Genomic DNA, 114,701 nt, shown 5'->3' with positions numbered 1-114,701 from the left:
AAGCGGGTAGCCCTGCACTTGGCCATGGGCACGGTGGCCGTGCTGGACACGAGCGACGACGCCGCGTGGAAACTGCAGATCGTCCGCGAACTCCCGCAGGCTGCCTGAGCCGCACGTCTAAGGCCGCAGGGCTCACCGATTACAGCGCGACCCGATTACAGCACGACGCCGGAGCGACCCCTCGAGGGAGCGCTCCGGCGTCGTTGTTTAACGGTGTAGCCCTATCCGGGAAGCTGCAGCACCTGGCCCGGGAACACCAGGTTGGGGTTGCTGATGGTCGCCGTGTTCGCGTCGGCCAGCGAGTGCCAGCCTCCGGCGATGTTGAGCTTCTCGGCGATTGTGCTCAGGGTTTCGCCGCTCCGGATGGTGTATGTCTGGCCACTGACGGATACCGGTGCAACATGGCGGGGTGCCGGGACGGTTGCCCTGGGGGCCGCCTGCCGGGCAGGCACCTTGGCCGTGGCGGGAACCGCGGCGGGCTGTCGTGATGTGGTTGCGCTCTGTGGAGCCGCGGCGCCGCCGCGCAGGCCCAGTTTCGCGGCGCAGGCTGGCCACGCGCCCCACCCCTGGCTGGCCTGCACTCTCTGGGCGACGGCGATCTGCTGTTCACGGCTGGCGTTCGCCGCGGACCCCGTGCCGCCATGGGCCGCCCACGTGCTGGCGCTGAATTGCAGCCCGCCCGAGTAGCCGTTTCCTGTGTTGGTGGCCCAGTTCCCGCCACTTTCGCATTGAGCCAGCGAGTCCCAGGTGGAGGCGGGGGCTGTGGCCGGGACGGCCGCGTTAGCGGCGGAAGCGGACAGCGCGACGCCTGCGATGGAAACAGCCGCCAGGGTGATGCCGCGGCGCGCGGCAGTGCCATAGGTTGATTTCTTCATGATTTCAGATGCTCCTGAGGGCCACCAGCGCTCGGTCCGTCCCCGGACGTTGTCGCACCACTGCCCGCCCCTGACAATAGAGGTCATTTGCGGTGTCTACCGGTCGGGCAGTATCTGGTGGTGGTAGCACCGGGCATGCAATACCCGGTTGCCGGGCATGCACACTAGGCTAAGCCAGCCCCCTTCCGTTATCAAGACGTTATTTTTGCTGTTTTTGCCGTTACTATCGCGTGGTAACCCATCGCGTCGGGGCCGATATCGCCGCTCGCTGCCTCGTAACGGATGCTTGCGGACACAATGGCGTAGATCAGTCGCCGAGCATCGTGGCCAGGTACGGAGCGGTCCGGCTGTCTGTGGACCTCGCGACGGCGGCGGGGGTCCCGATGGCGATGATCTGGCCGCCGGCGTCGCCTCCTGCCGGGCCGAGGTCGATCACCCAGTCCGCTGCGGCCACCACATCCATGTCGTGTTCCACCACAATGACGGTGTTGCCTGCGTCCACGAGCCGGTGCAGCTGGGCCATGAGGAGCTGGACGTCGGCCGGGTGCAGCCCGGTGGTGGGCTCGTCCAGCAGATAGAGGGAGTGGCCCCGCTGGGCACGCTGCAGTTCGGTGGCGAGTTTGATGCGCTGGGCCTCGCCGCCGGAGAGCTCGGTGGCCGGCTGGCCGAGGCGAAGATAGCCCAGGCCCACTTCGCGCAGCGTTTGCAGGCTGCGCGCCGCTGCCGGCACTCCTCCGAGGAACTCTGCGGCGGCATTGACCGTCAGGCCGAGAACTTCTGCCACGTTCTTGCCCTTGTACGTCACCTCCAGGGTTTCCGGGTTGTAGCGCGAGCCCTGGCACTCCGGGCAGGGGCCGTAGCTGCCGGGCAGGAACAGCAGTTCGACGGCGACGAAGCCCTCACCCTGGCAGGTCTCGCAGCGGCCGCCGGCAACGTTGAAGGAAAAGCGCCCTGCGCCGAAGCCCCGCGCCTTGGCCTGGTCCGTGGCCGCGAATTCCTTGCGGACCGCATCGAAGAGTCCGGTGTACGTGGCGAGGTTGGAGCGAGGGGTTCGGCCGATCGGCTTCTGGTCCACCTTGACGAGCCGGTCCAGCTGGTCCAGCCCGGACACGGGTCCCACACTGAGCGGGCCCGTGGACTCGCCGGCCTGGGACTCCAGGTCCTCAACAGGCGGGCTCGCCTCGGCGCCGGATTCCGGGTGCAGCCGGGCACCGACCACCTCGGCCAGGACCTGGCTGACCAGCGTGGACTTGCCGGAGCCGGAGACGCCGGTGACTGCGGTCAGCACGCCCAGCGGGAAGTCGGCGTCGAGTTCGCGCAGGTTGTGCCGGCTGATGTCGCGCAGCTCCAACCAGCCGGCGGCATCCCGGCGGGGGCCGCTGGCGGCAGAACCGCCGCCGTCGTCCGTCATGACGGCAGACTTTCCGGCAGGGCCGGCTGAACCGTTCGGGAACAGGAACGGCCGGGTGACGGACGCGTCCACCTCGGCGAGGCCGGCCACGGGCCCGCTGTAGAGCACTTCGCCGCCGCCTTCACCGGCGCGGGGACCCACATCCACCAGCCAGTCCGCGCGGCGGACGATGTCCATGTTGTGCTCCACCACGAACACCGAATTGCCGGAGGACTTGAGCTGGTCCAGGACCGCAAGGAGCGGCTCGGCGTCGGCGGGGTGCAGGCCGGCGGAGGGCTCGTCCAGCACGTAGATCACACCAAACAGGCCGGAGCGGAGCTGGGTGGCGATCCGGAGCCGCTGCATTTCGCCGGGGGAGAGTGTAGGAGTGGACCGGCCCAGCGCGAGGTAGCCCAGGCCTAGATCCAGCAGCACGGTGACGCGCTGCAGCAGGTCCCGGGTGATGGCGACGGCCACCTCGTTGCCCTCGCCGGAGGACTGCTTGCGGGAGGCGGTCCCGGCCTCCGTGAGCTCGGTGGTGGGGCGGATAATCTCGGCCAGTTCCGTCAGGGGGACGGCATTGAGGTCCGCGATGGTGCGCCCGGCGAAGGTGACGGCGAGGGCGGCCGGGGTCAGGCCGCTGCCGCCGCACACCGGGCAGGGTCCGGTCTCCATAAAGCGCAGCACGCGGTCGCGCATGGTGGTGCTCTTGGAATCGGCGAGCGTATGCAGCACGTAACTCTTGGCGCTCCAGAACCGGCCCTTGTACGGCTTGGCGACGCGGTCGCGCTGGGGCGTCACTTCCACCACAGGCTGTTCCTCAGTGAACAGGATCCAGTCGCGATCTTTTCTCGGCAGCTTCCGCCAGGGGGTATCGACGTCGTGGCCCAGGTGGGTCAAAATGTCGCGCAGGTTTTTGCCCTGCCACGCCCCGGGCCAGGCGGCGATGGCGCCGTCGCGGATGCTTAGCGAGGTGTCCGGCACCAGGGAGGACTCGGTGACGGTGTGCGCGATCCCCAGGCCGTGGCACGCCGGGCAGGCGCCGGCGGCCGTGTTCGGGGAAAACGCGTCCGAGTCCAGCGGGCCGGCGCCGTCGGGATAGCTGCCGGCGCGGGAGAAAAGCATGCGCAGCGAGTTGGACAGCGTGGTGAGCGTGCCCACCGTGGAACGCGAACTCGGCGTCCCGCGGCGCTGCTGGAGCGCGACGGCGGGCGGCAGCCCGGTGATCATTTCCACCTTGGGGTTGTGCCCCTGCTGGATGAGCCGGCGGGCGTAGGGGGCCACGGATTCGAAGTAGCGGCGCTGCGCCTCGGCATAGATGGTGCCGAAGGCAAGGGAGGACTTGCCGGAGCCGGAAACGCCGGTGAAGGCGACGATCGCATCGCGGGGCACGTCCACATCCACGTTGCGCAGGTTGTTCTCACGGGCACCGCGAACCCGGACAAAACCGTCCGTCGGATTGCCGGGAGCCAGATCGTGAACTACATCCCGATCGGTCGGGCGCGGCAAATCGGAAGCATGCTGTTTACTTTGCATTGGTTCGACTCTATCGGTGATGCCAGCGGGCGGGCATATCCTTACCGGATGGAAACGTACGACGGCGAGGCCCAGTTGACAGCGGAAGAGCCGGAAGAATCGGAAGAACCGGAAGCCGGCGAACCCCTCCCGCTCCCGGTCGCCGAACTGCACCTGCATATTGAAGGAACCCTGGAACCGGAGCTGATCTTCGCGCTGGCGGAACGCAACGGGATCGAACTGCCCTATAAGGACCTGGAGGAGCTGCGCTCGCGCTACGAGTTCACGGACCTGCAGTCCTTCCTGGACCTGTACTACGCCAATATGGCCGTGCTGCAGACGGAGCAGGACTTCGCCGACATGACCCGGGCCTACCTGGCCCGGGCGGCGCTCGCCGGGGTCAGGCATGCCGAGATCATGCTGGACCCGCAGGCCCATCTGTCCCGCGGGGTATCCCTGGAGACGTGCGTCAACGGCGTGGCCTCGGTACTGGCCGGCTCACGGGAAGAGTTCGGCATCTCCACCCTCCTGATCGCGGCCTTCCTGCGCGACCTCACCGAGGAATCCGCCCTTGAGGTGCTGGAGCAGCTGCTTGCCATGGACGCTCCGATCGCCGGAATCGGGCTCGATTCCGCCGAGGTGGGCAACCCGCCGGCCAAGTTTGAGCGGCTCTTCGCCAGGGCCAAGGACGCCGGGCTGCACCGGATCGCGCACGCCGGCGAGGAGGGCCCGCCGTCGTACATCATTGACGCGCTGGACATCCTCGAAGTGGAGCGGATTGACCACGGCATCCGGTGCATGGAAGACCCGGAACTCGTGGAACGGCTGGTGGACGAGCTCATGCCGCTGACCGTGTGCCCGCTGTCCAACGTCCGGCTCCGGGCGGTGGACACCCTGGCTGAGCACCCGCTGCCGGCGATGCTCGCGGCGGGGCTGAACGTGTGCGTGAACTCGGATGATCCCGCGTATTTCGGCGGGTATGTGGACGACAACTTCGCGCAGCTGCAATCGGTGATTGGCCTGTCCGAGTTCGACTGTGTCCGGATGGCCGCGAACTCGATCCGTTCGTCCTTCGCGAGCGAGGAACGCAAGGCCGAGCTCCTGGCCGAACTCGCCGCGTCGGGGCACTAAAATCACAGTTGCCCTATCACTTATGGTCGCTAAAACGGGGGCAAAGTCAATCAGTGGGAGCAACGCGTGGGGTTCAGGCTGCGTGTAGCAGCTGGTTCAGCCGGTTGGCTGGGGTCTGCAGGTTGAGGGTGGGCCGGGGTCGGCGGTTGAGTTTTGCGGCGACCTGGCGGAGATCCTCCGGGGTGTGGACCGAGAGGTCCGAGCCTTTCTCGAACCAGAATCTCAGGAGCCGGTTGGTGTTCTCGTTGGACCCGCGCTGCCAGGGTGAGTGCGGGTCGCAGAAGTAGAGCGTGGTGTCGAGTGCGGTCTGGATCCGGGCGTAGTCGGCGAGTTCGGTGCCGCGGTCCCAGGTGATCGAGCGCCGCAGGTGGTCCGGGAGGTTGCCCAGCTCCCGGATCATCGCGGCAGCGACGGTGTCCGCGGTGTGGTCCCCGGGCAGGTGGAGAAGGATCGTGAACCGGGTCGAGCGTTCCACCAGGGTGCCGATCGCGGTCCCGTCGCAGCCGATGATGAGGTCCCCTTCCCAGTGTCCCGGGACGGCCCGGTCCCGGGCCTCGGCCGGGCGCTCACTGATCTTGAACGCCTCCTTGTAGGGGCTGTTCTTGTGCCGGTCCGCGGTGTGGGGAACGCGTTGCTTCCGCTTCAGGCTGAGCTTTTCGGCCAGATCCGCGCGCAGAGCTCCGCGGGTCTGAACGTATAACGCCCGGTAGATCGTCTCGTGGCTCACCTGCATAGTCTGATCACCGGCGAAGTAAAACGCCAACATCGATGAGATCAGTTTCGGGCTCCACCCCTCATCCATCCACACCCCGATCAGCCGGCAAAGCGCCTCGTCCTCGACCAGTCTCAGCGGCTTGGGCCGGCGCCGGGCCTGATGGCCCTTCGTATGGGCCACCGAGGCGTAATACACCCCGTCCGCCCCGGTGTTCCGGTTCACCTCGCGCCAGACCACCGACTTGTCCCGGCCGATCGCCTCGCCAATCCTGGCGTAACYGAGCCCGCTGCGCCGGCCCATCTGGATCATCCCCCGCTCAGCCAGGTTCAACGCCCGCCCGCCCGGCCCCTCCGGGAAAGGGGCCGGATCCGAAAGACCCCCGACGGGTCCCATGTCCACAGTCATCATCTGGCCAGACTGGGCCCACCAGTTCCTCCCGGTCCCATGCGTGGCCCCGACACACCGGGCGGCAGCAAGAATCGACATCCCCGAGCACACCAGATCAAAGAACTCAGTGCGCGCATCCAGGGAAAACACATTGACCATCAAACGCTCCATCAATCAGAGCGTTGCTACGACCATATGAATTTGCCGGGCGGTTGGGAACCATAACTGATAGGGCAACAGCGCAGCGTTGGGGGTCTGGGTGACCCCCGGTGGGCGGCTTAGACGTCGATCGAGTCCATGTGCGGGTACCGCGCTCCGGCTGCCGCCCCGGCCGGAGCGAGTTCGTCCAGACGGTTGAGGTCCTCGGCGGAGAGTTCGACTTCGGCAGCGCCCAGGTTCTCCCGCAGGCGGTCGCGCTTCTTGGTGCCAGGGATGGGAACGATGTGCTCGCCCTGGGCCAGCAGCCACGCCAGTGCCAGTTGCGCCGGGGTGCAGCCCTTCGCGTCCGCCAACTCCGTGACCCGACCCACGAGCTGCAGGTTGCGGGCAAAGTTCTCGCCCTGGAAGCGCGGGGAGTGCCGGCGGAAATCGTCCGCCGGGAAATCTTCCAGGCTGCGGAACTGGCCGGTCAGGAAGCCACGGCCCAGCGGACTGTAGGGGACAAAGCCGATGCCCAGTTCCGCGAGGACCGGGAAGACTTTGGTCTCCGGCTCGCGCTCCCACAGCGAGTATTCGGTCTGCAGGGCCGTGATGGGGTGCACCGCGTGGGCCCGGCGCACGGTGTCGGCGCTGGCCTCGGACAGGCCAAGGTGCCGGACTTTCCCGGCCTGTACCAGCTCAGCCATGGCCCCGACGGTTTCCTCGATGGGGACGGTCTTGTCCACCCGGTGCTGGTAGTACAGGTCGATGTGGTCCACGCCCAGCCGCTGCAGGCTTGCATCGCAGGCGGCGTGCACGTAGTCGGGGGAGCCGTTGATTCCCACCCAGGATCCGTCGGGCCGGCGTTCGTTGCCGAATTTGGTGGCCAGGACGACGTCGTCGCGCCGGCCCGCGATGGCCCGGCCGACAAGCGTCTCGTTGGTGAACGGGCCGTACATGTCAGCCGTGTCGAGCAGGCTTCCGCCGGCGTCGAGAAAGGCCTGTATGGTGGCGATGGATTCGGTTTCCTCGCCGTGGCCGTAAAACTCGCTCATGCCCATGCAGCCCAAACCCAGGGCGGAGACGGTGAGCGAACCGAGCGTGCGGGTTTTCATAGGTATCTCCTCGATCAGAAAGGTGGGAGCGGCCTCCGCCGCCTCGTGCACCGGGGCGGGACGCAGTTGGCCGATGGCCACTCTAGGCCTATCCGTCCGGGGACACAACGGAAGCCCGGCTCACCCTTGCAGGAGGATGCGCCGGGCGGCGACCGCGCGGCAAAGTGCAGATATGACGAAGACTCGGGAGCCGCGCAAGGGCTGGCTGCGCCGCTCTATGCCCGGACTCGATGTCGCCGCGACGTATCAGAAGGACTGGTTTGGCAAGGACATCATTTCCGGTGTCGTCCTGACGACGTTGTTGGTTCCCCAGGGCATGGCCTACGCCGAGCTGGCAGGGCTGCCCCCGATCACCGGGCTGTACACCAGCATCCTCTGCCTGCTCGCCTATGCGGTGTTCGGTCCGTCCCGCATTCTCGTGTTGGGACCGGATTCTGCGCTCGGGCCCATGATCGCCGCGACGGTCCTGCCGCTCGTCGCGTCCGACGGCGACCCGCAGAAGGCGATCGCGCTCGCGTCAATGCTGGCCCTCATGGTCGGCGCCATCATGGTCCTCGCGTCCGTGGCCAAGCTCGGCTTCATTGCCGACCTCATCTCCAAACCGACCATGATCGGCTACATGAACGGCCTCGCCATCACCATCCTGGTGGGCCAGTTGCCCAAGCTCTTCGGCTTCAAGGTGGACAGTGAAAGTTTCCTCGGTGACCTCGTCGGCTTCGTCCAGGGCGTGGCCAACGGCGAGACGGTGATCGCCGCCGCGGCCGTCGGTATTAGCGGAATCGTGCTGATACTGGCTCTGCAACGGTGGCTGCCCAAGGTCCCTGCGGTGCTGGTCATGGTGGTCCTCGCCATCGCGGCGGCGGCGGTGTTCGACCTCGCAGCCAAGGGCGTCTCGCTGGTCGGGGAACTCCCGCAGGGCTTCCCGCCGTTCACCATCCCGCAGGTGGACTTCGCGGACCTCGGACTGATGTTCGCCGGGGCCCTGGGTATTGCGTTGGTGTCCTTGACGGACACCATCTCGACGGCGACATCGTTCGCCGCGCGCTCCGGCCAGGAAATCCGTGGCAACCACGAGATGATCGGGATCGGTGCCGCCAACCTGGCCGCTGGTCTCTTCCAAGGCTTCCCGGTCAGCACCAGCGGCTCCCGGACCGCCGTCGCCGAACGTTCCGGCTCGAAGACCCAGCTCACGGGGGTGACGGGTGCCGTGCTGATCCTGCTCATGCTCGTGCTGCTGCCGGGGCTGTTCCGGAACCTGCCACAGCCGGCTCTGGCGGCCGTGGTGATGACGGCGGCTGTTTCCCTCGCCGATATTCCTGGAACGTTGCGTCTCTTGCACCAGAGACGAACCGAGTTCTACCTGTCCCTGGCCGCCTTCCTCGGAGTGGCGTTGCTGGGCGTTCTGCCCGGCATCGGCATTGCGGTGGGGCTGTCCATCCTGAACATCTTCCGCCGGGCGTGGTGGCCATACGAGACCGTGATCGGGCGGGTGCCCGGCTATGAGGGGTTTCATGACGTCAACGTCCACCCGGACGCGAAGCACCTGCCCGGCCTGGTGATCTACCGGTGGGACGCTCCGTTGTTCTTCGCCAACGTCAGGCCGTTCCGCGACAACATCCGGCACTTGGCACGGACAGAACCCAAACTGCAGTGGATCATCATCGCGGCCGAACCGATCACGGACGTGGATACCACCGCCGCAGACGTCTTGCTCGATCTGGATGTCGAGCTGAACGCCCAGGGTATCTCCCTGGTGTTCGCCGAGCTCAAGCACCGGACCCGGGACAAGATCGAACGCTACGGACTGACCCGCGAAATCGAGCCGGAGCATTTCTATCCCACCACCGAAGCAGCGGTAGCTGCCTACATGGCCAAGACCGGGGCTCAGTGGAGCGCCGAGGAGTGAGAATTACGTGGGCACCACGGTCCTGGACGTCGACGTAGTAGCGGGTGCCTAGGAGCGGGCGTCCTGGCGCTGCTCGGCCGGCACGCGGGCGCTGCGGGTGATCCACCAGCCCAGCGCGGCCATCGCCAGTCCGATGGGAATCCCGTACGGTGGCAGGCCCACGTTGAATCCCAGGGCCCCGGCGACGACGAACGCCGCGCCGGCCCACGCCGGGAACATGTGCGTCCGCCAGCCCACTAGGCCGAAGATAATCCAGCCGAGCGCAAACAGCACGTAACTGGAGAGTGCGCCGATGACCAGCATGCCGGACCCGCCGGCGAGGATGGCGCCGGGCGCAGTTTCGGCAATCCACGGACCGGCAAACCCGTCGAACCACATGTTGCCCGCCATATCCATGGTGCCGATGAGGGCTCCGCAGAATCCGACGGCGCCGAGGGCACCGGCGCTGTCCGCGTACCTCATGTAGACGGACACCAAGGCGAGCATCAGCCCGATGAAGACCACAAAGTAGAACGCGTTGGACAGCTGGAACGGAGTCTGGCGCATCATTTCTATTCGCTCGAGGCTGTGGTCGGCCGCGAGCAGGCGCCAGACGTCCTCGGCGGCGAAGGCCAGGCCGGCTGCCAGGGCAATGGGCCCGGCATGGGACGGCAGGGGTGAGGACATGGTCCCTCCTTAGCGGTGGATTGGATCTGATCCGGAACGGAGCAGCACTGAGTCGATGGCGGAGGCAGGCGCCGCGCGCCAGGCACCCCGGTCCAGGAGAACGGTGGTGAGGACTGCAAGGACCACCACGGCGAAGTAGATCAGTTCCGCCCGGTCAGCCTCGGCACCGGAGAAACCGAAGGAACCCACGGTGAAGGTGCCCTGGCTGTTGTGGAAGAGGAATGTGAGCAGCACGCTGCCGCCGGTGCGGTTGAACAGCCACACGTAGAGGAAAGTGATGGCGAAGGTGGTGGGCAGCCCGATCAGGCTGAGCTGCCCGAACAGGACCAGCGGAAGGTGCCAGAGAGACACCACAACGCCGAGGAGTGCCGCGGACCGCAGCGGAGTCCACCTGGCCTGGAGCAGGGGCACGGCATAGCCGCGGAACCCCGGTTCCTCTCCTAGGGGGCCGTCCATCGGATTGACCAGGCGTACGGCAAAAACAGCCAGGAGCCCCGACCACGTCACCTCTGCCAGCCCGGGAGCCGCGGCGCCGAGGGCCATGTTCGCGAATCCGGTGAGCAGCGCCAGCATTGCCGGGAGGAGGAGCGCCACGGCGTACCAGGCCCAGCCCACCCGCCACCTGATCAGCCGCCGGGCCCACACCCGGAAGCCAGCTCTGCCCTCGGCGAGCCCAATGATGATCAGTGCCGCCACGAGTGGACCGACCGGCAGGAACTCGAACTGCGGCATTAGGCCTGCCGCATAGAGCGGCCAGGAGCACCACGAAATCGCGAAGGCCAGGACAAAGAACGCCGGGAGGCGGTGGCGCTGCAGCCAGACCTTGAAACGAGGCATGACGGCTCCTGAGGAACAGGGACGAATACGGCTCATTGTCCGCTCGCGGGCGCCCCGAATCCAGATCTGCCGAATCCAGCACTGCCGAAACGGGCATGGCGGCCAAGAGTACTCCGGCGCCAGGCTACTCGCGGGTAGCGGTGAGTTGGTAACTCGCGCGCTCCGCTCGGCCCTGTCATAGTGGGTCACGACACACAGAGTTAACCGGATCCGCTCGCAAAAACCATCATTTCCTTGGCAAAATGCAGGTGGATCAATTGCTTCTAAAGGAGACCCATGGGCGCGAACACCGCGGAAAACACCAACCTTCGGCTCAAGGCCGTGCTGGATGTCCTGTCAGAGGAGGCGTGGACTGGCGCGAAGCCGAACGCCGGAGCCGTACTGGGCGAGGCAATCGCACGGGTACCCCTCAACGACCAGGAGTCCGAACTTCTCAGCGGCGGCATTCCCCGCGGCCACAAGACGCTGACCACCGCCACGGCCAAGCTGGTCAAGGCCGGCTGGCTGGTCAAGGGCCGCTCCGGCTGGTCCATCACCGACGACGGCCAGCGCGCCACGGTCGCTTTCGCCGAGCCTGCCGCCTTCGCTTCAGCGCTCGACGCCGGCACTCCGGTTCCGGCGGGCACCCCGCTGCCGTCTGCTCCCGTGGCAAAGCCGGCGAAGCCGGCGAAGGCAGCAAAGACAGCGGCAACGCCGGCCGCCAAGGCCGAGGAAGCGCCGTCGAAAGCCGGCAAGGTTGCCGGCAAGGCCGCCAAGATCGTCGAGGAAGTTGTGGCGCCGGTGGCCAAGGCGGTGCGGAAGCGCAAGCCCGCTGCGAAGGCACAGTCAGCAGAAGCTACGGCAGAAACCGCGGCAGCGGCAGCCCCGGCCGTCAGCGTCGAAACCATCGAGCAGCCGGAAGCCGTCGCGGTTGCCGGTGACTTCAACGTCCTGATCGGCGCGCCCGCCAACTGGGCACCGCAGTATGACGAAGCCCAGATGGAACTGGACCAGGCGGACCAGCTCTGGAAGATCGCCGCGGACATTCCGGCCGGCTTCTACACCTTCAAGATCGCCCTGAACCGCTCCTGGGACGAAAACTATGGTGCGTTCGGCGTCTTCGACGGGCCCAACCACGAGGTCCACCACGGCGGCGGCCTCCTGGTCATTCAGTACGATCACCGCACCCGGGACATCGTCCTGCGATAGGCACCGACCGCCAATCATCCTGCCGACGCGCAAATGACCCTGCGACACCCGAATTCGGGTGACGCAGGGTCATTTGCGCGTCGCGGGCGGATTTGCGCATCCTGAGCCCGCCGGACCTAGCATTGCCTCATGGCCACCGTCGAGCTTGCGGGCCTGCGAATCCGCTACCAGCGTGCCGGCCACGGGCCACCGCTGGTCCTGCTTGACGGCTGCTAGAACCGGGTCGGGTCCGGCCGCGGCGGCACCGGGCCGGGATCCGGAATCGGGAGGGGATTGGGCGTCGGGAACGGACCCGGTGCCGGTGACGGTGTGGGCGCGGGCCCGGGGACCGGCTCAGGCCCCGGAACCGGTGGTGGCGTGACCGGGCCAGGTTCCGGCGGGAACGGGTCCCCGGGTTCCGGCGGCGGCGTCGTGGGGCCCGGTTCCGGCGGAAACGGATCGGGTTCGGGCGTCGGGGGAATAGTCATGTCTGGCTTCCTTTCTTAGCTGGCGTTCCGGATACGGCAATCACGCGCCGCTGCGCCGGCGCAAGACCAGCAGTTCCCAGGGCCTCAGGCGCATCGCGCCCGCGGCAGAGCTGCGCACGGCACTCGCGGCTGAACCGCCGTCCCGCGCGGCAGCGCCGGCGTCGGAGGGGTAGTTGCCCAAGACCAGCTCCGCGTCATGCCAGGTCTGGTCCCCGAGCTGGGCGTCGCGCTCTTCGCCGGAGAAGTTGCCCAGAACCAGAATCTGCGTGCCGTCTGCGGGGCTGCCGGGGGAACCAGCTGAACCGGAACCAGCCAGGGCCCGGGTGAAGGCGTAGACGTGCGGGTCATCGGGCAGGAGCATGGTGAAGTCCCCGTGCGAGACCACCGGCTCCGCATGCCGCAGCGCTATCACCTTGCGGTAGAAGCTGTAGACCGAGTCCGGATCATCCATCTGGGCGGCGGCGTTGATGTGGTTGGCATTCGGGTTCACCGCGATCCAGGGAGCGCCGGTGGTAAACCCGGCGTGCCGGGAGGCGTCCCACTGGACCGGGGTCCGCGCGTTGTCCCGGTTCAGCGGCGCGAGCGCGGCGAGGACCTCGGCGTCGGTGTGGCCCAGATGGGTGGTGGCTTCGCGGTGGTGGTTGAGGACCTCGATGTCGCGGTAATCGCTGATCGCGCCGAACGTCATGTTGGTCATGCCCAGTTCCTCGCCCTGGTAGACGTAGGGCGTGCCCCGGTGCAGGTGCAGGATGCCGGCCAGCATCTTGGCTGAGTGCTCGCGGTACTTCCCGTCGTCGCCGAAGCGGGACACGGCGCGGGCCTGGTCGTGGTTGCCCCAGTACAGGCTGTTCCAGCCGGTCTCGGCCAGGCCTTCCTGCCAGCGTCCCAGGGTCTGCTTCAGCTCGGTGAGCAGGAGCTTCTTGGGCCGCCATTTGTCGCCCTCCTCCTGGTCCAGCGCCACGTGCTCGAACTGGAACACCATGTCCACCTCGGCCCGGGCGGGGTCGGTGTACAGGACGGCGTCCTCCACGGTCACGCCGGGCATTTCGCCGACGGTGAGCAACCCGCCAGTTCGGCTGGCGAAGACTTCCCGGTGCATCTCCTGCAGGAATTCGTGCATGCGCGGGCCGTCGATGTAGAACGGGCTGCCGTCGCCAAAGAGCTTGCCGTCCGCGACGGGCCCGTCCGGGAGCGAAATGTCCTTGGAGATGAAGTTGATGACATCCATCCGGAAGCCGTCCACGCCCCGGTCCAGCCACCAGTTCATCATCTCGTAAACCGCCGCGCGGACCTCGGGATTCTCCCAATTCAGGTCCGGCTGCTTCTTCGAGAAAATGTGCAGGTAGTACTCCCCGGTGGCCTGATCGAACTCCCACGCGGGCCCGGAGAACGCCGAGCCCCAGTTGTTCGGCTCCGCGGCGGCGGCCGCGCGTCGTTGGGAGGCCCGGGCGTCCACCTCCCGGGGTGGCCGCCACCAGTACCAGTCGCGCTTCGGGTTCTCCTTCGAGGACCGGGACTCCACGAACCAGGGGTGTTCATCCGAGGTGTGGTTGACCACCAGGTCCATCACCAGCTTCATGCCGCGCGCGTGCAGCCCGTCGGTCAGTTCCCGGAGCTCCTCGAGAGTGCCGAAGAGCGGATCGACATTGCGGTAGTCGCTGATGTCATAGCCGTTGTCGTCCTGCGGCGAGGTGTAGATCGGGGAGAGCCACACGACGTCGACCCCCAGCCGCTGCAGGTAGTCCAGCTTGCTGATGATGCCGCGGAGGTCGCCGATGCCATCGCCATTCGAATCGGCAAAGCTGCGCGGATAGATCTGATAGACGACGGCGCGTTGGAACCAGTCGCGGGCAGTCGCCTTTGGTGTTTCCGCGGGGGCTTGTTCGACCGTCATGGGGGACTCCTCAGCTGGTCCTGCAGGCTATCGGGACAGCGCGTTGCTGACCCGCCAACGTCTGATTATTGACCAGTTGGAGAGGGGTGGGAAGACCTGCCCGGTCCTGCTGTCCGGCCGAAGTCGTCCGGCCGGACAGTCCGGACTTGGCTAGTTCTGCGAGGCGATGGCGTTATCGCGGTCCTCGAAGACGTCTTCGCCGGGACCGGAGAAGGCTTTGGAGCGCTGGATCGCCTCGATGGACCCGGTGAACAGCTGGGAGTCTTGGGGGTCTGCGTGCCGGGGGTGCTCGCCAGTGGCAGCATCCTTGCCCGGTCGCTTGGATTCCGTCCCGGCGTCGAACGCGGCGGATCCCACCGCCGACGGCAGCGATTCCAGGCGCACGTGGGGGAGCGCCGTCGGGTGGTCCTGCTGCAGGAACAGCACCAGTTCCTCACGGATCAGGCAGCGGAGGTCGAACAGGGAGGCGCTGTCCGCGGCGCTGACCAGGATGCGCACCCGGACAAAGCCGGCGGTGGCGTCCGTGATCTGCAGGATCCCCACCCGCTTGTCCCACAACGGGGTCTCGGCCAGGACCTTCTTCAGCTCGCCGCGCATCGCCTCGACAGGAGCGCGCCAGTCGAGGTCGAACTCCACGGTGCCCATGACCTCGGACTGCCGCCGGGTCCAGTTCTCGAACGGGGTGGTGGTGAAATACGTCGATGGCAGGATCAGCCGGCGGTCGTCCCAGATGTGGACCACCACGTAGGTCAGGGTTATCTCCTCGATCCGGCCCCATTCCTTCTGGACGACCACCACATCGTCCACCCGGATCGCGTCCGTGAAGGCGAGCTGGATGCCGGCGAAGACGTTCACCAGGGAGGTCTGCGCGGCGAGGCCGGCCACAATCGAGATCACGCCCGCGGAGGCAAGGAGCCCTGCGCCGAGGGCCTGGATCGCGGGGAACGTCAGCATCATGCTGCCCAGGGCCACCACCACGATCAGTGCGACGCCGATCCGCCGGGCCAGGATCACCTGGGTGCGCAGCCGCCGGGCGCGGCGGTTGTCCGCGACATCCACCCGGTACCGGGTCAGGACCATCGCCTCGATGATGAGCAGCATGGCGACGGCCAGCCAGGCCAGGGACGCGATGAGCGCAATCAGCAGCAGATGGTCCAGGCCGTGGCGCCATTCAAAGTCCCCGGTGCTTGTGGCCAGCGCGATCCTGACGGCGATCAGGCACAGCGACAAGCGCAACGGCAGCCGGGCCACGCGGGACGTCTCGCGCAGTTCGGGCTTGCTGCGGTTGAGCCGGAGCACAATCTTGCGAACCAGCCAGGACAGGACGAGCCCGGCAACCACGGCGAGGGCCATGGCCAGGAACGGCATTGCTTGTGTCAGGAGCTCTTGCATTAGTTAAGCTCTAGCAAGCTTCCGTGGGCAATTGAAATCGGAAGGATGTCAACGTGTGTCCGATCACGCCGCTACAGAACGCCGCTACAGAAGGTGGCGGGCATGGCACGCAGCGGCGGGTTATGGCACCCTCCGGCCGCCAACTCGGGACTTTTGGCCCTTGCTTTGGCGTCCAGACGCTCCACAATGGTCGAACCACTTGAATCCCAGGGGGAGGGTGACATGCGTCGACTCTCGGCGTTCGGCACGGCAGCATCGGCCGGTTTCTTGGTTGCGGCACTGCTCGGCGCCTGCGGCGGCCCCGCGGGCCCGGGCCCGACGTCGCCGTCGATGCCCTCTGTGCCCCCGCTGACGTCCGCGCCCGGCGCAACTGATGTTCCGCCGACGGAGGCGCCGTCGACGCCGGCCACGCCCGCGCCGACGGCAGAGGACTGGAAAACCGTCAAGACATCCGACGGGCAGCTGGAGTTCGACCGCCCGGCCGAGTGGACCGTCAAGGACCGCGGCGCCGAGGCCGCGCCCGGCGGGGTGTTCCTGGAGGTCCTCACCGCGGACGGCAAGTCGCTGGCCACGCTGCGGACCAATGTGGTCACGGGCTCGGAATGCACGCAGCGGATCCCCTACTCGGTGCTCGATCTGGTGCCCGTTCCGGCTTTGGTCCAGCAAGGGGTTGAGCCGCACTTCATCTTTGAGTTGCGCCTGTATCCGGCAGAGAAGGACCCCATGAAGGCCAATGTCATGGCCTACGGCATCAGCTCGGCACCGAAGCCGTCCGGGCCAGATGCCTGTCCGATCTTCCATTTCTTCACCTGGCCGCCCAGCGGAGCGTCGTTCGGAGGCGTCTACAACCCCTTCGACACCAGTCCGGGCAACGAGCCTTTTGTCGACACCCCGGAGGCGTACCTGGAGACCTCCGAATACAAGGACATCAGGAAGATGATCACCTCGCTGCGCCCGGCGGGGCAGTAGGGCCGGCCCGGACTGATGGTGAGGCAGCGGCGACGCACAGTGTTTCCGGCTCCGTTTCGCCCGGCGCTGGTCCTCGCAGCGCTGCTGCTGGCCGGCTGCGGCTCGCCGGTAGTGCCGCCCGCGACATCCGGCGTTGCGCCGGCGCCGGATGCAACGTCCGGCGGCCCGCATGCGGGAGACACTCAGCCGGGAAACGCGGAGTCGGGAAACGCGGGGTCGGGAAATTCCCCGCAGGGAACGCAGGGAACCACGCCGCCGGAAACAACACCGGGAACGGCTCCGGGGACCACGACGCCGGCAACCTCACCGGCGGCGGTGGGCCCGCCGTCGTCGTCCGGGTGGAAGACGTTCACGACGTCGGACGGGACGCTGAGTTTCGACTACCCGGCCACATGGGTGATCCGGGACCCGGCGGGGGAGGCGCCGCTGGGCGGAGAGTTCGTAGACGTGGTGAACGCCGCCGGGAAGCAGATGGCCGCGCTGCGCACGAATGTGGTCACGGGCGCCGAATGCAGCGAGCAGCAGCCGTACCTGCTCATCGATTCGGAGCCGATGCAGGCCCTCGCCGAACCCGGTGCGGCGGACCAGAATGGGCCGCGTTACGTCTTCGAGGGCCGCGGTGATGCCGCGGCACCGGAAGCTTCGCCGCCCACCTACGCGTCGTACGGCATCACCATGATGCCGGAGGAGACCGGACCCCTGGCGTGTCCGATGTTCCAGCTTTTCCTCTGGCCGCCCAGCGGTGCGCTGTTCGGCCAGGCCTACGACCCGGCGAAGAACACGACGCCGGGGGACCCCGGGCTGCCGTATCTGGAGAAGGCGAAGCTCTATGCCGCCACGGCGGAGTACCAGGACGTCCGGAAGATGATCACATCGCTCCGTCCCGCCGCCGAGGGGACGGGCACGGAACCGGCGAAGTAGGTGCGGCCGGACACTTCTTGGCGGCCGGCTGCGGTGCGGGCACGGCGCGCTGCCAACGTCGCTAGACAGCGGGCAGGTGCCGGTGTCGGCGGGCTGTCGGTGCCGGCGACGTGTTCCTGGTGCCGCGCTGCCCGGCCGACGGGGTGCTGCGGACCTCCCGGATCAGCCCGGTGCCGGCGCACTCGCGCACGGCCATGATCGCGTTCGCCGCCTGGCGTTTGTCGTCGAATGCTGTGGAAATGGCCAACACGGTCCCGTCGGCGGCTATGAGACGGAACCGGACGTTGGATTCCCCGTCCGTGAAGATTTCGAATTGTCCAGCCATTGTCTTGTCCTTTCGGGCAGCGGTGGCTGCCGGGAGGGTAAGGCACTTCGGTGTGCTGTTGCCGGGTCTTCGACAAGCTGTTGCAGTGCTGGAACAGCCTTTCGCGAACGTCGGCCGCCCGGAAAGGGGCAAAGGTCCCTTGGTGTCTGGGCGAAGAGACTTAGCCTGCGGGACCAAACCCCGCATGACCCAAACCAGGGGCGGTGGCGGGCGCTACATTGGGAGCATGACTGACAAACACCCTGTGCAGTTTCCGGCCGATTCCGGCGAGCCCGTGCGGCTGAACGCGCGGGTGTCCGGTGTGGTGCAGGCCGTCGGGTTCCGGTACTGGACGGTCCGGAAGGCCGAGGAGCTTGGGCTCAGCGGCACGGTCCGGAACAACTACGACGGCTCCGTGGGCATTGTGGCCGAGGGGCCGCAGTCCGTGGTGCTGGAGCTGCGTCGCTGGCTGCGCTCGCCCGAGGCGCCCGGCCGGGTGGAGGACGTCGAAGAATCGCTCTCGGCGGCGACGGGAGAGTTCGGCGGATTCGACGTGGCGTACTAGGGCTCCAGATGTGCTGGGCTGCAGCTGCACTCCGCCGGCCCGAGCTCCCCTGACCCGGGAACGGTAACCCGAGCCCGGGGCGAAGGACCCTCGGCAGCGCGGCCTGAGGCGAGTACGGTGTGCCCATGCAGAAAATATCGATCGATGCCCTGGCCAGGCAGCAGGTCGCGGCTGCCCTCGCTGCAGGGAGCGGACGGGCCGCCGACACGGTGTTCGGCGGGCACGAGAAAGTTCTGCGCCAGACCGTCATGGCGTTCAGGGCCGGGACACAGCTGAGCGAGCACCAGAACCCCGGGGAGGCGACGGTGTTTGTGCTCCGCGGCTGTGTGCGCCTGCGGGCCGGCAACGAATCCTGGCAGGGCAAAACCGGCGATCTGCTGATTGTGCCGGAGGGGCTGCACAGCCTGGAAGCCGAGGAAGACTCTGCGATCTTGATGACGGTGGCCAAGATCAGGACCTGAACCGCCCGCCCAATCCGGGTGGCCCGCAGCCATTCGAGACGAAGGAGAGGCCGAAAGTGAATTCCAGGGATGCCAGAGAGATCAGACATCTGCGCCCTTGCATGAAAGGGAGCGCACGGCAGGGGCCGGGACGATGACCGCCGTCGTGGTAACGCAGATCGGGGGCGCGACATGACCGTCATACCGTCCATCGAGGAGGTCCCGGAAACCCGGCGCTGGTGGGCGAGGGCGGCTTACGTCGCGGTCCTCCTCGCGGTGGCTGTCCCGTTGGCGGCTGCGGGTTTGGCAGGCACCATTGCGCTGGTCATGATCGATGCCGGCGCCGTGTTGGTGACTGTGGCTGCGATCTACTGGTTCCTCATCAGCCGCGGTTTCCTGCGCTGGTGTGCGTTGGCGCTCGCGGTACTGGCCCCGCTGGTGCTCGTGGTCCTACACATCCGGGCGGGCCTGCTGTGGGAGATGATGCTCTCGGTTGGACTGGCGTCTGTTGCGGTGGTCTGTGCCCGCGCCGCCCTCCGGGAAAGGGGCGAGGGCAAGGCCATGGCTGAGTACCCCGCTCCCACCTGGCGGCATGCCTTCCTGGTGATGAATCCGCGTTCCGGCGGGGGCAAGGTGGTGAAGTTCGATCTCCAGCGCAAGGCCGAGGAACTCGGTGCGGAGGTGGCACTTCTTGAAGGTCCGGGACAGGTGGATGTCGATGCGCTGGCCCGGCAGGCGGTGGAGCGCGGGGCCGACCTGCTCGGCGTCGCCGGTGGGGACGGGACCCAGGCGCTGGTGGCCGGCATCGCGGCCGAGCACAACCTTCCGTTCCTGGTGATTAGCGCCGGCACCCGCAACCATTTCGCCCTGGATCTCGGGCTGGACCGGGAGGACCCGACGGGCTGCCTGGACGCCCTCCGGGACGGCGTGGAGCTTCACGTTGACCTCGGCAAGATCAACGGCCGCACCTTCGTCAACAACTCATCTTTCGGCGTGTACGCCGAGGTGGTGCAGAGCCCGGAGTACCGCGACGACAAGGCCGGTACCGTGCTGGAGATGCTTCCGGACCTGATCAGGGGCGCTAAGGGTGCGCGACTTCGAGCCCAGATGGACGGCGCAACCGTGGACGGCCCGCAGGCGGTGCTGGTGAGTAACGGTCCGTACGGCAGCAACGACCTGGCCGGCCTGGGCCGCCGAACCCGGCTCGACCGCGGCGTTCTCGGCGCGGTGGCGCTCTCCGCCGCCAGCACCCGCGAAGCGGTGGGCCTGCTGCGCCGTGCCACGAAGCGCGGCCTGATCCAAGTCGCGGCGGCGGAGGTGGTGGTCGACGCCGACGTGCCCGAGATCCCCGTCGGTGTGGACGGGGAGGCCCTGCTGATGAGCACGCCGGTGCGATGCAGCATCGAACCCCGCGCGCTGCGGGTACTGGTTCCGCGGAACCGTCCAGGCGTCCCGCCGGCCCAGCCCTCCCTGGACCTGGTCCGGCTCCGTGAGTTGGCATGGGGGCGGCACCCGACTGCGCCGTCTGCACCGGCGTCCGCCGGCGAGTGACCGAGCCTCCCCAGGCGAGTGACCGTGTTGGACAGCCCCGCGGACAGCAAGGTGTGGACGGACTACAACGCCGCCCAGTCGACGCGTTCCGTGCGCCAGTTGTGCCTTGACGCGATGGCCTTCGCCGGTCCGGGCAACGGGCGCCGGGCCATTGATCTGGGCTGCGGCGCGGGCAAGGAAACCTTGGCGCTGCTCGACGGCGGCTGGCGGGTCCTCGCCGTCGATTCGCTGCCGGACACCCGGGACCGGCTGCTCGCGACCGTTCCCGCCGCGCTCGCCGAACAGTTGGAGATTGAGCTCAGCCCGTTCGAGGACCTTCCGCGGCTCCCGGAGGCGGGGCTCGTCCTGGCCAGCTATTCGCTGCCGTTCGTCCATCCGGCGAACTTCGGCCATGTCTGGCGGATGCTGCTGGGGGCGCTTCTGCCAGACGGCGTCATTGCCGTGAACCTGTTTGGGGACCGGGACTCCTGGGCCGTCATTCCCGAGTGGAACTTCCACACCGAAGCCGACGCCCGGGGGCTCTTTGCCGGACTGAAGATCCTGAAGTTTGAGGTGTTCGACGACGACGGTCAATCGTTCCGCGGGCCCAAGCACTGGCATATATTCGATGTGATCGCCCGGAAGGCGTGAGCGGCCGGGCGTGAGCTGCCGGCGGGCGGACGTCACGGAAGGCAGACTTTGATGCCCGGGCAAGGAGGGGATCCGCGGTTTTCCGGGGCAGATCTAGCCTGAACCGTGTGAGCCAGCCACTAGTTGTGTCTTGCCCATAACTGCAGCCACACGAGCAGGCGCGTTTCGGCGTCGTCGAGGTCTATGCCGAAGAGCGGCTCCACCCGGGACAAGCGGTAGCGGACCGTGTTGACGTGCACGTCCAGCGACTTGGCGGCGTCGATCGCGTTTCCGCCGCAGCTCAGGTAGGCGTAGATGGTTTCCTCGAAGGATTTCTTATGCTGTTCGTCGTACGCCGCGATACTGAGGGCATGCGCCCCGGGCAGCTGGCCGGCGGCCGTCAGCGACGAGACGACGTGGCGCAGCTGCAGACGCGAGCCGAGGGAGTCGTCGTCGGCCACGATGTCATCGGAATCGGCGGCTATGCGCCCTTCCGCGACGTTGCGTACAAGCTCGGACAGGACCAGTTCCGCGTTGACCCTGGACTCCTCCAAACGGTCGATCGTCGCTGAGCCGCCCAGCGCCGCCAGGACCGGGCGCGAGAGAAGCCGGCGCGCATTCTGCACAATTTTCAGAATCGCGGCGCGTTGGAATTGGCGTGACGATTCGGTGGTTTGCGGCAGGACGATGTAGACGATGTTGTCCGAGAGCCCGCAAACGGCCGAGGGCAGCCGGATGGCGCAGGCGGTCCGGATGGTATCGAAGAGCCGGAGGCGGGACTGCAGCGTTTCGGCTGCGATGGCATCGGACGGCCAGACGCCCAGGGCCGCAACACGGATCGACGGCGCCGAGATCCCAAGCCTGATGGCCGCCAGTTCGGCGCGTTTCGGATCGAACAGCAGCGGCTGGACCAGGTCTATCTGGCGCGTGAGGTTCGAGACGTAGGTGGTCCGTTTGTGCAGGATGTGGAGCGCGGCCACGTTGGCGGCTTCCCGCAGGATCCGGTTGGCGTCCTCGTTGTGGTGGTCCGCCCGTTCGAGGAGCCAGAGCGAGCCCAGAACTGAGTCGCCGGCCCGGATCGCGATGGCCGTGCGCCGGAGCAGGGGATCCTGCGTCACCACGTCCAGGGCGTCTGTGGCGGCATGGACGCGACGGTAGTCGTTATCCGTTTCCATGGAATGCGGTACCTGCAGACTCAGGATGGAACTCCTGCGCGTCTCGTCAATGGGTTGGTCCGGGAGGGTCGAATACGCCAGGATCGTCTGCTCGGGATCGGCGATCGCGATGGCACCGCCGGCTTGGGCCGCCACCGTGTTGGCGAGGTCGAACAGGTCGCCGGGCCGGATGTCCACCAGGGTCCGTCCCGATTGCCGGTGCGGGACGACTGCGGCATCCATGATCTCCGCGAGCTGGTTCCACGGCACCGAGTCGGAGGCCCGGAAAAGCGCCATCCCGTTGTCCCGGGCGGATGCCCGCAACACTTCGTCCGAGGTGCCGTTGGATTTGTAAACGATCGCCACGTAGCCGGCGTCGCTGAGCTCCCGCACTTTCGCGCCCAGACGTTTCCCGGAAAGGGACAAACCGATGGCCAGGGCCACGGCGCCCGGGAACTTGGTGGGCCGGGCCGTCGAGTCGTAGAGAACAGAGCCGGCGACGATCTGCCGGTCATCGGGCGGCATTTCCACCAGGCTGAGAATTTCAGAACCCGCCGAGCGGGCGACGTCGGCCAACGTGGGCAGGGCGTGCGTTTCCACAGCCGGCGTCGTCACGGGGACACCGCATCTGTTTGGCATTCGCTACTAATGACGGCCCCCTCAATTTGTCGATAACTCCATAGTGGTGCGGAGTTTCATTTCCTACGCTGAACCATAACGTAGGACAGCAAAACGGAAGGCCGTCATTGAAAATCAGCGAAGCCAAGCAGCTCATCCAGGTCAAAGCCCCGGTGATATCCCGCCGACGCCGGGTGCTGGCCAACGCTTTCAATGTCGAGGAATACCGGCAATCGGCGCGCAAGGTCCTGCCGGCAGGGATTTTCGACTACCTCGACGGCGGATCTGAAGACGAAGTGACGCTCCGCCGCAATCGAGCCGTCTTCGACGCGTGGGCCCTCATGCCCAGCTGGGGCCCGGTGTCCGGACCCGACACGACGACCACCCTGCTCGGAAAAGAAAGCGCGCTGCCGCTCACGTTGACCCCCACCGGGGCCACCCGGCTGTTCCACCCTGAGGGCGAGCTCGCCGTCGCGGCTGCCGCCGACCGGGCCCGCATCCCCTACGGGCTGGCCGGACTGAGCACCGTGGCCATGGAAACGATCGCAGAGCACCACCCGACCCTTGACCGCTGGTTCAATTTTGGGCTCACCTCCGACGCCCAGGCGCTGAAGGACAAACTTGCCCGTTGCGAGGCCGCCGGATTCACCACCCTGATTATCGGAGTCGATACACGAGCTCTGGGTTCGAGGGAGAGGGACCTCCACAACGGCTTCACCGCGCCCCCCGCTCTAACGCTTTCAACCATCGCGGACATCGCCCGCCGTCCCTCGTGGTGGATCAATTTCCTGAAGTCGGACGGAATCAGTTTTCCCAATCTGGATCCGCGCAGTGCCGCAGCCACCTCCGTGGTCACCCCGTCCATGTGGCAGCACATTCTTGGCCACTCGGATGCGACGAGCGGATGGAAGGAACTGGAAGCCTTGCGTCAGGCTTGGCACGGCAAGATCGTGCTCAAGGGCTGCGTCAACCCTGCCGACGTGGCAAAGGCCTCCCGTATTGGCCTGGACGCCGTCCAGCTGAGCAACCATGGCGGACGCCAACTCGACCACATGCTGAGCCCCATGGATGTCCTCCAGGAATCGCGGCAGCGGGTGGGCGACTCGATCGAGATCTACGTGGACTCCGGCATCCGCCGGGGCAGCGACATCCTCAAAGCGTTGGCGTTGGGTGCCGACGCCTGCTCGATCGGCCGGGCCTACCTGTACGGGTTGGTGGCGGCCGGATCGCCGGGCGTCGGGCGCATCATTGAGATCTTCGGGGACGAACTGCGGCGTACGATGACGTTGGTAGGCGTTTCCAGCATTTCCGAGTTGAAAGCACGAGGCGGGGAAATTCTGCGGGACATCCGTCGCTCTGGAGAAATCCTTGAAAATACAGCGTCGGGCAACACGATTTGATGAGTTCTGAACAAGCAGCCATGCAGTGCCCTCCCGCAGCGTTGCGGGAGCCTAGAGGATCCCTGAACAGCTAAGGAAACCATGCGCACCCGATACCTACTCCCCGTCCTCACCATAGCCACGGCGCTCTCGCTTTCCGGCTGCGTCAACAACAGCGAACCGGCCGCCACTGGCGGGGAGTCCGGAACCGCCGACGCCATCGACGTGAAAAAGAATGACTCGATTGCCGCGTCGCTTCCGGAGAAAATCAAGAGTGCCGGCGTGCTCAATGTCGGCATGGCTAACAACTACCCGCCCAACGAGTTCAAGGACGATAACGGTGCGCCGGCAGGCTGGTCAGTGGACCTTACCAACGCCTTGGGCCAGGTTATGGGATTGAAGGTCAATTTCGATATCGGCACCTTCGACAACATTCTTCCGGCGGTGAAGGCCGGAAAGGATGACATGGGCATGTCCTCCTTCACGGACACCCTGGAACGCGAAAAGCAGGTGGATTTCGTGAACTACTACTCCGCCGGCATCCAGTGGGCCTCGCCGAAGGGCAAGACCGTCGACCCCAATAACGCGTGCGGGCTCAAAGTCGCTGTCCAGGCAACCACCTATGAGGACACTCACGAAGTGCCCGCAAAATCGAAGGCCTGCACCGACGCCGGCAAACCGGCCATCACCATCTTCAAGTACGACGCGCAGGACCAGGCGACCAACGCCCTTGTGGTCGGACAGGTCGACGCCATGAGCGCCGATTCGCCCGTGACTCTCTATGCCATCTCCAAGACTAACGACAAGCTGCAGACCGCCGGCGACGCCTTCGAAGTGGCGCCGTACGGGATCCCCGTGGCCAAGGGCAGTGAATTTACGCCGGTCCTCCAGAAGGCCCTCCAGGCGCTGATCGACGATGGTACCTACAACAAGATCCTGTCCAAGTGGGGCGTGGAAGCCGGCGGAGTCAAGACGGCGGACCTCAACGTGGCAGCCAAAGGGTGATAGCACATGAGCGAGCCGGAATCCGACCGGATGATTGAGGCGGAACCGGGCAGGACGCCGCGGGCCGGCAGGGGACGGGACGCGGACAACGCGCCGCCGGAGGCGATCGTGGCGATCCCGCTGCGGCACCCGTGGCGGATTCTGATTGCCGTGGTGCTGCTGCTTGGGCTGGCGGTCTTTGTGTTGGACGCCGCGCAACGTGCAGACTACGGCTGGCCCGACGTCGGCAAGTACATCTTCGACCGCCGGATCAGCCAGGCTGCGTGGGTGACGTTGTGGCTGACCATCTACTCGATGATCGGCGCTATCGTCATCGGCCTGCTGCTGGCCATCATGCGCCTCTCGCCGAACCCGGTGCTGAAGAGCATCGCCTGGCTGTACATCTGGATTTTCCGGGGAACTCCAGTTTATGTGCAGCTCGTGTTCTGGGGCATCGTGTCCCTGATCTATCCGGTGTTTACGCTGGGTATTCCATTCACGACGCCGTGGGTCACCGTCCCGAACGAGATCTTCACAAACCTGTTTATCACCGCCGTGATCGGGCTGGCCCTGAATGAAGCCGCCTACATGTCTGAAATCGTGCGTGCAGGCCTGCTGTCAGTGGACGAGGGCCAGGAGGAAGCGTCGACGGCGCTGGCCATGTCCTGGGGGCAGACCATGCGGTACGTCGTGGTGCCGCAGGCCATGAAGATCATCATTCCGCCTACCGGCAACGAAGTGATTTCGATGCTCAAGACCACCTCCCTGGTGGCCGCGATTCCGTTGAGCGTTGACCTTTACGGCGTGTCCCGCGGTATTTCCGCGGTGACGTTCACTCCTGTGCCGCTGCTGATTGTGGCTTCCCTTTGGTACCTGCTCTTCACCTCCGTCCTGATGGTGGGACAGCACTTCATTGAAAAGCGGTTCTCCCGGGGAACCGGGCGGGTCAAGACGGGCAAGGAACCGGCGGCACCGGAGGCACCACCCACTGCGGGGCCCGGCGCCCCGGGTGCACCGCTCGGCACAGACTTTGGAGGAAAAGGATGACGGACGTGCCAATGGTGCTTGCGGAGAAGGTTTCCAAGAATTTCGGCACCAACAGGGTCTTGCGCGGGATCAGCCTGGAGGTCGACCCCGGGGAGGTTCTTTGCATTGTGGGGCCCAGCGGTTCGGGTAAGTCGACGTTCCTGCGGTGTATCAACCACCTGGAACGCGTTGATGGCGGCCGGCTTTCGGTCGACGGACAGCTCGTCGGCTACCGTCAAAAAGGCGAAAAGCTCTACGAACTCAAGCTCAAGGAAGCGGCTTTCCAACGCCAGGAAATCGGGATGGTCTTCCAACGATTCAACCTGTTTCCGCACCTGACCGCGGTGGAGAACATCACCCTTGCTCCCATGCGGGTGAAAGGTCTTTCTAAGACCAAAGCCACTGCCCGGGCCAAGGAACTCCTAGAGCGTGTGGGGCTGGGAGATAAGGGTGATGCCTATCCGGCCCACCTTTCGGGCGGCCAGCAGCAGCGGGTGGCCATTGCCCGTGCCTTGGCCATGGACCCGAAGCTGATGCTCTTCGACGAGCCGACAAGTGCATTGGATCCGGAGCTGGTGGGGGAAGTGCTGGACGTCATGAAGGAACTGGCCAAGAGCGGCATGACCATGATCGTGGTGACGCACGAGATGGGGTTCGCCCGCGAAGTGGCGGACACCTTGGTGTTCATGGATGAAGGAGTGGTGGTGGAGGCCGGAGCTCCCCGCCAGATCCTGAGCGATCCGCAGCACGACCGGACCAAGGCATTCCTGTCCAAGGTGCTCTGACGCCGGCGACCGCCGGCGAGTGACAGCGTGAACCCGGCGTGAGCCGAAAGCTATACTTCGAAGAATCCGAAGTTGGCGCTGCCGTGGCCGGTGCATTCCTGGGAAATGGGGCGATCATGACGTGGTACCGATCATCCAAGGGCCCTGTCCTATCCGCCCGGCAGGCTGCATGGTGACGCGACGGACGTTCTTTTCCGTAGCGGGTGGGGCCGTCGCGGCTTCCGTCGGAGGCATCGTGGTGAAGAACCAGTTGGATGGGCTGTCGCGGCAATCGCGTCTGCACTCGTTGGCCGGACGAGTCGGTGCCGCGCACGGACCTGGGATGGCCACGGCGGAGAAATTCCTCGAGCTCGTCCGCTGCGGCACACGTACTCTCCATGTGTCGGGGCAGGGGTCTGACGGCAACCCCGGAACGGAGCGGGCCCCGTTCCGGGAGATCAACACCGCCGTGCACCATGCCAGCCCCGGTGACCTGATCCTGGTTGGCTCCGGCGTATATGGTTACACGGAAGTATCTGGGTTCCATGGCTCGCCAGACGCCTGGCTAGGCATCATGGCCCGCGATGATCAGGCGCACGCTGTCATCTCCGTCCCTCCGCCTACGGACAACTTCCTCAACATCACCGGCTCTTCCTATGTTGGGCTTTATGGCTTCGAGGTCGCTGGTGACCAAAACAATGCGAATACCAACTGTTCTGGGATCTCCGTTCACGGGGGAAGCCACCATGTTGTCCTGTGGAACAACCACGTTCACGACTTTCCCGGGGGCGGAATCAATTGCTTCGACGCCGGCGGCTCCCACGATCTGGTGGATATCAGCTACAACAAGATTCACGGAACGTCACGGCACAGTCCGGAGAACACGTCCGGGATCAGCATCTACGCCGCCCAGGACCTCACCCAAGGGGAGCTGCTGCCTGGCGGATACGGCTATCGCATGGTCGGAAACTACATTTTTGACGTTGAATGCCTGGTCGAATTCCGGCGTGGTGGCTTTGACTATGTCACCGACGGCAACGGTATTTCCCTGGACCTGATCGAAAAAACGTATGGATACCGGAAACCGATCCTCGTCGAAAACAACATCATCAGTGGCTGTGGCGGGAGGGCTGTGCACGCGTTCGGAACCGTCAACACGGAGGTCGTGAGGAACACGGCCGTCGGAAACATGCGCACCAGGAGCCCTGCCATTTCAGGAGGTGCCGAGATGAATGGAACGGTGGACGGCTCCGTCCGGTTCGTGGGCAACGTTATCTGCCCGTTGAACACTCCCTCCAGCACTGACGCGGTGTCCACCTATGAGGACAATGTGGTCCTGGGCGGCACCCAATCGGTGCCGCCCGGGAATACCGACTTGCGGAGCTGGGGGCTGAGCTACTTCGCCGGCCCCCTCACCCCGGCGGAGCTCATCGACGGCACCGACCCGACAGCGTTCAGGGCCGCGGACTCCTGAGGGCTGCTGCCGCCACCTCGGAGTAGTCCGTGGTTGGCGTCAGTCTTCTCGGTGCGCTCCCAAACCAATCCGGTGTCGCGGAGGAACATGGAGAACCCGATTGCGAGGGGAATGGACCACCACAGCCAGAACACCATCAGGAACAGGGGGTTCACCCGCAGCAGGTATCGCAGGCGGTCCCGCTTCTCCGGCAGGACGGGCCCGGTCATCTTCCAGGCCCGGAATTGTCCGTAGCTGATTACCAAGACCGCCAAAACAATGTTCGTCAGGGACAGAACCATCAATGGCCCGTCGATGAAGGGATTTGCCGACGTGAACGCGCCGACGATTGCCCAAACTCCGATCACCAAGCCAATGGGGTTCAGCGCCAGCGAAAGGCAGGGGACGAAGTTCAGCCGGGCCCGGATCCGCTTGCTGAGGGGCATGCCCATCTGGACCAGCGGTCCTCCGAGGGACTGGAAGAACCCGGCCATCCACCGTTTCCTCTGAGTGATGCCTTGCCGGAACGTGGCCGGGACTTCCTCGACCAGCGGGGATTCGACAACGCCCAGGCGGTAGCCGTTCGTCCACATCCGCATCCCAATCTCGGGGTCCTCGATGGTCAGCCACGGATGGAAGCCACCCACTTCCAGCAGATCTGCAACCCGGAAGAACAGCCCCTTGCCGAGCACGTAGTAGGGATGGTGTCCATCGGCCGTCATGTGCTTGTACAGCGTTGAATCCCAGGCGATGTGATCCATGGCGAAGAACGCTGAAGCCCAGGAACTCGTCAGGTTGCCGGTGATATTCGTGAACTGGATGACGTCGTAGTCTTTGATTCCTTGCGCCGCGGTCTCGAAGTAGTCAACGGGAACGATGCTGTCGGCGTCGATGTAGGACAGCAGTGCGTCCGGGTGGTTCCCGGCAACGTTGTACATGGCCCAAATCAGCTGCCTGGTTTTCTTGGGTGGTAGGGCGGTTTCCCCGGTCCGCTTGCCGGCATGCCACCAGTAGGCCTTGGGGTTGTTGTCCCAGGAGGAGAAGACCGCCCGCCAACTGTGGTCGCTGGTCGGCGGGACGGCCTGGATCTCCAGGAAAGGGAATTCCTTTTGAAGCCGCCGCAGCGACGCAATGGTGGCGACGTCGTCGTGATTGGGAATGGCAACCACCCTCAACAGATTCCGCGGATACGGCGCGCGGGACATTCCGGTGAAGGTGGTCCGCATCGTCTCTTCGAGCTCGTTCAGCACGGGGTAGAACATGATGATGGGCGGTTTTGACCCCGTTCCGCCGGCCTTGTGGCGCGGCGGAATCAGGTTGACCTTCTGGGCAAGGAACCAGAGCGTGACCAGCAGGCTGAACAGGAAGAGAACCTGCACGACGGCGAAAATCGTGAGCATCGCCCCGTGCATCAGACGCTCAATCCGCGACGTCGCAGTTCAGCGACTGCTTCATCCTGCTTGTCGACCGCCGTCTGGTCCCGCACCCAGTCGACGAGTTCCTTCACGCCCTGGGTCCGGAAACGGTACAGGGGCTCAAAATCCAGCAGTTCCCTGGCTTCCGAGGGATCGGCCCAGCAGTGCCGGATGTCGCCGGAACGGAACTGTCCGGTCAGCTCGGGTTTTATGTCGACTCCGAGAGCCTCGGCCAGAAGCTCAGCCACTTCCAGGATGCTGATCGGATCACCGATACCGATGTTGATGGCCTTGCCGCTGGCACGTGGGGCGGTCAACGCCGCGACGGTTGCCCGGGCGACGTCGGCCACATGGATGAAATCCCTCATTTGCAGGCCGTCTTCATTTACCAGCGGCCGTTGCCCGTTGAGGAGGCGGCCACTGAAGATGGCGGCTACGCCGGTGTAGGGGTTCGAGAGCGCCTGCCTGGGGCCGTAGGCGTTGAAATACCGTACGGCCGTGACATCGATGCCGTACGCCGGGCCGACCGCCAGGCACAGCAACTCCTGGTCCATCTTGGAAATTGCGTAGACCGACGTCGGAAACAGGGGCTTGGTTTCGGCGGTCGGGACGGGCGTCAGTTCACGGTTGCAGCCGGTGCACCTGAGCTCCCAGTCGTGGGCGCGCAACTGCTCTTCGGTCCGCAACCGCGGGGCCTGCAGACCATGTTCGCTGCACATGTACGATCCCTCGCCGTAGATAGACATCGAGGAAGCGACAACAATTTTCGAAACCTGATGGGGTTCGTTGGCCAGGACGTCCAGCAGGACAGCTGTACCGCCGGTATTTGCCTGCACATAGCGCGAAATTTCGTACATGGACTGCCCGACGCCGACTTCCGCCGCCAGATGCACGATCTGATCCACGCCTTGAAGTGCCTCGATGAGGCGCGGGCGGTCAAACATATCCGCCTGAATGAACCGGACGTTCGCCGGAACGAACTGCGGCCCCTTGTCTCCGTGCACTTGCTTGACGAGTTTGTCGAACACGACCACGTCGTGTCCCTGCGAGACGAGCAGTTCCACAACGTGCGAGCCGATGAAACCGGCTCCGCCTGTTACGAGTATTCGCATGATGATTCTCCTTGTTCGGTGAAGTGGGGATTGTCGTGGGGGCGTCCGGTGCGCGTCAGCGGGACGGCCGGCCCATGGCCCGGACTGTCCATCCGGCCGAACGCCAATGGTCGATGTCCAGGGTGTTTCTGGCGTCGAGGATGCGGGGTGAGGTGACCAGGCCCAAGAGGTGGGTTGGGTCCAGCTGCCGGTACTGGGACCACTCAGTGAGGTGGACCGTGAGTTCGGCTCCTTCGAAGGCTTTGTCAGCTTCGTGGGTGTAGTTCAGCGTCGGATAGACGGCACGGGCGTTGTCCACCGCTTCCGGGTCGTGAACGCGGACGTGGGCCCCTTGGGCTTGCAGGGCTTTGGCGACCTTCAGCGCCTGGGAATCACGGACGTCGTCGCTGTTGGGTTTGAAGGCGGCACCCAGTACCGCGACGCGCCTGTTCATCAGCGATCCGCCGAGCATGTCCCGGGCCAGATCGACGGCGCTCGCCGGACGGCTGACGTTGATCCGGTCTACGCTCTTGAGGAAATCGAGGCTCTCGCCCACGCCCAACTCCTCTGCGCGGGCCATGAAGGCGCGGATGTCCTTGGGCAGGCAACCGCCGCCGAAGCCGACTCCCGGGGCGAGGAACCGGCTGCCGATCCGGGAATCGTGACCCAAGGCCGCCGCCAGGGGCATGATGTCAGCGCCGGCGGCCTCACAGATGTCTGCAATGGCGTTGATGAAGGAGATCTTGGTTGCGAGGAAGGCGTTGGCCGAGACCTTGACCAGTTCAGCAGTGGCCAGATCCGTGCTGATGAAGGGCGTCCCCGCCGCCAGCACGGGTGCGTACACGTCGCGAAGGATTGATTCGTCGTCGGCGGAGGTCACGCCGATGACCAGCCGATCCGGGTGCAAGGTGTCTTCGACGGCGAAGCCCTCCCGGAGGAACTCCGGGTTCCAGGCAACGTTTACCTGAGTCCCTGAGGGCGCCAACCGAGCGGCCATCTCGGACAATCTGGCTGCCGTTCCCACCGGCACCGTGGACTTTCCGACGAGCAGACACGGCTTTTTCAGATGGGGAGCAAGCCCTTGCACGACGGCGTCGACGAACCTCATGTCTGCGGCTGTGGAGTTGGGGGACTGTGGGGTTCCGACGCAGATGAAGTGAACGTCGCCAAAGCCGGCGGCCTCCTCCAGGGACGTCGAAAACTTCAGTCTTCCCGCGGCGATGTTCTCCCGCAGCAAGTCCTGCAGACCCGGTTCAAAGAAGGGCGTGAGGCCGCGGGAGAGTTGGTCGATCTTGGCGGCGTCAACGTCCACGCCCATCACATCGTGACCGAACGAAGCCATTCCGGCGGCGTGTACCGCACCCAGGTATCCCGTTCCAATGACGGTAATGCGCATAGTGAAGCTCCTTGTGGCAGGGGGTACTCAGCTTGTGAATAGAAAGGGGAGGCCCGCGAACGGCTAGCTCAGGCTGTTTTGGCCAGCGCCTCGGAATGGATGACGGATGTGGATCGGGCGCCTTCAAACTGGGCGCCGGCCACTGTCTCGGCGGCGGCACGCACCTCGAGCGGCTGCGATTGGAAGAAAGAGACCGTGCGGCGCAAGCCCACGCTGGTGGGGACCTGCGGCGTCCAGCCAAGCCGGGTTCCCGCGCGGCTGATGTCCGGCTGACGGCGGGTGGGATCGTCAATGGGCAGCCTGTGGAATTCGATGAAGGACTTGGATCCGGTAATCTCCAGGATTATTTCCGCCAGTTCCAGAACAGTGTGCTCCGCGGGATTTCCAAGATTAATGGGTCCGGGTTCGTCGCTCTGGAGCATGGCCACGATTCCGCGGACCAGATCATCCACATAGCAGAAACTGCGCGTTTGGGTGCCGTCTCCGTAGATAGTCAATGGTGCACCGTTGAGCGCCTGTGTGATGAAGCTGGACACCACCCGGCCGTCGCCGGGGCGCATGCGCGGTCCGAAGGTGTTGAAGATCCGAACAATGCCAACGTTTACGCCGCAGCTGCGCGCATATGCCATGGAGATGGCCTCAGCGAAGCGTTTTGCTTCGTCGTATACGCTGCGCGGGCCGATGGAATTGACGTTCCCCCAGTAATCTTCCGTTTGCGGGTGCACGGCCGGATCGCCGTACACTTCGGAAGTTGACGCCAGCACAAAGCGCGCGTCCTTTTTCAGGGCCAGCCGCAAGGCATGTTCCGTTCCACGGCTTCCCACTGCGAGTGTCTCCAGCGGTAGCCGGTGGTAATCGGGCGGTGAGGCCGGGCTGGCCAGGTGGGCGATGGCGTCCACGGGACCGTCAATCTCTATTCCCGTGCTGACGTCCGCATTGATAAAGGTGAACAGGGGATTGTCCTGGAACTGGTCAACGTTACTGAGTCTTCCGGTTGAAAGATCATCGACGCAAACAACCGTGGTTCCAGATTTCAGCAGCGCTTCACACAAATGGGACCCTAGGAAACCGGCACCCCCAGTGACGATAACTCGCATGTTAGTTCCTTACCGCTAACGGTTCGAATTGGTGAGCTTCATTGATATCGGCAGGAGTTTCCCTGGACGCGGTTGAACTATTTCTTGTGCCGCGTGAAGTGAAACCCTTATGACAACGAAGCTGAACGTCATCGAGAAATGAGACCGATCATCCCCAATGCACCGCGGGACCCGTTATTCCCCGCGATAACTCCAATAACCTGACAACTGCGAGCCTATGAACGGGATCACTCCCCAACACGAGTAGGCAGTACCCAAATTCAGGTAAGGCAATCCGAGGAACTACGTGGGCACACCTGCGCCGAGTACTCATATGGCCGTGGAGGCAGTACTTGGAGCAGGTAATTGGCTTCTCTATTTCGCGTAGCTTCGATGGCCCGCAACCGCCGGYCTGACGATCTTAGAGAGACGTCACGGCGCCCATCGCCGTCCCGCCACCAGCGTCGTGCAGTTGGCGGCTGTGGTACGCCGTAGGACAGACTGTTGCCGTGAGCAACTCTCCCCGGACGGGCCTCGCCGTCGCCGGACTCAGTCTCGGCACGTCGCTGAACCCGCTGAATTCCTCGATGATCGCCGTCGCCCTCGTGGTGCTGCGCGAGGACTTCGGGCTCGACGTCGCCACGGTCACCTGGGTGATCACCGCGTTCTACCTCACCTCCGCGGCTGGCCAGCCGCTCATGGGCCGGCTGGCGGACCGCTTCGGCCCGCGGCGGCTGTTCCTGCTGGGCATGGCACTGGTGGCCGTGACCTGCGCGCTCGCTCCCTTTGCCCCGAACTTCGCGCTGCTGTGCGTGGCGCGGGCTTTTATGGCCCTCGGCACCGCGACCGCCTACCCTAGCGCCGTCGTCATGGTCGCGGCGCTGGCCCGGGAGGCGAACGTGAAGTCCACGCGGCCGCTGGGCCGGATCCAGATGGCGAATACCTCGGCGGCTGCCGTCGGGCCCGTGGTGGGCGGCTTGCTGGTCTCCCTGGTGGGATGGCAGGCGCTGTTCCTGGTCAACGTCCCGCTCTCGCTGCTGGCAATCCTCGTTGTCCGGCGCTTTGCCCCGGCGGACAGTGCCCGGGAGCGCGGCCGGGTGTCGGAACTGGTGCGGGACTCGGACCTGCCCGGCATCGGGGCCTTCATCGGGGCCCTGGTGCTGGTGATGATGGCGCTGCTGAATGTCCTGCCCGCCTACCGGTGGTGGCTGCTTGGCGGAGGGCTGGTCCTCGCGGCGCTGTTCGCGTGGCGGGAGCTGCGGTTCAGCCCGCCCTTCCTGGACCTGCGGCTGCTGGGCCGCAACCGGCCGCTGCTGCTGGTCTACCTGGGCTTCGCGCTGTTCAACGGCGTCTACTACTTCGCCTTCTTCGGCCTGCCCCAGCTGCTGCAGACCGCCGGCGGATACGATCCCGGCGTCGTGGGCATCCTCATGCTGCCGCTCGCCGCGATTTCCGTGGTCGGGACGCCGTTCGCGGTCCGCGCGATCGACAGGTTCGGCGTGCGGCGGGTGCTGATCGCCGGCGTCGTGCTCCTCCTCGTCGCGTCGGCGGCGATGTGGCTGCTGACGGTGTCCCTCGCCGTTCCGCTGGTGCTGGCGCTGACCGCATTGCTGGGTGTGCCGTATTGCGTGGTCGCCATTTCCTCAAGCCAGGGCATGTACGTGTCCACCCGGCCGGAGGAGCGCGGGGTGGCCGCCGGGATCTTCCAGACCTGCCGCTACTTGGGCGCCATCACGGCCACCGTGCTGATCGGCATCTTCTACGGCAGCGGGGTGACCCAGGCGAACTGGGGTCTGATGGTATTCGTGATGCTGGGGCTGGGAGCGGTGGTGTTCATGGTGTCGCTGGCGTGGCGGGAGCGGCGGGCCTGAGGTCCTGCGGGCAGCCGGCGGCGGAGCTGGCCGCGGATGCGCGAGCCGTTGATGTGCCCTGGCCGGAGTGGGAAACTTGGGCTGCGGTCTCATCCACTTTTAAGGAGTCGGAAATGGCTGACGGGACTGGATTGATCAAACGGTTTTATACAGAGGTGATTGGGGACGGAAACCTGTCCCTCATCGATGAACTGGTGAGTGATGACTTTGTCGATCACGATCCCATGCCAGGACAATCGCCCGCCAAGGACGGGGTCGCGTTCTTCGTCAATACGATGCGGGCGGCCTTCCCGGATCTCAGGGCCAAGACCACCGAGCCTGTGCTGGTCGATGGCAATCTGGAGGCGCAATACGTGGTCCTGACCGGAACACATCAGGGAGACCTGATGGGCGTCGCGCCCAGCGGTCGCAGCGTCGAATTCAGCGGCGTTGACATCATCCGCATTGAAGGCGGCAAAGTCGTCGAGCACTGGGGAGCCACGGACACCATGACCCTCATGCAGCAGATCGGCGCCGTACCGGAGTAGGCAGCACCGAACTAAGCGGCAGCTAGGGGCCCTTCCGCGCGGAAGGGCCCCTAGCCGTCATGGTGTTTGTCGTGTCGCGGCTGGGCCGGGACCGGCGGTACTCAGGGCATCTTGACACCCTCGAAACCCCGGAATATCTTCTGCCTTAACGAGGCGTTTCGCCCAATCTCTACTGGAATCTCCACAGCAATTCTCGACGCTCCGCGCGGGCAGTTTCTGCCTGCCGAGGCGCCAGAAAAGGAGAGCCTCCTGGGGAATGGTCTGGGGGGATCTGGATTCGGTCTCTCGCCTACAAGGAGTCGGAAATGTCTGAAGGTGTTGGATTGATTGAGCGGTTTTACAAGGACGTCATTGAGAGCGGAAACCTCGCCCTCATTGATGAGCTGGCTGCGGACAGCTATGTGGATCACGAAGAGGGCCTCCCCGGGCAGCCGCCCGGCAAGGACGGCGTCAAGTACTTCGTGAACACAATGCGGACGGCTTTCCCGGACATCAAGGTTAAGGAGATCGAGCCCAAGGTGGCTGCCGGAAACCTGGAGGCGTGCCATGTGATTCTCACAGGAACGCATCGTGGCGAACTGGCCGGCATCCCGGCAACGGGCAAGAGCGTCGAATTCGATTGCACGGACATCATCCGTGTCGAGGAAGGCAAGGTGGCCGAGCACTGGGGCACCACGGACAACCTGAGCCTCATGCGGCAGATTGGCGCCGTGGCCGTTGCCTGAACAGGGCCTACGCACGCAGGGCCGACGCGCGCTCGCGGCCGGAAAGACCGCCGGCGGGCACAGAAAACAGGGCTGCCCACGTTTCATGGAAACGAGGACAGCCCTCCGTCCGCGGAGTTGGTCTGCGGAGAATTAATCGCGCAGCGCCCCCGGCGTTGTTCGGCGGCAGCCAGCCGTCGTCGTTTAGCTCGCGGTCGAGTATGCCTTCGGGAGCTTCAGGCCGCGCTCTTCCACGACGGTGCGCAGGCGGGTGGGGTAGTCGGTGATGATGCCGTCCACGCCGAGGTCCATCAGCCGTGTCATGTCCGCCGTGGTGTTGACGGTCCAGGGGATGACGGGCAGGCCCAGCTCGTGGGCTTCGGCGATCATCTCGGGGGTGACGGAGCGGAAGGTGGGGGAGACGACGTCGTACCCCTGGGCTGCCGTTGCCTTGGCGAGCGAACCGCCGTAGGTGTCGATGTCGATGCCGCCGAGGTTGGGGCTGGCGCCGGGCTGGCCGACCTCGAGCCAGGCGTCGCCGCTGGACAACGCGACGAGCGGCAGCTGCGGGGCGATCTTCTTGGTCAGGTTCAGCGAGGACCAGTCGAACGACTGCACGGTGCTGCGCTCGGCCATGCCGGCGGTGTAGATCTCCGTGACCAAGGCCTTGGTCAGGGCCACCATGCCCTCGCCGCCGGACCGGCCGTCCTCCACCTTGGTCTCGATGTTGAAGCGGACCTTCTTGGCGTCGACGTCGTGGACCAGCTGGAAGACGTCTTTGAGCTCTGCGATCCGGTTGCCCTCGATGACGTCCTGCTCCGGGTACCCCTTTAGCTGGGTGAACCCGCAGTCCAGGGTCTTGATCTGGGCGAGCGACAGTTCGGCTACCCGGTCGCCGACATACGGGAAAGCCGCGTCGCCGGGAGCCGCCGGCGCGGTGTCGCGGCACTTGTCCGCCTGGATGGTGTCGTCATGCCAGACGATGACCTTGCCGTCGGAAGTCAGGTGGGTGTCCAGTTCCAGCGTGGTCACGCCGAGCTTCAGCGAGTTGGCGAATGCGGCCAGGGATTCCTCGGTCCACTCGCCGCGGCCCCCGCGGTGGGACTGCAGGTCAAAGGAGCCGTCGCTCTCGTTGGTCTTGATACCGGCTGTTGCCTCTGCGGCAACGGTTTCGGCAGAGTTCGACGACGGCGGGCCGGCTTCGGGGTTGGAAGCGGCGACGGCGGGGCTCGCCAACGAGGCGATGAGCGCGGCGGCGGCCGCTGCAATCAGGGGTGTGCGCATGGTGATGGTTTCCTCCTGGGTGACGGTTACCGGCGTTGTGCCGGCGACCCGACCACCGTAGGGAGGTGAGATGGACTGTGGTGTGCGGGGAGCTGGACCGCGGGTGAACACACAATGATGCGAGAGATGCACGGGTGGGCCCGCACCTTGGTGTTGCCAAACAGATCCGAGAAGATCACAGTGAAGTACGTCACATCGAGGCCGGGGGGCCGGCCGCGGCTCTCAGGGCCGTGTATCCGCGGTGGAGGTCAACCATGAGCACCACGTCCGACAAAGTCTTCGATGCCACTCCCGAGGGTGACGAACCCACGCTTAAACGGGTCCTTGGACCCAAGCTCCTGCTCCTGTTCATCGTCGGTGACATCCTCGGCGCCGGCGTCTACGCCGTCACCGGAACCATGGCCGGCACGGTGGGCGGCATCGTCTGGCTGCCGTTCCTGCTCGCTTTCGTCGTCGCGACCCTGACCGCATTCTCCTACCTGGAGCTGGTCACCCAATACCCCCAGGCAGCCGGCGCGGCGCTCTACACTCACAAGGCGTTCGGGATCCACTTCGTCACCTTCCTGGTCGCGTTCGCCGTCGTCTGCTCCGGCATCACCAGCGCCTCCACGTCTGCGAACGTCCTTGCCCAGAACTTCTTTGGAGGCCTGGCGATCAACGGCTGGATGGACATGCCCGGTAGGGAGGTGATCACCGCGGTTGCGTTGGGCTTTATGCTGCTGCTGGCGGCTATCAACCTGCGCGGCGTGGGCGAGAGCGTGAAGTTCAACGTTGTGCTCACCCTGGTCGAGGTGATCGCCCTGTGCATCGTGATCGGGGTCGGCTTCTACGTGATGGCCCAGGGAACAGGGAATCCCGCAGAGATCACCGTCTTCACCGACCACCAGGACAAGGGCCTGTTCCTGGCAGTCACGGCGGCCACGTCCATCGCGTTCTTTGCGATGGTCGGCTTTGAGGACTCCGTGAACATGGTCGAGGAAACGCAGAACCCCGAGCGGATCTTCCCGCGGACCATGCTGACCGGTCTCGGCATCGCCGTGATCCTCTACATGCTCGTGGCCGTTTCCGTGGTCAGCGTGCTCACGCCCACTGAACTCGAAGGGATCAGGGAGGCCGAAGGCGCCGCGCTCCTTGAGGTGGTGCACAAGGGGTCACCGGACTTCCCCATCGACAAGGTGTTCCCGTTCCTCGCGGTCTTCGCCGTGGCCAACACCGCCTTGATCAACATGCTGATGGCCAGCCGTCTGATCTACGGCATGGCCCGCCAGGACGTCCTGCCGCGGCCGCTGGGACGGGTGCTCCCCGGACGCCGGACGCCATGGGCCGGGATCCTGTTTTCCACCGTCCTTGCGCTGGGGCTGATCTGGTACGTCACCAGCGACCCGGAGAGCAATGTCGTGGCGAACCTCTCCGGCACTACGGCGTTCCTGCTGCTGTGCGTGTTCACCCTGGTGAACGTGGCCTGCGTTGTCCTCCGCGGCAAGAGGGACCCCAACCGCGAGGTGTTCTTCACCTCGCCGGGGCCGATGCCGATCGTCGCGGCCCTGCTGTGCGCCTTCCTCGCCGGACCATGGGTGGGCCGGCCCGTTATCCAGTACCAGATCGCCGGGGGACTGATGGCGATCGGCGTCGTGCTGTGGTTCATCACCTGGCTGATCAACAAGAGGACCAACACCAGGGCGGGCGAGCCGGTCGGCATGCAGAACATCGGCAAGGGCGATCAGGTCCCGCCGCCGCCACCCGGCCACTGACCACGTGGCGGACTGTGTGGCGGCCTGCGTGCGAGCCAGGTGCGCCATCCGGCCCTCATTTTCTAGGCGAGGGCGTCAGTAACCAAGCGCAGCTTCTCAAACGACTCAGTCCAGCCGCCGCGGTGCAGTTCAAGGCGTTCGTCCGTCAGGAACGGTCCCTGCGAGAGCACCAGGCGCGTGCCTTTGCCGGTACTCCCGAGCGAGAGATCGACGACGGTTTCCCGGTCGTCTGGCGTCGGTTCCTCCCAGCGGAATGTGTACACCAGATGCCAAGGCGGGTCGATTTCCAGGAACTCGCCTGAGAGGTGGAAGGGCTCGCCGTCGGGCGGCTTCATGGCGAATCGGTAGCGGCCGCCTTCGGCGAGGTTGAGTTCCGCCTCGGGAATGGTGAAGCCGCGCGGGCCCCACCACTTCACCAGTTCGGCCGGTTCCGTCAGCATCCTGAAGACTTCTTCCGGGGGAGCGGCGAGCGTGCACTCCAGGTTCAGGACCAGCCCGCCAGTTTGCTCATTCCCGATTGCCTCATTCCCCGATGACTCGTTCATTGTTCAACTCTGGCATCCTGCGGACGGTGGCGGAAGCGGATTGGGCTGGCAGCGGGCTGTCACGTCGGGAGCGTACGCAGAACAAATATTTGTCGATTGACTTTCGATAGTTAATGACCGAAACTCGATGCATGCAATTTACTCGCTTGGCAGTCATCGCCCTTCGGATCGTCCTGGTTGTGGCGTTCCTCCTGTTGGTCCTGTTCCAAGTCATGTCCCTCCCCGGGCAGTTCGCCCACATGGCGCAGGAGAATCCAGAGCGCGCTTCCCTGCAATGGCCGCTCACCATCTTCTCGATCCTGGAAGTTGCTTGCGTCCAGGTGATGATCGTGAGCACCTGGAAGTTGCTGACCATGGTCAAGGTCGGCAGCATCTCCAGTAACGAGGCACTGCGGTGGGTGGACGCGATCGTCTGGGCCATCGCCGCCGGATGGACCATGCTGGCGGCACTGTCCGCCTCCGTGGTCCTTAACGCGGATGACCCTGGCCTGCCGCTCCTGCTGTTCCTGCTGCTGGTGGCCGGCGCCGCGCTGGGCCTTGTGGTGGTAGTGCTGCGCGCGCTGCTCCGGCAGGCCACGGACCTCCGCACCGACATGGAAGCGGTGATCTGATGCCCATCGTGGTGCGCATCGACGTCGAACTGGCCAAACAAAAGATGAGCGTGGGGGAGTTCGCCGAACGCGTGGGACTCACCCCGGCGAACGTGGCGGTGCTGAAAAACGGCCGGGCAAAGGCTGTCCGCTTCAGCACCCTGGAAGCAATGTGCCGGGTCCTGAAGTGCCAGCCGGGTGACCTGCTGGAGTTCGTCGAGGAGTGATCGGGTGACCTGTGACGGCGGGCGTCCTCACAGGGTGCCAGTGAAACCGACCTCTGCCCGGCAGGTCGTGGAACTGCGTCGCTTCCGGGTAGTCAAGGACCCGGAAAAGGTCTTGTGCGCCGGGAAAGCCATGGTCCTAAATGCTCCTAGTCGTCACCCTCACACATGCGTAGAATCCACAATGTCCCTACTCGGATTCACCCGCGCTGGGCGTTGCGGGGACACGATGCCCAGGACGAGAAAGCGGTCAGTCAAACACCGATGGGCCTGATCGCAGAAATCAGGAGCACGCGATGAAAACAGTTCGAAACGTCGCAGCGGGCGCAGCATTAACGGCCGTTCTCGCCGGCGGCGGCATGTATCTCGCAATGGCCGCTCCGGACGGCGCGGCGACCTCCACCACACCGTCCGCTTCCCAGCACAAGGGCAGCCATCAATCCAACGGCATCACCGAGCAGCTGCTAACAGGTGACACTGCCGCACGTGTGGAAGCGGCAGTGACGGACGCCAACCCCGGGGCGACCGTCGTCCGTGTCGAAACCGATGCGGAGGGGGCTGCCTACGAGGCCCATATCCGGAAGGCCGACGGGACATCAGCGACAGTGAAATTGGACGCCTCGTTCAACGTCACGGGCACCGAAACCGGCAAACAACGCTAAGAACAGCGTGAACGCCCGCCGACCGCGGAGGGCAGGGCTGGCAGCCCTGCCGAGAGATCGGGACCCATCGTAAGGCTGGGTCCCGGCGCTGTTATGCCGTTCCGTCCTGGCGTAGGTGCGGACGCCAGTAAGCTGCACGGCATTGATCGGATCCGGATCCTGAGTAGCATTGCAGGCACTTTCAAGCTGAGGAGCGTCATGGACAGGTCCGATGATACGAACGCGCCGGCCACCGGCGTACAGGGCAGGGCGTACAAACTTGCAGCCGACGAGGGGACCGCCCTGTGGTTCACGAATGCATTGGTCTTGGTCAAGGCAGGCGGCCCGGAGACGAAGCAGCGGCTGACCATTACGGAGATTCTGCATCCGGCTGGCTACGCGCCACCGATGCACCGGCATCTGGTTGAGGATGAATCCTTCTACGTTATTTCGGGCACGGCTCTGTTCGAGAGCGACGGGCAGCGCTTCACCGTGCAAAAGGGCGATTTCGTCTTTCTTCCCCAAGGTTCCACCCACACATTTCTTGCCGGGCCGGAAGAGGCCTTCCGCAGCCTCGTGATCACCGTGCCGGCCGGCTTTGAAACTTTCGCCGCCGAGGCAGGAGCGCCGGCAGGCCGCAGGGAACTGCCGGAACCTGCACCCATCGACGGCGAGGCACTAAACGCGATCGCTGCACGCCACAACATCGAGATCATCGGGCCGCCGCTCACCACCTGACAACGGCGAGATTGTCCCCGACCTTGAATTCGACAACGACTTCCCGACAACTGCGTTATGCCGCCAGCCCGCTCGGTACCTCCGCTGCGTGCTGCGGAGCCCGGGTGGCGGCCAGCCGCTTCGCCAGGTATTTGGCGTCCCGGCACACGCCGGGGAGGGTTTCAGATGCTGCGGCGAAGATGAGGTCTTTCCCCAGGAGGTACAGGCCCGGCAGGGCATCCACGATCCCGCGGTGCTGCTGCTCCCGCCAGTTCGCGGGCAGGGCCGGGATGTCCAGCCATGGGTAGGCCTCGGTGAAGCCGGTGCACCAGATGACGTTCGCCACTGGAAGGCTCTGGCCGTCGTCGAGTATTACTTCGCCGTCCTGGACTCCGGTGACCCGCGGCACCAGGTGGACGCCGGCGGCGCTGAGGTCCGCGAGCTTGGTGCGGATCAGCGGTGTAGCCATGGCAGCCATCTTGGGCAGCACCTTGCGCCCGACCGGTGTGTTGGTGTTCAGCACGTGCATCCCGGCGAAGCGGACCACCGGGATGAAGAAGCGGGCCGCGGTCCGGCCGTGCCGGAACGGGATCTCGGCACTCGGCTTGCCGGCCAGCCAGGTTTCATGGGTGCGGCTGGTCTCCAGGGCGATCTCCGCTCCGGAGTTGCCCACCCCCACTACCAGGACGGGACCGGGCTTGAGCTGGGCCGGGTTCTTGTAGCTGTGGGAGTGGATCTGCACGACGTCGGACGGCAGTTCAGCCGCAAAGCCCGGCGTCTTGGGCAGCTGGCAGGCGCCGGTGGCGAGGACGACGTTCGCCGCCGTCCAGCGCTGCGCGCCGGCCATGACGTGGAACCGCTGCCCGTCGTGGCTCAGCCGGGTGACGGCCGTGTTGGGCCGGACCGGCAGGTGGAACCGGGCGGCGTAGTCCTCCAGATAGTCCGCCTGCTCGTCCTTGGTGGGGAAGGCGAGGCGGTCGCCGGGGAAGGGCCGGCCGGGCAGACCGTTGTACTTGGCGGGGGTGAACAGGCGCAGCGAGTCCCAGCGGCTCCGCCACGCGTCGCCAACCCGTGTGCCGGCGTCGAGAATGACAAAGTTCCGGTGCTGCTGCGCCAGGTAGTAGCCCAGCGCCAGGCCGGACTGTCCGGCACCGATGATGACGGTGTCGACGGCGCCAATGCCGACTATGCCAGTGCCGACGGCGCCGCGGGTGTCAGTTGCTGGGGTGGTGTTCATGGTGGTCCCTTCTTGGTGTTGCATGTGCAGTGGGGTGGTTATGAACGTTGTGACTGCTGTGGCGCCGGGTGGCCGGCGGGTCCGGACCGGAAGCTCAGGTACCAGATGAGCAGCAGCGCGGAGGCGACGACGTAGAAGGAGTGCAATAGCCAGATCGGCCCCGGAGGGAGGCTGAAGACGTACACGGAGTGCACTGCGTTGGCGACGTTGCTCAGCGCGAGGTAGCCGAGGCTGTAGGAGTCAAGATCCCTCGTGCGTAGTGCCTTGAGCAGCATGGGCAAGTAGCTCACCGCGAAGAGGCCGGTGGAAACCATTCCTGCGAGCACTGAAACGTTCATGCCATTAACGCTATTTTTCGCCGCATCGCGGCGAATCGGGCGAATCACCCATTTCCCGGGGAGAAATCCGGCGGGCGGGGAATGGGTAGTTTTATGCAGGGCGGGAGGTCAGGGCGAGTCCGTGCTGGTAGGCGTAGGCCGTGACCGCGGCTCGGGAGGTCAGGCCCAACTTGGTGAAGATATTGCTCAGGTGCCGGGCCACCGTTTTTTCGCTGATGAACAGCTCGGAAGCAATGTTTCGGTTGCTCAGACCGGTGGAGACGAGCTGGACCACTTCGGTTTCGCGTGCGGTGAGCGGCCCGGCGGCGGCGGCGTGATGAACGTCGTTCCCGGTGGTTGGCGCCGGGGCTGTCCGGGCGTCCGGCGCGACGGGCACCGATTGCTCAAGCTCCGAGAGCGCCGGCGCGGCGCGCAGCTCGGAAAATACTGCCCGGGCCGCCTCAAGTTCCAGCCGGGCGGATTCCTCATCGCCGAGCGCGGCGCACAGCCTGGCCAGGAGGGCGCGGCAGCGGGCCGCTTCGAACGGTGCGTCGAGGCTGAGCCAGCGGGACCACGCGCGGCGAAGCGGGACCAGGGCAGCCTGAAGGTCGCCTTCGTGGAACAGGACAGAGGCCTCGGACTGCTCGGCGAGGGCGTGCAGCAGGGGCATGTCGATCGAGGCGCAGAGCGAAGCCAGTTCCTCCGCGGCAGCCCGTGCTGCCCGTGCGTCGCGTGCTGCCAGTTCGATTTCCACCCGGGCGGCGAGCATCTGGCGCCGGTACGTGGGGTCGGCGCCGTCCATAGCCTGCCGGAGCAGGGACTGGGCCTGGTCCGGCTTGCCCTGGGCCAGACGCAGGAGCGCCAGCCCGGGCTGCGGGGGGAAACCGGTCTCCTGAGCGTGCAGGTAGGAGGCCTCGGCGGCGTCGAAGTCGCCCCGGAGCCGTTGGATTTCGCCCTGTTCGTAGAAGCCGCCGTAGGTGGCCAGCAGGTCGCCGCGGAAGGCGAGGTCCTGCGCCATCTGGGCCGCGTCGATCGCCTCGGTCCAGGCGCCGTGCAGCCGGTACAGCTCGGCCCGGTGCATCTGGCATTGGCCGCTGAAGGCCACCAGGTTCTGCTGCGCGTCGCACCACCGGTCCAGCGCCCGTGTCCACTCGTGGGCACGGCGCAGGTCGAAGGCCAGAAGGCAGGTTCCGATCACTGCGCAGTAGATGATCCCGGCCGGGACCGGCGAGATCTCCCCCACGGTGACGGCGACCATGGCTTCGTCGAGCAGGGCCAGGCCGTCCTCGAGCCGGCCCAGCATGATCCTTGCCTGCCCGAGACCCAGCAAACCGAGGGCCGCCGCGTCAGCGTCGCCACGTTCCCGTCCGAGGTCAGCGGCCCGGGTGAAGGCCTCCGCGGCGGCGGCGCCGTCGCCTCGGTAGAGGGCGCCCAGCCCGGCAGGGACGAACAGCATGCCCTCGAAGGGGCAGGGCTCGGGCAGGTCCTCGACGATCCGGTGGGCACGGGCGAGCCAGCCGGCGCTGCGGGCCGCCTCGCCCAGCAGCATGAGGTTCAACCCGGACCAGGCGGCGCAGCGGGCGGCGGCGTCGTAGTCGCCTTCGGCGAGGTACTTCAGGTGCGCCCGGGCCAGGATGTCCACTCCCTCGGAGCCCCGGCCGGTGAGGATGACGGAGGTGGCCAGCTGTTCCAGATCGCTGGGCGGCAGTTCGGCGTCGTGGTCGGCAGCGGTGTACTGCCCTACGGCGTCCGGCCAGCGCCGTTCGGCATAGGCCTCCCGGCCGTGTGCGAGTGTAGACATCGCGCCTCCACGTTCCCGGTGGCGGGTCTGAGCCGGTGGGCGCTGCCCGGCCCGGCACTCGCGGAACCGGTGGTGGGCGGCGCGGCCCGTCATCTGCTTTTCAGGCTACCGCCGGGGTTAAGGGGCGGCAAGGTGCGGGGACCCGTCGGGTGATGCAGTTGCCCTCGGGCTCCAAGCCCGGTGAGGTCATCGCGGCCATGGGCCCGGTGGCGAATTCTCAGGGCATACTGCTGGCCGTGATCCTGGAGCCATAAATCCGCCGCGCTTCCATAGAGGATCGGGAGGACAATTGTGCGTAGTGAACCAGGTCCAGGCGTTCAGCCAGGGCCTTCAACGGGAGAGCTGACATGGATGATTTCGTCGCTTACCTTGATACTTCGGAGGTCCGCTCCGGCAAACTTGAGGAACTCAAGACAGCCATGGCAGAACTCGCCGCGTTCGTTGAACAGAATGAGCCTCGGATCATCTCCTACAGCGTCTGTTTCTCAGAGGACGGCTCCACCATGAGTGTCCTCCATTTCCATCCTGATCTGGCCTCGTTGGAGTTCCACATGAAAGTGGCGGGGCCTAAGTTCCCGCCAGTTGCGCCGCTTATCAAGATGAAGTCGATCGAAATCTTCGGCCGCCCAAGCGAGGACCTCGTGGCGCCAACTTCGAGAGAAGGCACAGCTCCTCGGCACCGGATCCGTCATTGTCCGTGACGTTCACGCCGGCTTCGCCCGTTTTACCCGCGGCCAGCTTTCTTTGCCGTATGCCGGTTCCTGACCGGACATATCAGGAATCTCATTTCCAAGGTTCTCTCGCTGAACTCCACACCACTGTTCGCGGGAACCGGCCACAGGTTAGCAAGTGCAAGTGCCGGCATCAGCGAGACGCCACTCCGGGCTGAGCGCGAGGACCTCGTTGGGGGCCGGCATATGACCTTTCAACCGGATGCCGTGCACCCTGTTTCAGCAGACCCAAATCGGTCCATAATGTCCACATAACTTCGGGAACCCCTCACGCTGGTGATAGGTGGCGCGGCGTTGAAGAGTCCCAAGTGGCTGCCCCGGCTCGGCGCAAGGGGCGGTCACGGGCTCCGGACAAGGATTCCGGGGACCGAAACCGGGGGGAGCATCGCCATCACTGCGGTCATCGACGCACTGAAGGGAATCATCATGCTCAAGGATTCAAACATCATCGCTGTCCTCCCCGCGAAGGACATCAACAGGGCGAAGGAGTACTACCGGGACAAGCTGGGAATGGAACCCTCCGAATCCATGGAGGAAGGCAGCGTCATGTACAGCTGCGGCCAAGGAACGCGCTTCCTCGTTTACCAGACAGACAATGCCGGGTCAGCCAAGAACACCCAGATGGGCTGGGAAACGGACAATCTCGAACGCGAGATGGAGGAACTGCGAGGCCGCGGCGTCGTCTTTGAAGATTACGATTTTCCCGGCCTGAAGACGGAGAACGGCATTGCCACCGCTGACTGGGGGAAGGCAGCCTGGTTCCTGGACAGCGAGGGCAACATCATCAACATCTCCCAGCGCGCGTAGGCCGGATGCCCCGATGCGCTATCACCTACGGTCGTTCTGATAGCTGAGACCAGCTGTTTAGCAGCTACAAGTGATAGCGCAACGGGTGTTCCCCGTGGAAACGTGGGCGGTCACGAACAGAATGGCCTCAGTCGCGCAGCACCCAGACCGCGTTGTTCGGCTGCAGCCAGCCGTCTTCGGCCAGCGGAGCGACGGTGAGCCTGCTCCTGGGCCTTGGTCCCCTGAAAACTCCGCTCCGCTGTGGGCAACTGCTCCAACCGCTGCTTACAGACGAGGGGAAGCCTCAGGCCAGAGGCCGCCGCATGCGATAAGTTCAGGTGGAACCGCACGCGGCCCCGTCCAGGGGGCATCAGGACATGGAGAACAATGACGACAGCATGGATGGTCCGGCAGGGCAGAGGTGGCCTGTTCGCCGAAGACATGATCGAGGCCGGATACATGGGAGTCGACTTTGTCGGCGACTATGACCTCACCCCGCATCTGGGCGAAGGGCCGGACTCTTTCCGCTCCGCCGTGGTCCAGGTGTTCCTGGGGCAGGAACCGGACAAGGGCAAGGTCGCGGCCGGTCTCGCCGCCGGCAATCTGTGGTGGGCCTGCGAAGGGATCGTCGAAGGCAACCTCGTGCTGGCACCCAAACCTGACCGCACCTACCAGTACGGCGTCGTGACCGGCGGGTACGAATACCACCCGGGCACGGATCTGCCACACCGGCGCCGGGTCGACTGGAAGGGCTCGTTCAGCAAGGACGACATGAGCCCCGCCTTGGCATCATCTGCCAGGTCGATCATGACGGTGTTCCAGCTGGCCGCCCACACCGTAGAGCTGGCGGCGCTCACTCAGCTCACCGATGCCGCCCAGCCTATAGCCCAGGCGATCTCCTCCCAGGTCGAGGACCAGCTCGCGTTCCAGATGGAGAAGCAGCTCGAAGACTTCCTGGTCCACAACTGGCGCAGCACAACGCTCGGCCAGGACTATGACATCTACGAAGAGGACGGCCAACTCAAAGGCCAGCAGTACCTCACCGACACCGGGCCCATGGACATCCTCGCGATCAGCAAGGACCGGACCCGGCTGCTCGTGATTGAACTCAAGCGCGGTCGCGCCAGTGACGCCGTCGTCGGCCAGATCCAGCGCTACATGGGCTACGTCCAGGAAGCATTGCTCGAACCTGGGCAGTCCGTTGAAGGCGTCATCATCGCGCAGGAAGATGATCTGCGGATCCGCCGTGCACTGTCCATCGCCCGGAACATCCGGTTCATGAAGTACCGGGTGGAGTTCCATCTGGAGGCGTAGCCCGGCAGGCGTAAAGGGGGCCGGCGACGGCTGGAGTGGGCGCACAAACAGGTGAGCGCCCTCGCCGCCGGCCCCGGTATCCAAACCACGTTTCAATCCGAAACCCCCAGCACCGGGGATGCCGCCGGTACGCTCCACATTAGGACGAAGACCGTGCACGGCATACGAGTGGCCGGTACTCGCTTCCGGGCACTTTTCTGAACTGTCCTCGCGTGCTTACACTCTTCTCTTGCCCGATTCGAGATGAGGACCACCATGGCCGCCGCAGACTACTTCGTCCACCGCCACCACGACACCGAAATCCCCGAAGACCACCTCGACATCTGGCGTGCAATTCCGACCGGTGGTTTTGACGATCAGCCGAGCGTCCAGATCAATCAGGCCGACGGCGTGACGGCCTCGGTCAGCTACCGGACGGATGATGCCCGGGCTCTGGCCCGCGCCATCCTGGAGGCGGCAGGAGTCGATCCACGGGAAGCCTTCACCGGGGACCTGCCTGAACTGTACGCCGGCTGCTAACGTCGTCGACCGCCGGTCGGACGCACCTTGGTTATGGAACGAACCCGTTGCCCCAGGACGCCGCGCCGTGGGTTCGATCCGGAGCTGGCGGTGCAGACGTGTCCTCGAAGACACGCCGCTCTGTCTCCGCAAAGCTGTCGGTGCCCAGGAGGACCATGGACTCATGACCGCTCCAACAGTGGAGGCGGCGATCCATGAACTGATGGATCTCGCCTGGAATGTTGTCTATCACCTGCTCGAGGAGCAGGGCCTGCTCGGCGACGGATTGTTGGTCGATGAGTACACAGGGATCCACTCCTGGCTGGACGGACCGACCCGGTACACCGTGGTCCACTCCCGGACGGTGGCGGTCCTGTTCGTCGAGACACGGCCCGTGGACGCCATCGCCTTCCGTCACGATCTCCTGGGCGCAGCCGACGTTGCAGGCTTCTTCAAACTTCCGGGCAGCTGCTGACGGTCCGGTCGGTCCTCCTCATTACTCCTGAGAGAGCCAAGCCGATACCGTGGCGTTGAACCACTCCGGGCGTTGAAGGGGGATTCCGTGGCCACACCCATCCACAACCTCCAAGTCGCTTCCAGGTAGGGCGGCATGGATCGCAGCGGCAGAGTCACGCATCAGCCTCCGTTCACGCTGACCCACCATCACGAGGGCTTCCCCAGGGAAGCGGGACCAATTCTCAGGCAATGCGAAGCGCAGGTTCTCCCCGACGGCGGCCGTCAAGGTCGCCTTCGTTATGCCTGCACTGGTGTCGATGTACTGCTCCATCAGCTCTGGGGGTATGAACAGCTGCCGGGCCTGCAGGCGGGCAAACCATCTCCTCCGGGCAAGTGGCGCGCTCAAACCGAGAATGCCCAGGGTGAGGCCACCGTACGCCATCGGCTTCGCTTGGGCACTGACGACCATAACTCGGCTCACCAGAGGCGTATGTTGAGCCGCCAGACCGATGGATAGCTGGGCCCCGAGCGAGAAGCCGATCACTGCTACTGGCGAACCAACCCGTTGCAACACCAAGTCGGCCAGGGCATTTACGGTCGCGGAATGCGAGATGTACTCCTCGCTGGAGCTCTCTCCGTGCCCCGGGAGGTCGGGGACGATCACACGGTGCCGGTCTTCCAGGCTACGGCTCAGGGATTGCCACATCCAACCGGCGACGCCACCACCGTGCAGGAGCAAGACAGGAGGTGCGCTCTCTGGTCCGTACTGGTTCGTGTGCACCGGCTTATGCTTTCACGTTCCCAGCGCCTGCTACGTCTCTGAGAATACGAATTGGCCACCACTCCAGTAACACTGTGCGCCCTAATCGACTTCCTCAGAACCTGACCGTCCTAACCCAGATTCAGGCCGCCGGACCTTTAGTCCTTCAGCACCCAGGCAGCGTTGTTCGGTTGCAGCCAGCCGTCCTCCGCCAGGGGCGCGGCGCTGAGCAGCACGGTACCGACGGGCAGCCGAACCGGCTCGGCGCCCATGGCGACGGCGACCAAGAAGTCGGCGCTGCGTTCGCATATCAGCAGGTTGCCGGCTTCGACGCGCCAGATGCCGCCGTCGTCCGGGCCGAAGACCTCGTTCCTCCACAGCAGCCGGCGCAGCTCCAGCGCCGCTTTGGTCAAGTTCAAGGCGGACTGCGCGTCCTGCTGCTGGAGCTCGATGGCGTGGGTGCCCCAGCCTGCGGGGATCGGGAGCCACGGTTCGCCCGCGGTCTCAGCGAGCGAGAAGCCGTGGTTCAGCGCCCCGTCCCCCGTCCAGGGCAGCGGGACACGGGCGCCGTCGCGGCACACGCCGCCTCGGGCCCACATTGGGTCCACCCGGGCACCCACCGGGACGTCGACCTCGGGCAGCCCGAGCTCCTGGCCTTGGTAGATGTACGCGGCGCCGGGCAGTCCAAGCAATGCCACGAGGGCGGCCCGCGCCCGGACGTTGCCGAGTTCGCCGCCGCCGAACCGGGTCACGGAACGGACGATGTCGTGGTTTTCGAGCGCCCAGGTGGGGGCGGCGCCGTGGAGCTGCCGGGCGGCCTCGAGTTCGTTCCCGACGGCGGCCCACGCCTCCGGGTCCCAACCGAGCTTCACGAACGCGAATGCGAAGGCCTGCTGCATCTCGTCGGCCCGGGTGTACCGGGCGGCGCGGGCCGGTTCCAGGTTGACCTCGCCCACCAGCAGGCGGTGCGGCTCGTACTTCTCGGCGAGCGTTCGCCAGCGGCGGTAGACCTCGTGGACGTCCTCCTGGTCCGAGACCTGCGGGTTGGACCGCAGCCCATCCACCACCCCGCCCGTGGAGGGCGAGTCCGGCAGCCCGTCGGCCTTGAACAGCGCATGCGCGACGTCGATGCGCAGCCCGTCCACGCCCCTGTCGAACCAGAAGCGAAGCACGCCGTCAAAGTAGTCGCCGACGGCGGGATTGCGCCAGTTCCAGTCCGGCTGACCGGCCGAGAACAGGTGCAGGTACCAGTCCTTGTCCGTCGCCGAATCCGGGGTGGCGCGGCTCCAAGCCCGGCCACCGAAGACGCTTTGCCAGTTGTTCGGCGGGACATCGTTGGTTGAAGCGTCGGCCCCAGACGCAGAGCCGCTGCCGCCGTCGTCGGACGTGCCCAATGGACCCGGCACAAAGTGGAACATGTCCCGCTCGGGCGAGCCCGGGGCGGCAGCTAGGGCCGCCTGGAACAGCGGGTGCTCCGAGGAGCAGTGGTTGGGGACGACGTCGAGGAGGACCCGCAGGCCCAGCGCGTGGGCTTTGGAAAGCAGGGACTCGAACTGTTCCATGGTGCCGAACAGCGGGTCCACGCCGCAGTAGTCGCTGACGTCGTAGCCCTGGTCCACCTGCGGGGAGGGCTGGAACGGGGTCATCCAGATGCCGTCGACGCCGAGCGAGGCGATGTACGGCAGCCGGGCGATGAGGCCGGCGAGGTCGCCCACGCCGTCGCCGTCGCCGTCGGCGAAGGAGCGCGGGTAGACCTCGTAGATGACAGCGGACTGCCACCAGTCAGGAGCGGGCGCAAGAGCGGTCTCCTCGACAGGACTCTGGCTCATTTGCTCGCGCCCGCGGTGAGGCCTTCGACGATCCGACGCTGGAAGATCAGCACCATAATCACCAACGGTACGGTGACGATCACGCCGGCGGCCATCTGCTCGCCGAAGGGCGCCTGGAATTCGGTGGCGCCGGTGAACTTGGAGATCGCGACCGTGGCGGTCTGGATCTTGGGGTCGTTGATCATGGACAGCGCGATGATGAATTCGTTCCAGCTGTGGATGAAGGTCAGGATCGCGGTGGTGAACACGCCCGGCGCGGCAAGCGGGAGCAGGACCCGGCGGAACGCCTGCCACTTGGTGCAGCCGTCGATCATGGCGGCTTCCTCGAGGTCGAACGGCAGGGCCTTCATGAACGTGGTGAGGTTCCAGACCGCCAGCGGGATCGCGAACGACAGGCTGGGGACGATCATCGCCTGGTAGGTGTTGATCCAGCCGAGGTCCGTGAAGAGGCGCAGCAGCGGCACCACCACGGAGATGCCGGGGAACATCGACGTCGCGATGATCACGCCCAGGATCACCGACTTGAAGCGGAAGTTCAGCCGGGAGATCGCGTAGGCCGCGAATACGCCCAGGAGCAGGGCGAACACCGTGGTGGTCCCGGCGACGACCAGGGAGTTCAGCAGGGCCTGGCCGAACATGGTGGAGCCGTCGAACACCTTGGCGTAGTTCTCCAGCGAGAACGGCGCCGGCAGGAGGGTGTTGTCGAAAATGTCGGCGGTGCGGCGGAAGCTGGAGACCAGCATCCAGTAGAACGGCGCCAGGCAGTAGGCGAAGATCAGCGCCAAGCCCAGGTACACCGAGTAGGAACGCCACGTGCGTTGCGCTTTCGGCTTGCCTGTGTTCGATTTGCCGGGGCGGCCGACGGCGTCGGTCGCGGCGGCGCCGGAGGCGCTTGGTGCGCCGGAGTCGGTGGCGGCGTTGCGGAGGTCGGAGATGGTCATCGGGTGGCCTCGGCCTTCTGGGTGCGGGTTGCCTTTGTGCGGGACTTCTTCGAGATCAGCTTCAGTTCCTTGGCGCCCGTGACGTCGGCGCCGAGCACCTTAACGAACACGATCGCGACGACGGCGACGTACAGGAAGAGCATGATCGCGAACGCCGAGGCTGAGCCGTAGCGGAGCTGGTTGGATTCGTCCCAGGCGAGCATGGAGAGGGTTTCCACGGATTCCTTGCCGGGGCCGATCAGCACGAACGGCAGGTCGAACATGCGCAGGGCGTCGAGCATGCGGAACAGCACGGCCACCAGCAGGGTGGGCTTGACCAGCGGGAGGGTGATGGAGCCGAGCTGGCGCCACCAGCCGGCGCCGTCGATCTTGGCGGCCTCGTAGACTTCGCCGGGGATGACCTGCATGCCGGCGAGGACCAGGAGGCCGATGAACGGGGCGGTCTTCCAGACTTCGGCGATGATGATGGCCGCGCGGGAGGCGTTGCCCTCGGCGGTCCAGAGGATTTCGCTGCCGATCAGGGTGTTGGCGATGCCGTCGGACTGGAAGATCCAGCGCCACAGCAGGCCGGAGACGGCGGTGGGGACGGCCCAGGGCACCAGGATGCTGGCGCGCAGGAAGGACCGGCCGCGGAAGGCGCGGTTCATGGCCAGGGCCAGGCAGAGGCCCAGGACGGTCTCGAGGAACACGGTGGTGATGGTGAAGAAGGTGGTGTTGCCGAGGGCGTTGAGGAAGCGCCGGCCGGTTTCGCCGACGAAGAGGTCGGCGTAGTTGGCCAGGCCCACGAAGGATTCGACGTCGGCCACGAAGCCGTCCGCGTCCAGCCCGGATTCGGCGCGGTAGAGGGACTGGTGCACCGCGGCGAGCAGCGGGTACACGATCACGAGGGCCAGGACCAGGAGGGTGGGGGAGAGCAGCAGCGCGGCCATCCGGCCTTCGCCGGGAGTGCGGGTGCCGCGGTGGCCGCGTGTGCGCGGGCTGGCTGGTTGGGGTGTGCCGGTTTGCGCGCCGGCGGGCGGGGCGGTCGTCGTCGTCATTCTGGGAACCTCACTGGGGTTGCAGCTGCCGGGCCGGCCGGGGTGAACCGGCCGGCCCGGCTGTTGCTCGAATAGTTCGGAATTACTTGGCGGAGAGCTCGGTGAGCTTGGCCTGCATGTCGTTCAGGGCCGTGTCCGTGTCCTTCTTGCCGGTGATGGCCGCGTACGCCTCTTCCTGGATCGCCTTGGTGGTGGCGCCGTACTGGACCACCTTGGGCCGCGGCTGGGCGTTGTTCAGCGAGGTCAGCAGGGTGGGGAAAAACGGGCGCTTAGCGACGACGGCCGGGTCCTCGAACAGGGAGGCGTACACCGGGGCGCGGGAGCTGAGCGCGAGGCGCTTCTGGGCCTGCTCCTCGCTGGTGAAGAACTTGACGAACTCCAGCGCCGTAGCCTTGTTCGGGGTGAACGGGGAGATGGCGAGGCTGCGGCCGCCGAGGGTGGAGACGCCGGGGCCGTCGGTGCCGGGGATGGAGGTGATGCTGAACTTGCCGGCCACCTTGCTGGAGCCGTCCGTGGCGCTCAGCGAGGCGTGCAGGAAGGGCCAGTTGCGCATAAAGACGAGCTTGCCGTCCTGGAACGCGCGGCGGCCCTGCTCTTCGAGGTAGGTGATGGCGTCGGACGGGAACATGCCGTCCTTGAAGCCGTCCACCAGCAGGTTCAGGCCGGCCTTGGCTTCGGGGGTGTTGACGGTGGGCTTGCCGTCGGCGTCGACGACGGTGCCGCCGGCGGAGGCGACGGCCTCGGAGAAGTTGACCGTGAGGGCCTCGTTCTTGTCGAACTGGCCGGTGTAGCAGGACATGCCGGCGGCCTCGGGGAGCGCCAGGATCGCCTTGCAGGCGGTCCTCATTTCGTCCCAGGTCTTGGGCGGGGCGGCGATGCCCGCGGCCTTGAGCAGGTCGGAGCGGAAGTAGAACAGGGCGCCATCGGTGTAGTACGGGGCGCCGACCAGGGTGTCCCGGTACGTCGCGGCGTTGACCGTGGCGGGGATCATCTTGTCGGTGGGGACGGCGTCCGCGGGCAGCGGCTGGATCCACTTGTTGGCGGCGAACTCGGAGGTCCAGACGACGTCCAGGTTCAGCACGCTGAAGGTGTCCGACTTGATCTGCGCGTTCTGGATGAGCTGCTGGCGCTGCTGGTCCGCCGAATCGGGCAGTTCGATGAACGTGACCTTCTCCTCGGGGTGGGCGGCGTTCCATTCCTCGATGCTCTTGTTCGCGGCACCGGAGGCGTCGCGGTTGGAGACGTAGTTGATGGGGCCCTTGCCCTCGAAGGACGCGGCGGCGGCCTTCGGGGTGCTCTTGGCGTCCGTGGCGGTCCCGCCGCAGCCCGTGAGGGCGACGGCGGCGACGGTCAGGGATGCGGTGGTGGCGAGAAGAGTCTGCCAGGTGCGGCGGCGCTGCCTCATGTGTTGCTCCTTGTTGTGGGGTGGTGCGAGCGGTGCGGGTGGTTTGGTGCATGCGGAATCGCGGCGGGTTGCCTGGTGGCACGGGGAAGTGCCGGCGGCCGCCGTGGGTGGTGGTGGTTTTGGGTCTTGGCTAGCTGAGTGAGACTGGGGTGCCGACTTGTTCGCCGGGCGGGGCCGGGGTCGCCGGTGCCGGAACCGGGTGGGGCGGCGCGGTGGAGCCGCGCTCGATCAGCCGGTGCGGCATGATCTTCGGTCCGAGGTCGCGGGAGCGGAGCAGCTTTTTGACGGCCATCCGCCCCATCTCCTCGAGCGGCTGCGCCATGGTGCTCAGAGGCGGGTTGACGTGCAGGGAGGTGGAGGTGTTGTCGAAGCCCAGGACCGAGACGTCTTCTGGCACCCGGAGCCCGCGCCGCTGCAGTTCATTGACGACGGCGGCGCCCATCTCGTCGCTCATCGCGAAGATCGCGGTGAGCCCGGGTTCCTGCCGCAGGAGTTCGTCCGCGCCGGCGGCGCCGCTTTCGTAGAAGAAGCTGCCGGTCGCGGTCACCGGCGTGCAGTTAGCTTCGGTCATGGCGCGCAGGTAACCGCGCTGGCGGGGCTGGGCGACGTAGATCGACGCCGGATCCCCGGTCAGGAGGCCGATGCGGCGGTGGCCGAGCCGCAGCAGGTGACGGGTCGCGTCATAGGCTGCCTGCTCGTCGTCGATGGCCACGCTGGGGGAGCCGGACTTGTCGCTGATGGCGACGGAGATAATGGGGACGTTGGGCCCCAGCAGCTGCCTGGTCTCCGGCGTGATCACCGCGGAGATGAGGATGACGCCGGCGGCCCGGTAGGTGCGCAGGGTCCGGAGGTAGCCGGCGATATAGGCGGATTTAGCGCCGGTGCGGCCGAGCATCACGGCGTAGCCGCGTTCCTGGGCTTCCTCCTCCACGCCCTGCATGACCTTGGAAGCGAGGGCGTCAGAGACCATGGGGGCGAGGAGCCCGATCACGGACGTCTGCCGGGTCTTGAGTCCCCGGGCGAGGTAGTCCGTTTCGTAGCTGAGGCTCTGGACCGCGGTCTCGACCCGTTCCCGGGTCTCGTCGGAGTAGCCCACCAGCCCGTTGACAACCCGGGAAACGGTGGCCGGAGAGACGCCGGCGTGCTTGGCGACATCGCGGATGGTGACCACTGTTCCTCCTCCCTTGTGCTGGCCGGACCGTGTTACGCAAACGGTTTACGTAAACGGTTTCGTGATCTGCTGCACCAACACTAAGGGGAGATGTGCCGGAGGCGTGACTGTTTAGGAAACAACGCCCTCAGGAGGGGCCTAGGCTCCCGGTCCGTCGAACAACGCGCTGTTGCTGCTCTGGGGTACCACGACGTGAACGGCGTTGCGCTGGACGGTGAAGTCGGTGGGCGTGGTGGTCGCGATCTCGCCGTCGAGGTTCACCGGCAGCGGCGGCTCAGTGACCACCCGGACATGTCGGCTGGTCAGGTGGTACACCCGGTCGTGTTCGATGAAGCTGCCGTCCTTGAGCAGCCGTGCAATACTCACGTGCTCCCGGAGCGGGCCGGCCAGGATGGCGTAGATGTCCAGGGTGTGATCGTCGATCCCTGCAGTGGGAGAGACCGTGTTGCCGCCGCCGTAATGCCGGCCGTTGCCGACCGCTACCTGAAGCAGGTTTTCCAGTTCCAGCGGCTCGTGGTCGCCCTCTGGGAACTCGAGGCGGGCCCGGAACGGTTTGTGCCGGGCATAAGCCCGAAGCGTGGCGATGCTGTACGCCAATGGCCCGATGTACCGCTTCAAGCGGGGGCTCAGCGCCTCCGTCACAGCCACCGACAGGCCCGCGGACGCCACGTTGAGGAATGGCTCACCGTTAGCCCGGCCGAGGTCGATGTCCACCACCTTCCCGTCTGCGACGGTAGCGCAGGCCTCGGCCAGATTGTTGGGTATCTCCAGCGTGCGGGCGAAGTCGTTGGCAGTGCCCAATGGAAGAACGCCGAGCATAACGTTGGTGCCGGCAACCCGACCCGCGGCGCAGGTCATTGTCCCGTCGCCACCACCGACAACAATCAGGTCGTGCCCGTCCGCCACCACCCGGTCAAGCGTCGCGGCCAGGTCTGCCCCGGACAGGACGTGGTGCACGGCGGAGATCGGCACGCCTGCCTTTCGCATCGTGTCCAGCCCAAGTTCGTGTGCCGCCCCTCGGCGTGATCCGGCGTTGATCACCACGGCGGCAGAGCGGGCGTCCCGGGCAGCCTTCATGCGGATCATGGTAGGCGGTGGACCTGTGAATTCCCGCAAGGGGCTGGGTGGGATCTAGGACTCGCGCGGGCCCGGCGGTTAGACATGGCGTGAAGTACGACGGCGGCCGCTGGCTTTGCGTGGCGGTGACCTTCGGGTACTCCCAGTAAGGCGGCGGGACGGCGGCCACGGCACACCTGTATCCTGACAAGGCAGGTTGAATGGCTACAGCGGCCATCAACCACGCTCGGTTCGCGGCCGGATGACGGTCCGGAATCCTGGGCCGCAGCCATCCACGTCGTGGAATCACCGCCGCAATCGTCAGTCGCCGATCGGCTCCTCTGACGCTTGGAATGGATCTTTATCACTACGGACACGCCAGCTCCCGTGGGAATCCCGACGTCGGTCCTCAAGCCCTCACGCGGAGTTGCGGTGGATGATCCCGCCGTCGTGACCTGGGCCGAGGCTGGTGAGAGCATGACGGCGCGATGGCGTTCGGCGAACGGCAGACCGGCGCCGACGCGCATCGAAGTGGTCTCCGACTCTCTTACGGCCGATGATGCGAACCGGATGGCGTCACAGGGGATCGCGATGCTCTGGCACGGTGACTTCCACAACGCACGGCAGATCCTCAACGCCCTGGACCGGCGGATAGGCGCCGGAAAGAAGGAGACCGCAGCAATTCCGGCCGATAAGTTCTATCGGCACCGCCAGTCCCGCTCGCATCGCGCACGCGTTCTCGGCCTGCTGCTGATATCTCTTGATCCGGGCCTGGTGGTGCCGCTGCGCCGCGCACCGGACATCCGGCAGGCCGCCGCTGAAGCGTACGGTGATATCGGCGAACCTTCCGTTGTGTCCCTGTATGAGCTTGTCGGGGCCATTGGCGCCCACGAGTGGCGACGTAATGGTGTCTACGTCGATGCCCTGCAGGGCCGCATCCACCCGCACTATGGCACGTTCTTCCCCACCCGGAGCGAGTATGTGGATCTCGTGGCCGCCGCTGCGCTTCCCTCTGACACGCTGGCGTTCGACGTCGGAACCGGCACTGGGGTGCTCGCTGCCGTCCTCGCGCGCCGTGGCGTCCACCGAGTGGTGGCGACGGACAATGAACCGCGTGCAATCGCCTGCGCCGCTGAGAATTTCCGGAACCTCGGCGTCCAGGATCGTGCCGAGGCCGTCCTGACCGACATGTTCCCGCCCGGGCGGGCACCGCTTATCGTGTGCAACCCTCCATGGATTCCGGCCACGCCGCATTCCACCCTGGACAACGCCGTCTACGACCCCGGGAGCAGGATGCTGTTCCGCTTCCTGAACGGACTCTCCGACCATCTGGAACCGGGCGGTGAGGGCTGGCTTGTCCTCTCCGACCTGGCCGAACACCTTGGCCTGCGGACGCGTGACGATCTGCTGGCCGCCATCACGGCGGCAGGGCTGAAGGTGGTGGAACGGCTGGACACCAAGCCAACGCATCCGAAGGCATCGGACCGCGACGATCCCCTGTTCGAGGCGCGCTCGGCCGAGGTCACGTCGCTGTGGCGGCTCGTTCCCCGGTAGTCCCAAATTCCTGACGACGCGGCTGCGCGGTCAGGGACGGGACCGCTACCTGGCCGCGCTCCCGTACTCGGTCAGGCCGTTCCTGATCGCGAACAAGGTGGCACCCACCCGGTTGGTTGCACCGATCTTGGTGTAGATGTGCTCCACATGGTTGCGGACGGTCTTCCGGGCGAGAAACAGAGCGCCGGCGATCTCGGCCGGTGTCATTCCGCGGCACAGCATGCTGAGGATCTCCACTTCCCGCGGTGTGAGTCCACCCGCTGGGGCATGCGGACGGCGGGGCTGCTGGCCGGCCGCCACGAGCACTGCCTCCACAGCTTCCGCGGCGAGCCTGCCGGCTGAAACCTCCTGCCGGAGCCTGGCAGCCGCATCAGCCGGCGCGAGCACGGGCCGGTGCGGGCGTGGCTCCAGGGAGGCTTGGTAGGAGTCCGCAGCCGCCAAGATCCGCTGCTTTATCCCCAGCTCCGTTCCGCCAATCCCTCGCGGATAGCCGGACCCGTCGAGCCGCTCGTGGTGTGAGCCGGTGAGGGCCGCCTCGCCCTTCAGTCCGGGAACGCGGCTGAGGATCCGCTCTCCCAGATACGGATGCATTCGGATACGTTCCAGGTCCAGCCCGGAGAGGGGCTCCTTCTTATCCCACACCTGGTTGGACACCCCCAGCCGGCCCAGGTCGTGTACCCATCCTGCACGGCGGAGCTCCGTGACGTCGTCGGCCGGTAGCCCATGCTCCTCGCCCGCGGCGGCGGCGAGGGCCGCTACTGCACGGGAGTGACCTGCCGTGTAGGGAGACTTGAGGTCCGCGAAGTCGCCGATCGCTCGCAGCACCGCATCCAGCTCGTGGTCGGACAGGGGAGCGTCATTGGGAGCCAGGTCCAGGGCGGCCTGCCAGCAGTCGACGTCGAGGAGCCCTTCGGTGAGTGCCTCGGCCTGATCGATGAACAGCCCGGCCAATGCTGGATCGAACTGGCTGCCGCGGCGCGCCCGCACCATGGCCACCGCACCGGCCACGCCCTCCCTCCGCAGGAAGACCTCGGCCGTATCCGCGAGATGCATGATCCGCATCTCCAGCGGAATTTCCGGCCCCGCCACACCCTCCGGCAGGCCCTTGCCGTCCCACCGCTCGAAGGTGTGGGTGAGCAGTCCTGCCACGCCGTCGTCGAGCCCTACACTGCTGGCCAACACCCCGGCGGAGACGCAGTGCGAGGCAATCATGGTCCGCACCGCCCCGCTGCCCGTCGCCGCGAAACGCGTCCAGTAGGCAACGCGGGCGAGCGGCGGGAGGCCGGCGCCGGCGTGGCTGAACATGCCGGCATACATGGGCAGGCCATGCTGGTCGCGGTTGTAGTAGTCGGCGCGGAAGGCGATATCGTCCGTGAACAGTGCGGCGAGTTCAAAGGAATCCGCGTGGCAGCCGATCCAGGCCAGCTGGTTGGCGTAGTAGATCCTGCCCTGGCCGGCGGCGTCAACGCCGGCCGCCCCCGCGATCCGTAACGCCAGCAGGGACGCCCGCAGCATGTGCTCCATCGGTTGCCCCAGCCCCAGGTCAATGGCGAGCGACAGTGCGGCCAGGACTTCGCTGCGGCGGGGGTCAGCCGATGACTGCTTCACACCTGCCATTCTAGGAAGCCGTCAGCCAAGGCAGTAGGGATCACGCGGCGGCCGTTATGCCGCCTGGTTCTTCCCGGTCCGGGCCTGGGCAAGACCTGGTCCGGCGGGATGGGCCGTGGACGGGAACCTAACGCCCACCTGGGCTCCGAACAGTCCACGTTGCGGAAGCCAGAAGTCCGCCAGGTGGTCCTGTACAGGCAGTGCGCCCGGAACTCCCGCGTCCTCACCCCGGATGGTGGCCTGGGAATCCGTCACAAGCCACAACTGCCGCGGCTGGGCCTGGAACGTCTGGCCGTTGGGCACCACACCCGAGACTTTCATTCTGCCCGCGCCGAGCAGCGGACCGGCGAATGCTCCCATGGCCCGGAGCACCAGCTCGTTTCGCCACAGGCTTTCCGGCATGCGTACGGCCATGGCGGTCAGCATCGTGGTGGCCGCGGATGTGCCCAGCTGCAGGTGCCAGTCAACAACGCCTGGAACCGTGATCACGGCGGTGAACGGCCCGCTCCACTGGATGTCGACGTCGGTCTCCACCGTATGGTGGACGGCCGTCCCGAAGTACCGGGCGCAGCTGAGCTCGGGCGCGGCGTTGGCGTAGATGGTCCACCGGCCGCCGGGCGTGCGGTGCCAGACGGAGCGGTAGCCGGGGCCAACGGAGCTCACGGGAAAATCCCGGAAGGCCAGGTAGTGGCCGCTGGTAAAAGGTAGCCCCAGGACGGCGTAGCCGGCGAAATGCTCGGCAGCGTCTTCGGGAAGTTCGGCAAGTTTCGGCGTTGCCTCTGCTGATGACTGCGGCTGGTAGATGGTCATTGCCGCCTCCTTTTCTCTATGACCCGAGCCTATGACCGGGCCGCAGCAAGGGCATGGGGCAACTGCCCCATTTTGTGTCAGCCGCCCGGAACAGTGAACCAACGGCGTAGTCTGCGAGGTCCCGCCGCCGCCAGGGTTAGCCCGCCACCGCCGCCTTCGCGGCCTGCGAGGCCTGCATCCACTCGCTCAGCCACGGGGCCCGCACGCTCGACGTGATCCGGCAGTCGGCCACGAAGGTTCCCCTGGCGCCGGCGTCGATCCAGTCCTGGAGCGCGGAAAGGTCCGACAGCGAGTGGATGATCGCGGATTCGGCACCGAGCGCGTGGGCGATGCCGCTGAAGTCCACCTCGGGGATCAGCATGGGCTTTTCGGTCAGGCCCTGGGATCCGTACTGGTGGATTTCGGCTCCATAGGCGGCATCGTTGTAGATCACCACGACGGCGCTGCTGGCCGCGCCAATCAGCGATTCGAGGTCGGACAGGCCCATCAGGAAACCGCCGTCGCCGGAGGCCAGCACCAGGGTGCGGCCGTCCTCCACGGCGCGGGCTGCCCCGACGGCGCTGGCAAGGCCCAGCCCGATGGCCTGGTAGGCGGTCCCCACCATGACCAGGTCCTGCGGCCTCGGGATGCGCCAGTACATGGGTGCCCAGCCGACGAAGTGCCCTCCGTCCTGGACCACCGTGCGGCGCTCCGGCAGCACCGCATCCAGTGCCGTGGCAAGGGAGCGCGGGTCCAGCCGGCCGTCCGGCGTCTCCGCTGAGCCTGGATGGTGGGCCGGTCCCTCGGCCAGGCGCTTGCGGGCTTCCGCGCGCCAGGCTTCTGCGCGGCGGGCGTCCGACGAGGCCGTGCCATCCAGCATCCCCAGGATGCGTCCCGCAGCAGACTTCACGTCCGCGCTGACGAACGTGTCCACCCGGGGGTGCGTCGGCTGCAGGGCGGTGTCGATCTGGATGACGGTGCTGTCCGGGCCGAGCAGGTGCCCGAACCGCATGGTGAAGGGGCTCAGGCTTGCCCCGGCCACGAGGACCACATCGGCCTCACCCATGAGCCCGGCCGCGGTGTCCGTGCCGAACCCGCCCGCGACGCCGAGGTACCCCTCGCCCTGGAGGAGGTTAAGCGCCAGGGCGGTTCCGGCGGTCAGCGCGCCCAGGCGGTCGGCGAGCTCGCGGAGCTCCGGGCCGGCACCGGCGAGATGCGCACCGCGGCCGGCGAGGATCAGCGGCCGTTTCGCCCCGGCGAGCAGGTGGGCTACCTGCCCGAGGCCGCCGTCGACGTCGTCAATCACCGCTGGTGCCAGCGGCTCGGGAAGCTCTTCGTCCCCAGCCTCGAGGGCAGCGAGGTCGTAGGGGATGGCAATCACGACGGCGGTGCGCTTGGTGAGCGCGTATTCCACCGCCTGCTGCGTGATGGAGCCCGCGGCGTCGCGGGTGACGGTGAAGGTCGCCGCGCCGAGGCCCGCGGCGATTGCCGCCTGGTCCACGTCCCAGGGCCGGGCGCCACTGCTCGGAGCGTCCCCGGTGACCAGCACCACGGGGATTTGTGCCTGGACGGCCTCGGCGAGGGCGGTGAGTGCGTTGGTGTAGCCGGGGCCATAGGTGGTGGTGCCCGCTGCGAGGCGTCCTGACGTCCGGTAGTAGGCGTCGGCCGCGGCGATGGCGGCGCCTTCATGGCGGACGGCGGAGAAACGGAGGCCCAGCTTTTCCGCGGCGTCCAGGAAGTAGACGTTTCCGTTGCCCATGACGCCGAAGACATCGCTGAGGTAGCTGCTGAGAACCTGCGCCACGCGGCCGGAGACGGTAAGTGAAGTCATGCAGGAATCATGTGGGCTGGTTCACAGATAGGCAAGAGAGTCGATTTTGACTGGGATATTTGGCAGGAGTGGGCAGACGCAACTGAAAATATGCCCACTTGTGGCGTGCGTCACCTGGATTTACCTCGTAGGGCGGGATTCCTGCTCGGAGAGCCGGCTCAGAAGGCCGTCGTAGCGGGGCGGCATGAGTTCCAGCACGGAAATGGCCGTGCTGGTCCGTTGGATCCCCTCGATTTCCAGGATCTCGTTGGTGATGCGGTAGAGATCGGCCGTACTGCGGGCCACCACCCTGGCCATGAGGTCTGCGTCCCCGGTGGTGGCGTGCACCTCGATGACCTCCGGGATCGCGGCGAGTCCGTCTTCCACCGCGCCTGTTCGCGTCTGGCTGATGGACAGGGAGAGGAAGGCCATCAGGTCATAGCCCAGCGCGGCGGGATCCAGCCTTCGGCTGAAGGAGCGGAGGGCGCCGCTGCGCTCGAGCCGTGCCAGCCGGGCGTGGACCGTGTTCCGTGCGACGCCGAGCGTCCGCGAGAGTGCCAGGGCGCTGGCTTCGGGATCCTTGTCGAGGGCCAGGATGATCCTGCCGTCGAGGGAATCCACAGTGCGAGGGTTTGGGATGGTCATATTTTCACCACAGACAGTAGAAGTTGAGCAGAAGTCCCAATGGTTTGAGGGTATCTTGCAATGTGGGCGGTGTCACAATCATGATCGATCCTCATGACCCGTGATCAGCTCCTGACCGCACCGGACACCGCGCTTCCCACCCTTCGTGGCGCGGTGGCCGGACTTCCGCCCTACGTCCCGGGCCGGCGCAGCGCCGGCCTGGACATTGCAGCCCTCGCCAGCAACGAAAGCCACTACGCTCCGCTGCCTGCTGCCGCCGCTGCGGTGACCGAAGCGGCAGGAACCATGAACCGCTACCCGGACAGTGCCGCCGTCGAACTCCGCGAACGGCTCGCCCGCCACCTCGGCGTCACGGCCGGAGAGGTGGCGGTGGGACCCGGAAGCGTTGGCGTCCTCCAGCAGATCATCACCGGCCTGTGCGACGCCGGGGATGAGGTGATCTTCGCGTGGCGCTCCTTCGAGGCATACCCCGTCCTGGTTGAGCTGGCAGGCGCCCGGCCGGTCCGCATTCCGCTGGACGACGCTGAGGGCCACGACCTCGATGCCATGTCCGCGGCCGTCACCGCCCGCACGAAGGTGATCCTGCTTTGCACCCCCAACAATCCGACCGGCGTGCCGATCAGCCATGAGCGCGTTGAGGCCTTCCTGCAGTCCGTCCGCTCCGACATCCTCGTGGTGATTGACGAGGCCTACGTGGAATACGCCGAAGCGGGCAGCGGCCCCGATTCCCTGGCGCTCTACCGCCAGTACCCGAACGTCTGCATCCTGCGCACCTTCTCGAAGGCGTACGGGCTCGCCGGCCTGCGCGTGGGATACGCCGTGGCGGCGCCGGAGATCGCCGAGGGACTGCGCCGGACCGCCCTTCCCTTCTCGGTGAGCGCACTGGCCCAGAAGGCGGCCATCGCATCGCTGGACGCGGGGGAGGAGATGGAAGCGCGCGTCGCCGCCGTCAGGCAGGAACGCGCCCGGATGGCCGCGCAGCTGGAAGCCCAGGGCTGGAAACTGCAGCCGAGCCAGGGCAACTTCCTGTGGATCCGTGCGGATGAGCTGCTCCAGGCGAGGCTGGTGGAGGCGTTTGACCGCGCGGGCATCCTGGTCCGGGCATACCAGGGAGACGGCGTGCGGATCACCGTTGCCGGCCCAGCCTCCAACGATCGCGTGCTCCGGCTTTTGGAAGCACACACCGCCTCAACAATCGACTGACCTGAATCCCCACTCCGTTCCACCAACAACCAGAGGACTCCCCATGGAACAACAGACAAAGACGTCTGGCCGCGCACTGGGCGCCGCACTCAAACCACGCCAGCTCACCATGATGGGCCTGGGAAGCGCTATCGGCGCAGGCCTGTTCATCGGCTCGGGCGCGGGCATCCAGGCTGCCGGCCCGGCGGTGCTGATCTCCTACCTCGTGGCTGGCACGCTCATCATCCTGGTGATGTGGGCCCTCGGCGAGATGGCCGCCGCCAATCCTGACAGTGGCGCCTTCTCCGTCTACACGGCCAAGGCGTACGGGCCGGTGGCCGGTGCCACGGTGGGCTGGCTCTGGTGGCTGCAGCTCGTGGTGGTCATCGCGGCCGAAGCGCTGGGTGCGGCTGGCCTGCTGGCCACCATTTTCCCGGCTCTGCCGGTGTGGCTGATGGCCTTCGTGTTCATCGTGGTGCTCACCGCTGTGAATCTCACCAGTGTGAAGAACTTCGGCGAGTTCGAGTTTTGGTTCGCCCTGCTCAAGGTGGCAGCAATCGTCGGGTTCCTCCTGGTGGGCGCCGCACTGCTCTTCGGCTGGCTGCCGGGCGTGCAGTCGCCGGGCCTGTCCAACTTCACCGGTGCCGGATTCGCACCCAGCGGTTTCGCCGGAATCGCCACGGCACTCTTCGTGGTGGCGTTCGCGTTCGGCGGCACCGAGATCGTGTCCGTGGCGGCAGCTGAAACCGCGGAGCCTGCCCGCAGTGTGAAGAAGGCAGTCCGGACGGTGCTGTGGCGCATCCTCATCTTCTACATCGGTGCGATCTTCGTGATCGCAGCGGTTGTTCCCGTGGGTTCGGCGGGGCTGAAGAGCCCGTTCGCCGCGGTGCTGGATGCGGCCGGCATGCCCGGCGCCGCCACCGCCATCACCTTGGTGGCCGTGGCAGCACTGCTCTCCGCCCTCAACGCTAACCTCTACGGCGCCTCCCGGATGGCGTTCTCCCTGGCGGAGCGCGGTGAAGCACCACGCTTGCTCGCCTCCGTGTCGAAGGCCCGAGTTCCGGTGGTCGCAGTCCTGGCCAGCGTCGCCTTCGGCGTTGTCACGGTTGTGCTGGAGCTGGCCTTCCCCGAAAAAGTCCTTCCCGTCCTGCTCAACATCGTGGGCTCGACGTGCCTGCTGGTGTGGACGTCAGCGCTCCTCGCCCAGCTCGCGCTGCGCCTCCGCGCCGACCGCGAGGGGACGGAGCTTCCCCTGCGGATGCCGGGCTTCCCCTGGCTCACGGTGTTTGGTCTGGTCATCCTCGCCGCGATCTTCACGGTGGGATTCATCGGCGAGGATTCCCGTCCCCAGCTCCTGAGCACGTTCGCCCTCGTGGCGCTCCTGGCGGTGGCGAACTGGCTTCACCACCGCTCGGGGAACGTTTTGCCCGTTGTCGAATCCTCGGAGCGTGCCAAGGCCCCAGTGCTCATCGACTGAATCAGGTGCTGTGAACGCACATCGCGGGTTTGGTGCACGCGGAGGGCGCGTCCGGTCTGGCCGGGCGCGCCCTCCGCAATGCTTTGCCGAGCTGGCCATGCTGACCATAAAGTCGGCCAGTTCGGCCGCTCCGCACTCGCCCGGCACCCGGAGCGCCGCTTTCGTAGAAGAAGCTGCCGGTGGCGGTGACGGGAGTGCTGCCGGCTTCGGTCATGGCGCGGAGGTAGCCGCGTTTGCAGGGCTGGGCGACGTAGATGGACGCCGGATCGCCGGTCAGGAGGCCGATCCGGCGGTGGCCGAGCCGCAGCAGGTGACGGGTCGCGTCATAGGCTGCCTGCTCGTCGTCGATCGCCACGCTGGGCGAGCCCGACTTGTCACTGATGGCCACGGAGATGATGGGGACATTGGGGCCCAGCAGTTGCCTCGTCTCCGGCGTGATCACCGCGGAGATGAGGATGACGCCGGCCGCCCGGTAAGTGCGCAGCGTCCGGAGGTAGCCGGCGATGTACGCGGATTTGGCGCCGGTGCGGCCGAGCATCACCGCGTAGCCGCGCTCCTGGGCTTCCTCCTCCACACCCTGCATGACCTGGGAGGCGAGAGCGTCCGAGACCATCGGAGCCAGGAGCCCGATCACGGAGGTCTGCCGGGTCTTGAGGCCCCGGGCGAGATAGTCCGTCTCGTAGCTGAGGCTCTTGACCGCAGTTTCGACGCGTTCCCGGGTCTCGTCGGAGTAGCCCACGAGACCGTTGACAACCCGGGAAACGGTGGCCGGAGACACGCCGGCGTGCTTGGCCACATCGCGGATGGTGACCACTGTTCCTCCTCCCTGAGGGTGTCTGCCGGGCTGTAATGGAATGCCCTTCGCCCCTCTGCTGCGCAGCTCAGTCAGTTTGAGAGGATTTTGCTGGCTTCACTAATGCCAGAGCCTCCGCGGTGGTGTGGCGCCCCTGCTCGTAGCGGCCCTTGTAGCGGTCTGCGTACGGATCCATATTCCTCGGGCTTCCTCGCTTTGGCAGCGGAGGAAGTGCCTGCGTCAACAGCAAGGGCGACGCCTCTGGGACCACCAGCCTGCCGTCCGGAAAGGCTGGCCCCTCCTGTTCACGAGGTTCCTGGTTGCAGTGCCCGCGGCCGATGTCCAGACAGAGGTGCGGAACGGCCAGCGCACTTCGCTTAATAGGCAGCGGCAACCAGTCCTCGATGAGGTAGCTGCGCCACGTGACGCTTTGGTCGCTCAGGGGAACATCGCCCTGGAGGCTGTTGCAATAGGGGCAGCACAACGCTAGATAGGAGCAGTCCGCGGTCTTGCTGTACCTAGTGGCCAGGTACATGGGTGACGGCAAATCTGCCTGCTTCAAGACAGGCATCACCCGACCAGCAATGAGGCGTTCGATCCTGTCGGTGAGGAAGATCCGGGAGCCGTAGTAGTGGGTGGCCAGCAGACTACCCTTTTGTCCGCATCGCGTTTCGACCTGGAGGTCGTCCAGTCGCCACGCTGTGATCCACCGTTTGCAGCTGTCGCGCCAGCATTTGAGCATGGTCGTATCCAGTGAGTAGGCTCTGACGACAAGTTCTACGAATGGCGCGATTTCCTCGTTCAGAAGGTGCGCGATCGCTTCGGCGGCATCCACTGGGGCAGGTCCGGTAAAGGCGGGAAGGCTGAGGGTGCGAGCACCCGGCACTCCGCCGATCATCACGCAGGGCACGGTGTCGGCTTGCCGGTTCACCTCCGCGGCCAGCCACAGGCACTGGATCCCCTCCGCCTCATAGCGTTCCTGCCTGCGACGGAACTCATCGGCGTCCTGTCTGGAGAACTGGATTTCCAAAGCCCGCCGTTTACCATCACGGCTGACCATGACGTCGGCGATCCAGGCCCGGTCGGAAGCCGGATACTCGATCACGGCGTCCCAACCGGCTTCCCTGGCGGCGGCCGCGACCAGGGATTTCATCTCCAAGTGGTCAGCCGATTCCCCACTGGGATGCAAAGTGCAGTCCGCCTCGGCGTGGTGGTAGAAGTGCTTCAGCCCCCGCTTCGAAACCCGGGGCTTGCCCGCCTGGCCGCAGGCCATCATCAGCGGTTCCCCAGCCTTCCACCTCTGGCGGAGTGCCGCCCATTCCTCGTCGCTCAAGAATGGCGCCTCGATGCGTTCATCGGACAGATAGGCGGCAAGCGGCATAGGTCCCCCAGCGGAATTGGCTCTTGGAAGGGACACTACCCGGCCGACCATTGCGAAGGACGGAGCCGCGCTGTCGAGGCAGTATGAAGTAAGTCCCCCCTCAGCGGCATCGTTGGTGGAAATGGCAGAATCAGTCCCGCAGCGCAAGCGGACCGTGGTCACCGCCCTCCCGGTAAGGCTCAACGTGCCCCAGCCAGGGGACCTGTCTGGAGACGGTGTGCCCCTACCGGTCGTCCACGCTTACTCTAGGGACCCCCCATTTTCCGAACCCGGCCGCACCGCCCCTGTCCGCGCCGTAATACGTGCCACTGGCCTTTTAAGAGCGTGCACCATCGTGAGGAAGTGAGCTCGTGCCTCATCACTTTTGATCGTGCTCCGCGTTCAAACTTCGTCCCGAGCGCAGGACTCGCTTATCGTTTGCAGCCAATCGGACTTGAGATACCTGATGTACGGGTGAGCGGAGGACAGTGCTTCTCTCAGCGTTTCGAAAGGTATATACCGACAGACGTCTACGAGCGGACGTGTCATTCGTGCAAAAGTGGGACGATTCACCTGTTGAATGACCTTTTCACGGCGGTCTTCTGGAGCAACCAGGAATAAGGGGATAGCTATATTCGGCTGCATTGCCAACAAGTCGCTCATCCGCAGTAGACCTGAGTAAATGGATGTGGTGCTCTCAATTTCAAAGGCCGCCACGATGGCATTTCCCTGTAGCCAGAGTAAGTCGATGAGCTTGATTGTCTTGTTAGTATCCGGGTCGAACTGTTGGGGAAGTAGCTCCCGCCGGCGTCGCATGGCACCAAGGCGCTGACCCTGCCACTCGCGACCCGGGTCATTCCGGGCAACATGAACGTCGAAGCCCATATCAGCGCCCAGTTTCATCAATAGGTATTGAATCTCAGTATGCTCAGTAGGCCCCGGCACGCCTTCAACAGCTACTGCACGAACGTCTTCAGGGATCAAGAGAACGTCTTCGTCCAGGGGCACTGGCACCTGAACGTCCGTAGTGGAGGATTTCCGGGGCTTTCCGATCGGTCGCCGCACAGGATCATCCTTGGCTTCGGTGAGAGCCCGGAGGACGACTTCCCCGTCAGCGGTCTTCCATTTTGTGGGGGAGCGTCTGAACGGGCCGCTCCACAGATTGGGGTTGCCTAAACCCTGGAAAACTGAGAGTTGGTCTCGCAGGTCCAGTACCGCCACACCAAATTCCGGGTCAACCTCGAGGACTGGGCGTACAGGCAAGCGACTCGGGAAGGTCTGGGATTTCCAAATCACCGACCTGTCAACGAAGGCGTCTCCCACAACTTCCAGAACTCCAACCCACCGGGAGGCCCGGGTTAGGTAACACAGCAAGTAGTCGCCATGCTTCATCTGTTGCACTGTCTTAAGGCTCGATTCGCTGAAGCCAGATATTGAACTTCCGTTGAACCTGAACTCCTCCCAAGTTTCAACAGTGAACAGGTCCAGCCAGTAATTTCGCGCCATGGAAAGCATCTTGTCACAGAGGATGGGCAGCATTACCAGTTCCACGCGGAAGTTGTGTTCAGCCGATACCCTGGCGAAGTGACTGAATTTATTGGGGGAGTGGCGGGGAAGCATCTGCCCGAGGGCTTGTACGAACTACTCAACACGGATGCGCTTGCCAATCAGCTGAACGGCGCTTCAGATCTGCAACCAGTTTTCGCAGACATTGCCGACGAAGACAGCCCGGACGTCCTGTCCCGCCACGTCGCCGACGCCGTCCGCCAAGCACTGGCCGCAGCCAAACCTACCGAACGCGTCGCACTCGCAAACAAGCTCCTCCAGGAGCTACAGCACGCAGACCCTATCGCCGCTGGCCCCACCCAACTCCAGTCCCTCCACCGCCCGGACGCTCTCAAACGCCGCAACCTGCGCCGGCCCACAACCAAACTGAGCGACTCGGCCCTGCTCACGAACAGCAAGGATGATCCGAATCTCGCCGCGGAGCTCCGAACCGAGATCGAGTCCGCCAACACCGTGGACCTCCTCTGTGCCTTCGTCCGCTGGACAGGTCTCCGCTTGCTCCACCCGGCACTGGAGCAGCTCAAGGAACGCGGCGCCAGACTCCGCGTCATCACCACCACCTACATGGGAGCCACGGAACGCCGCGCCATCGACGAACTCGTCACCCGGTACGGCGCCGAAGTGAAGATCAGCTACGAAACCCAGGCCACGCGGCTGCACGCCAAGGCCTGGCTGTTCCGCCGGGATTCCGGCTTCGACACCGCCTACGTCGGCAGCTCCAACCTCAGCCAGGCGGCCCTGCTGGACGGCCTGGAATGGAACGTCCGGCTCAGCTCGATCGGCACGCCCGCGCTGCTGCAGAAGTTCGAGGTGACCTTCGACAGCTACTGGGAGCAGCGAGCCTTCCAAAGCTACGATCCGGAACGGGACAGCGAAAAACTGGACGCTGCGCTGGAACGCAACGGTGGCCGGCGCACCGCAGCCCCGGACGCAGGCACCGGCCTGGAGGTCCAGCCGTACCTCCACCAGGAGGAGATGCTCGAGGACCTGGAAGCCGAGCGCCTCAAGGGCTTCAATCACAACTTGGTGGTCGCGGCCACCGGCACAGGAAAGACCGTCATCGCCGCCTTGGACTACAAGCGTCTGTCTGAGGCTGCCGGACGCGACTTGAAGTTGCTGTTTGTGGCCCACCGTCAGGAAATCCTGAAACAGGCCATGCGGACCTACCGGGACGTCATGCAGGACGGTGCCTTCGGCGAACTCTTCGTCGGGGAGCACAAACCCCGGCAGTGGAAGCACATCTTTGCCTCCGTCCAGTCACTGTCATCCCTCGGCATTGAACAGCTGGCACCCGACTTCTTCGACGTCGTGGTGATCGATGAATTCCACCACGCCATGGCGCCCACCTACCGCCGGCTGCTGGACCACCTAAAGCCGCAGCAGCTCCTCGGACTGACCGCGACGCCCGATCGCGGCGACGGCGTCGACGTCGCCCAGCAGTTCTTCCGCGGCCGCACCGCCAGTGAACTGCGCCTCTGGGACGCGCTGGATGCCGATCTGCTGGTGCCGTTCCACTACTTCGGCGTTTCGGACGACGTCGACCTCAGCCAATTGGAGTGGAAGCGCGGCAACTACGACACCGCGCAGCTGAACAACCTCTACACGGGCAACGACGCCCGCGCCGCCAAGGTGATCCGCGAACTCCGAGACAAGGTCACCAGCACGGAGCAGATGCGGGCCATCGGCTTCTGCGTCTCGGTCCAGCATGCCCACTACATGGCCGAGGTGTTCAACCGCGCCGGCATCACCTCCGTTGCCGTCGACGGGAGCACCGACAACGCCGACCGCGCGACGGCGCTGGAGCGGCTCCGTACACGGGAGATCAACTGCATCTTCGCCGTCGACCTCTTCAACGAAGGTCTGGACCTGCCGCAGGTGGACACCATATTGCTGCTCCGGCCAACGCAGAGTGCCACAATTTTCCTGCAGCAGCTGGGCCGAGGGCTGCGCCGTGCCGAGGGCAAGGCCGTGCTGACGGTCATGGACTTCATCGGCCAGCAACGGCGTGAGTTCCGCTTCGACCTGCGCTACCGGGCGCTGACGGGTTACGGGCGGAAGGAGCTGGAGAAAGCCGTCGAGGACGAGTTTCCGTACCTGCCGTCGGGCTCGCAAATCGTGCTGGACCGGGTGGCTCAGAAGGTGGTGCTGGACAACATCAGGGCTCAGCTGCGGTTCAACCGGGCGCAGCTGGTCCGGGATATCACCTCGTACGCGGAGATCGAGCTGTCGGCGTATCTCGAGCAGTCCGGGAACGACGTGAAGTCGATCTACCGTTCGACCAAGGATTCATGGACCGGCTACCTTCGCCAGGCTGGCTTGATCGACGGGTTCTCGCCGTTGGAGTCAGTCATCACTGGGAGGATTCAAGAGCTCTCGGACGGCGACGAGAAGAAGCTGCTCGGCCGCATGGCAGCGCTGATCCATGTGGACGATCCGGAACGTGCGGACGCGTATTCGATGCTGGTTGGAGCGGACGCGCCCCGCTACGCGGAGCTCGGCATGCGGGAACAGACGTTCGCCCGCATGCTGTTCTACACTCTCTGGGACGACGGCGGCGATTTCGAGTCGTACGACGCCGGACTGGACTATCTGCGCGGCTACCAGTTCGTCTGTAGCGAGATCCGCCAGCTCGTGAAGCTCGGAGTGGCCGCGTCCAAGCATGCAGCCAAGGGTTTGGGGGCGGGGCTGCAGCACGTTCCGCTGCTCTCGCACGCAACCTACCGGCGCGAGGAGATCCTGGCGGCCCTCCAGTACGGCTCGCTGGAGCTTGGCAAGAACGTGCAGCACCGCGAGGGTGTGGCGTGGTGCCCGGCGATGTCCACGGACGCTTTCTTTGTCACGCTGAACAAGGACGACAAGAAGCACTCGGCAACCACGATGTACAAGGACTATGCGATCAGCCCGGAGCTGTTCCACTGGGAGTCGCAGAACGCGACCTCGCCGGGGAGCCCGACCGGGAAGCGGTACCTGGACCGGGCAGCGCACGGGTCGAAGATCCTGATCTTCACCCGGGATACCTCCGAGGACGATACAGGACTGACCGTTCCCTACACGTGCCTAGGCCAGGTTGACTATGTGCAGCATGTAGGGGAGAGGCCGATTGCTATCACCTGGAAGCTGCACCGGCCAATGCCTGCAGACGTCTATGCGGCGGCTGCTGCGGTGGCACAATGATTCTAAAAGTTGCAGCTGCGCAGGTATCCATTCACCGGCGCCGGATGCTGGGGTTCAACCGGTAAAGGAAGCAGGATTCAAGAGTGAGTACCATTACCCCGCACTATCGAACCATTACACAATTACTGCAGAGTCGATCATTCTCCATTGATGATTATCAGCGCGAATACAAGTGGGAACGTCAAAATATCGAAGAACTCGTCTCGGACCTTTTTGGTAAGTTCGATGCGCAGTACGCGCCTGGTGACACGCCGGTAGCGGCCAGCGGCTACACCAGCTACTTTCTAGGTTCAATCATCGTGACGCAACGGAGCGGTAAGAGTTATCTGGTAGATGGGCAGCAACGTGTGACGTCTCTGACGCTCTTGCTAATCCATCTATACCGCGCAGCTAAAGAGAAGAACTTGCAGGTTGCGTCTACGATAGAACCTCTCATCTTTTCTGATACGTATGGAGAGAAGAAGTTTAATCTCGATATTCCCGAACGAGTCCCCGTCATCCGGGCCCTCTTCAACGGCGAAGAATACAACGCGGACGGCAAAGAGGAGTCGATCCGGACGATTCTCGCGCGCTATCAGGACATCGAGAGCACCGGAATCGTCGACGACCTCAGCGAGGGGCTTCAGAGCTTCATATATTGGTTGATGGGCAATGTTGGTCTCATCGAGATCGCGACCGAAAACGATGCTCACGCGTATTCGATATTCGAAACGATGAATGATCGAGGCAGGCCGCTGAGCCCGGTCGACATGCTGAAGGCCTATTTGTTGGCGCCGATCGAGCAAGAGCAGCATCGCCAAGAGGCGAACCGGACCTGGAAGAAGACGGTTCTGGAATTGATCTCGTGGGATGTTGATCCTGATCAGGAGCGGGACGCGACGTGCCTCAAGGCCTGGCTCCGGTCGCAATATGCCGAAAGCATCCGTGAGCGGAAAGCCGGCTCATCAGACAGAGACTGGGAACTGATCGGCACCACCTTCCACCGATGGATCAGAGACAACGAGTCCCGACTGGGCGCCGGTAACGCGCAGCGGAATTTCACTCTCATGACGGAGGAGTTCCCGTTCTTCGCGAGAGCGCACAAGCTGATTCTTCAGGCGAGCCGAACTTACACCAAGGGCTTGGAGCCGCTGTTCTACAATGCACACAACGATTTCACCTGGCAGACGACAGTGCTCATGGCCGCGCTGCGCGTCGACGACGACGACGAGACGGTGCGTCGGAAGCTAGCGGTCACGGCCTCCTACCTCGACATCTGGCTGATGCGGCGCACCTCCAACTACATCCGCGTGGGCTACTCATCCACGAGCTACACCATGTACCTGCTCAGCAAAGAAATCCGTGGCAAATCAGTCGGGGAGCTCGTTGAGATTCTGAGCGTGAAGCTCAAGGAAGATGATGTTGACTTCGAAGGCAGCGAGAGCCGCGGGCGGCGTGGCATTGCCGGGCTTGGCTTGAACCAGTTCAGCCGGAGGTACATCTATCACATGCTGGCTCGCGTCACAGCCTACGTCGAGGCCAGTTCTGGTAAGCCAGATCTTTTTGATAAGTACGTAGATCGAAAGGCCAAGAACCCGAGCGACATTGAGCACATTTGGGCTAACGACTACGGCCGATATCAGGACGAGTGCGCGACGCGTCAAGACTTCGACGAATGGCGCAACAACGTAGCCGGGCTGCTGCTCCTGCCCGCCGACGTCAATCGGAGCTATCAGGACAAGCCATTTTCCGAGAAGGCGCCACACTATGCCAAGCAAAACCTCTATGCAGCAAGCCTGACCGCCAGCGCCTACCAGCATCAGCCACAGTTCGAGTATTTCCGCGTCCGGGAGTCCCTGCCCTTCAGGCCCTACCAAGAATTTGGGAAGCACGAGCAAACGGAGCGGCAGCAACTCTTACTCGCTCTCGCCAACAAGGTCTGGTCGCCAGAGCGCCTCACGGACTATCTCCGTTAAGGGGAAGGCGAAGTACGTGCTCGGCCCGGCAACCGATCGCCGTCGTGCATCGTGGCTGCGGGCGCAGCTGAACGGACAGATAAGCTTCCCTGTAGTTATCGAAGGTCTTGTACACAGGGGGAACACGCGTGGATGCGTTCGGAATTCGTGATCAGCTGATCGCTGGCTACAGGTCCTTCACTGAGGGCTTCGTGGACATCCAGGACCAACGGATCAAGGATGCCGTGGTCGAGCTGGGCGATAAGGGACGACAATGGCCGGACCCATGGCTGTCCCTCAATCCATCGTTCAGCTCGGGCGGCCGTGTAGACGAGCTCGTCAGGCGCGGGCTACTCCACCCGGATTGCGACGCCATCTTCCGCCCCAAAAAGGATCTCAGCGATCGGGGCTCGGCGCCGATTACACTGCACAAGCACCAGCGCGGTGCCATTGAAATCGCGGCCAAGAAAGACTCATACGTCCTGACAACTGGCACGGGCTCCGGTAAGTCGCTCGCGTACATTGGCCAAGGTCCGCGCCACCCTGCCAAGGAGATCTCCGCATGACCACAGAGCAATGGAACTCGTTCATGTCGTTCGCAGCGAGCTTCGCCGGGACCGTTGACTTGGATGGCGAGGAGTACAACTACAAGCTTGCTCTTGCTGAGCGCCTGAAGAATACTCGCGAGGTGTATCTGGCGGGCGACCCAGACTGGTTCGAACGCCTCCAAAAGGACTTGGTTTCCGCCAACCTTATGGACCAGTACTTCATGATGCGTTTGGTCGCCCTGGGCCGGACCTCGCCGGATCTCCTTAGGGAAGTTATTGACATACTGTGGGTCGGCGAGCCAGTCATTCGATCGCTCGATGCGTTCGGGGAACGGCTCCGTCCGTACAGCCCCGACAGATTTGGTCCCGGGGGCATTACTATGTTTGCCTCAGTCCTGTTGCTCGCTCGTGATCCGTTCAGTTACCCTCCTTACCGGGCTCGCGCCGTAAAGAATTTCTTGAAGCTCGTCGGCTGGGATGAGCGAGGGGCCAACGGAACCCCTGCCGAGCGCTATCAGCTGCTGTTGGATGCTCTCGACGAAATCATTCGGTTAGGCCCGGATCATGACATCACACTCCGCAATCGGCTGGATGCCCAAGGTCTGCTATGGACCGTGATGAACGTGGTTCCAACCAATGACTGGACGCCGGAGCAGGCCGCCAGCCTTCGGCAATGGCGGGGAGACAAGGCTCCGGCAGCTGAGTTTGATCTGAGCATCGCTACCGTGACAAAAGCCCCCGAACTTGAGGCCGTGGCACGGCGGATCCTGGAAGTCGGGTTTAGGGGAGGCCCTTCGCTTATGGACGGGGCCACTCCTACGTGGACTGTTGAGAACGCCCGGGAACTCGCCTCACGGGGCCAGCTCGACGTCGGGACTGGCACCTTCATGTTCAAGTACGAGCGCCAGCTGAAAGGCGCGAGCCGCGGGACCATCCTCTTAGCCGCCGAGTTGGCCTACTTGCAGGTGTTGCCTCTCAGCAATGTAGGCGCGGTAACCAAAGTCGCGCGGGTCAACAAGATACTGTCTTGGATCGAGGGTGTCCCTCTCGAACTGCCGGCGGAACTTCGTCGGGGGATGGAATCCGGGGAAGCTTTCAACGGCGGGGTCGGTTTCAACATCCAAGTCGCAGAGCACATGAAATGGCTTTGCAGGCTCGTTGAGCACGTGGCCACTCAGCCGCTGAGGCGGATTGAAGAGGGCCTGGAAGATCCTTGGGCGTTCCGCGAAGTAACCCAGTCTGTGCCTGATGACCGGCCGATGATCCGATACAGCATCGACTACTTGGCTTGGCCCGGGTACTGTCCTCCTGTGGTCAAGCGAGACCACCGGACCGAGATCTGGCACGCTTTCGCTGGCGTCATTGGCGGCGCCACCGGCCGAAACGACGCTGATGAGGCGGCCATTGCCAAAGACCTCCATGCCATTCGACTTGTCCAGCAGGGAAGCTCTAGTGAATTCGTGGAGTGGTACAGCGAACCCTATCTGAGCCAGTGGCGCGTCGGGGCGGAAGATTCGGGACAGCGTGCGTGGCTGGTTAGACAGAGTCAATCAGGGACGGCCATGCTGCACGCGTGGCTTGAGGACGGCTTCGTGTCCACTCCGGCGCAGCACCTGGGATCGCCCGCACCCGGCTCGACGCTGAGCCAAATCCAGACGGCCGTCAACAAGGGCTACCAGCACATCGAATACTCGGAACGGAAACTCCGAGCCACGGAGTACCACAGATTCCTAAGCATCATAAAGGTGGACGACTTCGTGGTCACTGCCTTCGAAGACGGCCTCTACCTCGGCGTCGTGACCGGGGAAGCTCACTTCGCGGACGATGCCTCATCGCGCCTGCGACGTTCCGTGGCATGGCAGAAGACGCCTATCAGCAATGAGGATGTTCCCGCCCCGTTGCCCCGGCTCTTGGCCGAGCAGGGAGCGGTGGTTGACCTCACGGAAGCTTTTTCCATCATTGCGTCTTGGTACGGCGCGGAGTCTGATATCGACGACGAAACTGAAGAAGCGGCACCCACGCCGCAGATCGCCGTCGTGCCTCAGCTGCGGCCGGCGGGGCCGGAACTTGCCCGGAAACTGAATGTGGAACAGGGGCACCTGCAAGAGGTGATCCGACTCCTTCAGACGCGGCAGCAGGTTGTGTTCTATGGCCCTCCCGGTACCGGCAAGACCTATCTGGGAACGGCGATCGCCAAGTTTCTTGCGGGGGAAGAACACGCGGACCACGTCAAGACGGTCCAGTTCCATCCCTCCTATGCCTATGAGGATTTCTTCGAGGGGTACCGTCCCGCGAAGAGCCAGGACGGAAATGTCGGCTTCAGTCTGGAGGCGGGGCCGCTGCGGCGCATCGCCGACGAGGCGGCATCGGACGGCAACCGTGACAAGCCGTACTTCCTGATCATCGACGAGATGAACCGCGGTAACCTGGCCAAGATCTTCGGCGAGCTGTATTACCTGCTGGAGTACCGGAATGAGGGGATCAATCTCCAGTACAACCCGGACAAGGTGTTCGCGCTCCCGCCCAACCTGTTCATTATCGGCACTATGAATACTTCGGACAGGTCCATTGCCATGGTCGACGCGGCCATCCGGCGCCGATTCGCATTCATCGAATTGCATCCGCAGGACGGCATGATCTCGGGACTGCTCGAACGGTTCCTCAAAGCGAATGGGAAACCGACCCTGAGGGCGGACCTCCTCAACGCCCTGAACGGTGAGATTGAGGAGACGAACCGCGATCTCATGATCGGGCCGTCCTATTTCATGAAACCGCACGCCGAAACAGACGAGGGCCTTGAGGATATCTGGAAGTACGAACTGCTCCCACTGCTGGAAGAGCAGTACTTCGGACGACTGAAGCGTGACCAGGTCAGGGAGAAGTTCGGACTCGCCGCCATGCGACGCAAGGCTGGCGCGTTGACGGGGTCTGTGGATCTCTCCGTAGCACCGGGTGAGGCCGAGCTTGATGGCGAAGGGACCCAGGAGCTCGAAAGGTTGTTGACGGATTCCGAAGATACGTCCCGCTGATGCTTGAATCGATTGTCCTCGACGAGCTGCAGAGCTTTGCCGCGCCTGTTGACCTGGACCCAGAGGTCGCCGCGACGCTCCGGGATACCGGATTGGTAACGGTGCTTCCCGCTCACGGCGGCTTGTGGACTGTGCTTCCTGCGGGGAATGTCGGGGCCGTGCAAGTAGGCCATCTCCTGGTCGAGGTGAAACCTAAGCAGAAAGTGGGATTGAACCGGCTGCTATTCCTGCTTGGATACGCCGCCAACAGCGGTTTCCGGCCCGACGACGTCGCCGGGATTGAAGACACTGACTTGTTCGCGGCACTCGGAGAGTCGTTAGCCCGCCAGGGTCTCCGGGCCCTCGAGCGCGGTGCACTGAGTGGATACGTGAGTGTTGAGGAGGCTCTCCGAACGGTGCGGGGCCGCATCCGGGTCGGCGATCAGATGACCCGCCGGCCGGGCATGCTTCTGCCGTTGGAAGTTTCTTACGATGACTTCACAGTGGATATTCCAGAGAATCGGGTTCTCCGGGCCGCCGTGCGACTCATGATGCAGGTGCCCCGGCTCTCCGACGATGTGCGTTGGAGGTTGGCCCACTTGGATTCCAAGCTTGATGGGGTCTCAGAGCTGCGCTTTGGCGCCGCATTGCCCGTCTGGGCCGAATCCCGCCTAAACGAGCGGTACGTCCCGGCTCTGCGGCTGGCCGAAATCATCCTCCGAAACATGTCGGCGGAAGCCGGCCCGGGACGCCACTCCGTGGCCTCTTTCGTCGTGAACATGGCGACGGTCTTTGAGGACTTTCTGACGACGGCGCTGAAGGAGGCGCTGGATAGGTGTTCCGGGGAGACCGTCGGGCAGTATCAGGCGTTCCTCGACGAGGCGGAGCCTGAGGGGCGCAGGGGTGATCGAGTCCGAATGTTGGTCGACATCGTCCATTCCATCGATGGCGTGCCGGCCATGGTGTTCGATGCCAAGTACAAAGCCGCCTCGCCTTCCGGAGCGTACCCAAACGCTGATCACTATCAGATGTTGGCTTACTGCACGGCGCTGGGCGTTTCCAGAGCCTGGCTCATCTACGCGGGACCAGGGCAGGCCCGGGTCCGTCGTGTCAGGAACTCTGAAGTTTCAGTTGTGGAATACCCCATCGACCTTTCGCAAACGCCGGAGGACTTGCTGGCACGGGTAAGAGACTTGGCGGACAGAGCATACTCGCGTCGAAGAAATATTCTCGACGAGCCGCTTGCGGGCGTTGTCGCAGTCATCCATTAGGATTATCGAAATTGGTCTGAGAACGCATACAGGCGGTGTTGATGGCCTCCGGCATGCCCCTTGAGCCCGTCGCAGACCGTGATGCAGACATCCTCCACACCCGGGTGCCTGATCTCGGTCAGCACTGAGAGCCAGAACTTCGCCCCCTCGCCGCCGTCCCCGGCCCACAGCCCGAGGATGTCGCGTTCGCCGTTGACGCTGACACCGATCGCGACGTAGACCGGCCGGTTCGTGACCTGCCCGTCGCGGACCTGGACGTGGATCGCGTCGATGAACACCACCGGGTAGACCCGGTCCAGGGGCCGGTTCTGCCACTCGGTCATCTCGGCGACGACCTTCTCGGTGATCCGCGAGATCGTGTCTTTTGAGACCCCGGCACCGAAGACCTCGCCGAAGTGCGCCGCGATCTCCCCGGTCGTGAGGCCCTTCGCGCTCAGGGACAACACGATCTCGTCCACGCCCGTCAGCCGGCGCTGCCGTTTCCTGACGATCTGAGGATCGAACGTCGCCCCCGTGTCCCGCGGCACGTCGATTTCCACCGGCCCGATCTCGGTCAGCACGGTCTTGGTGCGGGTGCCGTTGCGGGAGTTCCCGCTCCCGCGCCCGGACACGTCGTGTTTGCCGTATCCGAGGTGCTCGTCCATCTCCGCCTCCAGAGCGGTCTCCAGGACGTTTTTCGTCAACCGGTTCAACAGCCCGTCCCGGTCGACGAGCTCGATTCCCTGCTCCCTGGCCTGGGCCAGGAGCTGCTGCGCCGACTCTTGCTGATCCACATCAGTCGCCATGGGATCCATGGTTCCGCTCATGATCAGTCCTCCCCGCCAGGCGCCGCCCGGCGTGTCAGGCCAACCCGGATCAACCGTTATTCAGACACTCCCTAAACAAAAGCCGGGGCAGTCCCGGGCTGGGCCTTATAGAGGCTTTAAGTTTTCTGTCTGTCAGCAGGTGAATTGCCAGGGACTTTGGTTGGGTGGGTGTGATAACACGCTGGAGTCGTTGACTCATGGCTGAGGATTTCCGGTTGCACTGTGGAGTTGCTTAGACACCTGCTGAGGCGACCAGGAAGTCCTCAATGTCCCACGCTAATGCCGCTTGGACGCCACGCCAACGACTGCGGGTCGCGCGTCTGGTCTTTGATCAAGGAAGGCCTGTGTCCCGGGCCGCCGAAAATTCAACTACGCGTGGCCCACCGCCAAGCGCTGTCGACATCAGAAGGGTGGCTCGTTAGTGGCTTTTATTTCCAGCACGCGGTCGAGCCTGAATACGCCTCTTGAACGTGTGGTGGTTTGGTGCATCAACTACCCAGGAATTACTGTCATAATGCTCGTCTGAGGCAGACATCTCTACCTAGTCAAGAAAAGGATAAAATGCCGCAATCTGTTGGACACATCGTTCATGAACGCACACAACATTGTGTCGGGCAGGGTTTTTTCATTCAGGAACAGTGAAATATTTCTCGCCGCCTGCTCGGCCCCTTGAGCTCTCCTACGTTTACGATTGTGGCTCCAAGAAGGGTGCCACACAGCGCGATGTATCAATCGAATCATTCAAAGGTTCGGCGTCCGGATCCAGAGGTGACTTTCTCTTTATCTCGCACCTTGATCAAGATCACGTCAATGGGTTGACTGTCTTATTGCGCAACTTCCACTTCGACTACGTCGTACTTCCGCTTTTTCCGTGGCAGGAGCGACTGATCCGTGCGGCTGCGCATATTTCCCGGACTGCTTCCTCTGGCCTTTCTGGGCCCGACGACGCAGGGAGCAGTAATGAATGGTACCTCGCGCTGCTTTCCGACCCTCGTGCGGCATTGGAGTCCTTGGCTGGAGCCGGCTCGATCATAGAGTTATCGCCAACAGCCCCGGACCCGGACGAGAATCAGTCTGTCAGATTCCGACCGAACGCTGAGTGGAATGATGACGCAGATCCTTCAGCACCTCCGCTCTGGATGGCCTCGTCAACTGGTCCACGCATGGCAGACAATGCGTCGTGGATATTCGGACCGTCTGACGACGAAGAGTACTGGACTTTCCTGCCCCATGTAGATCCCGGAATTCTGCACAACACCGATACGTTTCAGAAGGAGCTCTGTAACTCCCTTCCCCAGCGTCAGGACGGTCGTCCATGGGATTTTTCCGATAATAGTCATCTAGAAGAGGTTCTCGGGGCAGAGAAACTTCGCCGTCTAATGAAGCGCAGCTACGAAGCCGCGGCGCCCTCTGTCAATGGGACTTCTCTAACGCTCTTATCGACCTTGACGGGCGACGTCGGTTCTGGCGGAGCCTGGAAACTGCGGCGTTCCATTCATACGACTGGTGCCGGTGGAACGCGCGCGTCGGTCTCCCGCGAAATGTGGTACGGAAGGAAGGGGGCGGTTGGATGGCTGGGATTGGGCGATTCCGACATGTCTGGTCAGAGTTTGTCGCGAAGAGCGTCCACCCCCCTTGGTGGAGTGCTGTCTTGCTTCAGCCCCTTTGCGGATGCGATCCATACAATCGCAATCCCCCATCACGGATCAGTGACGGATTTCAGTGATGACCTCCTGACAACTTTTCAACCGGTCGTGTGCGTTGCTTCAGCGGCGGCAAGCAACAAGTACGGCCATCCACACCCTGACGTAGTCAGCAGTATTGCCGACTATGGGGCACGTTTCGTTTTTGTTACTGAAGGAAGGTCCTCCGAATACAACCACGTATTTGAACTTGAGCGCATCTGATGTCCTTCTCGAGTGGGCAAGCTGATGTGCTCCTACACCGCCGGGCACGTGGACACCGCCAGGTGGATTTCGCGGCCGACGGCGAGCAGTTCCTCGGCGATCTGGCCACCGGACTGGCCGGTGCCAACGATGAGCACCGCACCGTCGGGCAGTTGGCCCGGGTTGCGGTAGCTGTCGGTGTGAAGCTGCAGGATGTGGCCAGGCAGTTGCGCCGACAGTGCCGGGATTTTCGGCGTCTGGTAGCCGCCGGTCGCGAGCACCACGTTCCGGGCCCGCCAGCTGCCCTGGGTGATGGCCACGTCGAAGCCGCCGCCGTCCGCGGGCGCGATACGCGTGACATCCGCACCCGTCCGGACTGGAGCGCCGATGCTCTCCGCATAGTGCCGGAAATGGCCGATCAGGTCATCTCGCAGCATGAATGCTTCCGGGGCGGGGCCGTCATACGGCATGCCGGGCAGCGCGAGCGAGAAGTTCGGCGTGTTCAGGCAAAAAGCGTCCCACCGGTCCTGCCACGCCCCGCCAAGCGTTTCGCGCCGTTCCAGCAACTGATGTTCGACGCCGGCCCGGCTTAGCCAGTAGCTCGTGGCCAGGCCAGCCTGCCCGGCCCCGACGATAAGGGTGTTGACACTCTGCGGAGCCTGACCTGTGGCGGCTGCTTCGGGGGACGGCATGGCTACTTCCTGGCGGCCTCTGTGTTGCGCGCCTTCAAGGGCACGCTTGCAAAGTGGTCAAACGCGTCGGTCTCCATGGTTCTCCTCCCGTAGCCAAGGGACAGGGATGGATTTGTTGGCAGGATATGCCCGCAGCGCCGCCGCGTACAGGTGCCCGACGACGGCGGGGGGCCGCACTGCCGGCCCCGCATCTACTTGCCCACTTGAGGCTCCGCAGAGGCAGCAACGAGGTCAGTGGAAGCGCGGCAATTATGACACCGTGCAGCTGAACACCCTTTCCTCCGGCAACGACGCCCGCGCCGCCAAGGTGATCCGTGGACTCCGCGACCTCGGTGATCCTGATTTTTACTCGTGATTCGGCCGAAGACCAGACAGGTCTGACCGTTCCCTATACGTGCCTCGGATAGGTGGACTATGTCCAGCACGCGGGTAAGAGGCCGATTGCGATCACCTGGAAGCTGCATCGGCTAATGCTGGCCGACGTCTATGTGTCGGCGGCCGCGGTGGCGCGATAGCCGGCATCGGAACAAAGCTAGTCCCTAGTGAATGACCTCTGCGTATCTCGCATCACTCACCGTCCTCAACTCGGGCCTGCCCGGATGTGCACGGTGCATGCGAACTCCGCTCACGACGCGGTGACGAAGATCTGTACGCTTCCTTTGCTCGCCGGCGAGAACATCTCCAGCGCAATTAATGCTGAATACCTACAAAAACCAAACTCAGTTTGCAGGGTAGGCTCCAACTCTGCCCGTTTTGGACGGGAAGTCCACTGTGGGAAGCGAGCGAGGACAAATGAAAGAGCTGGAGCACCAGATCAGAGCGGTGTCGGACTACGTGGCACTCGAGACTGACGAGGAAGTGGTCCATGCCGAGCGCCTTGTCAGCACCAAAGTCTTGGGTGAAGTCCACGAAGTTTGGGACGTTCGAACGAACGACGACAGGTATTGGGTCGTCACCAATCCTAGGAACCTGTACTCACAGGAAGAGTTTAGGTCCGCAAATGAGGCAGTGACGTACCATGTCGGCCTGACTGCTCGCGTAGCATCACGGGGCGCAAGCCAAGCCGACGTAGGAGACTCGGCGCAGGTTAGCGTGGCGTGGCGAAAGTTCCAGCAGGCGGAAGAGGCGTACAATGCAGCCGATGAGGCTGAAGCCTTCCAAGCGGTGGGCGTCAGGTGTCGCGAGGCATTGCTGGCGTTAACGGCGAGTGTCGCGGCAGTCGTACCCGCCGGGGCTTTGGATGAACCCCCGCAGTTGAGCAATTTCAAGGGCTGGGCTGGAGTCGCGTCAGAGCACATTGCTTCCGGCCGGCTTCGTGCCTACCTCAAGAGTGCCGCCGACAGAACCTGGGACCTGGCAGTTTGGTTGCAGCACTATGCGGATGCAACCCCGTGGGATGCGGAACTTGTACTCGACGCCACGTCGCATGCGATAAGCACTTTTACGATGGCCCTACACCGCCATCGCATGGGCCAGCCACAGCGATGCTCAAGGTGTGGATCTTATCGAGTCGAAGAGGACTGCGGTGTCATCTCCAAGGAACCCTTTGAGATGTGGCATGAAAATGTCTGCGGAGCGTGTGAGCTCCGGTGGGGGCGAAGGGTCACGTCCGCGTAGTGTGAACGCGCGTTCGGGCATGCTCCCTTAGGATTGTTCGAATGGTGGATCCGAGGAAGGCGCGAGGCCTTGATAGCTAGAGTGGGGGCGTTTCTTCGGCTGCTAGGTCGGCTCCTGAAGGCGCTGGCGAAATTGATTAAGTCCAACTGGACGGATTCCGTCAGCTATCTGGGCGCTCTCGGCATCATTGTCGGCGGGTGCATGGTTGCTTTGCCGCCTCTCTTCACCGCACCTGAGGATGGCAAGCAAGCTGACGTGGGGTGGGCCGTCGTCCTCATTATCGTCGGCGTTTGCGTATCGGCCGCGGGTGCAATCGGGCAGGGCGTCGCTATGCACAGACTCCGACGCAAGCTCAGGGATGTCACGCTGTTGGCCAGGTCAGATGAGGCCGTTGCGATGCGGTCGGTGCTCCACCGGAATCTCGAGCGCTTGGAAGAACTGCGGCGAGTTTCGTCATCGTCCACTAGTCAAGCGAAGGTGCTTGGCGCATACAAGCCCCTGGTGACGGGCGTTCTCGGCAGGCTTCAGGCCTACTTTGAACGGGATGGAGTTCCCGTGAGGGTCAATTACTACCGCTTGGGCAAGAGTGGTGGCGACTACTTTCTCGAGGTTGTGGACAATACCTTTGAGGTGCGTCGCACAAAAATCACGGCCAAAGAACCCGAAGAGCGGGAGATTCTTCTGAGGACACTTCGTGGCGACAGCGAGTACCGCGCCGACATGGAGACACCGCATGCTGGGCAAGATTCGGAGCGCGCTTACCGCTGCTTCGCCTCTGTTGCGGCGGTGGTCGATGGACAAATCCACGGAATGCTGTCCATGAACACGACCGCGCCGAAGGGACTGCCGGAGAGGCTCGCCATGGAATATCTCGGGTTGTTCGGGCTGATTTTGGCCGTGGCTGAATCGTGTGTGGGGCTCTCAGTACCCCACACGAAAGGTGAAGACTCAGGAATGTCGGCCCTCGTTAGTACTGTCAGTGCACACTAGACTGGGGGCAACCAGCCGAAGTATTGGCTCCGGCCGATACTTGGAAGGAGAACAAGGATGGCCACCACGGTAAGAAGGCAGAAGCAGCAACGCCCGACGGAGTTTGATTCTGCCGTGCAGCGAGAAGCCGATGAACTTCGAGGCGAGCTCGAGAGCGCACGGCGCGAGGAACTGTCCAAGATGGAGCAGGAAGGCCGCAAGTGGGTCGAGTCGTGGTTGCGGCGAAATCCCGGGAAGAAGATCTAGGACCGGGTTGCCCACGCCGGGTTTCTTGTTCCGCGCGCTCAAGCGCCCACTAAAGCTAGACGATGACCAGCCTCGCGCGCGACCCAGGCCAGTCCCGGGGGGATCGGTGAACTTCTGGGCGGTAGTGCCGCCTGAGGACTGGAACAGGTGCGTTATCTCACTGGACTGGATCGCTTCCCCAACCCGCCTGAAGAAGCACCTTCAGCTCGATTTCAAGCCGGCCGATGAGTGCCCCACTCCCGAGCCTGTCGCCATATGGACCGAAGACGGAATGTCGACGTCCAGATAGGCGCCCTGCCTGGTCAGCTCGATCTGCCGCTTGCCTAGCAGGGGGTCCCTCTGCGGCCCGCGCCGCATATTGGGGGACTGCGGAGCGGCCTAGGCAAAGTTGCTTGATGTCCGGCGGAGCACCGAATCAAGAACGATTCCATCGCGGCGTTGTCCACGCACGCACCGACCCTGCCCATCGAGCCGGTCAGCCCGTTATGCCGGAGCGATTCAACGAAGCGGCGGGACCGGAACTGGGAGCCGCGGTCCGAATGCACCACTGTCCCTCCCGGACGGCGTGACCGCACCGCGTTCTCCAGCGCAGACACGGCCAGCGAGGATTTCATCCGCGAGTCCATCGAGTACCCGACGATCCTCCCGGAATAGACGTCCTTCACCGCGCAGAGGTAGAGCTTCCCTTCGGCGGTGGGGTGTTCGGTAATGTCGGTCAGCCACAGCTCGTTCGGGGCAGCGGCGGTGAAGTCACGCTCGACCAGGTCATCGTGAACCGGTGGTCCCGGTTTCCGGTTTCCGGTTCAGGCCCCGTTTCTTCGAAAACACCGACCAGATGCCCTGGACGCTGCACAAACGCTGGACCCTGTTCTCTCCCGCCGTGATGCCTTGCTCCGGAAGCTCATCGGCGATGAACCGGTACCCGAACGCCGGATCGTCGGCATGGATGTCCAGGGCGGCGTTGACCAGGTGCGCATCGGCCCAGTCCCGTTCCGTCACCGGGCTTGCCCTCCCCCGGTAGTAGCCTTGCTTGCTGAACTTCAACACCCTGCAGGTCACCGCCACGGGCATTCCCTCGGCGGCAAGATCCGTGACCAGCGGGTAGATCATTTTGGGTTGATGTCCCTTGCCAGATAGGCAGCAGCCCGGCGCAGAATCTCATTCTCCTGCTCCAACAGGCGGTTGCGCTTCTTCAGCTCGCGCATCTCGGCCGACTCTGACGGTGCCGGCCGTTCCCCGGTTTCCTTACGCTCGGCGATGGCGATCCAGCGCTTCAGCGTGGTGACCGAAAGCCCGAAACCCTTCGCAATCTGCGCCAGCGGCGCCTCGCCCTTGCGGGGCCACATCAATAACATCCTGGCGGAACTCCGCCCCATAAGCCGTCGGCATGGTCAACATCCTTCCACGAGCACCAGCTCGCTAGTTCAAGGAGTCAACAAGACCGGGGGCAGTCCCCACTGTGTTTCAGCAATATTCGGCCTTCCGAAAATGTGCGCAATATGACTAGCTCAAGAGGAATGCCGCTCCCGGCCCGCCGAATACGATGAGATTCGCCGGCCGGTTGGAGCTTGCCGACCTACGCGCTGCTTTGCGGCCTCAGGATGGGCGAGGTCCGGTCCCTGAGTCGGGCCGGCGTCGATTTCTGACTATGAAGGGTCGCAAACGCCCTTCAAACCTCCAAGCTAAACACCCACAGCAGTACATCCTCGCCCGGCACGTACCAGTCGCGGTCCGGAACCCTCTGGAAGCCCAGGGATTCATAGAGAGCATGGGCTGGTTCCATAAACGTCGCACTCGTGATGGTGATCCCGCTGATGTCCGGCAATGATTGCGCATGATCAATGACCTGACGGACAACGGCGCGCCCGACTCCCTTGCCTTGAACAGCCGGATCAACAGCGAGCATCCGGAACTCCAGCTCATTGTCGCGGGCGATCTCGCTGTACGGCTGCCCTGCGAACGTCAGCGTCACCGCCGCGACCACGTCACCGGAGGCTTCGGCCACCCACACCTCAGCATGCTCCGCCCGGTGTTCCACGTTGTCCAGCACACTCATGTAGGTGTGGTCGGCCGTGAAATGCCCGGCGCGGAGGTACGCCTCCCGGGTGATTCTCCGGACCTCTGGATAGTCGGCAGGCCCTGCAGGCCTGAAAACCAAGGTCACCGGCAAGCAACCCCGGCTCCGGCCACCCGGGCAATGTACTCCTCCAGCGGAGCCAGCGCAGGCTGGGACGAGGGGTCACCCACCGCATCCGCGCCGACTGCGTTAGCCACGGCCAGCGCCGCGGAGTAGTCGAGTCCCGCCCGAATCGCCAGGACGAGGGCTGCGCAAAACGCGTCACCGGCACCGATCGTGTTCGCCACCGTCACAACAGCAGCTGGAGCCTCCGCCACCCGTCGCCCGCGCTCGAACATCGCCGACCCGTCCTTGCCGTACGTCACCGCAACAAGCTTCGCGTCTCCCAGCGCATGGATCAGCTCGTACTCGGTTTCGTTGACGATCACCAGGTCGCAGCGCTCCAGCAGCTCCGCCGGCAGGTCCATGGCCGGGGCCGCGTTCAGGACGAAGAAACCGGAGGAACGACGGGCGGCTTCCACCACCACGGGCAGGCCCACTTCGAGCTGGCAGAGCACCGTCTCGTCCGGGCCGAACTCCACCCCATCCAGCGAAAACCCGGAATTCGCCCCCGGGCAGACCACGATCTGGTTCTCGCCGTCGCGGTCCACCACGATCAGCGCGGTACCCGTTGCGCCGCCGTCGAGCACTGCTACATCGGTGGTGTCCACTCCCGCGCCGGAAAGGGACTCGACCATCAGGCGGCCCTGGGCGTCGCTGCCCACGGCGCCGATCATCCGGGCGCTCCCGCCCAGCCGGGCGGCGGCAACGGCCTGGTTGGCTCCCTTGCCGCCAGGCTGCTGCTGAAGAACACCGCCGCCGATGGTCTCGCCGGCGGTGGGAAGCCGGTCCGTGGTGGCGATGATGTCGAGGTTGATGCTGCCGACGACGGTGACGGCAGGAAGGCGAGTGCTCATGAAAGGTCCTATCAGGTCGAGCCGGAGGCGGCTGGATTAGAAAATAGTGTACGCCATGGTTGTACTTGTGTGTCATACATGGTTGTATAACAACTCACATCCTAAAGGCAGGGCTCACCTGCAGAACAAAGGAGTTTGATGTGAACACCCCAGCAACAGTTGCCACTTCGCCGCCAGCCGCCGTCGCAACCCAAACGGGCGAGGACCAAACAAAACTCGGCGGCCGCCGTGCCGCCCTGCTGATCTCCACTCTGCTGCTCGGCGTGCTGTCCTTCCAGCTCAACGCCAGCATGGTCACCCCGGCGCTGCCGCAGATCGCGGCATCCTTCGGCCAAGGACCCGAGAGCGCAGCCCCCGTCCAGTCGATGTTCTTCCTCGCCGGCGCCATCGCCGGGCCCGTCATCGGACGCTGGAGCGACTTCATCGGACGCCGCGCCGCCCTGCTCCTGGTCCTCGGAATCATGGGCGCGGGCACCATCCTCTGCATCGCAGCCCCCACCCTGCCGCTCCTCATCGCCGGCAGGTTCCTTCAGGGAGTCTCCAGCGCGGTCTTCGCGCTCGCCTACATCGTCCTCAGCGAAAACCTGCAGGCCCGCGTCTTCGGCACCTCCGTGGGCATCATCGCCGCCATCAACGGGGGAGTGGGCGGCGCGGACGGCTACGTCGGCGGTCTCATGGCCGAGACCCTCGGCTTCCGGTCCATCTTTGTCGTCGTGCTTGTCCTGACGGCCATAGCGGCAGCTTGCATCATCAAAACCGTCCCGAAGGGACGCCCCCACGGCGTACGCGGAGCCATGGACTGGTGGGGCGCCGGATCCCTTTCTCTGTTCCTGGTCTTCATCACCTACTTCGTCTCCGACGGCTCAGCCGCCGGCTGGACCGCCCCCAGCACCCTGGCGCTGCTCGCCGGCACCATCGCGTCCTTCACCGCGTTCTGGATGATCGAGAAGAAGCGCAGCCACCCGCTCATCGCCGTCCACCACCTGCGCTCCCGCCAGGTCTGGCCCGTCATCGCCACGACCGTCCTGACCCTCGCCGGCATCTTCGCCATCATCAACTTCACCGTGGTGCTGCTCAGCCAGGACACCCACCACGGCTTCGGACTCAGCGCCTCCCTGTCGGCGCTGCTGTTCCTGACCCCCGCCGCGCTGATCGGTGTCTTCGCCGCACCCCTCGCCGGCTGGCTCGCCGACCGCCGCGGCTGGATCAAAACCCTCCGGGCCGGGACTGGGCTGAGCCTGGCCTGCGCCATCGCCGCGGCCACGTTCTCCGACAACCAGATCGCCGTCCTGATCGCGATCGCGGCCCTCGGCATCTTCTACAACGGCCTCTTCCTCACGGCTATCAACGGACTCTCCGTCCTGCTCTCACCGAAGGAAGCACCCGCCGCCCTGCCCGGCATCAACGGCGCCTCCTTCGGCATCGGCGCGAGCCTCGGCGTGGTGCTCGTGGCACCGTTCGCCGCCCAGGCGACGTCCGCCGGCTACACCACCGCCCTCTGGATTTCGGTCGCCATCACCGCGGCCGCGTTCCTTGTCAGCCTTTTCGTCGCCGCACCCAAGGGCGAAAAGCTCTGACGCACCCGCATCACACCCGTTACCAACGAAACGAGAGACCCAGCAATGACCATGCCCACCAGCCACCCGTTCTACCTCGACTGCGACACCGGCATCGACGACGCCCTCGCCTTGGCCTACTTGCTCGCCTCGCCGCAGGCGGACCTGCAGGGGATCGGTACCGTCAGCGGCAACGTCAGTGCCGCCGTCGGCGCCCGGAACACCCTGGACCTGCTTCAGCTCGCCGGGCACGCCCACGTCCCCGTCGCGCTCGGAGCGCACGACCCGCAGGCCGGTTCCTTCCACGGCGGCGCCCCACATGTCCACGGTTCCAACGGGATCGGCGAAGTCTCGCTGGAGGCGGCCGACGCCGAGCTGGTGGCCGGAACCGCGGCCGAAATGCTGGTCCGTCTTGCCCACGAACATCCCGGCCAGCTGCGGATCCTGGCCGTCGGACCGCTCACTAATATCGCCGAAGCGCTTCGTTTGGACCCCGCGCTGCCCCGGCTGGTGCGGGACATCACCATCATGGGCGGCGCCGCGTTCGCTCCCGGGAACATCACCGCCGTGGCGGAGGCCAATATCGCCAACGACCCCGAAGCCGCCGCGGAGGTGTTCGCCGCCGACTGGGATGTGACCCTGGTGCCGCTGGACGTCACTATGTCCAATGTGCTCGAGGAGAGCCACCGGCAGGAACTGCTCGCGGCGGCCCATCCGGTCCCGCAGGCACTCGGTGACATGCTGGGCTATTACTTCCGCTTCTACGAGAGCCAGTTCGGCCGGGCCTGCTCGGCGATGCACGACCCTCTCGCGGCGGCCCTCGCGACGGGCGGCGTCAGCGCGGCCGTCGCCCCGGTGGTGACGGTCGACGTCGACACGACTTCCGGCCCGGGCCGCGGCCAGACCATCTGCGACCTCCGCGGACGGTACATGGACTACCCTGAGCAGCCCGGCGCCCGCTGCCGGGTGGTGCTGGAGCTCGACGGCGACTTCGCGCCGCACCTGGTGGAGGTGCTGCAGTCGCTTTCCTGAAAGTACGACCCTGAAAGTACGACGGCGGCTGTTGTGCCTGTTCCGGCTCTGGCCTGAGCAGGCACAGCGGCGCGCTTGGCTGGGTGCTCGGAAATGCAACCCTTCATGGGGAAACCGAGGTGTAATTTGCCGACAGACACTATCTAGCCGGTGCCGATTGAAGCAGGATACTCCTCATGAAAAGAATCGTTATAGCTAGTTTCGCGGCGGTAGTCATCGGCTGTGGTGCAATCACGTTGGCAGCCCCGAGCAACGCAGTGACCACGAGCAACGCGGCGACCCAGACATCACACATCGCGGGGCAAATCATGGTTAAATTCCGCGACAATGGCGCGGCAGCCGGCGTACTGCGCCAGCACGGCCTCAGGGAGGGTCCCAGTATCGGCAGCACTGGCGCTCAACTTATTAAGGTACCGGCTGGCAAAGAACTTCAACTCATCGAAGCCCTAAGCCGGAACCCGGCAGTTGAGTACGCCGAGCCGGACGAGCTCGTTACTGCCGCTACAGATGACCAGTATTTCCCTCGCCAGTACGCTCTGCAAAACGATGGCCAATCATTTACCAACACCGCCAGCACGCTAACTGTAGCCGCGGGCAAGGCTGACGCTGACGTCGACGCCGTCGAAGCGTGGAACGTCACAACCGGTGGCGGCACGAGAGTTGCCATTGTCGATTCAGGTGTCGCAAGCGACAACCCCGACATCGCACCAAAGGTTGTTGCACGCGCCAACTTCAGTGGTACGCCAACCGGTGAGGACAATTACGGCCACGGCACCCACGTGGCCGGTATTGTTGCCGCCACCGCCAACAACACGATTGGTGTGGCTGGTGTGTGCCCGGGTTGCACGATCCTGGATGCCAAAGTGCTTAACGACAGCGGCTCTGGATCTTCGTCAGCCATTGCAAACGGTATCAACTGGGCCGTCAGCAACGGTGCCAAGGTGATCAACATGAGCCTTGGACAGCGCGTCTCTTCACGCACCCTCGAAACTGCCGTCAATAACGCATGGAATGCAGGTGCGGTACTAGTTGCCGCAGCAGGCAACGCCGGTACTCAGGCCAAGATCTACCCAGGCGCATACCCTAACGTTATTGCCGTCGCCGCAACCGACAACACGGACGCCAAAGCTTCCTTCTCAACCTACGGCGCCAAGTGGGTGGATGTCGCAGCGCCCGGTGTCAATGTTTACTCGACCTTCCCGAACCATCCGTTCTACCTGGGTACGCAGAACGGCCGCTCTCAGGGGTATGACGTGGGCAGCGGTACCTCAATGGCTTCACCTATCGTCGCCGGCGTTGCCGCGCTTGCCTGGAGCTCACATCCTGGCGCCACGCACACGTCAGTCCGCGCAAACGTCGAATCAACCGCCGACACAATCCCTGGTACGGGCACCTACTGGGAACATGGCCGGGTGAACGCGGACAACGCGGTCCGGTAGGTTACAGCCCTTGGCCTGAACGCGACTGGAGTACTAGGACTGGAGGGACTGCATCACGGAGAGGTGCCCGGCGCGTGCCGCGATCAGGCACTTGGCCAGGTAGAAGGGCCGGTTCGCGTGCCTGACGTACTGCGTCAGCACGAGGACCGGATCCGGGGCCCGCAGGTCGAGCAGCTTGGCCCGGCTGGGCCCCACCTGGCTCAGGCTGATCTGGCATTCGCCGGGCCCGAGGACCCGGCCGAAGCGGTGGTTCAGTGTCGCGAGCAGGGTGCTGCCGCCGTCGTCGATGTCCAACGGCGCGGCGGCAGCGGAACTGCTGCCCAGGCTCACCGGCAGCGCCGAGATGTTTTCCTGCAGGTGGGCGACGGCTTCACCGTCGCGGATCAGGACCGACTCCCAAAACCAGCAGTCGGCGCCGGGCTCCACGCCCAGGCCCGGGGCGACGAACTCGGAGGCGGCCTGCCGCTGCCGTTGGATGCGTTTGATCTCGATGCGCTGCCCGGGGCCGCCGAGGACTTCCTCGAAGGGGCGGATCCGTTCGATTCCGATGCGGGGGAGGGTGTCGGCGACGAACCGTCCGACGCCGCGGCGGGCCCGGATCAGACCGTCCTCTTCGAGCAGCATGAGGGCTTCGCGGACCACGGTGCGGCTGACCTTCATGTCCGCGCCGAGCTCCGTTTCGGTGGGGAGCATCGAGCCGGGCGTCAGCAGGTTGTTGCGGATGGCCTCGGCGATCCGGGAGTACACCGCAACCCGGAGGGGCGAGCCGGGCTGGGCCTCCACCGGCTGGGACAGGAACCTGGCGGCGTCCTCGTGCACGTTTGCCTCGCTTTGTGGTCTTTGGGAATCTCAGCGTAACAAGTACTACTAGTTTGTTGGACAAGGCCCGCTTGCCGGAATGGCCTGGCCCTGAAGCGTCTTGGGCTGGCCTGCTCCCTAAACGCCGAAGGTCCGGTTCCCCCTAAAGTGCGGGACACTGGAAGTCCCGAACCATGAAAGCGGGCCACCTTGATTAGTCTCCAGCACGATGCCGACGGCTTCATCCGGCTGAGTCCATGGGACTGAGCGGGGCCGGCGGCGCCGGCCGCCTCGATCCGCTGCTGTATCCGTGGGACCCGCCCGTGGCCTCGGGTGTCATGGACGGCGATGAATTCCGGCCCCTTGAGCTTTTAGCCGGACTGGATGAGGCCCTCGCGCAGGCCGGCGCCGCACCGCTGGAAGCCCGTTCCCTGGTGGTCTCCATCGGCTCGAATTCAAGCGCCGAGGTGATGCGGCGGAAATTCGCCAACTACTCCCAGCCTGTCAGCGCGGTCCTGCCGCTGGTCCGGGGGCAGCTCCACAACATCGCCGTTGGCCACTCCGCCCACGTCAGCAGGGCCGGCTACATCGCTGCGGCCCCGTATCCGCTGATGGGAGAGTGCACGGCGGTCTGGCTTTCGTGGCTGGACGATGTCCAACTGATGGCCCTGGACGAAACGGAGCCCAACTACCGGCGGATCCAGGTCGACGGCGAAGCCTGCCCGCTCGTGGCGGACCACGGGGAACGTCCGGAGGAGTTTTCGCTGTTCACCTCGCGCTGGGGCGTGCTGACCGATGGCGACGGCGGGACGCTTCCCTTCCTGGACCAGCCTGCCCTCTTCGGGCTCCTCGCCGGGAGCGGCACCGGGGAACTCCTGGAGGAGGGGAAGTCCGTGTTCGGCGGGCCGCCGGATCTTGTTGCTGAGCAACTCGCGATCCCCTCTGTCCAGGCATGGGCCAGGGAATGGTTCGGCTCGGCCGGCCTCGCCGCGCCAGCGGACTTCGACGGGCCTGGCGCGGGGTAGCCACCCCTCCTGAATATCGACTTCACCGGGCGGCGATGTTCCCGGCGATATGCTGCGCCATGTACTCGGCATCGCGGCCCACGCCCGCCACGATGGACGAGCCGTGCCCGGTCAGCCACGGCAATCCGACGGCGTACAAGCCCGGGTGTTCGGTGGCGCCGCGGTGGTGCCGGGGGTAGTTCCATTCGTCCAGCACCGGGATGTCCAGGATGCTGAAGTCCAGCCGGTAGCCCGTGGCCCAGAGGACTGACGTGACGTTGGCGGCGTCGAGGTTCAGCCGTGGCGGCTCCGAAGGAAGCCAGTCGTCCTTGCGCGGCGGCTCCGGCTCCGGTGCCGACATGCCGGTGGCGGCAATATAGCTGTCGAACATCGGCTTCATCCGCTGGTAGAAGGCCGCCTCCACCAGTCCCAGGCGTTCCGGAAGGTCATCACTGAAGACGAGGTCGCCGTCGTCGGCTGCTTCCAAATGGCCGTGCAGCCGGACGCCGCGGCGGCCGAGGTCGCGCAGGTGGATGTCGTGGCCGCCGTCGGCGCCGGACACCAGCGGGTTGCAGGCGAACCTCGCCGCGGGGGAGGGCAGCTGCCCCACGGTGAGGCCGTTCAGTCCGTAGTCGGGGCCGAATTGTGCAAGCTGCATCATCCAATAGAGGAGGTCCTGGCCGCGGTACCGGCGCGGTGCTTCCGGGCACGTGGACACCGCCAGGTGGATTTCGCGGCCAACGGCGAGCAGTTCCTCGGCGAGCTGGCCGCCGGACTGGCCGGTGCCCACGATGAGCACGGCACCGTCGGGCAGTTGGGCCGGGTTGCGGTAGCTGTCGGTGTGAAGCTGCAGGATGTGGCTGGGCAGTTGCGCCGACAGCGCGGGGATTTTCGGCGTCTGGTAACCGCCGGTAGCAAGCACCACGTTCCGGGCCCGCCAGCTGCCCTGGGTTGTGGCCACGTCGAAGCCGCCGCCCTCCGCGGGCGAGATACGCGTGACGTCCTCGCCCGTCCGGACAGGAGCGCCGATGCTCTCCGCATAGTGCCGGAAATGGCCGATGAGGTCATCTCGCAGCATGAATGCTTCCGGGGCGGGGCCTTTATACGGCATGCCGGGCAGCGCGAGCGAGAAGTTCGGCGTGTTCAGGCAAAACGCGTCCCACCGGTCCTGCCACGCTCCGCCGAGCGTTTCGCGCCGTTCCAGCAACTGATGTTCGACGCCGGCCCGGCTCAGCCAGTAGCTCGTGGCCAGGCCGGCCTGCCCGGCGCCGATGATAAGGGTGTTGACGCTTTGCGGAGCCGCAGGTCCGGCGGCTGCTTCGGGGGACGGCGCGTCGGTCGCCGTCGGGGTCTCCATGGTTCTTCTCCCGTAGCCAAGGTGCAGGGCTGGCTTTGTTGGCAGGATATGCCCGCAGCGTCGCTACGTACAGGTCGCTGTCTGCAGCGCTGCCACCGTCCCCCGCAACTGCTTGCCCTCATGAGGCCCCGCAAAGGCAGTAGCGCGCTCAGCGAATATACGGCAACTACGACACCCGCGGGGGCGGCCTACATGCTGCTCGGCTTTGGTGATCCAATCCCCATACCGGTGGAGGACCACGGACGGGTCACGTGTTGAACGGAGTAGAGCGCGCTACTCGCAGCCAAAACCATCGCCGTCGCGGTCCAAGCCGTAGATGTCACTTCCGACGACTTTCACTGGTCCTCCTACGTACGCTGGACCGTTGCCGCTCCCGCCGGCGCAGTCCACATCAGAAGCGATCGGTACGCATGCACCTGAATAGTTGCGATCGCATCCAGAGGGAGCTGCTGGGACAACCGGCCGAACGGGGGTTTGAACCTTCGCTGCGGCAGCCGCCGCTGCAGCCTGCTGACGTGCGGCTTCAGCGGCTACAGCCTGCTGGCGTGCGGATTCCGCAGCTGCAGCCTGCTGGCGTGCCGCTTCCGTCGCGGCTTGTTCCTGCGCAGCCTTGGCTTGCGCTTCCTTGGCGGCTGCATCAGAAGCTGCCCTGGCGGCAGCGGCTTTAAGGGCGAGCGAGGCGGCCGCTGCCCGAGCATCCTTTACCCGCTTTGATGCTGATTGCTCCATCCACAGCAGCTTTCCATCGTCAGACTTCGTGCAGATAAAGACAGTTTGCTGGTGGGTTTCACTTGAATCTTCCGTGGTGCAGGAGATTGTTGCGGGCGCAGTAGCTGTGGCCGAAGCCGTTGGAGTCTCGGAAGCTGATTTAAACGCTGACGCCGTCGGTAGTGAGGCCACAGCTTGGCCTCCACAAGCTGTAAGCGCAAGGAGAGCAGCGCTCGCCATGACTGCGGTCTTTGCTAGCCGACCGGAAACTGTTGAAAGCCGTTTGCCGTCGACCGGCTGGCAAGACATTCCGTCCGGAAGTCGAACATCGTTGCGCCCAAAACGTGTATTCATTTGTGCCCCCACAAATCAGATTCAGATGAAAGTTCTCGCCGACCTTAGCACTGGAACTCGTATTCGATATAGACCTCTCTACTCAACAAAATCTGTCATTTACGCCACCAATTGGTTGTCAACTGCAATAGCTCTGAGTTTCGCCCCACGTTCGCCCGTAGCTGGTGGCCAGTCCGGCCTGCCCGGCCTCGATCGCCAGGGAGTTGACCCTCTGCGGAGCCTGATTTCAGTTTGGTTCGGGGGCGGCATGGCTACTTCCTGACGGCCTCGGTTGTGGCGCCCGTCGTGGCAGGCCTGCGATGCGGGTAAACGCCTCGGTCTCCATGGGTCTTCTCCCGTAGCTTAGGTGCAGGGCTGGCTTCGTTGGCAGGATATGCCCGCCGCGTTGCGCGTACAGGTGCCCGACGACGGCGTGGGGCCGCACTGCCGGCGGCAGCCGTCGGAGCATGGGATAGCCTGGACATTGTCCATGCCGGGTGCCGCTGAATAGTGCTACATGTAACTTTGATTTATGGGCGTAAGGGACGGTGCAGCACGGCACCGAGCTGCCATGCGGGAGCGTGGCTTCCGGCAGATTCAGATGTGGGTTCCGGATACGCGGACAGAGGAGTTTAGGCGTGAGGCCCGGCGCCAAGCGCTGGCGGTCGCGGCCTCCGACCATGCCAGCGACGACCAAGACTTCATCGAACAGATTGCGGAAGACTGGCCGGAGTGAATCGCGGTGAGCTGTGGACGGTTTCGGGGGGAACATATGCGCAGAAACCATGGCCAGCACTCATAATCCAGGATGACCTGTTTGCGGCCTCGGAGTCGGTCACCCTTCTGCCGCTAACGACTCACCTGACGGATGCTCCGCTGCTGAGGCTCACAGTTGACCCCGGACAGCTCACCGGCTTGAAGCAACTCAGCCAGATCATGGTGGACAAGCCCACAACAGTGCGGCGTGCCAACCTCGGGCAGCGGATAGGCCGAATAGATTCCAAGACCATGGTTGCCGTTGAGCAGTCCCTTGCCGTCTTTCTTGGGCTGGGGCGTTGACTGGTTCAGCCATAGAGGCGTTCGAGCGCCCAGTCCCAGCGGATCAGCTCTTGTTCGAGGCGAACGGCTGATCCGTAGCTGTCATTCCCAAGCGCCTCATAGAGCACGTCTTCTTCAGCGGTCAGCCGGGTCAGGGCTGCCCGCGACGGCGACGGCTCCCTGCCCCAGGCATCCCGGTGGGCTAGCAACGTCTCCTTGTCCATCAGCACGCTGGCCACGTGGGGATGCACTGCGCGCAACTGGTCCAGGATCCGGAAGCCATGCGTATCCAGATCGCCCCAATACAGGACCTCACAGTCCCGCAGCCAGGCCGCATCACGCAGGGACGAAAAGCCGTACCCGCCACCGTAGAGGGCCAGCGTACCCGGCCGATCGGGCAGCGCGAGGAAATTGACCTGGTTCTCTGTTGCGATCACGGTGTGCACCGGCAATTGCAGTGTGCTGAATGCCTCGGCCGTCACCGTGATGTCCCGGGCGCCGCCCAGAACTTTCATTGCGGGATCAAGCAGGCGGAACCGGACGAGCTCCGGCGGATGCAGGAAGCCATGGCGCATTGCGAAGCGCGCGGCCGGTGTGCGAGCCATGGAACCGACCAGGGCAGTATCCGCGACGTCAGCCGCCTCCGCCACCAACGGCTCCACGTTTACCGGGTCCGGCTGCGGATCCGCGGACCCCGCCCGCAGCAGGGCGGCCATCTCGTCGATGACCCTTCGATGCGCCTCGATGAACTTCGTATGCACCCCGGGCAGGCCCAGCTGCCTCAGATAAATCCCCGGCGACGCATTGTCCCGCAGCCACAGCGCCACCCGCGCGGCGGTCAGCGCCGACTCGCGCAGGTCCAGAAGTTGCAGCGGGCGTTTCAGTGCCCAGCTCCGCAATGCCGCTCCGGCTGATGGGTCCAGCTCCGACAGCCCGGCCACAAGTTCGCGAAACCGGGCCGCATCGCGTGTCTTGCCGGCAAAGGCGATCTCATCCTCTGCCGTATCGAAAACCGCCGCCGCCGGAAGCCGGTTGGAACCGATAGTGTTCCGGCCGACGTCGACCGTTTCCAAACGGTAGGCGCCCGCTGTGTTGGACAGCTCAGCCGCCCAGCTTCGGGCCGCAGCGTAGTCGCTGAGCAACTCTCCCGCCGTCGGGCGTTTCAGCGAACGACGGCGCGGGTAGACTCCGGTGGGTTCGAGCAGTTCGCGCAACAGTGCGCCGTTGTTCCACGCCTTCAGTGACAGCCCGCTCAGGTCAGCCACGCTGGTCCACTTCTTCGGCCCATCAGCGCGGAGGTCCCTTCCCAAACCCCGCAAGCTCGGTTCGGGGCCCTCGGGACGCCGCTTAGGCACGCCGGTCCCGTTCGTCCCGGTATTCCTGGATGGTCATGTTGCGCAGCTGCGAGTCGTCGCCGGTGGTGTTCGCCACGAACCCCACATGCGAAACAAAGGGCTCGATCACGTGGATCTTCTGCAACGGGGTGACGATCAGCAGCTGCAGCTTCATCCGCTGGAACAGCTGCAGCCCGTACCGCGCGGACTCATCCGACCCGCGCCCGAACGCCTCGTCGATCACCACAAACCGGAAACTGCGGCCGCCGCCCGCATTCTTGGACGCGCCCCCAGCCCCGTTCCCGGTGCCGGAAGCCAGCCCGAACTGGAACGCCAGGGCCGCGGCGAGGATCGTGTAGGCCAACTTCTCCTTCTGACCGCCCGACTTGCCGCCGGAATCCGTGAAGTGCTCAAACTCCTCGCCGGTCTCGGTCCACTTTTCGGACGCGGAGAAGGTGAACCAGTTCCGGACGTCCGTGACCTTCGCGGTCCACCGTTCATCCAAATTCGTCAGGCCCTCGCGGCCCCGGAAGCGCTCGATCAGCCGCTCCACCTGCAGATACTTCTGCTCCGAGTACTGGTCCTCGTCGCCGATGGTCCCCTCCGAGCAGGCCCGCAAGTCAACTCCAAACTCGCGCACATCCTGGTCGGACGTGTTCTGATGCTCCAGCTGGATGTGCCGGCCCGGGTTGTATTCGATCCCGGCCAGCGACTGGTTGATCTCGCCGATCCGGTTCACAATGTCCTGCCGCCGGCTGTCCAGGAATGCGTTGAACGCCACCACCTCGTGGATGGTGTTCTGGTTCAGCGATTCCTTGAAGTGCGCCTCGAACCGGGGGAGGTCATTGCTGACCAGCTGTTCCAGCAGCCGGTTGTAGTCCGCGGCGGCCTCGAGCGCGGCGTCGATGTCCGTGGTCTCGTTGGGGTACTTGTTGCGGAAATCCGCCATCAGCCGGACTGTGCTTTCCGCCGCCCGCGCAATGCGCTTGGACAGCGCATCGATGGTATCCGTCAGTCCGGAGCGGACGGAGCTTTCCGCCGTGCCGGTGTTCTTGTACGTGATCGCCTTGTCCCCGAGCGCGGCGGCGGTGAGCTGTTCGACGGCGGCCAGCACGCCGCCGTCGTCCGTCAAGGGAGTCTCCGCGAGAATGCCGCGGCACTCATCGATCGCTTCCGAGATGTCCTTGGCGTCCTTCTCGTTGGCGCCCAGGCGCTCGCGCAGCCTGCCGGCCTTGTCCTCGAGCCGTTCCAGGTCCGCAGCCACGGCGGCCTCCTTGGCCGTGAGCTGTTTCAGGACGTCGCTGGCGGTCTCCAGCTCGAGCGTTTCCGCCTTGAGCTCTTCGATCCGCCGGGCCGTGAGCTGCCAGCTGATCTCGCTGAAGTCGGCCACCCCGCGTACGATACCGAGCTGCTGGTTCTGCCTGCCCAGATCGCCCAGGGAGGCGTTGACCTTTTTCAGCTGGGTCTCCGTGACCACGAGCTGGCCCTTGACTTCGTCCTGTTCGGCGAGGAAGCGACTGATCTTGTCGTGGTTGTCCCAGCCGAGCACATAGTTGCGCCGGTCCGTCAGCTCCCGCCGGTCGTCCTTTTCGTGCCTGCCCCGGGCGCCCTTGAGCTGACCGTTGACCGTCAGCGCCTGCGGGTAGCGGCGGAAGTCCTCGAGGGTGTCGCAGCAGACGTGGTCGAACCGGGTGGCGAGTGCATCCAGCAGGAAGTTGCGGAACGGCGTGCCCGGCTTGATGGCGATCTTCGCGGCCAGGGTGCGCGGCTCCGCCGTCCTGGCCGCGGGGGACTCTCCGATCCTCAGGTAGACCAGCCGGCCGCGCAGGTTGTTGGCATCCACCCAACTGCTGACCGCCGCATAGTGTTCTGCCGGGACCAGCAGGGACAGAGCGAAGCCGTGCAGTGTGCGTTCCGCTGCGCCCTCCCACGCGCCCTCGCCGTCGCGGACCCGCAGCAGTTCGCCGGCATACGGCAGCGCGGTTTCCGCGATTCCCGTTCCATCGCACAGCCGTCGGCGGAGCTCCAGCTGGGGGAGCGGCAGCAGGTTGGGTCGGGACTGCAGGCTGCGCAGTTCGGCGCCGATCTCGGTCAGCCGGGCCGTCTGTTCGGTGCGGGTAATGGAGAGCTTCGTTCGGTCTTCCTGCAGCTCATTGGACTGGTTGCCGAGCTGCGATTCGACCTCACCGAGCCGTGCCCGGTTCGCGTCGAACAGCACCCGGTCTTCCGGGGTCCGAAGTCCCACGTCCTTGGCTGCTGCAGTGTAGGTCTCGAAGCGCTGCCGCTGGGTCCGGGACTGGTCAGTCAGCCGTGCAACGTCAGCGTCGATGGCCGCCAGCCGGCCGCCGCCGTTGGTGCGGACGTCCTCCTGGATGGCGGACAGCTCGTGCCGCTTCCCGGTGATTGCGGTGCGCAGTTTCGTGCCGTCTTCCTGGAGCCGTTCCCCGGTGCGTGTCAGCTCCGACTGGTGTTCCAGGCTCAGCTGCAGCCTCCGGTCCGTGAACCAGGGATGCAGCTGGTCCCGCTGCTGGCGCGCCAGCTCGTCCTCACGGCTCAGCTGCGCGTGCTGTGCTGCGCCCCCTTTGATTGGAGTCAGCAGCGTGATCTGGTCCTTGGCCCGCAGCACCGCGTCGTGGGCCTTTTTTAGGTCGTCGAAATGGTGGATGAGGTTACCGATGCGCTCGCCGACGTTGTCTTCCTCCAGCATGTTGGTGCGCACGAAGGAGGTGATGTTCTCCACCTGCTTCATGGACACCGTGCGGTGGAACAGTTCCATGGCTTGGTTGCCGCTGATCCCGAACTGCCGCTTGAAGGCTGCTGCGTAGGGCTCGAAGGTGTCATGGACGGCTGCACCGGCAGCGCGGAGTTTCTTCTTCAACTTCGCGGGGTCCTGCCCGAAGTTTGAGAAGTCCGCCGCGATGGACTGATCCGCCTCAGCAAGCGAGTAGAAGCGGCTGGGTTGGCCCGCTTCCTGGGTTGCCCACAGCGTGATGGCCAGGGTGACCGACTTGTTGAGCACGGCATTGTGGAAAACGGCGAGCACTACGGTCAGGGCGCCCGTGCCCCGCAGTGCCACCGGCTTGGAGTACTCGCCGCCCGTGCTGCGCGTGCTCTTGTGAAAGCCGCGCACGTACGACATCAGCGAGCGCTCCTTCTTCTGCGCGCCGGCCGCCTTGTTGTACTCGATCCGGTTCGCCGGCAGCAGCAGGGTGGTGATGGCGTCGACAACGGTCGACTTCCCGGAGCCGATGTCACCGGTAAGGAGGCTGTTGGCACCGTCCAGCCGGAACGTCCGCACGCCCTGGTGGAACGTGCCCCAGTTCAGCAGCTCCAAACGGTGCAGCCGGAAGCCCGGGGGAGTGGCGGCGTCGTCCGTCTTTTCTTCCAGGCTGAAAAGGGTGTCCTGCAGGTCAGCTGTCACTTGCTGTCCTCCTCCGCGGCACTGGCGTCCGGTGTTCCGGCGCTGGCGGGCGCCGCTCCGGCGAGGCCTGTTCCCGAAAGCCCTGTTCCCGAAAGGGTCGCTCGGTAGTCCGCCAGCCGCGCGTCGAACTCCTCCAGCCACTGGGCGTCCACGAACGCCTTTAGGATTCGGGCCACCTCGTATGTGCCGGGCTGTCCGCGGAGTTTGCGCAGAAAACCGAAGTCCACCACCTTCTTGATGTCGGTGGCGAGCCGGTCCATGATCCTGGCTTCGTTGCTGGATTCGGGCAGGAAGACGGCGACCATGTCCGCGATGTCCTGCTCGGTCATGATGAGCCGGAGCTCGCTGCTGTTGGTGTCGAACTCCAGCATCCGGCCGCGCAGGAGGGCCAGCAACAGGCTGACGTTGAAGGTCAGCTGCCGCCGCGGAATCAGCCGGGGGAGATTGCTATCGGGGTCCTCGCGCGACTTCAGGAACGCGTAGCCCTCGGATTCGTCCAGGATCAGGTCCAGACCCAGCACGGAAACGTAGTCGCGGACCTGGGAGGACAGGCCCAGCAGCGACTGCCAGAGCTTCTCGTCCCCTTCGGCGTAGAGGACACCCTTGAAAAGCCGGGTGACCACACCGGGAAGTTCCTCGGGTGTCCGGCTTTCCGTTTCCGCAGTGCTTGGGGAATTCGACGCCGGGTTCATGCTGGCCTTCCGAAGATGATCTGATCGATGGTCGCTTCGCGGATGCTGCCGTCCGGGGCCTGCCACGAAACCTGCTGCAGGGCGTCCGGCGTGATGCTCGCCCAGTCCGACTCTGTGGCCAGCTGGTAGTAGGTCACAATTTCCGCCAGGCCCTGCGAGACGGGGTAGGCGGCGGTGACCTCCGCGAGGGTGGTCTGTTCCGCCTCGGCGAGGACTGCGTCGATATTGGCCTTGAGTCGTTCCTTGTCCACGTGGAACTGGCTGAACAGGGCGCCGGCGTCCACGTCCGCGTCGTCGGCCGTGAGGACGTCGTCGTCCACCATCACCCGCCGGCTCGGCTCATACAGCGGCCGTTCGAAAGGCAGCGTAATGTCCACTGACGGGGCCGAAATGGTCATGAAGTCCCCCGACGGCGGCTGCTCCCGGGTGGCGAGGGCACCGGACTCGATGCTCCGGATGAGCTGCATGATGCGCTTGTTCTCAAGGAACACCTTGTCGTCGAGCAGTCGGCGCATCTGCTGGGACAGCTGGCGGACGGTGCCCTGGGTCTGTTCGACGGCGGGCAACCAGTCCTGGTGCAGGTTCACCACGGCGTGGAGGTTGTCCGCGTGGGCAAGGGCCTCGATCTGGGTGGCGCGCTGGAGGAGTTCCTGCAGTTTTCTCCGGGACTCCGGTGACATGAGGTAGTCCCAAAAGCCCTGGAATGTACGCCCCTGCAGGGAGCTGCTGATGTCCTGCTGGTTTGCGAAGATCGATTCCAGGAGCTCGCCCTGGGTGCCGTCCCAGGTGGCGATCTGCTCGCGGACTTGGCGGTCCAGCTTCCGGAAGTTCTGTTCGACCTCGCGGAAATCCGAGAGGAGGTCCTTGGCCAGGGCGGTCAGCTGCTGGAAATGGTCCAGTGCTTCGGGGCCTGTCATGACGCGTATGTTGCCGTCCCGGATCCGCTGCATCTCGGCGTCGATCCCATCGCGCTGCCGCTGCAGTTCGGCGAGCCGCACCTCGGGATCGGTCTCCGACTGCTGGACCAGCCGCTCCAGGACGGCAAAGATGCTGGTGAGCCGGGACTGGGTGGCCACGAAGTCGCGTCCACGCAGGCCCTCCACCCAGCGGACAACGTCTTCCGCGGCCGCGGTGAGATCGTAGCGGGGCTCGTCCTGGCCCTGGATGTAGTACTTCCGCAGCCAGGCCCTTTCGGGCGCGGCCCAGTCGTCTAAGTACTCCGAGGCCCGGCGCGGAAACTTGTCTTCGCCGTAGGCATCCCGCAGGCCGAAGAGCACATCGTCCAGGCTGTCGATGAGTTGCTGGCGGCCAAGGTTGCGCTGGTTGGGGCCGGTGAAGGCGGCCATGAAAAACGAGATGGCGAGCGGTGCGTTCTGGGCGCGCAGCAGGGACCAGCCTGCATGGCTTTCGCGCAGGGCGTTGATTGCGTAGTAGTCCATCCGGTCCTCGTGGTGTTGCCCGCCTCACGTCCTATGTTCACTCTAAAGGGCGCCGCGGACATTTTCTGTGGACAAGGAGTCGCCACGTCCCGCAACGTGCGCCGGCAGATAGCAGATGGCGGAAGACGGCAGGATGTCGCTAGCGGAGGGGCTGCCGTTCACCGACGGCGACCGCATCCTCGAGCGTTACGTACGTCCGCCGTCGTCGTTCCAGTCTTTCCTGCTGGCCGGGCGACGGGATCTGCGCGCCTTTCGCGCGGTTGCACCTGCTGCACGCGGCGACGAAATTCTGCAGGCTCGTGGACCCGCCCTTGGACCACGGGTAGAAATGGTCACCGTGTTCCGCAGGACGGGCGCAACGTCTGCGGAAGCCCGCCTCCATCTCGCACTGGCCTTCTGCCCGGGACATGCCTTCGCGGCGCTGCTGGCGGCTGAAGCGCCGGACACGGTCGCGGCGCCGGACGTCCCGGCCGCGGATGATGGCGACGATCATGGTTAGGACGACGGCGAGTACGCCAGGAAGCGCGACGGCCGCCAGCACGCCGCCGAACATCTCCGTGAAAACGGCAGTCACGGTATTCGGCCGTCGGTCCGCAGCTACATTCCCGGAACGCGTCACGAGCGACAGGACGGCCCCGGCGAAGATCCACACCGTCAACGCGGCCATGGCGAACCGGAGTAATTGGCGCGTCCAGTAGATGCGTTTCAATTCAAGCATTTGGTCTCCCCCATAAAGACTCCGGAAAAATGAAGACGGGCGGCGTCCCGCTCGCTGAGACAGATCGTACCTTCGCCGGCGCTACGGGGAGGCGGTGCCTCTCCAAGCGTGGTGCTCGTCAAGGGTGTTCTGGTTCAGTGCGGACCGCTACCTTTTTTCTATGGCCATGGGCAAGCAACGGTGCTCTGACCCCCTACAGGAATTTCTACTCAGAAGGAGTGGGAAGGTCATGAATCGACGAACGAAAATCTTCTTTGGTGTGATCGTCCTGTTGCTGGTTGTTGGTGGGGCGACATTATTTGTCCTCGATAACACAAAAAGGAGTAGGGCCGCGGAATACAACCCGCAGATCAACCCGGCAGATTTCACCACTGAAATTACCAACAAATACTTCGCCCTCCCTGTCGGCAAAAAACTGACTTACGAGACCACCGAGCAAGGAAGAGTCACCGAGAGGATCGAGATCGAAATCCTGCCGGAGACCGTGAGCATAGAGGGTGTTGAGACGGTGGTCTATCTAGATAAGGAGTACAAGAACGGGCAGCTGGTAGAGGAAACCCGGGATTACCTGGCGCAACACAAAAACGGCGACGTGTGGTATTTCGGCGAGGACGTGGACAACTACTCCAATGGAATCTTGTTGAACCACTCCGGCAGCTTTCTCCATGGAAAAGATGGGGCAAAAGCTGGCATCTGGATGAAGGCCGAGCAGCGCCCTGGCGACTCGTACAGGCAGGAATTTTACGTTGGTCACGCGGAAGACATGCGGGACACCGTCGCTACCGGCGAGACCGTCTCCACCAAGTCAGGCACGTACAGCGACTGCGTCAGGGTCTACGACTGGACGCCGCTTGAAAAGAACTCACGGGAGCATAAGTATCACTGCCCCCAGATCGGTGCGCTGGCCCTTACCGAGGACCTGGAGACCGGCAGCCGGTCAGAACTCGTGAATGTCGTCCTGCCCTAGTCTTTCTACTTTTTAGGGCCGGGGCTTAGAAACCTTCGGCTCCTTAGGCGGCAGTCCGGCCACGTGCTCGAATGCTTTCTCCACCCAGGCCTTGGCCCGCGCCTCATCGCCGTCGCCCTCGGCATTCCAGATCTCCGGCAATCCGGTGTAGCCGCCCATGGGGCGCTCGGCCGGCCCGAACGGAATAGTCCGCTCGGTACTTTCGAGCATCTCCTTGTCCGCCTCGCCCAACTTCACACCAATGGTGGGGCCGAACAGACCGGCGAACATGTTGCCGTTCACGAACGCCCCGAGGTTTCCGAACATCGGTTTGACCATCACCTCGGGATGGTCGGGAAGCACCGCGCGGAAGTGCTCCTTGTCGGCGGCGGACGCTTTGGGCATTTCCATGGTCTTCCTCCGATAACTGTGGGTCACGGGCTGGTCTTCCTGCAGGATATGCCCGCGGCCCGGCACGGTACAGGCGGTCGGCCTGCAGGCGCTGCCTCTACGACCGGCTTCCGCTAGCGCTAAGCACAAGTTCTGAGCCCTCGGGCGGCACACCTTACCCGCGGGATCCCGCCTTACCCGCGGGATCCCGGCGCGGCCGTGCTACTCAAAATGTAGACCCCGGCCCGGCGGGGCCAGCCTGGCCTCTGCCAGTTGCTCGGCTTCCTTGAAGTCGCGGTCCCAGGCTTTCTTGTCCTGGCCGACGCACCACCTGTAGGTCCCGGACCACTTGGGCTCCACTACCGGGCCGGCGGCTTCGATCTGCTGACGAGTCGGACTGACCTTGGACACAAGCCCAACCACAGGGGGCGGGGCGTACTTCGCCCTTGGTGGCGGCCACTCCGGCTCCGCCGCCAGTGGCTGCGACCGCCTCCGGTTATGCCTGGCGAGGGCCACGATGGGGAGAATTATGCAGGCCAGGAACACGCCGAGCCAGAGCATCAGGAAGATCACGATCCCAATTAACATTCCCATGGCCCAGATTAACTTCTAAACGGTCCATGGCGGAAGGGTTCGGCTACGCCCGCCGGGGGACCCGTCCCCGCCCCGTGCGCGGCGGTAACGGATCCCCAGGTCAGCGCCACCCCAAGACGCGGCCGCAGTTCCCCACCTGGAACCCGCCTTCGTGCTCGCCGGCATGGAGCGTCACCAGCGCGCGAAGCGGGAACTGACAACCGTGGTCGATGACTTCCTGAATGCTGACCAGATGCCGATCAGCACGATAGCTAGCCAGGGCCTTTCGGTTTGGGCATGTGTACGTCCGTCAGGCTGTGGTAATCGGTGTCCGGAATCTCCTGTATGGTTGATCCTGTTGTTGTGTTTATGCAGTTCGTAGTTCAGGCAGTACGCATGGTTGCAAGACCATGTTCTTCTGAAGCAGCGGTTTTGAGCACCCCAAACAGGAGGACCCGAAAGTCGGGACAGTTCCTCCACCTTCACGAAGGACAAAAATAATGGCTACTGGTACCGTCAAATGGTTTAACGCTGAAAAGGGCTTCGGCTTCATTTCCCCCGATGACTCCTCACAGGACGTTTTCGCACACTACTCTGCGATCAACTCCTCCGGCTTCCGCTCCCTCGAAGAGAACCAGAAGGTCTCCTTCGAAACCGAGCAGGGCCCCAAGGGTCCCCAGGCCACCAACATCCAGGCTATCTAATTTCCTTTTAGATACCCGGGACCGTTAGGTTTCGAGCAGGGCTCGTCTTCGGACGGGCCCTGCTTTTTGTTTAACCCACCCGCGCCTCCAAGAGGCTGACGACGACGGCGGCGCGCCTCCGCCGTCGTTTCAGAGCTGGCCGCGCCGCGCCAGGTACGTGTTGAGCGCCGGGTTGTCGATGTCCTTGGCCAGCCACGGGATGGTCTCCGCGGCGGCGGTGTCGCCCAGCACCGCCCGGTGCGAGTGCGCCCGGACCACGAGTTCGCGCAGTGCGCCGCGGCTGGCCATGGTTCCCAGCCGGTCGGCGTAGTCCCCGGCGGCGGGGGATCCGGCGTCGATCGCGACCTCGGCGGCCGTGTCCAGCAGCCGCGCCCGGTACCAGAGATACCAGGGGGTGGTGTCGAGGCCACGCTTCAGCCACTCCTCGGCCGCGGCCTGGTCGTTCAGCGCCATACTGAGCCGGGCCTTGGCCCCGGCGGCCAGGGTCAGGTAGCAGTGGTCGCCGGCGACATCCGCCATCACCCACGAGCGGTCGATCAGGGGAGCAGCGTCGTCCAGCCGGCCGGCGGCGAGGAAGGTCTCGCCGCGGAGCCCGGCCACAAACGGCTCGAACGCCGTCCAGTGCTCGGCCGCGATCAGTTCCTGGGCCCGATCCAGGCATTCAGCAGCCGGCTCCAGATCCCCGCGGAGCAGATGCACCCGGCCGGTAAGCGCAGTGCTGAACGCCAGCAGACGGCGGCCGCCCGCGGCGGTGGCGAGCCGCGTCGATTCGGCCAGCGCCGCCAGCGCCTCGCTGTAGTGCGCGGTGTCCGAGGCCGCCATGCCCTGGATGGCCAGGATCCTGGACCGTTCGTCGTCGAACCCGTCCGCCGCGCGGGCCGCCTGCTCCAGCCAGCCGGCCGCGCGGTCCGGAATGCCCCGCTGCACCGACAGGTATCCCAGCTCCCGGTACGCGGCCGCCGCCACCCGCGAGGCCGGCCGCCCGGGGTTCCGCATCTCCGACTGCAGGCCTTCCGGATCCAATCCCTCCGATTTCAAAGCCCGGTGCAGGAGATCGGCCACCTCGGCGCCGCGGCCGCCAGCCTGATGGATCAGCGCCCCGGACAGCGTGACCAGGGATTCGGCGAGCAAATGATGGTCGCCGGTACGTTGCGCTATCTCGGTTGCGAGGCGTAACTGCTCCAGCCCGCGGTCCACCGAGCCTGCCGAGAGCGACGCCTCGGCGGCATCGAGGTAGGACCGCACAGCGGCCCCACTGGCCGGCAGCCCGGGCTCGGCCGGCGGCGCCGCGTCTGTCAGCGCCCGGCGCACCTCCGCCGGCACGCCGAGCCCGAGCTCCCTGCGGTACAGCTCGCGGCATTTGTCGGCCTGCTCCCGCGCCCGCCGGTACTCGCCCAGGGACACCAGGGCCTTGATCAGCACGGCGTGGCAGTCGGCATTGAAGGGGTCCAGGTGCAGCGCGCGGGTGGCGAGGTCGACGGCGTCGTCCGCCCTTCCGGCCGCCAGCGCTGCGAGCGAGGCCTCATACAGCATCGTGAGCACGCAGTTCTCGAGCCGGTGCCGCTGGTCCTCGAGCCAGGACTCGAACACGGGGCAGTCCGCGAAGGCGAGACCCTCAAGGAGCTCGCCGTCGAAGGTGCGGGGGTCGGCGCCGCCGGCGGGAGTCAGGGCCGCCATCACATCGCAGTTCCACCCGACCGGCAACACCAGCCGCAGCGGGTCGCCGCCGACCGATTCCGCGCCGAGGGTCCGCCGCAGCTCGGAGAGGTTCCAGCGCAGGGCGCCGAGGGGGTCCTCGGCATCGGGGAACAGGATCGCCGCCGTCCGGGCCCGGCCGGTGCCGCCCGGTTGAAGCGCGAGGTAGGCCAGCACAGCCCAGGCCTTGCGGCCCCGGGGCTGCCGGAGTGCGGTGCCAGCGGACTCGATCCTGGGCGGACCGAGGAGCCGAATCCAAGTCTCGGCCATATGAGTCATGCTACGCCGCTGGTGGGCGCGAGGGAGGGGGTGACGGTGAGCGTGCGGTGAGGCGTCAGCGGGGGAGCGGCGGGTGTCTGAACTGAGCCGAATCGGGCGGGTAGCTGGCCGAAATCCGGCCGGAAAACCCTCACACGGTGGCTCACACGGTGCGCGCGCAAACTGGACATGTCCCCACAAAAGGACCGAATTCCGGACCAGCGCCGCACCGCGTAACTCCCACAAGGATCAGCCCGGCGCTTGCCCTCAACACCAGCTCAATAGCCGCCCCCAACAACCAGCTCCATCACTCGCCCGAGGTGTTTCTCAAATGGAATTTGCCGCCATCCTGCTCGCCGGACTCTTGGTCTTCGCAGCCGTCGCCACAGTCGTTGCGGTCGTCCGCGACGGCAGGGGCCACACCCCGCCCATTCGGTCAACGCGCCCGTGGAAGGCCGGCAACCTCCCCAGCGAACCGTACGCATCCCTGCGGTCTCTCCAGAGCTGACCGTTCTGGCCCGACCCCCATTTCCGGCACCGGAAGTGGGGGTCCCGCGCGTCGTCCTGTGGCTTCGCCTGGCGCTGGCGGAGGCCGCCGGTACCACTGCAGCCGGGAACACCGACGTCGGCGATTTGGTGGGCAGCCGACGTCGGTGGTTGACCGGCCGTCTGGTTCCCACTGTCTAGACACTCGCAGTGGCGCGGGAGCATTCTAAACGTGTGCGCGTTTCGGGAGGAGCGGCTACGGGGCGGGAGCTTCCGTCTGGCTGGGGGCACCCCGGTGAAGCCGGGGACGGCTGACGGTCGGATCCCACTTTCCAGGCGCGCGGACACGATCGGCGAGGGAACCGGGGACCAGGTCATGGACGAAACATCCGATACGAGGCAGAGGCTGTCCAACCGCATCGACCAGAAGCAACGGGACCTTCAGGTCTACCTCGGCAGGGAAAGACCGCGGCGCACGCGCCTGGCGAGCATCAGCATTGTGGGCAGCGCGCTGGCCGCCTCGTTCGCGGCCGGTCCAGCGGTCGGGGGCACGGGGTTCACCGAAGCAGTGGCGAACATCTTCAACCTGGCCGACGACTCAATTGTGTGGCGAGGGCTGTGCCTGCTGGCGGTGATCTGTTCCGTTGCCGCGGCGCTGGCCACGAATTTTGCCACGTCCCGTTCCGTGGCGGACCGTGTGAGCGCGGCCGAGACCGCAAGTGCCCAGCTGGAGGGGCTGCAGGTGTCGCTGAACTTCGGCCACATCGATATCGACGAGGCCGTCAAGCTCTATCAGCAATACTCCACCCAGGTGGCCTTTGTCGAGGCATCACCCGCGCGGTGAGCCGTTCTTCGCCCGGCTCATTCGCGCGGCTCGTCACACGTGTTCAGCCCGGGAGCTCCAGCTCGACTTCCACGTCCACCTCGTCCCCGGCGCGGATGCCGGCCGCGGTCCTGATGGCCTTCTTGACGGGGAGGAGGTACGAGTTGCTCTTGCTGTCCGGAAAGAGCGACGTCCGCCAACGCTGCCCGGCGATGCAGGCGCTCACCTTCACCGAACCGAAGCCCTTGCGGAACGGGGCGGCCTGGTCCTTGAGCTCCTCCGCCAGATCCGGCGGCAACGTGATGAAGTGCCAGCCGGCCTGCTCGGGGTAGTGCCACAGCTCACCGCGGAACGCGTACGACGTCGTCACGCTCCGAGTATGGCACGCGGCGGAGGCCGGCTGAGTAGTCGCGGCGGCCCTTAGCTAAACGCGCAACCGTGATGATCAACGAGTGGGCGGACTCATTCGACCGCCGGGCAATCGCTGTGCTGGGACTTCATCCTCCACGTATCACCGTTTTTTGCGGGGTCGAGAACGTCGCGCTTCCATCCCTGACCGGGATCAACGAAGACCTGGGTGAAGAACGGGTCGACGACGAAGGCATCGAGCATGGTCAGCGCCTCAGCCTGCCGCTTCTGTTCGCTGCTCTCGAAGGCGTCGAGGTATTCGCCCTGCCAGGCACACAGCCAATACGTTGATGCCACGGCTTCCCCGCGACCTGCGGAGTCGTAATGCACGTTGGGGTCGTCGAAGCCCGGGGGTACCTTGGCGGGCCAGGCGACCCCGTTGGGAAGCGGGTGCGGAATCTTCTTTATCGCCTGCTGATAGAAGGCTGGAAGCTTGTCGACGTTGATGTCGGCGTCGGTTGGAGCAGACACGCCTGCGGGCGCGGTTGCGGTGGACACTGCTGCTGGCACTTCAGGCGTGTCCGCCACATTCGGCAGATGGGACTCAGCACAGCCGGTCACCATGAGGACAGCCACTGCGAATCCCGACCAGCCCCACCAGTGCCTGCTTCGCCCGTGAACAAGTGACATGAGACCGCTACCTCTTCCCCCGAGACGTATCGTGGCCGGTCGACTTCCCGACGGGCCTTGTTGGAAGCCAACACTGCCCGGAGCAGGAGCACAACCCGCCTGCGGGCCGACGTCGTGGGCGGCGCCGTGCGCCACCCACTAGTGGCCTTCGACTACGGAGCTTTGGGGATGATGATCCACAACGCGATGTACACGAGCTCACCCACGCCGAACAGGCCGAAGAACACGAAGCCGAGGCGAACCAGCGTCCTGGAGACACCGAGACGGTCCGCGAGGGCCGCGCAGACTCCGGCGATGATCTTGCTGTTCTTGGGCCTGACGAGAGATTGTTGCATCCAGCCAACGTAGCAGTGTGGCCCCGCCAGGAGAACAGGTTGCGGCCCCAAACTTCCCTTCCTGCTGTGACAACAACCCGTCCGGCAATCCGGCCAGGAGCGAGGGCGGAGCATCGCATTGGCCGAGTTCCCCCCAGTACACGGCCTTGTCGTCGACGAGCTGCGGACTTTGACCGTGCACCGGAGGAATCCCTGGTCTTCGACGCACCCCAAACAGCGGGTTGAAGCGGATCGCTGACCCCTTGCCGGAGAGTCCCCGAGACCACGACGGCGGCAGTGTTGCGGACTGTGACGCGGTGCACAAACCCCTATTGTGCGCGTCTTCGCCCTGACGGAGGCTTGCGCGGGCCAGTAATCCGCGCCAATTCAGGGTTCTTGCCCCATGGCACCCCCCTCCGCGGCCTGATTTGTGCGGGGTCCTCCTGGCGTGTAAAGTAATTCGAGTCGCCGCCGCTGATGCGGAAAGAAAGCGACCGACCCCCTGATAAACAGCCTGAAAATGGTTCGCAAATTTGCGCGCTAAATAACGGTGGGGACCTTCTTGAGAGAATGTAGATCGCAGAAATGCGAATTTGCAAACACTCCCAAGATCGGGTAAGTTTGAAAAGTTGCTCCGGAGCGATCCTCGACCGAAATGTGGTTGTGGTGGTGCCGGGTGTGTCTGTTGTTTGAGAACTCAATAGTGTGCCAAGTTTGTTGATACCAATTTATTGTAATGGATTGGTTGAATGTGCCGGGCCCGCCACCCCGTGGTGTGGTCTGGTGTTTTTGGCTGGTTTCAAATTTTGTGCAGCCTGGTGTCCCGTTTTCCCGGGGTTCCTAGGTTGTGTCTGTTTTACTTCAACGGAGAGTTTGATCCTGGCTCAGGATGAACGCTGGCGGCGTGCTTAACACATGCAAGTCGAACGATGACCCGGTGCTTGCGCCGGTGATTAGTGGCGAACGGGTGAGTAACACGTGAGTAACCTGCCCTTAACTCTGGGATAAGCCTGGGAAACTGGGTCTAATACCGGATATGACTCCTCATCGCATGGTGGGGGGTGGAAAGCTTTATTGTGGTTTTGGATGGAC

98 protein-coding genes, 1 rRNA gene and 4 pseudogenes (1 of these 103 running past the window's edge) are annotated in these 114,701 nt (G+C 64.7%); 52 read left to right on the top strand and 51 right to left on the bottom strand.

All coding sequences use genetic code 11. The features are described 5' to 3' along the window. Positions 1-108, top strand: the 3' portion of a protein-coding gene (locus AC1D2F_RS15880) for a hypothetical protein (RefSeq protein WP_364747686.1). The gene continues 465 nt to the left of window position 1, outside the view; the window shows 108 of its 573 coding nt (coding positions 466-573); its start codon lies off the left edge, out of view; the stop codon is at positions 106-108. Positions 109-221: 113 nt separating this feature from the next. Here the strand turns inward: AC1D2F_RS15880 and AC1D2F_RS15875 are convergent, their stop codons facing one another. Together AC1D2F_RS15875 and AC1D2F_RS15870 are read right to left on the bottom strand one after the other, a co-directional pair. After that, positions 222-875 carry a transglycosylase family protein gene (locus tag AC1D2F_RS15875; RefSeq protein WP_476967151.1) on the bottom strand — a complete coding sequence of 218 codons (654 nt, stop codon included), beginning with the start codon at positions 873-875 and terminating at the stop codon, positions 222-224. 307 nt (positions 876-1,182) lie between these two features. Further along, on the bottom strand, positions 1,183-3,801 hold the full coding sequence (locus AC1D2F_RS15870) for an excinuclease ABC subunit UvrA (protein ID WP_476967145.1): 2,619 nt from the start codon (positions 3,799-3,801) through the stop codon (positions 1,183-1,185). 48 nt (positions 3,802-3,849) lie between these two features. On the opposite strand from AC1D2F_RS15870, the gene AC1D2F_RS15865 reads away from it, so the two are divergent. Beyond that, the gene (locus tag AC1D2F_RS15865; protein WP_229995961.1) at positions 3,850-4,911 is read left to right on the top strand and encodes an adenosine deaminase; all 1,062 of its coding nucleotides are present in this window, start codon (positions 3,850-3,852) and stop codon (positions 4,909-4,911) included. Positions 4,912-4,984: 73 nt separating this feature from the next. Here the strand turns inward: AC1D2F_RS15865 and AC1D2F_RS15860 are convergent, their stop codons facing one another. Continuing rightward, positions 4,985-6,172 carry an IS30 family transposase gene (locus tag AC1D2F_RS15860; RefSeq protein WP_476967144.1) on the bottom strand — a complete coding sequence of 396 codons (1,188 nt, stop codon included), beginning with the start codon at positions 6,170-6,172 and terminating at the stop codon, positions 4,985-4,987. Positions 6,173-6,291: 119 nt separating this feature from the next. Further along, positions 6,292-7,266, bottom strand: coding sequence for an aldo/keto reductase (locus tag AC1D2F_RS15855; RefSeq protein ID WP_476967143.1), 975 nt, complete (start codon positions 7,264-7,266; stop codon positions 6,292-6,294). Between the two features lie 172 nt (positions 7,267-7,438). Here AC1D2F_RS15855 and AC1D2F_RS15850 point away from each other — a divergent pair, with 172 nt between their 5' ends. After that, positions 7,439-9,172: a SulP family inorganic anion transporter gene (locus tag AC1D2F_RS15850; protein ID WP_476967142.1), complete on the top strand. Its 1,734-nt coding sequence runs from the start codon at positions 7,439-7,441 to the stop codon at positions 9,170-9,172. A gap of 48 nt (positions 9,173-9,220) precedes the next feature. Here the strand turns inward: AC1D2F_RS15850 and AC1D2F_RS15845 are convergent, their stop codons facing one another. Continuing rightward, complete coding sequence (locus tag AC1D2F_RS15845) at positions 9,221-9,838, bottom strand: hypothetical protein (RefSeq protein WP_229995958.1); 618 nt, start codon at positions 9,836-9,838, stop codon at positions 9,221-9,223. A gap of 9 nt (positions 9,839-9,847) precedes the next feature. Beyond that, the gene (locus AC1D2F_RS15840; RefSeq protein ID WP_364747696.1) at positions 9,848-10,675 is read right to left on the bottom strand and encodes a CPBP family intramembrane glutamic endopeptidase; all 828 of its coding nucleotides are present in this window, start codon (positions 10,673-10,675) and stop codon (positions 9,848-9,850) included. A 276-nt stretch (positions 10,676-10,951) separates the two neighbouring features. Between AC1D2F_RS15840 and AC1D2F_RS15835 the strand changes: the two genes are divergently transcribed. After that, positions 10,952-11,863 carry a pullulanase X25 domain-containing protein gene (locus AC1D2F_RS15835; RefSeq protein WP_229993874.1) on the top strand — a complete coding sequence of 304 codons (912 nt, stop codon included), beginning with the start codon at positions 10,952-10,954 and terminating at the stop codon, positions 11,861-11,863. Positions 11,864-12,370: 507 nt separating this feature from the next. Here AC1D2F_RS15835 and AC1D2F_RS15830 read toward each other — a convergent pair. Continuing rightward, positions 12,371-14,224 (bottom strand): glycoside hydrolase family 13 protein, encoded by a 1,854-nt coding sequence (locus tag AC1D2F_RS15830; protein ID WP_476967141.1) that lies wholly within the window; start codon positions 14,222-14,224, stop codon positions 12,371-12,373. Between the two features lie 150 nt (positions 14,225-14,374). Continuing rightward, positions 14,375-15,616, bottom strand: coding sequence for a mechanosensitive ion channel family protein (locus AC1D2F_RS15825; RefSeq protein ID WP_476967140.1), 1,242 nt, complete (start codon positions 15,614-15,616; stop codon positions 14,375-14,377). Positions 15,617-15,838: 222 nt separating this feature from the next. Between AC1D2F_RS15825 and AC1D2F_RS15820 the strand changes: the two genes are divergently transcribed. Continuing rightward, on the top strand, positions 15,839-16,585 hold the full coding sequence (locus tag AC1D2F_RS15820; RefSeq protein WP_476967139.1) for a hypothetical protein: 747 nt from the start codon (positions 15,839-15,841) through the stop codon (positions 16,583-16,585). A gap of 39 nt (positions 16,586-16,624) precedes the next feature. Further along, on the top strand, positions 16,625-17,506 hold the full coding sequence (locus AC1D2F_RS15815) for a hypothetical protein (RefSeq protein ID WP_476967138.1): 882 nt from the start codon (positions 16,625-16,627) through the stop codon (positions 17,504-17,506). Between the two features lie 61 nt (positions 17,507-17,567). Here AC1D2F_RS15815 and AC1D2F_RS15810 read toward each other — a convergent pair whose 3' ends face one another. After that, a complete protein-coding gene (locus AC1D2F_RS15810) occupies positions 17,568-17,831 on the bottom strand; it encodes a YegP family protein (RefSeq protein ID WP_476967137.1) in 264 nt (87 codons plus the stop codon). A gap of 226 nt (positions 17,832-18,057) precedes the next feature. Between AC1D2F_RS15810 and AC1D2F_RS15805 the strand changes: the two genes are divergently transcribed. From AC1D2F_RS15805 to AC1D2F_RS15790, 4 genes are all read left to right on the top strand, one after another. Continuing rightward, positions 18,058-18,375 carry an acylphosphatase gene (locus tag AC1D2F_RS15805; RefSeq protein ID WP_229993880.1) on the top strand — a complete coding sequence of 106 codons (318 nt, stop codon included), beginning with the start codon at positions 18,058-18,060 and terminating at the stop codon, positions 18,373-18,375. A 125-nt stretch (positions 18,376-18,500) separates the two neighbouring features. After that, the gene (locus AC1D2F_RS15800; RefSeq protein ID WP_229993881.1) at positions 18,501-18,836 is read left to right on the top strand and encodes a cupin domain-containing protein; all 336 of its coding nucleotides are present in this window, start codon (positions 18,501-18,503) and stop codon (positions 18,834-18,836) included. Positions 18,837-19,007: 171 nt separating this feature from the next. Then, entirely contained in the window at positions 19,008-20,366 is a 1,359-nt protein-coding gene (locus AC1D2F_RS15795; RefSeq protein ID WP_476967136.1) for a diacylglycerol/lipid kinase family protein, read from the top strand. 24 nt (positions 20,367-20,390) lie between these two features. Next, positions 20,391-20,996 carry a class I SAM-dependent methyltransferase gene (locus tag AC1D2F_RS15790; RefSeq protein ID WP_476967135.1) on the top strand — a complete coding sequence of 202 codons (606 nt, stop codon included), beginning with the start codon at positions 20,391-20,393 and terminating at the stop codon, positions 20,994-20,996. A gap of 119 nt (positions 20,997-21,115) precedes the next feature. On the opposite strand, the gene AC1D2F_RS15785 is transcribed toward AC1D2F_RS15790, so the two are convergent. Further along, positions 21,116-22,744: a PucR family transcriptional regulator gene (locus AC1D2F_RS15785; protein ID WP_364747713.1), complete on the bottom strand. Its 1,629-nt coding sequence runs from the start codon at positions 22,742-22,744 to the stop codon at positions 21,116-21,118. 131 nt (positions 22,745-22,875) lie between these two features. Between AC1D2F_RS15785 and AC1D2F_RS15780 the strand changes: the two genes are divergently transcribed. From AC1D2F_RS15780 to AC1D2F_RS15760, 5 genes are all read left to right on the top strand, one after another. Beyond that, positions 22,876-24,147, top strand: coding sequence for an alpha-hydroxy acid oxidase (locus AC1D2F_RS15780; protein ID WP_364747715.1), 1,272 nt, complete (start codon positions 22,876-22,878; stop codon positions 24,145-24,147). An 81-nt stretch (positions 24,148-24,228) separates the two neighbouring features. Beyond that, on the top strand, positions 24,229-25,131 hold the full coding sequence (locus AC1D2F_RS15775; RefSeq protein WP_364747717.1) for an ABC transporter substrate-binding protein: 903 nt from the start codon (positions 24,229-24,231) through the stop codon (positions 25,129-25,131). A gap of 6 nt (positions 25,132-25,137) precedes the next feature. Further along, on the top strand, positions 25,138-26,157 hold the full coding sequence (locus AC1D2F_RS15770; protein ID WP_364747719.1) for an amino acid ABC transporter permease: 1,020 nt from the start codon (positions 25,138-25,140) through the stop codon (positions 26,155-26,157). After that, positions 26,154-26,921, top strand: coding sequence for an amino acid ABC transporter ATP-binding protein (locus AC1D2F_RS15765; protein WP_364747721.1), 768 nt, complete (start codon positions 26,154-26,156; stop codon positions 26,919-26,921). The genes AC1D2F_RS15770 and AC1D2F_RS15765 overlap by 4 nt, the downstream gene beginning before the upstream one ends. Positions 26,922-27,243: 322 nt before the next feature. Next, positions 27,244-28,374, top strand: a complete 1,131-nt coding sequence (locus AC1D2F_RS15760; protein ID WP_229993888.1) for a right-handed parallel beta-helix repeat-containing protein — start codon at positions 27,244-27,246, stop codon at positions 28,372-28,374. On the opposite strand, the gene AC1D2F_RS15755 is transcribed toward AC1D2F_RS15760, so the two are convergent. The 4 genes from AC1D2F_RS15755 to AC1D2F_RS15740 form a co-directional block, all read right to left on the bottom strand. Then, entirely contained in the window at positions 28,296-29,765 is a 1,470-nt protein-coding gene (locus AC1D2F_RS15755; RefSeq protein ID WP_476967134.1) for a glycosyltransferase family 2 protein, read from the bottom strand. The two genes, AC1D2F_RS15760 and AC1D2F_RS15755, sit on opposite strands and share 79 nt — an antisense overlap. Next, positions 29,765-30,880 carry an NAD-dependent epimerase/dehydratase family protein gene (locus tag AC1D2F_RS15750; protein WP_476967133.1) on the bottom strand — a complete coding sequence of 372 codons (1,116 nt, stop codon included), beginning with the start codon at positions 30,878-30,880 and terminating at the stop codon, positions 29,765-29,767. The genes AC1D2F_RS15755 and AC1D2F_RS15750 overlap by 1 nt, the downstream gene beginning before the upstream one ends. A gap of 55 nt (positions 30,881-30,935) precedes the next feature. Continuing rightward, positions 30,936-32,255: a UDP-glucose dehydrogenase family protein gene (locus AC1D2F_RS15745; protein WP_476967132.1), complete on the bottom strand. Its 1,320-nt coding sequence runs from the start codon at positions 32,253-32,255 to the stop codon at positions 30,936-30,938. Positions 32,256-32,323: 68 nt separating this feature from the next. Further along, positions 32,324-33,352, bottom strand: a complete 1,029-nt coding sequence (locus AC1D2F_RS15740) for a UDP-glucuronic acid decarboxylase family protein (protein WP_476967131.1) — start codon at positions 33,350-33,352, stop codon at positions 32,324-32,326. 488 nt (positions 33,353-33,840) lie between these two features. Here AC1D2F_RS15740 and AC1D2F_RS15735 point away from each other — a divergent pair, with 488 nt between their 5' ends. The 3 genes from AC1D2F_RS15735 (at position 33,841) to AC1D2F_RS15725 (ending at position 36,454) form a co-directional block, all read left to right on the top strand. After that, the gene (locus AC1D2F_RS15735) at positions 33,841-35,202 is read left to right on the top strand and encodes an MFS transporter (RefSeq protein ID WP_476967130.1); all 1,362 of its coding nucleotides are present in this window, start codon (positions 33,841-33,843) and stop codon (positions 35,200-35,202) included. Positions 35,203-35,315: 113 nt separating this feature from the next. Further along, a complete protein-coding gene (locus AC1D2F_RS15730) occupies positions 35,316-35,729 on the top strand; it encodes an ester cyclase (RefSeq protein WP_476967129.1) in 414 nt (137 codons plus the stop codon). Positions 35,730-36,034: 305 nt separating this feature from the next. Then, complete coding sequence (locus AC1D2F_RS15725; RefSeq protein WP_364747732.1) at positions 36,035-36,454, top strand: ester cyclase; 420 nt, start codon at positions 36,035-36,037, stop codon at positions 36,452-36,454. Between the two features lie 183 nt (positions 36,455-36,637). Here AC1D2F_RS15725 and AC1D2F_RS15720 read toward each other — a convergent pair whose 3' ends face one another. After that, positions 36,638-37,717: a glycerophosphodiester phosphodiesterase family protein gene (locus AC1D2F_RS15720; protein ID WP_476967128.1), complete on the bottom strand. Its 1,080-nt coding sequence runs from the start codon at positions 37,715-37,717 to the stop codon at positions 36,638-36,640. 254 nt (positions 37,718-37,971) lie between these two features. Here AC1D2F_RS15720 and AC1D2F_RS15715 point away from each other — a divergent pair, with 254 nt between their 5' ends. Then, a complete protein-coding gene (locus tag AC1D2F_RS15715; RefSeq protein ID WP_476967127.1) occupies positions 37,972-39,468 on the top strand; it encodes an APC family permease in 1,497 nt (498 codons plus the stop codon). A gap of 62 nt (positions 39,469-39,530) precedes the next feature. Here AC1D2F_RS15715 and AC1D2F_RS15710 read toward each other — a convergent pair whose 3' ends face one another. Further along, on the bottom strand, positions 39,531-40,013 hold the full coding sequence (locus tag AC1D2F_RS15710; protein ID WP_476967126.1) for an SRPBCC family protein: 483 nt from the start codon (positions 40,011-40,013) through the stop codon (positions 39,531-39,533). Between the two features lie 131 nt (positions 40,014-40,144). Between AC1D2F_RS15710 and AC1D2F_RS15705 the strand changes: the two genes are divergently transcribed. The 4 genes from AC1D2F_RS15705 (at position 40,145) to AC1D2F_RS15690 (ending at position 42,206) form a co-directional block, all read left to right on the top strand. Further along, a complete protein-coding gene (locus AC1D2F_RS15705; protein WP_476967125.1) occupies positions 40,145-40,624 on the top strand; it encodes a DUF2975 domain-containing protein in 480 nt (159 codons plus the stop codon). Next, complete coding sequence (locus tag AC1D2F_RS15700; RefSeq protein WP_090955828.1) at positions 40,624-40,830, top strand: helix-turn-helix domain-containing protein; 207 nt, start codon at positions 40,624-40,626, stop codon at positions 40,828-40,830. Before AC1D2F_RS15705 ends, AC1D2F_RS15700 begins: the two co-directional genes overlap by 1 nt. A 293-nt stretch (positions 40,831-41,123) precedes the next feature. Beyond that, complete coding sequence (locus AC1D2F_RS15695; RefSeq protein ID WP_476967124.1) at positions 41,124-41,489, top strand: hypothetical protein; 366 nt, start codon at positions 41,124-41,126, stop codon at positions 41,487-41,489. A gap of 93 nt (positions 41,490-41,582) precedes the next feature. Further along, the gene (locus tag AC1D2F_RS15690; protein ID WP_476967123.1) at positions 41,583-42,206 is read left to right on the top strand and encodes a cupin domain-containing protein; all 624 of its coding nucleotides are present in this window, start codon (positions 41,583-41,585) and stop codon (positions 42,204-42,206) included. A gap of 55 nt (positions 42,207-42,261) precedes the next feature. Here the strand turns inward: AC1D2F_RS15690 and AC1D2F_RS15685 are convergent, their stop codons facing one another. From AC1D2F_RS15685 to AC1D2F_RS15675, 3 genes are all read right to left on the bottom strand, one after another. Next, a complete protein-coding gene (locus AC1D2F_RS15685; RefSeq protein ID WP_476967122.1) occupies positions 42,262-43,422 on the bottom strand; it encodes a flavin-containing monooxygenase in 1,161 nt (386 codons plus the stop codon). 38 nt (positions 43,423-43,460) lie between these two features. Continuing rightward, positions 43,461-43,760 (bottom strand): hypothetical protein, encoded by a 300-nt coding sequence (locus tag AC1D2F_RS15680; RefSeq protein ID WP_229993902.1) that lies wholly within the window; start codon positions 43,758-43,760, stop codon positions 43,461-43,463. Between the two features lie 91 nt (positions 43,761-43,851). Continuing rightward, the gene (locus tag AC1D2F_RS15675; protein ID WP_364747746.1) at positions 43,852-45,540 is read right to left on the bottom strand and encodes a helix-turn-helix transcriptional regulator; all 1,689 of its coding nucleotides are present in this window, start codon (positions 45,538-45,540) and stop codon (positions 43,852-43,854) included. Between the two features lie 347 nt (positions 45,541-45,887). Here AC1D2F_RS15675 and AC1D2F_RS15670 point away from each other — a divergent pair, with 347 nt between their 5' ends. The 5 genes from AC1D2F_RS15670 (at position 45,888) to AC1D2F_RS15650 (ending at position 49,344) form a co-directional block, all read left to right on the top strand. Next, positions 45,888-46,241, top strand: coding sequence for a hypothetical protein (locus tag AC1D2F_RS15670; RefSeq protein WP_476967121.1), 354 nt, complete (start codon positions 45,888-45,890; stop codon positions 46,239-46,241). 456 nt (positions 46,242-46,697) lie between these two features. Beyond that, positions 46,698-47,078: a VOC family protein gene (locus tag AC1D2F_RS15665; RefSeq protein WP_229993916.1), complete on the top strand. Its 381-nt coding sequence runs from the start codon at positions 46,698-46,700 to the stop codon at positions 47,076-47,078. A 366-nt stretch (positions 47,079-47,444) separates the two neighbouring features. Then, complete coding sequence (locus tag AC1D2F_RS15660) at positions 47,445-48,371, top strand: endonuclease NucS domain-containing protein (protein WP_229993905.1); 927 nt, start codon at positions 47,445-47,447, stop codon at positions 48,369-48,371. 255 nt (positions 48,372-48,626) lie between these two features. Beyond that, entirely contained in the window at positions 48,627-48,890 is a 264-nt protein-coding gene (locus AC1D2F_RS15655; RefSeq protein WP_229993906.1) for a hypothetical protein, read from the top strand. Positions 48,891-49,053: 163 nt separating this feature from the next. After that, on the top strand, positions 49,054-49,344 hold the full coding sequence (locus tag AC1D2F_RS15650; RefSeq protein WP_229993907.1) for a hypothetical protein: 291 nt from the start codon (positions 49,054-49,056) through the stop codon (positions 49,342-49,344). A 21-nt stretch (positions 49,345-49,365) separates the two neighbouring features. Here AC1D2F_RS15650 and AC1D2F_RS15645 read toward each other — a convergent pair whose 3' ends face one another. From AC1D2F_RS15645 to AC1D2F_RS15615, 7 genes are all read right to left on the bottom strand, one after another. After that, positions 49,366-50,106 (bottom strand): alpha/beta fold hydrolase, encoded by a 741-nt coding sequence (locus AC1D2F_RS15645; RefSeq protein ID WP_229993908.1) that lies wholly within the window; start codon positions 50,104-50,106, stop codon positions 49,366-49,368. A 137-nt stretch (positions 50,107-50,243) separates the two neighbouring features. Further along, positions 50,244-51,914 carry an alpha-amylase family glycosyl hydrolase gene (locus tag AC1D2F_RS15640; protein WP_476967120.1) on the bottom strand — a complete coding sequence of 557 codons (1,671 nt, stop codon included), beginning with the start codon at positions 51,912-51,914 and terminating at the stop codon, positions 50,244-50,246. Further along, positions 51,911-52,855 carry a carbohydrate ABC transporter permease gene (locus AC1D2F_RS15635; RefSeq protein ID WP_476967119.1) on the bottom strand — a complete coding sequence of 315 codons (945 nt, stop codon included), beginning with the start codon at positions 52,853-52,855 and terminating at the stop codon, positions 51,911-51,913. Before AC1D2F_RS15635 ends, AC1D2F_RS15640 begins: the two co-directional genes overlap by 4 nt. Continuing rightward, positions 52,852-53,892, bottom strand: a complete 1,041-nt coding sequence (locus AC1D2F_RS15630; protein WP_476967118.1) for a carbohydrate ABC transporter permease — start codon at positions 53,890-53,892, stop codon at positions 52,852-52,854. The genes AC1D2F_RS15635 and AC1D2F_RS15630 overlap by 4 nt, the downstream gene beginning before the upstream one ends. An 82-nt stretch (positions 53,893-53,974) precedes the next feature. Continuing rightward, positions 53,975-55,297: an ABC transporter substrate-binding protein gene (locus AC1D2F_RS15625; RefSeq protein ID WP_476967117.1), complete on the bottom strand. Its 1,323-nt coding sequence runs from the start codon at positions 55,295-55,297 to the stop codon at positions 53,975-53,977. A gap of 130 nt (positions 55,298-55,427) precedes the next feature. Beyond that, on the bottom strand, positions 55,428-56,468 hold the full coding sequence (locus AC1D2F_RS15620; RefSeq protein ID WP_476967116.1) for a substrate-binding domain-containing protein: 1,041 nt from the start codon (positions 56,466-56,468) through the stop codon (positions 55,428-55,430). 138 nt (positions 56,469-56,606) lie between these two features. Continuing rightward, positions 56,607-57,545: a lipid kinase gene (locus AC1D2F_RS15615; RefSeq protein ID WP_476967115.1), complete on the bottom strand. Its 939-nt coding sequence runs from the start codon at positions 57,543-57,545 to the stop codon at positions 56,607-56,609. Positions 57,546-58,001: 456 nt separating this feature from the next. Between AC1D2F_RS15615 and AC1D2F_RS15610 the strand changes: the two genes are divergently transcribed. Continuing rightward, the gene (locus AC1D2F_RS15610) at positions 58,002-59,078 is read left to right on the top strand and encodes a methyltransferase (RefSeq protein WP_476967150.1); all 1,077 of its coding nucleotides are present in this window, start codon (positions 58,002-58,004) and stop codon (positions 59,076-59,078) included. A gap of 45 nt (positions 59,079-59,123) precedes the next feature. Here AC1D2F_RS15610 and AC1D2F_RS15605 read toward each other — a convergent pair whose 3' ends face one another. The 4 genes from AC1D2F_RS15605 to AC1D2F_RS15590 form a co-directional block, all read right to left on the bottom strand. Further along, positions 59,124-60,686, bottom strand: a complete 1,563-nt coding sequence (locus tag AC1D2F_RS15605) for an HD domain-containing phosphohydrolase (RefSeq protein WP_364747768.1) — start codon at positions 60,684-60,686, stop codon at positions 59,124-59,126. A gap of 54 nt (positions 60,687-60,740) precedes the next feature. Then, entirely contained in the window at positions 60,741-61,496 is a 756-nt protein-coding gene (locus AC1D2F_RS15600; protein ID WP_476967114.1) for a hypothetical protein, read from the bottom strand. A 136-nt stretch (positions 61,497-61,632) separates the two neighbouring features. Next, a complete protein-coding gene (locus AC1D2F_RS15595; protein WP_476967113.1) occupies positions 61,633-63,306 on the bottom strand; it encodes a thiamine pyrophosphate-binding protein in 1,674 nt (557 codons plus the stop codon). Between the two features lie 120 nt (positions 63,307-63,426). Beyond that, positions 63,427-63,930 carry an Lrp/AsnC family transcriptional regulator gene (locus AC1D2F_RS15590; protein ID WP_476967112.1) on the bottom strand — a complete coding sequence of 168 codons (504 nt, stop codon included), beginning with the start codon at positions 63,928-63,930 and terminating at the stop codon, positions 63,427-63,429. 93 nt (positions 63,931-64,023) lie between these two features. On the opposite strand from AC1D2F_RS15590, the gene hisC reads away from it, so the two are divergent. Next, on the top strand, positions 64,024-65,133 hold the full coding sequence (gene hisC, locus AC1D2F_RS15585; protein WP_476967111.1) for a histidinol-phosphate transaminase: 1,110 nt from the start codon (positions 64,024-64,026) through the stop codon (positions 65,131-65,133). Positions 65,134-65,176: 43 nt separating this feature from the next. Continuing rightward, complete coding sequence (locus tag AC1D2F_RS15580) at positions 65,177-66,589, top strand: amino acid permease (RefSeq protein ID WP_476967110.1); 1,413 nt, start codon at positions 65,177-65,179, stop codon at positions 66,587-66,589. A gap of 1 nt (position 66,590) precedes the next feature. Here the strand turns inward: AC1D2F_RS15580 and AC1D2F_RS15575 are convergent, their stop codons facing one another. The 3 genes from AC1D2F_RS15575 to AC1D2F_RS15565 all read right to left on the bottom strand — a co-directional run bounded on the left by AC1D2F_RS15575 (position 66,591) and on the right by AC1D2F_RS15565 (position 70,281). Continuing rightward, positions 66,591-67,403: a LacI family DNA-binding transcriptional regulator gene (locus AC1D2F_RS15575; protein ID WP_476967109.1), complete on the bottom strand. Its 813-nt coding sequence runs from the start codon at positions 67,401-67,403 to the stop codon at positions 66,591-66,593. A 67-nt stretch (positions 67,404-67,470) separates the two neighbouring features. Further along, entirely contained in the window at positions 67,471-68,763 is a 1,293-nt protein-coding gene (locus AC1D2F_RS15570; protein WP_476967108.1) for a competence protein CoiA, read from the bottom strand. A 381-nt stretch (positions 68,764-69,144) separates the two neighbouring features. Further along, positions 69,145-70,281, bottom strand: a complete 1,137-nt coding sequence (locus AC1D2F_RS15565; RefSeq protein WP_476967107.1) for a hypothetical protein — start codon at positions 70,279-70,281, stop codon at positions 69,145-69,147. 45 nt (positions 70,282-70,326) lie between these two features. Between AC1D2F_RS15565 and AC1D2F_RS15560 the strand changes: the two genes are divergently transcribed. The 5 genes from AC1D2F_RS15560 (at position 70,327) to AC1D2F_RS15540 (ending at position 80,243) form a co-directional block, all read left to right on the top strand. Beyond that, on the top strand, positions 70,327-73,482 hold the full coding sequence (locus AC1D2F_RS15560) for a DEAD/DEAH box helicase (RefSeq protein ID WP_476967106.1): 3,156 nt from the start codon (positions 70,327-70,329) through the stop codon (positions 73,480-73,482). Between the two features lie 83 nt (positions 73,483-73,565). Further along, positions 73,566-75,437, top strand: coding sequence for a DUF262 domain-containing protein (locus tag AC1D2F_RS15555; RefSeq protein ID WP_476967105.1), 1,872 nt, complete (start codon positions 73,566-73,568; stop codon positions 75,435-75,437). Positions 75,438-75,565: 128 nt separating this feature from the next. Continuing rightward, the gene (locus AC1D2F_RS15550; RefSeq protein ID WP_476967104.1) at positions 75,566-75,982 is read left to right on the top strand and encodes a hypothetical protein; all 417 of its coding nucleotides are present in this window, start codon (positions 75,566-75,568) and stop codon (positions 75,980-75,982) included. Continuing rightward, positions 75,979-78,993: an McrB family protein gene (locus AC1D2F_RS15545; protein ID WP_476967103.1), complete on the top strand. Its 3,015-nt coding sequence runs from the start codon at positions 75,979-75,981 to the stop codon at positions 78,991-78,993. Before AC1D2F_RS15550 ends, AC1D2F_RS15545 begins: the two co-directional genes overlap by 4 nt. Next, complete coding sequence (locus tag AC1D2F_RS15540) at positions 78,993-80,243, top strand: McrC family protein (protein WP_476967102.1); 1,251 nt, start codon at positions 78,993-78,995, stop codon at positions 80,241-80,243. Before AC1D2F_RS15545 ends, AC1D2F_RS15540 begins: the two co-directional genes overlap by 1 nt. 56 nt (positions 80,244-80,299) lie before the next feature. Here the strand turns inward: AC1D2F_RS15540 and AC1D2F_RS15535 are convergent. Further along, positions 80,300-81,037 (bottom strand): annotated as a pseudogene (locus tag AC1D2F_RS15535) (IS256 family transposase); the annotation flags it as partial. Positions 81,038-81,687: 650 nt separating this feature from the next. Here AC1D2F_RS15535 and AC1D2F_RS15530 point away from each other — a divergent pair. Further along, positions 81,688-82,956 carry a hypothetical protein gene (locus AC1D2F_RS15530; RefSeq protein WP_476967101.1) on the top strand — a complete coding sequence of 423 codons (1,269 nt, stop codon included), beginning with the start codon at positions 81,688-81,690 and terminating at the stop codon, positions 82,954-82,956. A 41-nt stretch (positions 82,957-82,997) separates the two neighbouring features. On the opposite strand, the pseudogene AC1D2F_RS15525 reads toward AC1D2F_RS15530, so the two are convergent. Then, a pseudogene (locus AC1D2F_RS15525) lies at positions 82,998-83,627 on the bottom strand (flavin-containing monooxygenase); the annotation flags it as partial. 561 nt (positions 83,628-84,188) lie between these two features. Here AC1D2F_RS15525 and AC1D2F_RS15520 point away from each other — a divergent pair. From AC1D2F_RS15520 to AC1D2F_RS15505, 4 genes and pseudogenes are all read left to right on the top strand, one after another. Then, a pseudogene (locus AC1D2F_RS15520) lies at positions 84,189-84,316 on the top strand (CpaF family protein); the annotation flags it as partial. Between the two features lie 103 nt (positions 84,317-84,419). After that, positions 84,420-85,244: a hypothetical protein gene (locus AC1D2F_RS15515; RefSeq protein WP_476967152.1), complete on the top strand. Its 825-nt coding sequence runs from the start codon at positions 84,420-84,422 to the stop codon at positions 85,242-85,244. A 132-nt stretch (positions 85,245-85,376) separates the two neighbouring features. Further along, positions 85,377-86,234 carry a hypothetical protein gene (locus tag AC1D2F_RS15510; protein ID WP_476967100.1) on the top strand — a complete coding sequence of 286 codons (858 nt, stop codon included), beginning with the start codon at positions 85,377-85,379 and terminating at the stop codon, positions 86,232-86,234. A 57-nt stretch (positions 86,235-86,291) separates the two neighbouring features. Further along, a complete protein-coding gene (locus AC1D2F_RS15505; RefSeq protein ID WP_476967099.1) occupies positions 86,292-86,480 on the top strand; it encodes a hypothetical protein in 189 nt (62 codons plus the stop codon). 419 nt (positions 86,481-86,899) lie between these two features. Here AC1D2F_RS15505 and AC1D2F_RS15500 read toward each other — a convergent pair. From AC1D2F_RS15500 to AC1D2F_RS15490, 3 genes and pseudogenes are all read right to left on the bottom strand, one after another. Then, a pseudogene (locus AC1D2F_RS15500) lies at positions 86,900-87,869 on the bottom strand (IS3 family transposase); the annotation flags it as partial. Positions 87,870-88,149: 280 nt separating this feature from the next. After that, the gene (locus AC1D2F_RS15495; protein ID WP_476967098.1) at positions 88,150-88,536 is read right to left on the bottom strand and encodes a GNAT family N-acetyltransferase; all 387 of its coding nucleotides are present in this window, start codon (positions 88,534-88,536) and stop codon (positions 88,150-88,152) included. 104 nt (positions 88,537-88,640) lie between these two features. Beyond that, on the bottom strand, positions 88,641-89,513 hold the full coding sequence (locus AC1D2F_RS15490; RefSeq protein WP_476967097.1) for a ribokinase: 873 nt from the start codon (positions 89,511-89,513) through the stop codon (positions 88,641-88,643). A gap of 140 nt (positions 89,514-89,653) precedes the next feature. Between AC1D2F_RS15490 and AC1D2F_RS15485 the strand changes: the two genes are divergently transcribed. From AC1D2F_RS15485 to AC1D2F_RS15475, 3 genes are all read left to right on the top strand, one after another. Further along, positions 89,654-91,090 (top strand): MFS transporter, encoded by a 1,437-nt coding sequence (locus tag AC1D2F_RS15485; RefSeq protein ID WP_476967096.1) that lies wholly within the window; start codon positions 89,654-89,656, stop codon positions 91,088-91,090. A 45-nt stretch (positions 91,091-91,135) separates the two neighbouring features. Further along, on the top strand, positions 91,136-92,101 hold the full coding sequence (locus AC1D2F_RS15480) for a nucleoside hydrolase (RefSeq protein WP_476967095.1): 966 nt from the start codon (positions 91,136-91,138) through the stop codon (positions 92,099-92,101). A 176-nt stretch (positions 92,102-92,277) separates the two neighbouring features. Then, entirely contained in the window at positions 92,278-93,540 is a 1,263-nt protein-coding gene (locus AC1D2F_RS15475) for a S8 family serine peptidase (protein ID WP_476967094.1), read from the top strand. Positions 93,541-93,573: 33 nt separating this feature from the next. On the opposite strand, the gene AC1D2F_RS15470 is transcribed toward AC1D2F_RS15475, so the two are convergent. Further along, a complete protein-coding gene (locus AC1D2F_RS15470; protein WP_476967093.1) occupies positions 93,574-94,359 on the bottom strand; it encodes a GntR family transcriptional regulator in 786 nt (261 codons plus the stop codon). Between the two features lie 236 nt (positions 94,360-94,595). On the opposite strand from AC1D2F_RS15470, the gene AC1D2F_RS15465 reads away from it, so the two are divergent. Next, positions 94,596-95,363, top strand: coding sequence for a hypothetical protein (locus tag AC1D2F_RS15465; RefSeq protein WP_476967092.1), 768 nt, complete (start codon positions 94,596-94,598; stop codon positions 95,361-95,363). Between the two features lie 22 nt (positions 95,364-95,385). Here the strand turns inward: AC1D2F_RS15465 and AC1D2F_RS15460 are convergent, their stop codons facing one another. Next, entirely contained in the window at positions 95,386-96,699 is a 1,314-nt protein-coding gene (locus tag AC1D2F_RS15460) for a flavin-containing monooxygenase (protein ID WP_476967091.1), read from the bottom strand. Between the two features lie 1,573 nt (positions 96,700-98,272). On the opposite strand from AC1D2F_RS15460, the gene AC1D2F_RS15455 reads away from it, so the two are divergent. Both AC1D2F_RS15455 and AC1D2F_RS15450 read left to right on the top strand, forming a co-directional pair. Continuing rightward, positions 98,273-98,476, top strand: a complete 204-nt coding sequence (locus AC1D2F_RS15455) for an antitoxin MazE family protein (RefSeq protein ID WP_476967090.1) — start codon at positions 98,273-98,275, stop codon at positions 98,474-98,476. Next, positions 98,473-98,799 carry a type II toxin-antitoxin system PemK/MazF family toxin gene (locus AC1D2F_RS15450; RefSeq protein ID WP_476967089.1) on the top strand — a complete coding sequence of 109 codons (327 nt, stop codon included), beginning with the start codon at positions 98,473-98,475 and terminating at the stop codon, positions 98,797-98,799. The genes AC1D2F_RS15455 and AC1D2F_RS15450 overlap by 4 nt, the downstream gene beginning before the upstream one ends. A gap of 5 nt (positions 98,800-98,804) precedes the next feature. On the opposite strand, the gene AC1D2F_RS15445 is transcribed toward AC1D2F_RS15450, so the two are convergent. The 5 genes from AC1D2F_RS15445 to AC1D2F_RS15425 all read right to left on the bottom strand — a co-directional run bounded on the left by AC1D2F_RS15445 (position 98,805) and on the right by AC1D2F_RS15425 (position 106,382). Then, positions 98,805-100,043 (bottom strand): Wadjet anti-phage system protein JetD domain-containing protein, encoded by a 1,239-nt coding sequence (locus AC1D2F_RS15445; RefSeq protein WP_476967088.1) that lies wholly within the window; start codon positions 100,041-100,043, stop codon positions 98,805-98,807. Positions 100,044-100,125: 82 nt separating this feature from the next. Then, the gene (locus tag AC1D2F_RS15440) at positions 100,126-103,533 is read right to left on the bottom strand and encodes an ATP-binding protein (RefSeq protein ID WP_476967087.1); all 3,408 of its coding nucleotides are present in this window, start codon (positions 103,531-103,533) and stop codon (positions 100,126-100,128) included. Continuing rightward, positions 103,530-104,156 carry a DUF4194 domain-containing protein gene (locus AC1D2F_RS15435; RefSeq protein ID WP_476967086.1) on the bottom strand — a complete coding sequence of 209 codons (627 nt, stop codon included), beginning with the start codon at positions 104,154-104,156 and terminating at the stop codon, positions 103,530-103,532. The genes AC1D2F_RS15440 and AC1D2F_RS15435 overlap by 4 nt, the downstream gene beginning before the upstream one ends. Before the next feature lie 65 nt (positions 104,157-104,221). Continuing rightward, on the bottom strand, positions 104,222-105,664 hold the full coding sequence (locus AC1D2F_RS15430) for a DUF3375 domain-containing protein (protein WP_476967085.1): 1,443 nt from the start codon (positions 105,662-105,664) through the stop codon (positions 104,222-104,224). Positions 105,665-105,803: 139 nt separating this feature from the next. Further along, a complete protein-coding gene (locus AC1D2F_RS15425) occupies positions 105,804-106,382 on the bottom strand; it encodes an HNH endonuclease (RefSeq protein WP_476967084.1) in 579 nt (192 codons plus the stop codon). A 229-nt stretch (positions 106,383-106,611) separates the two neighbouring features. Here AC1D2F_RS15425 and AC1D2F_RS15420 point away from each other — a divergent pair, with 229 nt between their 5' ends. Next, complete coding sequence (locus tag AC1D2F_RS15420; protein ID WP_476967083.1) at positions 106,612-107,349, top strand: hypothetical protein; 738 nt, start codon at positions 106,612-106,614, stop codon at positions 107,347-107,349. Between the two features lie 12 nt (positions 107,350-107,361). On the opposite strand, the gene AC1D2F_RS15415 is transcribed toward AC1D2F_RS15420, so the two are convergent. Further along, a complete protein-coding gene (locus tag AC1D2F_RS15415; protein ID WP_476967082.1) occupies positions 107,362-107,739 on the bottom strand; it encodes a TfoX/Sxy family protein in 378 nt (125 codons plus the stop codon). Positions 107,740-107,940: 201 nt separating this feature from the next. Further along, positions 107,941-108,312 carry a hypothetical protein gene (locus AC1D2F_RS15410; protein WP_476967081.1) on the bottom strand — a complete coding sequence of 124 codons (372 nt, stop codon included), beginning with the start codon at positions 108,310-108,312 and terminating at the stop codon, positions 107,941-107,943. 479 nt (positions 108,313-108,791) lie between these two features. Between AC1D2F_RS15410 and AC1D2F_RS15405 the strand changes: the two genes are divergently transcribed. Further along, on the top strand, positions 108,792-108,995 hold the full coding sequence (locus tag AC1D2F_RS15405; RefSeq protein WP_011690916.1) for a cold-shock protein: 204 nt from the start codon (positions 108,792-108,794) through the stop codon (positions 108,993-108,995). A gap of 129 nt (positions 108,996-109,124) precedes the next feature. Here AC1D2F_RS15405 and AC1D2F_RS15400 read toward each other — a convergent pair whose 3' ends face one another. Beyond that, positions 109,125-110,960 (bottom strand): AfsR/SARP family transcriptional regulator, encoded by a 1,836-nt coding sequence (locus tag AC1D2F_RS15400; RefSeq protein WP_476967080.1) that lies wholly within the window; start codon positions 110,958-110,960, stop codon positions 109,125-109,127. Between the two features lie 319 nt (positions 110,961-111,279). On the opposite strand from AC1D2F_RS15400, the gene AC1D2F_RS15395 reads away from it, so the two are divergent. Both AC1D2F_RS15395 and AC1D2F_RS15390 read left to right on the top strand, forming a co-directional pair. Next, positions 111,280-111,456 carry a hypothetical protein gene (locus AC1D2F_RS15395; RefSeq protein ID WP_229992866.1) on the top strand — a complete coding sequence of 59 codons (177 nt, stop codon included), beginning with the start codon at positions 111,280-111,282 and terminating at the stop codon, positions 111,454-111,456. Between the two features lie 354 nt (positions 111,457-111,810). Next, positions 111,811-112,278 (top strand): hypothetical protein, encoded by a 468-nt coding sequence (locus AC1D2F_RS15390; RefSeq protein WP_229992867.1) that lies wholly within the window; start codon positions 111,811-111,813, stop codon positions 112,276-112,278. Positions 112,279-112,321: 43 nt separating this feature from the next. On the opposite strand, the gene AC1D2F_RS15385 is transcribed toward AC1D2F_RS15390, so the two are convergent. The 3 genes from AC1D2F_RS15385 to AC1D2F_RS15375 all read right to left on the bottom strand — a co-directional run bounded on the left by AC1D2F_RS15385 (position 112,322) and on the right by AC1D2F_RS15375 (position 113,630). Next, positions 112,322-112,627: a DUF1905 domain-containing protein gene (locus AC1D2F_RS15385; RefSeq protein WP_229992868.1), complete on the bottom strand. Its 306-nt coding sequence runs from the start codon at positions 112,625-112,627 to the stop codon at positions 112,322-112,324. A gap of 92 nt (positions 112,628-112,719) precedes the next feature. Beyond that, positions 112,720-113,241 carry a hypothetical protein gene (locus tag AC1D2F_RS15380; RefSeq protein WP_476967079.1) on the bottom strand — a complete coding sequence of 174 codons (522 nt, stop codon included), beginning with the start codon at positions 113,239-113,241 and terminating at the stop codon, positions 112,720-112,722. A 206-nt stretch (positions 113,242-113,447) separates the two neighbouring features. Then, the gene (locus AC1D2F_RS15375) at positions 113,448-113,630 is read right to left on the bottom strand and encodes a PspC domain-containing protein (protein WP_229992870.1); all 183 of its coding nucleotides are present in this window, start codon (positions 113,628-113,630) and stop codon (positions 113,448-113,450) included. Positions 113,631-114,470: 840 nt separating this feature from the next. Between AC1D2F_RS15375 and AC1D2F_RS15370 the strand changes: the two genes are divergently transcribed. After that, positions 114,471-114,701 (top strand): 16S ribosomal RNA (locus AC1D2F_RS15370); the annotation flags it as partial.

The organism is Arthrobacter sp. P1_B3 (assembly GCF_056406615.1).
This window is presented reverse-complemented; position numbering and strand designations above follow the sequence as displayed.

Coding starts and splice junctions, on each gene's coding strand:
- AC1D2F_RS15870 (WP_476967145.1), bottom strand. CDS start 3,801: ATGCAAAGTAAACAGCATGCTTCCGATTTGCCGCGCCCGACCGATCGG.
- AC1D2F_RS15375 (WP_229992870.1), bottom strand. CDS start 113,630: ATGCAACAATCTCTCGTCAGGCCCAAGAACAGCAAGATCATCGCCGGA.
- AC1D2F_RS15390 (WP_229992867.1), top strand. CDS start 111,811: ATGGACGAAACATCCGATACGAGGCAGAGGCTGTCCAACCGCATCGAC.
- AC1D2F_RS15725 (WP_364747732.1), top strand. CDS start 36,035: ATGTCTGAAGGTGTTGGATTGATTGAGCGGTTTTACAAGGACGTCATT.
- AC1D2F_RS15405 (WP_011690916.1), top strand. CDS start 108,792: ATGGCTACTGGTACCGTCAAATGGTTTAACGCTGAAAAGGGCTTCGGC.
- AC1D2F_RS15420 (WP_476967083.1), top strand. CDS start 106,612: ATGAATCGACGAACGAAAATCTTCTTTGGTGTGATCGTCCTGTTGCTG.
- AC1D2F_RS15720 (WP_476967128.1), bottom strand. CDS start 37,717: ATGCGCACACCCCTGATTGCAGCGGCCGCCGCCGCGCTCATCGCCTCG.
- AC1D2F_RS15775 (WP_364747717.1), top strand. CDS start 24,229: ATGCGCACCCGATACCTACTCCCCGTCCTCACCATAGCCACGGCGCTC.
- AC1D2F_RS15565 (WP_476967107.1), bottom strand. CDS start 70,281: ATGCTGCCCATCCTCTGTGACAAGATGCTTTCCATGGCGCGAAATTAC.
- AC1D2F_RS15595 (WP_476967113.1), bottom strand. CDS start 63,306: ATGACTTCACTTACCGTCTCCGGCCGCGTGGCGCAGGTTCTCAGCAGC.
- AC1D2F_RS15655 (WP_229993906.1), top strand. CDS start 48,627: ATGGCCGCCGCAGACTACTTCGTCCACCGCCACCACGACACCGAAATC.
- AC1D2F_RS15475 (WP_476967094.1), top strand. CDS start 92,278: ATGAAAAGAATCGTTATAGCTAGTTTCGCGGCGGTAGTCATCGGCTGT.
- AC1D2F_RS15480 (WP_476967095.1), top strand. CDS start 91,136: ATGACCATGCCCACCAGCCACCCGTTCTACCTCGACTGCGACACCGGC.
- AC1D2F_RS15740 (WP_476967131.1), bottom strand. CDS start 33,352: ATGCGAGTTATCGTCACTGGGGGTGCCGGTTTCCTAGGGTCCCATTTG.
- AC1D2F_RS15505 (WP_476967099.1), top strand. CDS start 86,292: ATGGCCACCACGGTAAGAAGGCAGAAGCAGCAACGCCCGACGGAGTTT.
- AC1D2F_RS15515 (WP_476967152.1), top strand. CDS start 84,420: ATGAAAGAGCTGGAGCACCAGATCAGAGCGGTGTCGGACTACGTGGCA.
- AC1D2F_RS15840 (WP_364747696.1), bottom strand. CDS start 10,675: ATGCCTCGTTTCAAGGTCTGGCTGCAGCGCCACCGCCTCCCGGCGTTC.
- AC1D2F_RS15835 (WP_229993874.1), top strand. CDS start 10,952: ATGGGCGCGAACACCGCGGAAAACACCAACCTTCGGCTCAAGGCCGTG.
- AC1D2F_RS15650 (WP_229993907.1), top strand. CDS start 49,054: ATGACCGCTCCAACAGTGGAGGCGGCGATCCATGAACTGATGGATCTC.
- AC1D2F_RS15625 (WP_476967117.1), bottom strand. CDS start 55,297: ATGAGGCAGCGCCGCCGCACCTGGCAGACTCTTCTCGCCACCACCGCA.
- AC1D2F_RS15760 (WP_229993888.1), top strand. CDS start 27,244: ATGGCCACGGCGGAGAAATTCCTCGAGCTCGTCCGCTGCGGCACACGT.
- AC1D2F_RS15610 (WP_476967150.1), top strand. CDS start 58,002: ATGACGGCGCGATGGCGTTCGGCGAACGGCAGACCGGCGCCGACGCGC.
- AC1D2F_RS15630 (WP_476967118.1), bottom strand. CDS start 53,892: ATGACGACGACGACCGCCCCGCCCGCCGGCGCGCAAACCGGCACACCC.
- AC1D2F_RS15805 (WP_229993880.1), top strand. CDS start 18,058: ATGACTGACAAACACCCTGTGCAGTTTCCGGCCGATTCCGGCGAGCCC.
- AC1D2F_RS15750 (WP_476967133.1), bottom strand. CDS start 30,880: ATGCGAATACTCGTAACAGGCGGAGCCGGTTTCATCGGCTCGCACGTT.
- AC1D2F_RS15845 (WP_229995958.1), bottom strand. CDS start 9,838: ATGTCCTCACCCCTGCCGTCCCATGCCGGGCCCATTGCCCTGGCAGCC.
- AC1D2F_RS15710 (WP_476967126.1), bottom strand. CDS start 40,013: ATGAACGAGTCATCGGGGAATGAGGCAATCGGGAATGAGCAAACTGGC.
- AC1D2F_RS15850 (WP_476967142.1), top strand. CDS start 7,439: ATGACGAAGACTCGGGAGCCGCGCAAGGGCTGGCTGCGCCGCTCTATG.
- AC1D2F_RS15570 (WP_476967108.1), bottom strand. CDS start 68,763: ATGCCGCTTGCCGCCTATCTGTCCGATGAACGCATCGAGGCGCCATTC.
- AC1D2F_RS15705 (WP_476967125.1), top strand. CDS start 40,145: ATGCAATTTACTCGCTTGGCAGTCATCGCCCTTCGGATCGTCCTGGTT.
- AC1D2F_RS15690 (WP_476967123.1), top strand. CDS start 41,583: ATGCCGTTCCGTCCTGGCGTAGGTGCGGACGCCAGTAAGCTGCACGGC.
- AC1D2F_RS15425 (WP_476967084.1), bottom strand. CDS start 106,382: ATGCTTGAATTGAAACGCATCTACTGGACGCGCCAATTACTCCGGTTC.
- AC1D2F_RS15495 (WP_476967098.1), bottom strand. CDS start 88,536: ATGAGTGTGCTGGACAACGTGGAACACCGGGCGGAGCATGCTGAGGTG.
- AC1D2F_RS15680 (WP_229993902.1), bottom strand. CDS start 43,760: ATGAACGTTTCAGTGCTCGCAGGAATGGTTTCCACCGGCCTCTTCGCG.
- AC1D2F_RS15745 (WP_476967132.1), bottom strand. CDS start 32,255: ATGCGCATTACCGTCATTGGAACGGGATACCTGGGTGCGGTACACGCC.
- AC1D2F_RS15395 (WP_229992866.1), top strand. CDS start 111,280: ATGGAATTTGCCGCCATCCTGCTCGCCGGACTCTTGGTCTTCGCAGCC.
- AC1D2F_RS15765 (WP_364747721.1), top strand. CDS start 26,154: ATGACGGACGTGCCAATGGTGCTTGCGGAGAAGGTTTCCAAGAATTTC.
- AC1D2F_RS15755 (WP_476967134.1), bottom strand. CDS start 29,765: ATGCACGGGGCGATGCTCACGATTTTCGCCGTCGTGCAGGTTCTCTTC.
- AC1D2F_RS15580 (WP_476967110.1), top strand. CDS start 65,177: ATGGAACAACAGACAAAGACGTCTGGCCGCGCACTGGGCGCCGCACTC.
- AC1D2F_RS15460 (WP_476967091.1), bottom strand. CDS start 96,699: ATGGAGACCCCGACGGCGACCGACGCGCCGTCCCCCGAAGCAGCCGCC.
- AC1D2F_RS15615 (WP_476967115.1), bottom strand. CDS start 57,545: ATGAAGGCTGCCCGGGACGCCCGCTCTGCCGCCGTGGTGATCAACGCC.
- AC1D2F_RS15715 (WP_476967127.1), top strand. CDS start 37,972: ATGAGCACCACGTCCGACAAAGTCTTCGATGCCACTCCCGAGGGTGAC.
- hisC (WP_476967111.1), top strand. CDS start 64,024: ATGACCCGTGATCAGCTCCTGACCGCACCGGACACCGCGCTTCCCACC.
- AC1D2F_RS15540 (WP_476967102.1), top strand. CDS start 78,993: ATGCTTGAATCGATTGTCCTCGACGAGCTGCAGAGCTTTGCCGCGCCT.
- AC1D2F_RS15410 (WP_476967081.1), bottom strand. CDS start 108,312: ATGGGAATGTTAATTGGGATCGTGATCTTCCTGATGCTCTGGCTCGGC.
- AC1D2F_RS15795 (WP_476967136.1), top strand. CDS start 19,008: ATGACCGTCATACCGTCCATCGAGGAGGTCCCGGAAACCCGGCGCTGG.
- AC1D2F_RS15670 (WP_476967121.1), top strand. CDS start 45,888: ATGGATGATTTCGTCGCTTACCTTGATACTTCGGAGGTCCGCTCCGGC.
- AC1D2F_RS15590 (WP_476967112.1), bottom strand. CDS start 63,930: ATGACCATCCCAAACCCTCGCACTGTGGATTCCCTCGACGGCAGGATC.
- AC1D2F_RS15400 (WP_476967080.1), bottom strand. CDS start 110,960: ATGGCCGAGACTTGGATTCGGCTCCTCGGTCCGCCCAGGATCGAGTCC.
- AC1D2F_RS15545 (WP_476967103.1), top strand. CDS start 75,979: ATGACCACAGAGCAATGGAACTCGTTCATGTCGTTCGCAGCGAGCTTC.
- AC1D2F_RS15730 (WP_476967129.1), top strand. CDS start 35,316: ATGGCTGACGGGACTGGATTGATCAAACGGTTTTATACAGAGGTGATT.
- AC1D2F_RS15700 (WP_090955828.1), top strand. CDS start 40,624: ATGCCCATCGTGGTGCGCATCGACGTCGAACTGGCCAAACAAAAGATG.
- AC1D2F_RS15660 (WP_229993905.1), top strand. CDS start 47,445: ATGACGACAGCATGGATGGTCCGGCAGGGCAGAGGTGGCCTGTTCGCC.
- AC1D2F_RS15810 (WP_476967137.1), bottom strand. CDS start 17,831: ATGGCTGGACAATTCGAAATCTTCACGGACGGGGAATCCAACGTCCGG.
- AC1D2F_RS15800 (WP_229993881.1), top strand. CDS start 18,501: ATGCAGAAAATATCGATCGATGCCCTGGCCAGGCAGCAGGTCGCGGCT.
- AC1D2F_RS15695 (WP_476967124.1), top strand. CDS start 41,124: ATGAAAACAGTTCGAAACGTCGCAGCGGGCGCAGCATTAACGGCCGTT.
- AC1D2F_RS15830 (WP_476967141.1), bottom strand. CDS start 14,224: ATGACGGTCGAACAAGCCCCCGCGGAAACACCAAAGGCGACTGCCCGC.
- AC1D2F_RS15865 (WP_229995961.1), top strand. CDS start 3,850: ATGGAAACGTACGACGGCGAGGCCCAGTTGACAGCGGAAGAGCCGGAA.
- AC1D2F_RS15820 (WP_476967139.1), top strand. CDS start 15,839: ATGCGTCGACTCTCGGCGTTCGGCACGGCAGCATCGGCCGGTTTCTTG.
- AC1D2F_RS15665 (WP_229993916.1), top strand. CDS start 46,698: ATGCTCAAGGATTCAAACATCATCGCTGTCCTCCCCGCGAAGGACATC.
- AC1D2F_RS15825 (WP_476967140.1), bottom strand. CDS start 15,616: ATGCAAGAGCTCCTGACACAAGCAATGCCGTTCCTGGCCATGGCCCTC.
- AC1D2F_RS15635 (WP_476967119.1), bottom strand. CDS start 52,855: ATGACCATCTCCGACCTCCGCAACGCCGCCACCGACTCCGGCGCACCA.
- AC1D2F_RS15675 (WP_364747746.1), bottom strand. CDS start 45,540: ATGTCTACACTCGCACACGGCCGGGAGGCCTATGCCGAACGGCGCTGG.
- AC1D2F_RS15855 (WP_476967143.1), bottom strand. CDS start 7,266: ATGAAAACCCGCACGCTCGGTTCGCTCACCGTCTCCGCCCTGGGTTTG.
- AC1D2F_RS15430 (WP_476967085.1), bottom strand. CDS start 105,664: ATGGACTACTACGCAATCAACGCCCTGCGCGAAAGCCATGCAGGCTGG.
- AC1D2F_RS15770 (WP_364747719.1), top strand. CDS start 25,138: ATGAGCGAGCCGGAATCCGACCGGATGATTGAGGCGGAACCGGGCAGG.
- AC1D2F_RS15640 (WP_476967120.1), bottom strand. CDS start 51,914: ATGAGCCAGAGTCCTGTCGAGGAGACCGCTCTTGCGCCCGCTCCTGAC.
- AC1D2F_RS15415 (WP_476967082.1), bottom strand. CDS start 107,739: ATGGAAATGCCCAAAGCGTCCGCCGCCGACAAGGAGCACTTCCGCGCG.
- AC1D2F_RS15455 (WP_476967090.1), top strand. CDS start 98,273: ATGGGCGTAAGGGACGGTGCAGCACGGCACCGAGCTGCCATGCGGGAG.
- AC1D2F_RS15490 (WP_476967097.1), bottom strand. CDS start 89,513: ATGAGCACTCGCCTTCCTGCCGTCACCGTCGTCGGCAGCATCAACCTC.
- AC1D2F_RS15685 (WP_476967122.1), bottom strand. CDS start 43,422: ATGAACACCACCCCAGCAACTGACACCCGCGGCGCCGTCGGCACTGGC.
- AC1D2F_RS15875 (WP_476967151.1), bottom strand. CDS start 875: ATGAAGAAATCAACCTATGGCACTGCCGCGCGCCGCGGCATCACCCTG.
- AC1D2F_RS15600 (WP_476967114.1), bottom strand. CDS start 61,496: ATGACCATCTACCAGCCGCAGTCATCAGCAGAGGCAACGCCGAAACTT.
- AC1D2F_RS15465 (WP_476967092.1), top strand. CDS start 94,596: ATGGGACTGAGCGGGGCCGGCGGCGCCGGCCGCCTCGATCCGCTGCTG.